The sequence below is a fragment of the Phaeodactylibacter sp. genome, from assembly GCF_040219495.1.
GTDB lineage: Bacteria > Bacteroidota > Bacteroidia > Chitinophagales > Saprospiraceae > Phaeodactylibacter.
In genome coordinates, this window is sequence record NZ_JAVJSK010000049.1 from 1 (window position 1) to 115,343 (window position 115,343).

Annotated in this window: 96 protein-coding genes (2 of these 96 only partly in view); 48 read left to right on the top strand and 48 right to left on the bottom strand. The window is 51.0% G+C overall.

Features of this window, described 5'->3' with window-relative positions:
* From RIC19_RS06960 to arfB, 5 genes are all read right to left on the bottom strand, one after another.
* On the bottom strand, positions 1–4,089 hold a 4,089-nt coding region (locus RIC19_RS06960; protein ID WP_350177578.1), incomplete at its 3' end, for a choice-of-anchor L domain-containing protein.
* Positions 4,090–4,260: 171 nt separating this feature from the next.
* Positions 4,261–4,665 carry a c-type cytochrome gene (locus tag RIC19_RS06965; protein WP_350177579.1) on the bottom strand — a complete coding sequence of 135 codons (405 nt, stop codon included), beginning with the start codon at positions 4,663–4,665 and terminating at the stop codon, positions 4,261–4,263.
* Complete coding sequence (locus tag RIC19_RS06970) at positions 4,634–5,182, bottom strand: SCO family protein (protein ID WP_350177580.1); 549 nt, start codon at positions 5,180–5,182, stop codon at positions 4,634–4,636. Before RIC19_RS06970 ends, RIC19_RS06965 begins: the two co-directional genes overlap by 32 nt.
* An 83-nt stretch (positions 5,183–5,265) precedes the next feature.
* On the bottom strand, positions 5,266–6,132 hold the full coding sequence (locus tag RIC19_RS06975; RefSeq protein ID WP_350177581.1) for a ChaN family lipoprotein: 867 nt from the start codon (positions 6,130–6,132) through the stop codon (positions 5,266–5,268).
* Positions 6,133–6,164: 32 nt separating this feature from the next.
* Positions 6,165–6,566, bottom strand: coding sequence for an alternative ribosome rescue aminoacyl-tRNA hydrolase ArfB (arfB, locus tag RIC19_RS06980; RefSeq protein ID WP_350177582.1), 402 nt, complete (start codon positions 6,564–6,566; stop codon positions 6,165–6,167).
* Between the two features lie 158 nt (positions 6,567–6,724).
* Here arfB and RIC19_RS06985 point away from each other — a divergent pair, with 158 nt between their 5' ends.
* The 3 genes from RIC19_RS06985 to RIC19_RS06995 all read left to right on the top strand — a co-directional run bounded on the left by RIC19_RS06985 (position 6,725) and on the right by RIC19_RS06995 (position 9,442).
* Positions 6,725–8,167 (top strand): DASH family cryptochrome, encoded by a 1,443-nt coding sequence (locus RIC19_RS06985; protein WP_350177583.1) that lies wholly within the window; start codon positions 6,725–6,727, stop codon positions 8,165–8,167.
* Positions 8,168–8,257: 90 nt separating this feature from the next.
* On the top strand, positions 8,258–8,872 hold the full coding sequence (locus tag RIC19_RS06990; protein ID WP_350177584.1) for a uroporphyrinogen-III synthase: 615 nt from the start codon (positions 8,258–8,260) through the stop codon (positions 8,870–8,872).
* Positions 8,873–8,998: 126 nt separating this feature from the next.
* On the top strand, positions 8,999–9,442 hold the full coding sequence (locus tag RIC19_RS06995) for a hypothetical protein (protein WP_350177585.1): 444 nt from the start codon (positions 8,999–9,001) through the stop codon (positions 9,440–9,442).
* A 49-nt stretch (positions 9,443–9,491) separates the two neighbouring features.
* Here RIC19_RS06995 and rfaD read toward each other — a convergent pair whose 3' ends face one another.
* Positions 9,492–10,457, bottom strand: a complete 966-nt coding sequence (gene rfaD / locus RIC19_RS07000; RefSeq protein WP_350177586.1) for an ADP-glyceromanno-heptose 6-epimerase — start codon at positions 10,455–10,457, stop codon at positions 9,492–9,494.
* 126 nt (positions 10,458–10,583) lie between these two features.
* Here rfaD and RIC19_RS07005 point away from each other — a divergent pair, with 126 nt between their 5' ends.
* Complete coding sequence (locus RIC19_RS07005; RefSeq protein ID WP_350177587.1) at positions 10,584–12,455, top strand: T9SS type B sorting domain-containing protein; 1,872 nt, start codon at positions 10,584–10,586, stop codon at positions 12,453–12,455.
* Here the strand turns inward: RIC19_RS07005 and RIC19_RS07010 are convergent.
* Complete coding sequence (locus RIC19_RS07010; RefSeq protein ID WP_350177588.1) at positions 12,444–13,289, bottom strand: O-methyltransferase; 846 nt, start codon at positions 13,287–13,289, stop codon at positions 12,444–12,446. The genes RIC19_RS07005 and RIC19_RS07010 overlap by 12 nt on opposite strands.
* A 243-nt stretch (positions 13,290–13,532) precedes the next feature.
* Between RIC19_RS07010 and RIC19_RS07015 the strand changes: the two genes are divergently transcribed.
* Entirely contained in the window at positions 13,533–15,221 is a 1,689-nt protein-coding gene (locus tag RIC19_RS07015; protein ID WP_350177589.1) for a S8 family serine peptidase, read from the top strand.
* Positions 15,222–15,469: 248 nt separating this feature from the next.
* Here RIC19_RS07015 and RIC19_RS07020 read toward each other — a convergent pair whose 3' ends face one another.
* From RIC19_RS07020 to RIC19_RS07030, 3 genes are read right to left on the bottom strand one after another with little or no spacing between them, the layout of a single operon-like run.
* Positions 15,470–15,766: a DciA family protein gene (locus tag RIC19_RS07020; protein WP_350177590.1), complete on the bottom strand. Its 297-nt coding sequence runs from the start codon at positions 15,764–15,766 to the stop codon at positions 15,470–15,472.
* A complete protein-coding gene (recF, locus tag RIC19_RS07025; protein WP_350177591.1) occupies positions 15,766–16,875 on the bottom strand; it encodes a DNA replication/repair protein RecF in 1,110 nt (369 codons plus the stop codon). Before recF ends, RIC19_RS07020 begins: the two co-directional genes overlap by 1 nt.
* A gap of 26 nt (positions 16,876–16,901) precedes the next feature.
* Positions 16,902–17,876, bottom strand: coding sequence for a cation diffusion facilitator family transporter (locus RIC19_RS07030; protein ID WP_350177592.1), 975 nt, complete (start codon positions 17,874–17,876; stop codon positions 16,902–16,904).
* A 171-nt stretch (positions 17,877–18,047) separates the two neighbouring features.
* On the opposite strand from RIC19_RS07030, the gene RIC19_RS07035 reads away from it, so the two are divergent.
* From RIC19_RS07035 to RIC19_RS07080, 10 genes are all read left to right on the top strand, one after another.
* On the top strand, positions 18,048–19,358 hold the full coding sequence (locus tag RIC19_RS07035) for a PKD domain-containing protein (RefSeq protein WP_350177593.1): 1,311 nt from the start codon (positions 18,048–18,050) through the stop codon (positions 19,356–19,358).
* Positions 19,359–19,397: 39 nt separating this feature from the next.
* Positions 19,398–19,718, top strand: coding sequence for an efflux RND transporter periplasmic adaptor subunit (locus RIC19_RS07040; protein WP_350177594.1), 321 nt, complete (start codon positions 19,398–19,400; stop codon positions 19,716–19,718).
* Between the two features lie 90 nt (positions 19,719–19,808).
* Complete coding sequence (locus RIC19_RS07045) at positions 19,809–20,585, top strand: c-type cytochrome domain-containing protein (RefSeq protein WP_350177595.1); 777 nt, start codon at positions 19,809–19,811, stop codon at positions 20,583–20,585.
* 6 nt (positions 20,586–20,591) lie between these two features.
* Entirely contained in the window at positions 20,592–20,963 is a 372-nt protein-coding gene (locus RIC19_RS07050; RefSeq protein ID WP_350177596.1) for a hypothetical protein, read from the top strand.
* Between the two features lie 13 nt (positions 20,964–20,976).
* Complete coding sequence (locus tag RIC19_RS07055) at positions 20,977–21,387, top strand: OB-fold protein (protein ID WP_350177597.1); 411 nt, start codon at positions 20,977–20,979, stop codon at positions 21,385–21,387.
* Positions 21,388–21,434: 47 nt separating this feature from the next.
* Positions 21,435–21,989, top strand: coding sequence for a YceI family protein (locus RIC19_RS07060; RefSeq protein ID WP_350177598.1), 555 nt, complete (start codon positions 21,435–21,437; stop codon positions 21,987–21,989).
* A 130-nt stretch (positions 21,990–22,119) separates the two neighbouring features.
* Positions 22,120–23,013 carry a DUF5777 family beta-barrel protein gene (locus tag RIC19_RS07065; RefSeq protein WP_350177599.1) on the top strand — a complete coding sequence of 298 codons (894 nt, stop codon included), beginning with the start codon at positions 22,120–22,122 and terminating at the stop codon, positions 23,011–23,013.
* Positions 23,014–23,050: 37 nt separating this feature from the next.
* The gene (locus RIC19_RS07070) at positions 23,051–23,602 is read left to right on the top strand and encodes a YceI family protein (protein WP_350177600.1); all 552 of its coding nucleotides are present in this window, start codon (positions 23,051–23,053) and stop codon (positions 23,600–23,602) included.
* A 3-nt stretch (positions 23,603–23,605) separates the two neighbouring features.
* Complete coding sequence (locus RIC19_RS07075) at positions 23,606–26,488, top strand: two-component regulator propeller domain-containing protein (RefSeq protein WP_350177601.1); 2,883 nt, start codon at positions 23,606–23,608, stop codon at positions 26,486–26,488.
* Positions 26,476–27,234, top strand: a complete 759-nt coding sequence (locus RIC19_RS07080) for a LytR/AlgR family response regulator transcription factor (protein ID WP_350177602.1) — start codon at positions 26,476–26,478, stop codon at positions 27,232–27,234. The genes RIC19_RS07075 and RIC19_RS07080 overlap by 13 nt, the downstream gene beginning before the upstream one ends.
* Here the strand turns inward: RIC19_RS07080 and RIC19_RS07085 are convergent, their stop codons facing one another.
* Positions 27,235–28,167: a DUF58 domain-containing protein gene (locus tag RIC19_RS07085; RefSeq protein WP_350177603.1), complete on the bottom strand. Its 933-nt coding sequence runs from the start codon at positions 28,165–28,167 to the stop codon at positions 27,235–27,237.
* A gap of 77 nt (positions 28,168–28,244) precedes the next feature.
* On the bottom strand, positions 28,245–28,562 hold the full coding sequence (trxA, locus tag RIC19_RS07090; RefSeq protein ID WP_350177604.1) for a thioredoxin: 318 nt from the start codon (positions 28,560–28,562) through the stop codon (positions 28,245–28,247).
* A gap of 179 nt (positions 28,563–28,741) precedes the next feature.
* On the opposite strand from trxA, the gene RIC19_RS07095 reads away from it, so the two are divergent.
* Entirely contained in the window at positions 28,742–29,824 is a 1,083-nt protein-coding gene (locus RIC19_RS07095; protein ID WP_350177605.1) for a DUF3810 domain-containing protein, read from the top strand.
* A gap of 13 nt (positions 29,825–29,837) precedes the next feature.
* Here the strand turns inward: RIC19_RS07095 and RIC19_RS07100 are convergent, their stop codons facing one another.
* The gene (locus tag RIC19_RS07100; protein WP_350177606.1) at positions 29,838–30,188 is read right to left on the bottom strand and encodes a translation initiation factor; all 351 of its coding nucleotides are present in this window, start codon (positions 30,186–30,188) and stop codon (positions 29,838–29,840) included.
* Positions 30,189–30,333: 145 nt separating this feature from the next.
* Between RIC19_RS07100 and RIC19_RS07105 the strand changes: the two genes are divergently transcribed.
* The gene (locus RIC19_RS07105; protein ID WP_502930825.1) at positions 30,334–31,197 is read left to right on the top strand and encodes a queuosine precursor transporter; all 864 of its coding nucleotides are present in this window, start codon (positions 30,334–30,336) and stop codon (positions 31,195–31,197) included.
* 63 nt (positions 31,198–31,260) lie between these two features.
* Here the strand turns inward: RIC19_RS07105 and RIC19_RS07110 are convergent, their stop codons facing one another.
* The 7 genes from RIC19_RS07110 to bshC form a co-directional block, all read right to left on the bottom strand.
* Complete coding sequence (locus RIC19_RS07110; RefSeq protein WP_350177607.1) at positions 31,261–32,265, bottom strand: NAD(P)/FAD-dependent oxidoreductase; 1,005 nt, start codon at positions 32,263–32,265, stop codon at positions 31,261–31,263.
* A gap of 58 nt (positions 32,266–32,323) precedes the next feature.
* Positions 32,324–33,031 carry a phosphoadenylyl-sulfate reductase gene (locus RIC19_RS07115; RefSeq protein ID WP_350177608.1) on the bottom strand — a complete coding sequence of 236 codons (708 nt, stop codon included), beginning with the start codon at positions 33,029–33,031 and terminating at the stop codon, positions 32,324–32,326.
* A 201-nt stretch (positions 33,032–33,232) separates the two neighbouring features.
* Positions 33,233–33,826: a precorrin-2 dehydrogenase/sirohydrochlorin ferrochelatase family protein gene (locus RIC19_RS07120; RefSeq protein ID WP_350177609.1), complete on the bottom strand. Its 594-nt coding sequence runs from the start codon at positions 33,824–33,826 to the stop codon at positions 33,233–33,235.
* A complete protein-coding gene (gene cobA / locus RIC19_RS07125) occupies positions 33,826–34,602 on the bottom strand; it encodes a uroporphyrinogen-III C-methyltransferase (RefSeq protein ID WP_350177610.1) in 777 nt (258 codons plus the stop codon). Before cobA ends, RIC19_RS07120 begins: the two co-directional genes overlap by 1 nt.
* A 3-nt stretch (positions 34,603–34,605) precedes the next feature.
* Positions 34,606–36,738, bottom strand: coding sequence for a ferredoxin-like domain-containing protein (locus tag RIC19_RS07130; RefSeq protein ID WP_350177611.1), 2,133 nt, complete (start codon positions 36,736–36,738; stop codon positions 34,606–34,608).
* 457 nt (positions 36,739–37,195) lie between these two features.
* Positions 37,196–44,428, bottom strand: coding sequence for an SdrD B-like domain-containing protein (locus tag RIC19_RS07135; RefSeq protein ID WP_350177612.1), 7,233 nt, complete (start codon positions 44,426–44,428; stop codon positions 37,196–37,198).
* Between the two features lie 1,047 nt (positions 44,429–45,475).
* Positions 45,476–47,089: a bacillithiol biosynthesis cysteine-adding enzyme BshC gene (gene bshC / locus RIC19_RS07140; RefSeq protein WP_350177613.1), complete on the bottom strand. Its 1,614-nt coding sequence runs from the start codon at positions 47,087–47,089 to the stop codon at positions 45,476–45,478.
* Between the two features lie 193 nt (positions 47,090–47,282).
* On the opposite strand from bshC, the gene glpK reads away from it, so the two are divergent.
* Genes glpK through selD form a run of 3 tightly spaced genes read left to right on the top strand, consistent with a single transcriptional unit; the run spans position 47,283 to position 50,861 of the window.
* Positions 47,283–48,782, top strand: coding sequence for a glycerol kinase GlpK (gene glpK / locus RIC19_RS07145; protein WP_350177614.1), 1,500 nt, complete (start codon positions 47,283–47,285; stop codon positions 48,780–48,782).
* Entirely contained in the window at positions 48,783–49,823 is a 1,041-nt protein-coding gene (mnmH, locus tag RIC19_RS07150; protein ID WP_350177615.1) for a tRNA 2-selenouridine(34) synthase MnmH, read from the top strand.
* Positions 49,824–50,861, top strand: a complete 1,038-nt coding sequence (gene selD, locus RIC19_RS07155) for a selenide, water dikinase SelD (RefSeq protein WP_350177616.1) — start codon at positions 49,824–49,826, stop codon at positions 50,859–50,861.
* A gap of 61 nt (positions 50,862–50,922) precedes the next feature.
* Here the strand turns inward: selD and lpxB are convergent, their stop codons facing one another.
* The 3 genes from lpxB to surE are packed head-to-tail and all read right to left on the bottom strand — an operon-like array spanning position 50,923 to position 53,135.
* On the bottom strand, positions 50,923–52,059 hold the full coding sequence (gene lpxB / locus RIC19_RS07160) for a lipid-A-disaccharide synthase (RefSeq protein ID WP_350177617.1): 1,137 nt from the start codon (positions 52,057–52,059) through the stop codon (positions 50,923–50,925).
* Positions 52,056–52,358: a hypothetical protein gene (locus RIC19_RS07165; RefSeq protein WP_350177618.1), complete on the bottom strand. Its 303-nt coding sequence runs from the start codon at positions 52,356–52,358 to the stop codon at positions 52,056–52,058. Before RIC19_RS07165 ends, lpxB begins: the two co-directional genes overlap by 4 nt.
* A 3-nt stretch (positions 52,359–52,361) precedes the next feature.
* Complete coding sequence (gene surE, locus RIC19_RS07170) at positions 52,362–53,135, bottom strand: 5'/3'-nucleotidase SurE (RefSeq protein WP_350177619.1); 774 nt, start codon at positions 53,133–53,135, stop codon at positions 52,362–52,364.
* A gap of 165 nt (positions 53,136–53,300) precedes the next feature.
* On the opposite strand from surE, the gene hemH reads away from it, so the two are divergent.
* Both hemH and ctlX read left to right on the top strand, forming a co-directional pair.
* Positions 53,301–54,374: a ferrochelatase gene (gene hemH / locus RIC19_RS07175; RefSeq protein WP_350177620.1), complete on the top strand. Its 1,074-nt coding sequence runs from the start codon at positions 53,301–53,303 to the stop codon at positions 54,372–54,374.
* A gap of 73 nt (positions 54,375–54,447) precedes the next feature.
* Positions 54,448–55,377: a citrulline utilization hydrolase CtlX gene (gene ctlX, locus RIC19_RS07180; protein ID WP_350177621.1), complete on the top strand. Its 930-nt coding sequence runs from the start codon at positions 54,448–54,450 to the stop codon at positions 55,375–55,377.
* Positions 55,378–55,479: 102 nt separating this feature from the next.
* Here the strand turns inward: ctlX and RIC19_RS07185 are convergent, their stop codons facing one another.
* Positions 55,480–55,800, bottom strand: coding sequence for a DUF3467 domain-containing protein (locus RIC19_RS07185; protein WP_350177622.1), 321 nt, complete (start codon positions 55,798–55,800; stop codon positions 55,480–55,482).
* Positions 55,801–55,886: 86 nt separating this feature from the next.
* Between RIC19_RS07185 and RIC19_RS07190 the strand changes: the two genes are divergently transcribed.
* Complete coding sequence (locus RIC19_RS07190) at positions 55,887–56,663, top strand: class I SAM-dependent methyltransferase (RefSeq protein WP_350177623.1); 777 nt, start codon at positions 55,887–55,889, stop codon at positions 56,661–56,663.
* A gap of 41 nt (positions 56,664–56,704) precedes the next feature.
* Here the strand turns inward: RIC19_RS07190 and RIC19_RS07195 are convergent, their stop codons facing one another.
* From RIC19_RS07195 to RIC19_RS07205, 3 genes are all read right to left on the bottom strand, one after another.
* Positions 56,705–58,246, bottom strand: a complete 1,542-nt coding sequence (locus RIC19_RS07195) for a zinc-dependent metalloprotease (RefSeq protein WP_350177624.1) — start codon at positions 58,244–58,246, stop codon at positions 56,705–56,707.
* 243 nt (positions 58,247–58,489) lie between these two features.
* The gene (locus tag RIC19_RS07200) at positions 58,490–59,989 is read right to left on the bottom strand and encodes a zinc-dependent metalloprotease (protein ID WP_350177625.1); all 1,500 of its coding nucleotides are present in this window, start codon (positions 59,987–59,989) and stop codon (positions 58,490–58,492) included.
* Positions 59,990–60,092: 103 nt separating this feature from the next.
* Entirely contained in the window at positions 60,093–61,631 is a 1,539-nt protein-coding gene (locus RIC19_RS07205; RefSeq protein ID WP_350177626.1) for a T9SS type A sorting domain-containing protein, read from the bottom strand.
* A 330-nt stretch (positions 61,632–61,961) separates the two neighbouring features.
* Here RIC19_RS07205 and mdh point away from each other — a divergent pair, with 330 nt between their 5' ends.
* From mdh to RIC19_RS07240, 7 genes are all read left to right on the top strand, one after another.
* Positions 61,962–62,894 (top strand): malate dehydrogenase, encoded by a 933-nt coding sequence (gene mdh / locus RIC19_RS07210; RefSeq protein ID WP_350177627.1) that lies wholly within the window; start codon positions 61,962–61,964, stop codon positions 62,892–62,894.
* A 254-nt stretch (positions 62,895–63,148) separates the two neighbouring features.
* A complete protein-coding gene (locus tag RIC19_RS07215; protein ID WP_350177628.1) occupies positions 63,149–63,703 on the top strand; it encodes a SelL-related redox protein in 555 nt (184 codons plus the stop codon).
* Positions 63,704–63,901: 198 nt separating this feature from the next.
* Positions 63,902–65,002: a vWA domain-containing protein gene (locus RIC19_RS07220; RefSeq protein WP_350177629.1), complete on the top strand. Its 1,101-nt coding sequence runs from the start codon at positions 63,902–63,904 to the stop codon at positions 65,000–65,002.
* 126 nt (positions 65,003–65,128) lie between these two features.
* Entirely contained in the window at positions 65,129–65,983 is an 855-nt protein-coding gene (locus tag RIC19_RS07225) for a hypothetical protein (RefSeq protein ID WP_350177630.1), read from the top strand.
* 85 nt (positions 65,984–66,068) lie between these two features.
* On the top strand, positions 66,069–66,725 hold the full coding sequence (locus tag RIC19_RS07230) for an alpha/beta hydrolase (protein WP_350177631.1): 657 nt from the start codon (positions 66,069–66,071) through the stop codon (positions 66,723–66,725).
* Positions 66,726–67,029: 304 nt separating this feature from the next.
* Positions 67,030–68,184: a sensor histidine kinase gene (locus RIC19_RS07235; protein WP_350177632.1), complete on the top strand. Its 1,155-nt coding sequence runs from the start codon at positions 67,030–67,032 to the stop codon at positions 68,182–68,184.
* Positions 68,181–68,936, top strand: coding sequence for a LytR/AlgR family response regulator transcription factor (locus RIC19_RS07240; RefSeq protein ID WP_350177633.1), 756 nt, complete (start codon positions 68,181–68,183; stop codon positions 68,934–68,936). The genes RIC19_RS07235 and RIC19_RS07240 overlap by 4 nt, the downstream gene beginning before the upstream one ends.
* A gap of 10 nt (positions 68,937–68,946) precedes the next feature.
* Here the strand turns inward: RIC19_RS07240 and RIC19_RS07245 are convergent, their stop codons facing one another.
* Genes RIC19_RS07245 through RIC19_RS07255 form a run of 3 tightly spaced genes read right to left on the bottom strand, consistent with a single transcriptional unit; the run spans position 68,947 to position 71,975 of the window.
* Positions 68,947–70,011, bottom strand: coding sequence for an arginine-tRNA-protein transferase (locus RIC19_RS07245; RefSeq protein ID WP_350177634.1), 1,065 nt, complete (start codon positions 70,009–70,011; stop codon positions 68,947–68,949).
* Between the two features lie 59 nt (positions 70,012–70,070).
* Entirely contained in the window at positions 70,071–71,159 is a 1,089-nt protein-coding gene (locus RIC19_RS07250) for a GNAT family N-acetyltransferase (protein ID WP_350177635.1), read from the bottom strand.
* Between the two features lie 9 nt (positions 71,160–71,168).
* Positions 71,169–71,975 (bottom strand): hypothetical protein, encoded by an 807-nt coding sequence (locus RIC19_RS07255; protein WP_350177636.1) that lies wholly within the window; start codon positions 71,973–71,975, stop codon positions 71,169–71,171.
* Between the two features lie 198 nt (positions 71,976–72,173).
* Between RIC19_RS07255 and RIC19_RS07260 the strand changes: the two genes are divergently transcribed.
* Positions 72,174–72,926: a polyprenol monophosphomannose synthase gene (locus RIC19_RS07260; RefSeq protein ID WP_350177637.1), complete on the top strand. Its 753-nt coding sequence runs from the start codon at positions 72,174–72,176 to the stop codon at positions 72,924–72,926.
* Between the two features lies 1 nt (position 72,927).
* Here RIC19_RS07260 and RIC19_RS07265 read toward each other — a convergent pair whose 3' ends face one another.
* Positions 72,928–73,956, bottom strand: a complete 1,029-nt coding sequence (locus tag RIC19_RS07265) for a hypothetical protein (protein WP_350177638.1) — start codon at positions 73,954–73,956, stop codon at positions 72,928–72,930.
* 146 nt (positions 73,957–74,102) lie between these two features.
* Here RIC19_RS07265 and holA point away from each other — a divergent pair, with 146 nt between their 5' ends.
* Together holA and RIC19_RS07275 are read left to right on the top strand one after the other, a co-directional pair.
* Positions 74,103–75,110 (top strand): DNA polymerase III subunit delta, encoded by a 1,008-nt coding sequence (gene holA / locus RIC19_RS07270; RefSeq protein WP_350177639.1) that lies wholly within the window; start codon positions 74,103–74,105, stop codon positions 75,108–75,110.
* 112 nt (positions 75,111–75,222) lie between these two features.
* Positions 75,223–78,264: a choice-of-anchor L domain-containing protein gene (locus RIC19_RS07275; RefSeq protein ID WP_350177640.1), complete on the top strand. Its 3,042-nt coding sequence runs from the start codon at positions 75,223–75,225 to the stop codon at positions 78,262–78,264.
* Here the strand turns inward: RIC19_RS07275 and RIC19_RS07280 are convergent.
* Positions 78,261–79,388 (bottom strand): sulfatase-like hydrolase/transferase, encoded by a 1,128-nt coding sequence (locus RIC19_RS07280; protein WP_350177641.1) that lies wholly within the window; start codon positions 79,386–79,388, stop codon positions 78,261–78,263. The two genes, RIC19_RS07275 and RIC19_RS07280, sit on opposite strands and share 4 nt — an antisense overlap.
* Positions 79,389–79,409: 21 nt before the next feature.
* Positions 79,410–81,542, bottom strand: a complete 2,133-nt coding sequence (locus RIC19_RS07285; protein ID WP_350177642.1) for a hypothetical protein — start codon at positions 81,540–81,542, stop codon at positions 79,410–79,412.
* Between the two features lie 235 nt (positions 81,543–81,777).
* Here RIC19_RS07285 and RIC19_RS07290 point away from each other — a divergent pair, with 235 nt between their 5' ends.
* From RIC19_RS07290 to RIC19_RS07300, 3 genes are all read left to right on the top strand, one after another.
* Positions 81,778–82,710: a formylglycine-generating enzyme family protein gene (locus RIC19_RS07290; protein WP_350177643.1), complete on the top strand. Its 933-nt coding sequence runs from the start codon at positions 81,778–81,780 to the stop codon at positions 82,708–82,710.
* Positions 82,711–83,012: 302 nt separating this feature from the next.
* Entirely contained in the window at positions 83,013–83,828 is an 816-nt protein-coding gene (locus RIC19_RS07295) for an SDR family oxidoreductase (protein WP_350177644.1), read from the top strand.
* Positions 83,829–83,935: 107 nt separating this feature from the next.
* Positions 83,936–85,633, top strand: coding sequence for a sodium/sugar symporter (locus RIC19_RS07300; protein ID WP_350177645.1), 1,698 nt, complete (start codon positions 83,936–83,938; stop codon positions 85,631–85,633).
* Positions 85,634–85,871: 238 nt separating this feature from the next.
* On the opposite strand, the gene RIC19_RS07305 is transcribed toward RIC19_RS07300, so the two are convergent.
* A complete protein-coding gene (locus RIC19_RS07305; RefSeq protein WP_350177646.1) occupies positions 85,872–88,454 on the bottom strand; it encodes a YncE family protein in 2,583 nt (860 codons plus the stop codon).
* A gap of 464 nt (positions 88,455–88,918) precedes the next feature.
* Here RIC19_RS07305 and RIC19_RS07310 point away from each other — a divergent pair, with 464 nt between their 5' ends.
* From RIC19_RS07310 to RIC19_RS07325, 4 genes are read left to right on the top strand one after another with little or no spacing between them, the layout of a single operon-like run.
* The gene (locus tag RIC19_RS07310; RefSeq protein WP_350177647.1) at positions 88,919–89,845 is read left to right on the top strand and encodes a metal ABC transporter solute-binding protein, Zn/Mn family; all 927 of its coding nucleotides are present in this window, start codon (positions 88,919–88,921) and stop codon (positions 89,843–89,845) included.
* Between the two features lie 15 nt (positions 89,846–89,860).
* Positions 89,861–90,655 carry a metal ABC transporter ATP-binding protein gene (locus RIC19_RS07315; RefSeq protein WP_350177648.1) on the top strand — a complete coding sequence of 265 codons (795 nt, stop codon included), beginning with the start codon at positions 89,861–89,863 and terminating at the stop codon, positions 90,653–90,655.
* A gap of 1 nt (position 90,656) precedes the next feature.
* Positions 90,657–91,961 carry a metal ABC transporter permease gene (locus RIC19_RS07320; protein ID WP_350177649.1) on the top strand — a complete coding sequence of 435 codons (1,305 nt, stop codon included), beginning with the start codon at positions 90,657–90,659 and terminating at the stop codon, positions 91,959–91,961.
* Positions 91,958–92,848, top strand: a complete 891-nt coding sequence (locus RIC19_RS07325) for a metal ABC transporter permease (protein ID WP_350177650.1) — start codon at positions 91,958–91,960, stop codon at positions 92,846–92,848. Before RIC19_RS07320 ends, RIC19_RS07325 begins: the two co-directional genes overlap by 4 nt.
* Before the next feature lie 192 nt (positions 92,849–93,040).
* Here the strand turns inward: RIC19_RS07325 and RIC19_RS07330 are convergent, their stop codons facing one another.
* Positions 93,041–93,472, bottom strand: a complete 432-nt coding sequence (locus RIC19_RS07330; RefSeq protein ID WP_350177651.1) for a hypothetical protein — start codon at positions 93,470–93,472, stop codon at positions 93,041–93,043.
* 105 nt (positions 93,473–93,577) lie between these two features.
* On the opposite strand from RIC19_RS07330, the gene RIC19_RS07335 reads away from it, so the two are divergent.
* Together RIC19_RS07335 and prmC are read left to right on the top strand one after the other, a co-directional pair.
* On the top strand, positions 93,578–95,431 hold the full coding sequence (locus tag RIC19_RS07335; RefSeq protein WP_350177652.1) for a PAS domain-containing sensor histidine kinase: 1,854 nt from the start codon (positions 93,578–93,580) through the stop codon (positions 95,429–95,431).
* Positions 95,428–96,276, top strand: a complete 849-nt coding sequence (gene prmC, locus RIC19_RS07340) for a peptide chain release factor N(5)-glutamine methyltransferase (RefSeq protein ID WP_350177653.1) — start codon at positions 95,428–95,430, stop codon at positions 96,274–96,276. The genes RIC19_RS07335 and prmC overlap by 4 nt, the downstream gene beginning before the upstream one ends.
* On the opposite strand, the gene mqnB is transcribed toward prmC, so the two are convergent.
* The 4 genes from mqnB to RIC19_RS07360 form a co-directional block, all read right to left on the bottom strand.
* A complete protein-coding gene (gene mqnB, locus RIC19_RS07345; protein WP_350177654.1) occupies positions 96,270–96,959 on the bottom strand; it encodes a futalosine hydrolase in 690 nt (229 codons plus the stop codon). The genes prmC and mqnB overlap by 7 nt on opposite strands.
* A gap of 12 nt (positions 96,960–96,971) precedes the next feature.
* Positions 96,972–97,781 carry a hypothetical protein gene (locus tag RIC19_RS07350; RefSeq protein ID WP_350177655.1) on the bottom strand — a complete coding sequence of 270 codons (810 nt, stop codon included), beginning with the start codon at positions 97,779–97,781 and terminating at the stop codon, positions 96,972–96,974.
* A gap of 267 nt (positions 97,782–98,048) precedes the next feature.
* Positions 98,049–99,164 carry a TolB family protein gene (locus RIC19_RS07355; RefSeq protein WP_350177656.1) on the bottom strand — a complete coding sequence of 372 codons (1,116 nt, stop codon included), beginning with the start codon at positions 99,162–99,164 and terminating at the stop codon, positions 98,049–98,051.
* An 89-nt stretch (positions 99,165–99,253) separates the two neighbouring features.
* Positions 99,254–100,330 carry a redoxin domain-containing protein gene (locus RIC19_RS07360; protein WP_350177657.1) on the bottom strand — a complete coding sequence of 359 codons (1,077 nt, stop codon included), beginning with the start codon at positions 100,328–100,330 and terminating at the stop codon, positions 99,254–99,256.
* A gap of 179 nt (positions 100,331–100,509) precedes the next feature.
* Here RIC19_RS07360 and lipB point away from each other — a divergent pair, with 179 nt between their 5' ends.
* Genes lipB through RIC19_RS07375 form a run of 3 tightly spaced genes read left to right on the top strand, consistent with a single transcriptional unit; the run spans position 100,510 to position 102,294 of the window.
* Complete coding sequence (gene lipB / locus RIC19_RS07365; RefSeq protein WP_502930826.1) at positions 100,510–101,274, top strand: lipoyl(octanoyl) transferase LipB; 765 nt, start codon at positions 100,510–100,512, stop codon at positions 101,272–101,274.
* Positions 101,275–101,312: 38 nt separating this feature from the next.
* Complete coding sequence (locus RIC19_RS07370) at positions 101,313–101,753, top strand: hypothetical protein (RefSeq protein ID WP_350177658.1); 441 nt, start codon at positions 101,313–101,315, stop codon at positions 101,751–101,753.
* 4 nt (positions 101,754–101,757) lie between these two features.
* Entirely contained in the window at positions 101,758–102,294 is a 537-nt protein-coding gene (locus tag RIC19_RS07375; RefSeq protein WP_350177659.1) for an acyl-CoA thioesterase, read from the top strand.
* Positions 102,295–102,411: 117 nt separating this feature from the next.
* Here the strand turns inward: RIC19_RS07375 and RIC19_RS07380 are convergent, their stop codons facing one another.
* The 4 genes from RIC19_RS07380 to RIC19_RS07395 form a co-directional block, all read right to left on the bottom strand.
* Entirely contained in the window at positions 102,412–105,111 is a 2,700-nt protein-coding gene (locus RIC19_RS07380; protein WP_350177660.1) for an SDR family NAD(P)-dependent oxidoreductase, read from the bottom strand.
* A gap of 28 nt (positions 105,112–105,139) precedes the next feature.
* A complete protein-coding gene (locus RIC19_RS07385; RefSeq protein WP_350177661.1) occupies positions 105,140–106,483 on the bottom strand; it encodes a TlpA disulfide reductase family protein in 1,344 nt (447 codons plus the stop codon).
* Between the two features lie 113 nt (positions 106,484–106,596).
* Positions 106,597–107,124 (bottom strand): DUF8685 domain-containing protein, encoded by a 528-nt coding sequence (locus RIC19_RS07390; protein WP_350177662.1) that lies wholly within the window; start codon positions 107,122–107,124, stop codon positions 106,597–106,599.
* A 10-nt stretch (positions 107,125–107,134) separates the two neighbouring features.
* Complete coding sequence (locus tag RIC19_RS07395; RefSeq protein WP_350177678.1) at positions 107,135–108,565, bottom strand: dicarboxylate/amino acid:cation symporter; 1,431 nt, start codon at positions 108,563–108,565, stop codon at positions 107,135–107,137.
* An 84-nt stretch (positions 108,566–108,649) separates the two neighbouring features.
* Here RIC19_RS07395 and hemE point away from each other — a divergent pair, with 84 nt between their 5' ends.
* From hemE to RIC19_RS07410, 3 genes are all read left to right on the top strand, one after another.
* Positions 108,650–109,681, top strand: coding sequence for a uroporphyrinogen decarboxylase (gene hemE, locus RIC19_RS07400; protein WP_350177663.1), 1,032 nt, complete (start codon positions 108,650–108,652; stop codon positions 109,679–109,681).
* A 228-nt stretch (positions 109,682–109,909) separates the two neighbouring features.
* The gene (gene accD, locus RIC19_RS07405; RefSeq protein WP_350177664.1) at positions 109,910–110,788 is read left to right on the top strand and encodes an acetyl-CoA carboxylase, carboxyltransferase subunit beta; all 879 of its coding nucleotides are present in this window, start codon (positions 109,910–109,912) and stop codon (positions 110,786–110,788) included.
* Entirely contained in the window at positions 110,775–111,107 is a 333-nt protein-coding gene (locus RIC19_RS07410) for a cupin domain-containing protein (RefSeq protein WP_350177665.1), read from the top strand. Before accD ends, RIC19_RS07410 begins: the two co-directional genes overlap by 14 nt.
* Before the next feature lie 322 nt (positions 111,108–111,429).
* Here the strand turns inward: RIC19_RS07410 and RIC19_RS07415 are convergent, their stop codons facing one another.
* On the bottom strand, positions 111,430–112,569 hold the full coding sequence (locus RIC19_RS07415) for a cytochrome-c peroxidase (protein ID WP_350177666.1): 1,140 nt from the start codon (positions 112,567–112,569) through the stop codon (positions 111,430–111,432).
* On the bottom strand, positions 112,566–113,627 hold the full coding sequence (locus RIC19_RS07420) for a cytochrome-c peroxidase (RefSeq protein ID WP_350177667.1): 1,062 nt from the start codon (positions 113,625–113,627) through the stop codon (positions 112,566–112,568). The genes RIC19_RS07415 and RIC19_RS07420 overlap by 4 nt, the downstream gene beginning before the upstream one ends.
* A 1-nt stretch (position 113,628) precedes the next feature.
* On the bottom strand, positions 113,629–114,411 hold the full coding sequence (locus RIC19_RS07425) for an MbnP family protein (protein WP_350177668.1): 783 nt from the start codon (positions 114,409–114,411) through the stop codon (positions 113,629–113,631).
* Positions 114,412–114,486: 75 nt separating this feature from the next.
* A protein-coding gene (locus RIC19_RS07430) for an MbnP family protein (protein WP_350177669.1) crosses the window boundary here: on the bottom strand, positions 114,487–115,343 show its 3' portion. It continues 7 nt past the right edge of the window; 857 of the gene's 864 nt are visible here — the last part of the coding sequence; its start codon lies off the right edge, out of view; the stop codon is at positions 114,487–114,489.
* On the bottom strand, positions 115,337–115,343 hold the final stretch of the coding sequence (locus RIC19_RS07435; protein WP_350177670.1) for an exonuclease domain-containing protein. The gene runs 806 nt beyond the window's last position; only the last 7 of its 813 coding nucleotides appear in the window; its start codon lies off the right edge, out of view; the stop codon is at positions 115,337–115,339. The genes RIC19_RS07430 and RIC19_RS07435 overlap by 14 nt, the downstream gene beginning before the upstream one ends.

Sequence of the window (115,343 nt, forward strand, 5' to 3'; positions counted from 1 at the left end):
CTCCGGGTTGTTGAAATCGCTGAACAGCGGGTCCGTGGACGTCCAGGTGTAGGTGGTATTCTCGTCGGTCGCAAAGTTGAGCTGCACGGATTGCCCGAGGCAAATCGTGGTGTCATTCGCCAGTTCAACGGCTGGGGCGGGTTCTACCGAAAGCTCGAACGTTTCAGTCAGGGTGCCACACTCGTTGGAATTGACGTAGGTGAGGGTATAGGTACCGCTTACCGTAGGGTTGAAGCCTCCGGAGGTACTTACCGTACTCAGCAGCTCAGCTCCATTTGGATCGTTCCACTCAAAAAGGTCGCCGTCTGTCAGGTTGATGGCCTCAATCGTGAAGTTTACCTCTTCATTCTGACAGAGATCAGTGGGGGAGAGGTCTACATTTACAATCTCAGCAAAATCGGAGACCGTGATCACCACTTCTTCCTCCAGCGCAGGGCATGCCCCATTCTCAGCTATTACGGAGTAAGTCGTGGTGACGTTTGGTGTGACGACCGGGTTCGGTTCGTTGCTACTGAAGTCCGGATCTGTTGAGGTCCAGGTGTACGTATCATTGGGGCCGAATGGACCACCGAGGTTGAGTTCCGCACTTTCGCCCGGACAGATGGTTTGACTATTTGGGACGAATGGAATTTCCACCGTTTGGACGTTTGCGCTGACACTGGCATCACAGCCACCTGCATCGATCTCTACCATATACTGACCAGTAGCAGGTGTCGCAGTAGGATTGAAGCAATCCGTGCAGCTCAGTCCGGTACCCATCCATTCGAAAGATTCATACTGGCCCGTAATTTCCAATTGGAACTCCACATTATCCCCTAAACAGATCACCGTATCAGAGGGGGTTATCGTGGCCAAAGGCACTGCCTGCACATTCAGGAGTAAGGAGGCAGTGTCCGCACAAGCCCGGTTTTGGGTGATCCGCTGGTACAGGAACGTATCCTGAAGAGTGAGCACCATATTCCAAAGCGTGTCCGGTGTTTCTGCACCGAGTGGGTCTATCCAGCTGAATTCAATGTCCGGGAAGAAGCTGGGCTCGTAAACCGGAGAAAATAGGGTGACAATCTCCCCTTCACAGTATTTCTCTTTTTCCGGGTCTGCCATAATCAGGGTAGCAGGCAGAGAATCCACCCGGATGTATACGGAATCAAAGACCGTACAGGATCCCAGGGTAAATTCAGCGAAGTACCAGTCGGTTACATCTGTCGTGACCTGAGTGGTCAGGCCCGTTGTATCAGTAATGGTGCCGTTGTCAGGTGACCAAACCAAGGTTTGCCCATCTCCGGTGCTGGTTTCTGCTTCCAGGTCCACGACGGTGCCCAGGCAAATCTCCAGAGAGTCCGGGCCCAGGATATCTACATTCGCAGGCAGTACGGTGACGGTGACCTCCGCCGTGTCTGCACAAGCGCCATTGCCGCTTTCTGCGATCAGCTGGTAAGTGGTGGTCTGCTCCGGGAAGGCGATAGGGTTGGAAATAGTGTCGTTGTTCAACCCTATATTTGGCGACCATTGGTAAGTCGTTGTCGTTTCATTCAGGTCGATAAAGCTGGCGAGTTGCACACTGAAGTTTTCACAAATGGTGGTATCCGCCTGTAGCTGCGGGAAGTCAAAAGGCGCTACATCAATGTGCACCGTATCCTGCACCACGCATCCGGCAATATTAACGGAAACAACGTAGTCGGTGGTGACCTGTGGCTGGGCTACCGGGTTGATAATAGTGGAATCACTCAGTCCTACCGCTGGTGTCCAGGCCAGGTTGCTGTTGTTGGCATTATTGGTGGAGTTGAGCTGAACAAGGTCGCCCTGGCAGATTGAGAGCGAATCTTCGGGGAAGGCTGCAATTTCAGGGTCAATGAGCTGCAGGTAAACGGAGTCCACATCAACACAAGGGCCAACAATACCTTCCACTGTCACCCATTGGCTCATGGTAGGGGATGCGGTAGGATTGGCCGAAGTAGGCTCATCAAACACACTTACCGGGGTCCAGAAATAGGTAGCGGCACCTGTTGCATTCAGTACGATTGAGCTGTCTGCACAAACCAGAACAGTATCTTGGCCGGCTTGAATATCTACATTGATCTGATCGCGCAGTTCTACAACCAGTTCGGTGTAAATGACCTCTCCGCAACCAAAGTCATTACTCAGCGTGAGTATGATGGTTTCGGTACCTTCGGTAAGTAAATCGGAAAGGGTCGTCAGCGGGAACGACAGTTCGTTTTGCCCGGGGAGGAATAGAACGGAATCCGGGATTTCCAGGAGATAGTCTAGCCCATTTTCAGCCGTACCACCTATGGTGACTAAAAAAGAAGTGGTATCCTCCACGGGATCAGTCAGGGAAATAATCACCTCGTCATCCTGATTCACACAATCCTCGACCAGGTAATCAATACCTGAGTTAAATTGTACCGATAGGCTTGGAGTGCCCCCTTTTAACTCCGAAACAAAAACACCGGAATCAAAAGAGGAATCGCCCCGGTCGGCAATGGCCAGTTTAAGGCTGTAAGTATTACAGGGCTCTACACCAATACTGGCAGTGAGGCTCTTTTTGATGCCCAGGAAGTCGGAGGTCATACCATCGTACTGAATACTACTGCCCCCGAGGTTGTTGCGGTAAAACTCCCAGTTGATAAGGTTGTTTACGCTGTTGATCTGCACCGGCGTGCCATCGGGGAGTGTGGCTATGTTAACAGCGTTATTGGTCAGGTTGGGGTCGCCAATAATGCCAGGGCCCGAGACGAGGAAGGCAAAAATGTCATTAAAGGTCGTATTGACAAATTCAGGGTATTCTTCAGAGGCAAAGACATATTCGAAGGACAGCTCGTCAGTTGCGACGAACACATCGAGCTCTACCACACAGGCATTCTGCGAAGTTGTACCTTCCCCAAAAACGGTGGATAAGTAGTCCAAATCTGCATCACCGGGCGCACCGTTGTTGGTGCCGGGGCTACCGCCACCGCCACCGGTGTTAGGGCCCACCGCATAATCGCGGCTACCGGAAGTCAGCAACAGGCCACGTTCGAGCCCCAAGTCTGTCAGGTCACCGCCCTCAAAAGTACCATAAGACTCCTCCGGGCAGTTGATATTAGTGACCTCCGCCGTAACATCGGGTGTAGAAACAAAATTGACGATATCGGCTTCCGTTACATTGCCATTGACCACAATCGACTGCAGGGGCTCACAGTTCTGCTGGCATTCCCATTGCCCTTCGAAGCCCTCGAAGGTGTTTTCTCCATCAGAAACAAACTCTACGGTCAGACAGCCGCTTGTCGCTTGCACCTGAAAGCAGACACCGCCACCGCCTTCATCATTATTATTGAAATCGCCATCCCCGAGCTGGGTAATAGGCGGGCTGTCTGTACCATCTCCATCGTAAAAGGAGATGACGTCAGTCAGGATGAACCCACCCGGCTCCAGGTTGTAGTAGTTCATCGTGAAAAGAATACAATCATGGGGTTGATCCGGGCAAATGGTGAAGACATTATTTTCGTTATTGCCATAGTCTCCATCTGGCCCACCGGTGTCATAAAGGATACCACTACAGGAGTTGGAGCCTCCTTCGTCGATGGTAGAGGCAGGTTCCTGTTGCTCCACGCAGAGCTGGAAACTTCCCCAGTTAGGCGTTCCCGTAGCGCTGTAGTCTGTAATCCGTATAAAGTAGGTGACGCCAGGCGTCAGGCCTTGCACATCCAACTCGACGACAGAAGCACCTAATTCTGAGGAAGAACAGGCAATTTCTGCCAGGTTGTCAAATTCGCAAATACCGCGGTAGAGTGCCACCTGTGGACTGCTAAGCGGTGCCGCACCGTCCGGGTCTGCGATGCCTGTAACCGTAATGGTATAGTCTAAAATGGTATCGCTGGTTGTGAAAGCGAACCAGACATCATTACCTACGGTGCCACCATTGAAACAATCCGGGATATTGCCGGAGCCAATATCGCTGGGAGTCGCATCAACGTTGGAAAAATAGACGGTATCCGGGCAGGCAGGCGCCACACCCAGGTCAATCAAACCGGCACAATCATCGTTCTCGGGTTGAGCAAAAACCAAAATCGGCAGGAAGACTAAAAAAAGCAGGGTAATTTTCTTCATCATATCGCGCAAGGAAGTGCTAGATGGTTAAAAACACACCGGTGAAAATATTCAAATGATTGATTATCAACGGAGTGTAATTCGTTCGTTTAGGAATTTATTTTTATAAACCCTAAAGTAGCAATTCCCGCGAAAATAAAAGAGTGCGCGGCTGGCAAAAACGGATTTAGTGACTCAGGGCTTGCACGCTTCCAAAGCAGCTTTAACATCGGCATATTGCATGTAGCCGTAGTCATTGCCCCAGGAATGATTGATGTAATTGATGATATTGGTGACTTCAAAATCGGTCAGCTGAGGGATACCCATCATCTGTTGATTGTAGGTGGTGTCGTTAACCTGTACCGGGCCTTCCATGCCGTACCTGATGATACAAGCGAGCTTATCCTGGTTCTCGGCCACGTAATCTGCCCGGGCAAGAGGCGGCATCACCCCCTGCAGTCCGCTGCCGTCATCCATATGACAGCTGGCGCAGAAATTTTGGTATAATATCCGGCCCTGTTTGTAGGGGTCGTCCCGGCAGCTAACCCAAAAGAACAAACAACACAGGCTAGTGAGTAGAATTGGCGTTTTCCATTTCATGGAGTAAGGTTTCGATATCTTTTTTGAAAGCTGCTACTGCGGTTGGGTCGGTGCCATTGCAGAAAGAGCGGATGTAGCCCTGCTCATCGACCAATACAAACCGGCCGCTGTGGTCAAAGCCGTCGGGCAGGGTAGGGTCTTCAACCACCACATTGAAGTAGTCATCGGCAATAGCGTACAGGCTATCCTTGTTTCCGGTTACGAATTGCCACCGCTGATCGGTCACTCCAAGGTTAGTGGCGTAGTGTTTCAACTGACCTACCGTATCGCGCGCCGGATCGATGGTGTGGGAAAGAAAAGCCAGCCGCTCTTCTCCCTCAAAGTCGTTATACAGGCTCAGCATGTTTTGAGCCATGATGGGGCAGATGGTCGGGCAGGAAGTGAAGAAAAAATCAGCAACGTAGGCTTTGTCTGAAAAGGTTGCCGGGGTGACCACCTGACTGTCCTGATTGATGAACCTGAAATCAGGGATAGACTTATAAACGGTTGCGCCTTCCGGGGTCTCTTCCTGGCTCAAAACCGGCAGTTTGGCAGGTTTTGAGCAGCTTAATATCAGCAGAAAGACCAAGATGGGAAGAACATACCTTGCAACCATAATAATTAGTAAGTTTTGGTCATCGTATCAATGATAACAATTGTATAGTCGGCTACGCCGGTGTTTTCGGCTTCAAGGGCAGACAAGCCGCTTTGTTCGACCGTCGTGATGGTCGTAATTTTTGCTTTTGGGGCATAGTCGTTTTTGAGGTACCAGAAGATGCCTTCGTAATGGTCAGAATGGTAGGAACCATTATAATGGAGGAACACGCCTTTCTCCGGTAAGTTTTGACTGATGAAGTATGCCATTGTGGCATCTTTAATAGCTTGTGCTTTGGGGAAATTTTCAGAGCCTCCCCCGTGGCCGCCCATCATTTCAACCATCTTTTGATAACCCGGCAGACTGGCATCGTACTTAACGGGCAGGGGCGCGATGTAACTTCTCGCGATTTCCTGCAAATCTTCCAGGCTTTCAAACCCGCCCTTGAAAACCAGGCTGGCATAACGCCTTGGGATGTTGGTCGCTGTAAAAGACAGGTTATTGGTTTTGGCAAATTCAACCAGTGGCTTGTAGTCCGTCGCATAGTTGTTCCAAATCCGGGCTTCTTCCTCAAAGGTCTTGTCCTTGATGGTGCCGCTGAGGTATTCGTCCATTAACAGTTGGTTGTCGGATTCAAACATTTCTGCACCGAGTGCCAGCTCGCCTTTGATGCTTTCGTGGAGGGCTGCGGTTAGTTCGTACTGAAGCCAGTGCGCGATAGGGTTGTTGTGCAGCTCTCCAAAAAAGACGATATCCGACTTACGGCTGTCTTTCAGGAGATCTTCGAAAGTCGCAGGATTCCCTTTTTTGTCGAAAATCCGGTAGGCCGGCTTATCCTGAGCGGTCAGGGATGCAACAATCAGAAAGAGGAAGAATAGTAAGCTATAGCGCATGGATTATAGATTTGATTTGCCGCAAAAGTAGCTTAAATTTTAATTTTTCCGCGCAAGGCTTTTTTTTCCGAGTGCCGGCGTTTGCGCTCTAAACGCTTCTTTGGGTTGGCTTTCAACTGTGGCGGACCCTTCCGGCGCTTACGGACCCGTAGTGCTTTTTTGATCAGCCGCAGCAGCTTTTTGACCGCGGCGCCCCGGTTGAGCACCTGAGAACGCCGGGCGTCTGAGGTTACAGACAGAATGCCTTCCTTGCTGATCCGGTTGGCTAAAGCCTCATGAACTTTACGCTTTTCAGCAGGCGTCAGGGCACCGGAAGCGTCTACCTCAAACCGGGCTTCTACTTTAGTCTCGGTTTTATTGACGTGCTGCCCACCGCTTCCCGAACTTCGGGAGGTTAAAAAATTTAGTTCCTTTTCTATTTGTTGCTGATCCATGACAATATTCTGTTCTGTCTTTCACAGGCTTGCAACGAATGTATCAGTAGATAAGTTCATCTTTCCCGCTGTTGGCAAAATGACGGAAATCTAACAACCATTATCTTCAGTTGATGTTCGGTTTCAAATATTGTTGAAACTATTAACCGCACTAGCCTATGTATACTAAAAGAGGGATCGTCTGGTTCAGGCAAGACCTTAGGCTCCACGATAACGAAGCGCTTCATGATGCCATCAGCTCTCTGGATGAGGTTATCCCTGTATATGTTTTTGACGAGCGTACTTTCCTGGGCAAAACGGACCACTTTGGGTTCCCTAAAACGGGTAAATACCGTGCCAGGTTTATTATCGAAAGTGTAGCAGACCTTCGCGCTTCCCTGCAAGCTATTGGTAGCAATCTGATCGTTCGGGTGGGCAAACCGGAAGAAGTACTCTTCGAAATTGCCCAAAAAGCAAAAACCAATTGGGTGTTTTGCAATCGGGAGCGTACGCCTGATGAAGTTTACGTACAAGATACCCTGGAGCAAAAACTCTGGACCATCGGTCAGGAAATCCGCTATTCCAGAGGAAAAATGCTGTACTACACTGCAGATCTGCCCTTTCCTATTACCCATACGCCTGACAGCTTTGCGCAGTTCCGAAAGGAAGTGGAACGTTATGTGCCTGTCCGTGAGCCTCTCCCGGGCCCTGAGGAGATGGCACCAATCATGGTGAAAATGGAGGAAGGTGAAATTCCGGGTTTAGAAGATCTTGGGCACACGCCCTTTGAACCGGATAACAGGGCTAACTTCGTTTACAAGGGCGGAGAAAGGGCTGGATTAGAGCACCTCCACCGTTACATTTGGGAGGAGGAGACGGTCCAACAGTATACGCATAGGCACTGCGGAGTTAGCAGCGCAGGGTATTCTTCCCATTTTTCTGCCTGGCTGTCCCAAGGCTGCCTGTCGCCCAAAATGATTTACCACCATCTCAAAGCCTACGAGCAACAGCGCGGGGCTTCTGATTCTGCTCAGGACTTGTTCCATGCATTGCTCATGCGCGACTTCCTCAGGCTAATGGTTAAAAAGCATGGCTGCAAGGTATTCGATAAGGGCGGATTGATTGCCAACGTTGATACTCGTTGGCGGGATGACGACCGTCTACTGCAGCGCTGGGTTAGCGGTGCTACAGGTGTGCCTTTCATTGATGCGAACATGAACGAAATTGCCGCTACAGGCTACATGTCAAATAGGGGCCGGCAGAATGTAGCCAGCTTTTTGGCCAAAGACCTGATGGTCAACTGGCAGATGGGCGCTGAATATTTTGAGTCTGTTCTTATTGACTATGATGTGACCAGTAACTGGATGAACTGGAACTACGCGGCAGGCATTAGTGCGGATCCTAGAGAAGACAAGCATTTCAATATTATTTCCCAGGCCATGAAGTACGATCCGAAAGGGGAATACGTGAAAACCTGGCTGCCTCAACTGGCTGGCGTGCCCTCAGAGATGGTGCATCAGCCGGATTTGCTGTCTTCTGATGAGCAGGACCGGTTGCACCTGCATATCGGGGCTGATTATCCGGAGGCGGTAATTTCCACGGAACGTTGGCGGGTGCGGTAGGCAATTGGTACCTTTGCGGGTATGGAATTGAAAAGGAAATCAGCTTTTATAACCCGGCGCCTCAAACCGGAAAGTACCTTCCGGCAAATTTTGGAACGCAAAGGAATCCGGGTTTCCGGTCAGTCTCTGATTCGGTTCGAAGCGGTTCCCTTTCAAAGTATGCCTGATGTGGACTGGGTTTTCTTTTACAGCCCCCGGGCCGTCCATTTTTTCTTTCAACAACTACCGGAAAACCCTGTAAAGAGTCTGCGTTTCGGTGCGGTAGGTCGGGCCACAGCCCGGGCGCTAGAGACCGTCGGATGCACCACTACTAATTTTGTGGGGACAGGAGAGCCGCAATCCACCGCATCCGCCTTTCTAAAAGTGGCTGCAGGGCAACGGGTACTGTTTCCACAGGCCCGGCATTCCAGACAGTCCGTGCAGCAATTACTCGCCGGAGCCATTCAAGGGTATTCACTGGTGGTGTATGACAACATACCCGTCAAAACGGTTGCCCCCAGCCCAGCCGAGGTGCTGGTCTTCACGAGCCCCCTGAATGCCCGCACCTACCTGAAAGCTTGTGATGTATTGCCAGGTCAGCGGGTCATCGCCATCGGGCAGCCTACCGCCGAAGCTTGCCGGTCTGCGGGTGCATCACCTTACGCTGCGGCAGCACCGGATGAAGCGGCATTGGCGGAAGCAGTCCTCCGTTGTATTGAAAAGTGAATAGATTTGGGCACCGCTATGAAAGGAGAAATAGCTACCTTCGTTTTTCCCAGAGTTTGTTGGGGATTTGGCAAGAGCAGCCCAAAGTGTAAAATCCCAATAAACGCTTAAAAACAGGTCTGATTCATGAAGCATTACCTTATTATCGCGGCGCTGTCCATTCTGGTGGCAGCCTGTGGCAGCGACCCAAAGCCCGGCAATTCTGCTGATGCCGAAGGTAAAGACGCCGCATTCCAGGAGTTCGCTACTTTTTACGACCGTTTCCACCAGGATTCTGCCTTTCAAATGGAGCGTATCCTGTTCCCGCTTCCCGGTTTGCCCAGGGAAGCAGACAGTGCGCTCATTACTTCCGGCCGTTACCGCTGGACGCCTGAAACCTGGACCCTTCAGCGGCCTCTTAACTTACAGTCCTCCAACTTCAAACGAGAACTGATTCCCGTCAGCAAAGACCTGATTATTGAGAAGCTGGTCCAGTCGGAGTATAACCTGCAGATAGAGCGCCGGTTCTCCCGTCTTGAGGACGGCTGGCACCTTATATATTATGCAGGGCTCAACAATATCCCCAAGTAGGGTTCTAACTGGATTCTTGGAGAGGGTTGCAACAAGCTCTAAGTCAATTCTAATAGATGGTCTCCTCAGCCAGGTAGTTTTTTACATAGTCTGCGATGCCCTCCTCCAGACTGTAGAAGTCTTCCCGGTAGCCCGCTTCCCGCAGTTTATTCATATTAGCCTCGGTAAAGTACTGGTACGTATCTCTGATATCTTCGGGCGTATCAATGAAGCTGATATCTGGCGTTTTGCCCAGTGCATTGAAGGTATTCGTAGCCAAGTCCCAAAACGACCGGGCATGACCGGTGCCCAGATTGTACAGCCCGCTTTCCGGCTTACTCTGGTAGAGCCAGTACATAACCTTTAGCACATCTTTGACATAGATAAAATCGCGCTGCTGCTGCCCGTCTTTGTAATCCTCCCGGTGGGAACGGAACAGCTTCATTTTACCGGTGGCCTTAATTTGCCGGCTGGTATGGAAAATGACAGAAGCCATACGCCCTTTGTGGTACTCATTCGGGCCATAAACGTTGAAAAACTTCAGCCCGTACCAGTGCGGTGGCTGCTCATTTTGCTGCAATGCCCACTTGTCAAACTCATTCTTAGAGTCGCCGTAGGGGTTCAGTGGCCGGAGGCTCTCCACAACATCGTGGCGGTCATCGTAGCCCTTTTCGCCCAGCCCATAGGTGGCTGCACTTGAGGCATAAATGAAAGGAATGCCGTGCTCCGCGCAGAGCTGCCACAACGTTTTGGTATAGTCGAGGTTCAGTTCCTGGAAAATCTCCCAGTCCTGCTCCGTAGTATCTGTACGGGCACCGATATGAAAAACAGCCTCTACGAAATAGTGCTTTTCCCACAGCCAGCCCGGGAAGTCATTCCGGTGGATTTGCTGGGCAAAAGCCTTGGATTCCAGATTCCTGTTTTTATCCGCCCGGCTAAAATCATCAACCAGGATCAAATCCTGATTGCCCAAGTCGTTGAAATAGCGTATCAGGCAACTCCCGATAAAACCCGCCGCACCGGTGATTACGATCATATCTTAACGTTTTGGGCGAATATAATCAGATTTTTCGGTCGTACGGTTGCTGTTCTGCAATCAGGGATAGCTAAGTATATATCAAATGCGTTATATTCAGCGATTGAAATCTAAAATCCTTTATGCATGAACCTCCGTGCCTTTTTCCTCTTACTTTTTCCGGTTATTTTGAGTCCTCATCTGCATGCGCAGGATACCTGCGAAGGTAACCTAGGAGAGAATATCTTCGAAGCTGGTGATTTTGGTAGTGGCGTTGCTAATTTCTTGGTTTCCGATCCTGGAATAGCTCCGGGCTATTTGTATTCAACTTCTCCTCCGCCCGGTGATGGCCTTTATACCATCACCAATAACACCGCACTCTGGAACCTGTACCCGAGTTGGCTGGGCATTCAGGACAATAGCCCTGACCTCAACGGCTATATGATGGTGGTCAATGCCAGCTTTGACGAGGGGGCTTTTTACGAACAACAAGTGGAGGGACTGTGCGAAAATACCCTCTACGAATTTTCCGCGGATATGATCAACCTGATCAGCCAAAACGTCCCGGACCACATCAAACCGGATGTCTCTTTTCTCATTGACGGGGAGGTTCGCTATACCACCGGAGAAGTACCTCAAAATGAGATTTGGAATACTTACGGGTTTACTTTTACAACAGAGCCCGGGCAAACAGAAGTGACACTGACGCTCCGTAATAATGCTCCCGGGGGTATTGGCAATGACTTGGCGCTGGATAATATCTCCTTTCGCGCCTGCGGCCCGGAAGTTTCTATACTTCCCGAAGAGATTGAGAATATCTGTGAAGATGGCAGCCCCATAGCACTCAATGCGACTATCACGGGCGATCAGTATGACAATCCCGCTGTGAAATGGCAAATTAGTTACGACGAGGGCGCGACCTGGCAGGATGTCCCGGCTGGTAATACAGAGACCATCCTGCATACGGAGCTTACAGGCGGGTTTTATTACTATCGTTTTTTCGTGGCCAACTCTCCAGCTAATCTCGAGAATTCCAAGTGCCGGATCGTATCCAATAATAAGATCGTGTACGTTCAGCCCAAGTCTTTTGCTATAACCGATACAATTTGTGAGGGCAGTACTTACGGCTTTGGTCAGGATGTACTGGACCAAACCGGTACTTACGTGGATTCTCTTCAGTCCTCCATTGGTTGTGACAGTATTGTTACCCTCAACCTTGCAGTGGTGCCGGACCCTATGATCACGGCGCAGCTGACTGGCGACACGACTGCTTGTGCTGATACAGATGACGGGGTCGTCACGGTGGCTGGAATCGAAAATGCCTACTCACCGGTTTTCATTTCCCTATCAGGGGCGGAAACTACCCTGGGCCCAACGGCCACTTTTGACGGGCTGTCTCCCGGCCAGTATGCGGTGCAGGTCACCGACCGCCTGGGATGCACTCTTGAAGATACAGTTACCGTAGAAAGCCCAATTCCGCTCCTAGTTACGCTGAGCGGGCCGGCGCAGGTAGCGCTGGGCGATGAGGCGGTCATCAACGCCGAGGTCAACCAGTCTGTGGATATGGCAGTATGGAGCCTTCCGTTTGATTTTGAATGTCTGGACCCCAATTGCGAGTCGATCATGGTGTTTCCGCTGAGTGCAGCAACAGTGAGTTATGAGGTTACCCAGCTCGGCGGGTGTACGGGCAAAGATTCCATCCGTATTGGTTTCGAAGATGTACGAAGAGTGTACATCCCCACAGCCTTCTCTCCCAACGATGACGGCCGCAACGACACGTTCAGGCCCTTTGTTGGTGTGCCCAACGTGCAATCGGTCACCAGCCTTCAGGTTTTTGACCGCTGGGGCGGAATGGTTTATGAGCGTACAGATTATCTGCCGGAGTCTTCACGTGATGGGTGGGACGGGACCAAGCGGGGAAAGCCTTTACCGTCAGGACAGTATACTTATGTAGCCCAAGTCCTCTTTATAGACGGGCTGGTCAGGTCGTATTCGGGCAGTGTGCGTTTAATCCGATGAGGAGAAAAAGCCCATTTGCCAGGGCTTGTACTTCGCCTGAATGAGCGTGAGCTGGGTTTTTACTTTTTGTTCCGGCCGGAAAAAGAGCAACCCGAAGTGGAACAAGTCTACCGTCAGGCGGACACGGTCATACTGCTGTAAGGTGCGCCAGGCGGATTCCATCTCATTCGACCAATAGATATCGGCCACCACAACCACCGAGCGTTCGTGCAGATAGGGGAGGCAAGCCTCGAAATAAGCAAGGCTGGCGCCCTTCCTGTGGTCGCCGTCGAGGTAGAGGTAGTCGAGTTGCCCAAGTTGTTGTAAAGCCAGAGGGAGCTGTGACTGGAAAGTGCCCTGAAAAACTTCCACATTGTGAAGATTCAGCTTATGGAAGTTTTGCCGGGCCAGCGCCGCAGTTTGCGGGCAGCCCTCAATACTAATCAGCTTTGCGCTCTGCGCACCAGAAGCCTGATAGGCACCAGAAATGCCAAGCGAGGTGCCAAGTTCGAGCATACGCTGAGGTTTGCTAAAGTCAACGAGCCGGAAAAGCAATTGGCCGGACTCGGGACTGATGGCGCTGTAGCGGGCGATGCTCCGCACGGTACGCTGCGCAGCGGTACTCACCAAAGAGCCTGCACCATGGTCTTGTATACGGATGTGATTCTGGTTTTTCAGTAGCCCGCGGCGCAGCAGTTCAATATCACGGAATGCATAAAACTGCCGGTCGTCTTCCAAGATAGCTTCCGCCAGCTGGAAGGCAAAGGGCGCATGCAGGGTGTAACGCGTGCGGGCCCTGAGAAAATATTGAAGATAACGCAGCAATAGCCGCAAGTAAAGCTTTATCCACTTCATACAGCGGTGAAAATTACTGCTTTTTGGTTAAAGCTGGGTTAAAACTCAAAAAATCTCGGGCAGTCATTCAGCCAATTGCTGGATTAGACCGTTGTTGGAAGGAGAATTTCATCAGAAATTCTACCTTTGCAAAATGGTCAGCAAACCTTAAAATGGCAATTTTTCACCCTGTTGATCAGGCAAGCTGTTTTAAATTTGTCTGATGGTTCAAAACGCTACAAAATCATAAAAACAACCAAATTGATGTTGAACAAAAAATGGATCGGGCTTTACCTGTTTTTTCTAGGTGCTGTAGCCCTTACTGCACAAGACAGTGCGCCGGCAAACTGGTTTAACCTGGACCCCTCAGAGGGCGTTCCGGGGGTCAGCACTGAAAAAGCTTATCAGGAAATGCTCAAAGGCAAAAAGGGGAAAGAAGTCGTGGTGGCTGTTATTGACTCCGGTGTTGACTATGAGCATGAAGACCTCGATGATGTCATGTGGGTCAATGTAGATGAAATTCCGGACAACGGAAAAGACGATGACAACAACGGCTATGTGGATGATGTCTACGGCTGGAATTTCCTCGGCAATAAAGATGGGGAAAACATTGAGCACGATAATTTGGAAGTAACCCGCTTGTACAAAAAGTACAAGGAGATGTTTGAGGGCAAAGACCCTGAAAAGCTTTCTAAAAAAGATAAGGCGCTCTTCGCCAAGTATGAAGAGTACAAAGAGGTCGTAGAGGACAAGCAAAAAAGCCTTGAGGAAAATGCAGGGACCTATGCTGCCATCGCCGCTGCACTGGGTGAACTCAAAAAATCAATCGGTAAAAAAGAAATCACAGCCGGAGACCTGGATGATGTGGAAACAGAAGACCCAATGGTGGGGTACGCTGTTCAGATTTCCAAGTCACTAATGGCTGAAGGCCAGTCCTTTGAGGAGATCGAAGAAGGTGTTAATGAATACGCTGATTACCTGAAGGGGCAGTACGAGTACCACTACAATCCGGACTTCAACCCCCGCCCGGTTATTGCCGACAACTATGAAGACCCTTATGACCGGGATTACGGCAACAACGATGTACGTGGGCCGGATGCCCTGCACGGTACGCACGTGGCGGGCATTATCGCTGCCGAGCGCGACAACGACCTGGGTATGAAAGGCGTAGCCAACAACGTCAAGATCATGTCTATCCGCACCGTGCCGGATGGTGATGAGCGGGACAAAGATGTGGCGGCTGCTATTGTTTATGCGGTAGACAACGGTGCCTCAGTGATCAATATGAGCTTTGGCAAAGGGGCTTCCCCGCGCAAAGAACTCGTGGATGAAGCGGTGCGCTATGCATTAAAGAATGACGTGCTGATTGTACATGCGGCGGGCAACGATGGCAAGGAGGTGACCAATGAAAACAACTTCCCTACTGACCGCTTTGTGAAGCGTGGATTCCTGAACCTTTTCGGTTCCAAGTATGCCGACAACTGGGTTGAGGTAGGGGCGCTCAACTGGAAAACCGGAGAAACGCTTGCTGCGCCTTTCTCCAACTACAGCCCGGAATATGTCGACTTGTTCGCGCCGGGCATGAAAATCTACTCTACCACTCCGTTCAATGAGTACAAAGACCTGCAGGGGACGAGTATGGCTGCTCCGGTTGTGGCGGGTGTGGCCGCATTACTCCGCTCTTACTATCCGGATCTGACCGCAGAGCAGGTAAAGAGCATTCTCATGCAGTCTGCGATAAAGGACCGGACTAAGGTGAAAAAGCCAGGTACCAAAGAAGATATGGTGTCTTTCTCTACCCTTAGTGTGACCGGCGGCATCGTCAACGCTTACGAAGCGGTGAAACTGGCCGAACAGACCAAAGGCAAAAAGAAAGGGGTAAGCCGGGATAACAACGGCGGCGCATCTGATAGCAAGAAAGAAAAGGGCAGTGACAATTCAGTTCGCCCTTAAGATTTAGAGCCTGTTGGGATTTTGGTCTTCCAGACGAAGCACGAAAACCGGAGTTTAGCCTGAGTTTAATTGCCCGTCCCGCAGTTTGCGGGGAGGATTTTCGGAACGAAGTATAAGCAAGCCTGATTACTAAAGCCCCAACAGGCTCTTAAAAACCTACTAAAAAACCGCCTGTCGAAACTAAGTCGACAGGCGGTTTTTTAATTCAGGTAAGACGAGCTTTTGTCTGTGGTAACTCCGGCACCCTCTTACCGGATGACCACCTCCTGAATCGCTTCTTCCCCGAGTTGCTCATTGAGCAGCCGCTTGATCTTCTCCTTACCATACGATAATTCATGGCGCAGTGGTGCCGAATCGATAATGATAAAGAGTTTACCGTTGTAGAGCTTGATGTCTTTGGTGTAATTGGCGATGGAAGGGCCCATCATTTCTTCCCACTGATGCCGGATACGGCTCTGATTGAGTTTTCCCTTGAGCTTGTAATGGTCAAGCATGGCCTTCAGGGCATCCTTCAAGGTGGTTTGGTTGTTGCCACGGTCTTCCATCAGGGATAGGTTTGGGAGGCAGCGCCTTCCTGTATTTCATACACGAGGAAGTTCTGCCCGGTTTGTTGTATAATGCCCGCCAGGCGGTCTTGCTCCGTATCGGTTATAAAAACCTGCCCGAAGGTTTGTTCCTGCAGCAGACGGATCAAATGTTGTACCCGCTGCCGGTCCAATTTATCGAAAATATCATCCAGTAGCAGAATTGGAGAGGTCTTTTTTTCCAGTCCAAGCATTTGGTACTGCCCTAATTTGACGGCCAGCACAAAGGATTTCAGTTGCCCCTGCGAGGCAAAACGCTTGAGTGGATAGCCCTCAATAGTGAAAATCAGGTCGTCGCGGTGCGGGCCGGCAGTGGTCCGTTGCAGCAGGCGGTCTTTTTCAGCGGAGGCTTCAAACAAAGCCTCCAGTGGGGTCTCGCTCATTTTTGACCGGTAGGTGCAGTCCACCGATTCTGCTCCACCGGATATTTGCGTGTAGGCTTGCTGCAGAATAGGCTGGAACTGCTTCATAAAGTTGGCTCTGGATTCATGAAGCAGCCTAGCCGGCGCAAGCATTTGCTGGTTATAGACTTCGACTATGGCCGCATTATAGGTGCGGCTTTCGCCAAACTTTTTAAGCAGGGCATTGCGCTGTTGCAACAGCTTGTTGTAGAGAATGAGCTGGCTCAGATAGTCCGGGTTGATTTGCGAAAGCGTATTGTCCAGGAAGCTGCGACGGGCTTCGCTGCCTTCACTGACCAGGTAAGTGTCATCAGGGGCGATCATGACGACTGGCAGCAGACCGACATGTTCAGACAAGCGGGGGTAGGGGATGCGGTTGCGTTCCAGTTCTTTTTTCTTCCTGGGTATGACTTTTGCCACGATGTGCTCAGGCGCTCCGTAAGCCATAAACTGTCCTTCCAGCCGGAAGAAATCACTATCGTGGTTGGCAATCAGGCTGTCTGGTGCATTGAAATAGCTCTTGCCCATGCACAAATAATAAATGGCATCCAGCAAATTGGTTTTGCCCATGCCATTGGCTCCGATAAAACACACGAGGGGCGCATCGCAGGCGATGGATTGAAATGCGTAGTTCTTAAATTGCGTCAGCTTGAAGGAGGTCAGTCGCAAGGGCTGGTTTTTGCTGCAAAGATAATTTAAATTCGATGCTTTTGGTTCTCCCTGATGTTATCCAGCGTCCACTCGAGCCGTTCTTCCTGAGGAGCCTGCCGTTCCGGGCAGTCTCTGACGGGGCATAGCCTGCAATTCTCTGGCGGGTCGCAGGGGTCAATGTGGACGAAGAGCTCCACCGGGCGCTCCGTATGAGCCATCATTAGTTGTTCAAAAGCTTTGACTTCCTGAAAATTCTGCTGCGTGGTAAAGTACCAGGGTAGGGTCATGTGGCAATCAATATGTAGAGTGGCCCCGTACTTGATCACCCTAAGGTTGTGAATATCAATCCATTGCCGGCGCCGTTCATTTTGGAGGGTTTGGACCATTTCCCGGATGAGCTGATCGTCGGCTTCGTCCATAATACCTGCAATAGAAGTGCGGACCAGCTTCAGGCCGGTATACAGGATTACGCCACCAAAAAAGATAGCTATGATATTATCGAGTAGCGGCAGGTCAGTTAAAATAACCAGCCCCAGGCCCACGACCAGCCCTACCGAAGAGTAGGCGTCTGACTTCAGGTGCGCCCCACTGGCGGCAAGGACCAGGGAGTGTTGCTTTCGGCCAAGTTTCTGTAGATAATAGCCCATGCCATAGTTGACGGCACCTGCAATAGCGGTCAGCAGTAACCCCAAATCTAACTGTCCGATGGGCTGTGGGTAGAGTAGATTGTACCACGCCTTCCCAATGATGCTCAGGCCTGCCAGTAGAATAAGCGCCCCTTCAAACCCTGCTGAAATAAATTCAATTTTCCCATGCCCGTAAGGGTGGTTGTGGTCTCTTGGAATTGCAGAAAGCCAGATGCTGTAAAGCCCGAACGCAGCGGCTACTACATTAATGATGCTCTCCAATGCATCGGTTAAAATGGCATTGGAGTTGGTTATCCACCAGGCCAGGAACTTGACCGCCATCAGGATTATCCCAACGAAAAGCGCAATGCGCTGAGCTTTATGATTTTGCATGGTTAAGTATGTTTACAGCCTTTTGCACCGCGTATGCTACAAGGGAACAACCACGGATATCTTCCCGTTCAGTGGGCAATTTTCCCCGTTCAGGGTAGATCGAAGCGCAAATGTACCTGATTTCAATTAGGTTAGAGCCTAAATCCGAACTGTAACCCAGATACATTAAACATGAATGCCCAGATCAACCTACTGCTGTTCGTACTTACTACCTCGGTCGGCTTTACGCAAAATTGCATGGCTGACTTCACTTTCGGCCCAACAGATCTAACGATTGACTTCTCTGATCAGTCTGCTTCTGCAGCTGACGATCCCATTGTGTCCTGGAATTGGTATTTTGGTGATGGCTCAGGCTCCACCCAGCAAAACCCTACTCACTCTTTCCCGGACCCTGATAATTACGATGTTTGCCTGGCGATACAGACGGCCAACGGCTGTACCGATCAGTTGTGTATTGAAATTGAAACCTGTGTACTCCAGCTATCCGTAAGCGTAGGTGATTGCAATGCAAATAATGAAATACCGCTTACCATCAACGTATCTGATCCCTATGATGCAGCAAGGGATATCAATATTTCTGTCGATGCCGCCGGTTTTCTGATCGCATGGAGCATTGGGTATTATTTGGGGCAGGGGAATACGCCAGTCGCTGCCCCTCATCCTATGCAGTCTTTCGTGAATTGTACGGCAGAAACCACCGATCATTACACCTGTAGCATGCACTTTTCTTTGGAACAGCCCGAACCGGGTCAGTGCCCGGCTTGTGGCATGAAGCTAATTAAGAAAAGACTGCTGCCGCAGTTCAATCCCGATTTAGTCGCCTTGTCGGATGCAGAACTGCTGCTATCTGGTGTGGAAACTCAGATTGTAGGCGATCCGAAGTCTTCCCGTGGCGGCATCCCGGTATCCGGCCGCCTGAAAATACCTCCAGGCCAAATCCGCAGGCAGGTCGCAGGGCTACCGGGCCGGATAGAGGCCTTATACATTACTGCTGAAGGGGATTATGTGAAGAAGGGGGCACCTATTGCTTCCATTTATTCCAAAGATCTGATTGCAGTGGTAGAGGCCTTCGTGCACAATACCAACTCAGAATCCATTCTGCGGGCGGCGAAAAATAACCTTAAAAGCTGGAATCTGGACCTGGAAGTCCTGCAACAGTTTGATGTAGCTTCCGGGCAGTACCGTCATCCGGTGACGATCAGTGCGGACTATGAAGGATATGTCCTGGAGCATTTCACCCATACCGGAGATTACACCGCTAATGCCCACATGGGAGCACCTGCTACCTTGTACACTATTGCCAGTTTGGATAAGCTGTGGGCTGTCCTCGAAATGTACGAAACTCAATTGTCATCGATAAGGCTGGGCAGACAGGTTCACCTAACTACAGAGGCTTTTCCCGGCGAACGCTTTGGGGGCACCATTTCTTTTATAAGCCCGGTCGTAGATCCGGATACCCGCACCGTAGAGGTGCGCGTGTAATTACCCAACCCCGGCCACCGCCTGAAGCCGGAAATGCTGATGGAAGGTACTGTTGCATTAGGTGCCGGCCCAGGGCATTCTCCGGTTTTGCTGCCGCGATCGGCAATCCTGTGGACCGGAAAGCGGTCCGTAGTCTATGTTAGAGATTCGGCATTTAATCAACCGGTATTCCGGCCACGAACGGTCGTTTTAGGGCCTTCCCATGGAGATGTCTACACTATTGAAGAAGGGCTTGCCCCCGGAGAGGAGATCGCTGTGAACGGTGTATTTGCTATAGATGCTGCTGCACAGCTCAGAGGCGGAAGGAGTATGATGAGCCCCGGCAGGGTAGCGGAGGAGCCCGTTGCCGCACAACATTGACCGGGTTCAGTACTGGTTTTTTCCGGTTCAGCAGGAAATAATTGCCTGTCCCCACATAACAGGCTTACCTTTAGACCAGAAATTTAATCGATGATACGGAAGCACAACAGTTGGATATTCATTATTGCAGGCGCGGTATTCTATGCGCTCAGTCTCAATAGCTGTAAGCATGACCCGGTATTGGGCGATGATCCGATTACGCCGGTAGATACCACTGATATCTCCAACCCGATCGACTCTACGGACAACCCGGTAGATACTTCGGGGACGCCTTGCGATCCGGAAGTGGTATACTTTGAATTGGATGTATTGCCCATCCTGCGTTCAAATTGTGCCTTCGGTGGTTGTCATGATGATAACAGTGCACAGGATGGTGTAATCCTGACCTCCTATACATCAGTAATCAATACAGCTGATGTCGAGGCCTTTGATTTGGATGGCAGCGATTTGTACGAAGTGATTACTGATGATGACCCTGATAAACGCATGCCGCCTCCACCCAATAATCCGCTGACGAGCCAGCAGATCAACCTGATCAGTAAATGGATTTTACAGGGCGCAAAGAACGAAACCTGCAATCCCGGAGCCGGTGGTTGCGATACGACTGCGGTCAGCTTTGCCGCACAGGTTTTACCGGTGATCAACACCAACTGCTTCGGCTGCCACAATGATGATGTGCCAAACGCTGGTATTTCCCTGAGTAGCTACGAAAAAATCAAAGCTGTCGCGGAACAAGGCTTGCTGGTTGGGGTCATGAGCTGGGCTCCCGGTTACGATCCAATGCCGCTGGGCGCACAGTCGCCGTTGCCACAGTGTACGATTGATCAAATTGAATCCTGGGTAGCAGCCGGTGCACCTAACAATTAATGTACGATGAAAAACTGTCTGATCGCCCTTGCCGTAATAATGTCTCTGCTTACGGTTTTGCCGGGCTGCTATTATGATGTTGAGGAGGAGTTGTACCCGAATACCGGTTGTGATACGCTGGATGTTGGTTATGCCACGACTATCGCCCCGATTATTGAGGATAACTGCATGAACTGCCATAACGCAGCCGCAAATTTCGGGAATGTCACACTGGAAGGGCACAACAACCTTAAAACTTACGCAGACAACGGGCAACTACTGGGCGTTATCCGCCATGAAAGTGGCTTTCCGGCTATGCCGCAGGGCGCTCCTCAGCTTGTTGATTGTACCATCGAAAAAATTGAAAAGTGGGTGAACGATGGCGCCCCGGATAACTAAAAACTCAATTGCCATGAAATATTTGAAATACCTACTACTGCTGGCGGTCATTGGTGCTGCCGTTGGATTTTATCAATACAATAAGCCTCACCAAAATATGGAAAAAGCCGATGCGGACGTTACCATGACCGCAACAGAGCTTTTCCAGGCTTTTGAAAAGGACGAGCTGTCTGCCAATGAAACCTATCTGGACAAGGTAGTGGAAGTCAAAGGAGAAGTGCAGCAGGTCTCTACGAATGAAGAAGGCGGCATTAGCCTGACCCTGAATAGCGGCAACGATATGTTTGGGGTCATTTGCCAGCTCGATGAACTGACGGACCACCAAAGAACAGCCTTTGAAACTGGTGAAGAAGTCACCATAAAGGGCATCTGCACCGGAATGCTAATGGACGTAGTGCTAGTACGCTGCGTTGTAAAAGGCTAAGCCCCTTTGTCCCTATTATTTTTTGAACAACCATAAACCATACTACCATGAAAAAGATCACAATCGCTGTAGCTTGCCTTTTGATGGCAGGCACGGCACTGCAGGCTCAGAAATACTTTACCCGCGATGGCAACGTTGCTTTCTTTTCCAGCACACCTATCGAGAATATTGAGGCGCACAACAGTAAAGCCACAAGCGTACTCGACGCCGAAAGCGGGCGCATGGAATTTGCCATTCTTATCAAAGCCTTTCAGTTTGAAAAAGCCCTGATGCAGGAGCACTTCAATGAAAATTACATGGAAAGCAGTACTTATCCCAAGGCGACCTTTAAGGGTGCTGTGAAAGACTGGTCGAAGATCAATCTGTCTAAAGACGGGGAGTACCCGGTCACCGTAGCGGGAGATATGACGATCCACGGTGTTACTCAAACGGTGGAAGCCCCCGGCGTAATAACGGTTAAAGGCGATGCGATCTCCGCTGCTTCCGAGTTCCCGATCGCTGTAGCCGATTACGACATTGAAATTCCGGCGGTGGTCAGAGACAATATAGCTAAGGAGGTAAAGGTAACGGTCGCTATTGATTTTCAGCCGCTGTCCCGCTAAGCAGCGCATTTTGGGGACTGGATTCATCACATGCATCTGCCTCAAGGCTATGAGAACTAATATTTAATCTCTTCGTAGAAGCCGGGCTGCTTCCCCCCGGATTGCCCGGCTTCCTTTATCTTGCCGGATTATGTCTAAACTTTCACTGTTTTTATTGTTGTTCACGCTTGGCTCAGGGTCAGTGCTCTATGCTCAGGAAGACGACCTGCTCGCCTTACTGGGGGAAGAAGAAGAAACCATAGAATATGCTAATGCCAGTTTCAAAACCAACCGGGTGATCAATTTGCATTCCCTGGAAAGTACTTCTGCTGGTGTACTGGACATCAAGATCAGCCACCGCTTTGGCACCCTTAACCGGGGCGCGTATGAGCTTTTTGGGCTGGACAACGCCTCTATCCGTATCGGGGGAGATTACGGCATAACCGACCAACTGACCGTAGGCCTGGGACGGAGCAGCTATCAGAAGACCTTTGATGGTTTTGTGAAGTACAAGTTTCTCCGGCAAAGCAAGGGAAAGAAAGTGATGCCCGTTACGGCGGCCTTCCTGGCTACCACCGCCATTCAGTCCATGAAATGGCAGAACCCCGACCGGGAGAATTACTTCAGCTCCAGGATGTACTACACCTTTCAGTTGATTTTAGGGCGTAAATTCAGTGAGAATTTTTCCCTACAGGTTTCGCCAACCGTGGTGCACCGGAATCTGGTCAAAACATCGGCAGAGGCGCATGATGTATACGCTGTTGCTGCTGCCGGCCGAATTAAACTTACAAAACGGGTCGCCCTGAATGCAGAATACACCTACGTACTGCCTGATCAATTGCTTCCGGGCTTCCGGAATGCACTTTCTGTAGGGTTTGATATTGAAACCGGCGGGCATGTTTTCCAGCTTCACTTTACCAATTCCACCTCCATGATTGAGCCTGGCCTGGTGACCCAAACCGTTGAAACCTGGGGTAATGGCGGTATTCACTTTGGCTTTAATGTTTCCCGGGTCTTTACGGTTGTCCGCCCGAAAATTCAATAAATTTGGAGCTATTCGTCTTTTACTGAAATGAAAGCACATGAACTTTACCTGCATAATAGCATTGATTGTCCTCACCTTCGGGCAGCTTCCTGATGCAAAGCTATACGAAGTGGATAAAGGCTCGGTGTACTTCCGGTCTGACGCTCCCCTGGAGCTTATCGAAGCATCTTCCACGGAATTAAAGGGGCTGATCAACGCGGAGGAGCGCACCTTTGCCTTTTCAGTGCCTATGTCTTCCTTCGAGGGATTTAACAGCCCGCTGCAGCGGGTGCACTTCAATGAAAATTACATGGAAAGCAAGCAGTACCCCAATGCCACGTTCTCCGGTAAGATTATTGAAAATATTGACTTCACAAAAGATGGGCTTTATACGGTAAGAGCCAAAGGACGGCTCAATGTGCATGGCGTAAAGCGGGAACGGATCATCCGCAGTGAGCTGCAGGTGGAAGAGGGTCAAATCGAAGTCCGCGCCGACTTTACAGTCCTGCTGGCAGAGCATGACATTAGTATCCCAAAGATCGTTCATCAGAAAATTGCCGAAGAGATTGCAGTGGAAATCAGGGCGGTCTTCCTTCCCAAGATGCCTTGATGTATGTATAAAATCAGCCTGATATTCACCTTGCTCACTACTGCCGCCTTCCTGAAAGCGCAGGTGCCTTCATTCGAGCTGCAGCCTATGCCCGAGCAATATCAGGAAGTGAAGCCAACTGTCCTTTTTCAGGCCGGCAACCGTTATATCTGGGTAGGAACGGAGCAAGGGCTTTTCCGCTTTGACGGGCTGGATTATCAGCCTTTTCTAATGCCGGACTCTATTTGCAACAACAAAGTAACTGCAATAGGTGAGATTGGCGATCGCCTGTGGGTGGGGTATGAGGATGGTTGCATATTCTTTCAGGCTAAGGCAAAGTTTCAGCTGTGGCAGATTGAAGAAGGCTTGCCAAATGTACCAATAACCGGGTTCGGACAAGGGGCAAACGGGTTGATTTGGGTAGCAACCTACGGCGAAGGGCTATACTACCACAATGGTAGGCACTTGTACAACATCAATACAGACGATGGCTTGCCGGGAGATGATATTTACACTATTCATGTGGACCCTGAAGGTGATGCGTGGGTAGGGACTGATGGGGGGCTGAGCCGTTGTAAGGTTAGAGCGGAGCAGAAACAAATTACCACCATCGGCAAAGCAGAAGGCATGCCTGACGAAATTGTCCGTGTGGTCATTCCCGCCGGGGAGGCCGGGCTGTTCTGGGTAGGCACCCATAGCGGAGGTCTGGCATTATGCAACGCTGCCAAGGGCGAAGTAAGCGTCCCTTTCGAATATTGGCCTTATGCACCGATCAATGCTATGGTCAGTTACCAAAATCAGGAATTATGGATTGGCACGGATGGGGATGGATTGTTGCGTTACACTTTCAGGGATAGCCTGTTAACGCATTTGCAAAATCCATCATTCGAAAATGGGCGCATTCTAGACTTGTTGAAAGATGCAGAAGGAAACCTTTGGAACATTCAGCAGTTTCGCGGCATTTCGAAAGCCAACCGGAAATTCGAGCAGGTGCTGCAAAAGCTACCCGACATTCAGGCCGTCCTGGAATCCAGGGATGGGGCTCTCTGGGTGGGGTGTCAGTCGGGGTTGTTCCGCTATGACTTTAGCGCGCATCAATTTGAGAAAATTCTGCCCGAAAATACGCTCAGCCTGTGCGAAAGCCCCGGTGGGCAGCTTTATGCCGGCACCTTTGGGCAGGGATTGTATGTATTAACTTCAGAAACGAGGCAGCCTCTTCATCTGACTGCAAAAGATGGCTTATCCAACGGCAGTATTTTGGATATCACGGGTAGCGGTTCCACTATTTGGCTGGCTACCCTGGGCGGGGTCAATAGCTTTCAGGAAGCCCCGTTCGGTGAGCGCCCTGTCATCACCCCCAGGTTTGATGAGCAGTCTGCACTGGGGACCAATTTCACCTATACCGTCTTTCCGGACAGCCACGGGCGGATTTGGTTTGGGACGGATGGGGAAGGCCTGAGTGTGCTTGAAGATGGAAAGCTTCATAACTATAACACTATTGACGGCATCGACATTCAGGCTGTTTACTCCATTACCGAAGATAAGCAGGGGCATATTTGGTTCAGTACAGCCCGGGAAGGAGTCTTTGAATACGATGGCGCCCGCTTTCGCCACCTGACCCTTAGGGAAGGTATACGGGACCTGGCTATCACAAGCTTGATCACGGCACCGGATGGCAATATCGTAATCGTTCATCCTTCAGGTGTGGACTTACTGAACCCTCTTACCCGGCATATCATTTACTACGACGAAGGAATCGGGGTAAAGGGGCTGGAGCCCAACCTCAATGCAGTAGCTGCTGGTAGTGGAAGATCGGTATGGCTGGGGATGGAAAACAGGGTGCTCAGGTATACCGCACTGGAAGAGCCCCTCAGTATTCACCCCCAAACACTGATTACTAATGTTTCTGTCTTTTTGGAACCCGTGGATTATCCATTTGTTTCCACCTTTAATCACAATCAAAATAACCTCGTTTTTGAATTCACCGGGCTGTGGTATGCCGACCCCAAAGCCGTGAGATACCGTTACAAGCTGGATGGTTTTGACCTGGACTGGATTTCCACCCGCGATCAGCAAGCGATTTACTCTAACCTGCCTCCTGGTACCTACACCTTTAAAGTGGTTTCCACTGAAAATGATACTTACAGCGACGAGCCGGTAGTGGCTTATGCGTTTACAATCCATCCTCCTTACTGGCAGAGATGGTGGTTCATTCTCCTCGCACTTGCTGGCTTATTCCTGTTGTTGGTGAGCTGGATCAGGCAACGGGACCGGCGGCAGCAGCGGATAGCCCGCCTGGAAAAGGAAAAAGTGCAGAGCCAGTTTGAGGCACTGAAAAGTCAGATTAACCCTCATTTCCTGTTCAATAGTTTCAATACGCTGGCGGCCATCATTGAGGAGAGCCCCGGAGAAGCCGTTCAGTATGTGGATAAGCTATCGGATTTTTACCGTAGCATTCTGCAGTATAGAGAGCAGGCGGTGATCAATCTGTCAGAAGAGCTGAGCTTGGTCAGAGATTATGGATATCTGCTCAAATATCGCTACGGAGAGAATCTGGAAATAGAATATAAGGTACCCGATGCCGACCGGTACGCGGTGGTGCCTTTTGCGTTGCAGCTGTTGGTGGAGAATGCGGTCAAGCACAATGTGATTTCCTCAACACGCAAGCTTAGGATACTAATTGAGATCAGCAGGAAAAAAATTATAGTGGCTAATAATGTACAACCAAAGTTCACGAAGGAATCGTCCACCTCATTTGGGCTGGAAAGCCTGCGGCAGCGATATGAAATGCTGGGTGCGCCCACCTTGCAAATAGCCTCTGACGGTCATTCCTTCAGGGTAGAGCTCCCTCTACTGGATATTACTGCAGATTTACAAAAAAATGGATTTTCGACATGGATATTTTAATCATTGAGGATGAACAGGCTGCTGCCCGGCGGCTGGAAAAACAAATTTTGGCGATCCGTTCAGAGGCTCATATCCTGGCAAAGCTCGATAGTATAGAAAGCGCCCTGGACTGGTTTTCAGCACACCCAATGCCGGACCTGGTACTCCTGGATATACACCTGGCTGACGGAGCGAGCTTCGAGCTTTTCAATCATACTCAAATCACTTGTCCAATCATTTTTACCACGGCGTATGACCAATATGCTATTCAGGCGTTCCGGGTAAATGCGGTGGATTACTTGTTGAAACCCATAAAGCCGGAAGAACTGGCCGGTGCACTTGAAAAGGTCCGTAATCGTAATACTTCCGGGGCGCAGCCTCTGGATTACCAAAAACTCTCCAAGGCTCTGCGTGTGGATACCTATAGCCGACGCTTTCTGGTCAAAATCGGGCAATCGATCAAAGTCATTGATGTGGCGGAGGCGGCTTACTTTTATACAGAAGACAAGATCACCTTCGTAAATACCAAAGACCGCAAACGCTATCCTGTAGATTACTCCCTGGAAAAGCTGGAAGATATGCTGGATCCCCGCCTTTTCTTCCGGATCAACCGCCAAATCATCGTAGGACTTGACGCCATCAAAGAGATGTACACCTACTCAAAGTCAAGGGTAAAAATTGAACTGGAGCCGGTGTCTGACTTCGATGTTATCGTCAGCACAGAGCGCTCCCCACACTTCAAAAAGTGGCTGATTGGGGAAGAGTAGCTACACCCGCATCTTCCCCCGCTTCACCAGGTAGCTTTGCAGTACGGTCTTAAAACCTTCATTGATATCAGCCTCCACAAAGTCGATATGGTATTGCAGGCACTTCAGCTTCAGATCTTCCTTGAATTGCTTCATTTGGGAAGTGTAGTAGTCCTTCACCTGGTTAGATTGCAGGCGGACTTCTTCCCCGGTTTCCATATCCACAAACAAATAAGGCCGGTTGTCAAACTCAAAGTCCATCTCCTGCGCCTTGTCGACTACGTGGAAGAGTACCACTTCGTGTTTGTTGTGCTTGAGGTGCTGCAGGGCAGAAAACAACTGTTCGCTATCACCGGATTGATCAAACATATCGCTGAAAATCATGACCATTGACCGCTTATGTATGCTGTCTGCGATCTGATGTATGGCATTGACAGCCGACGTGGCGCGGTTTCTAACCGGATGATTGATGGCTTCTTCCAGGTGGGTAAGCATCAACCGGTAGTGGGAGGTGCTGCTCTTGCAACGGGTATGCGTCCTGAGCGTTTCGTCAAATAAGCTCAGCCCGAATGCGTCCCGCTGCTTTTGCAGTAACTTCATCAATGCTGCAGCGCCCAGGGCAGAAAAGCGAAGCTTGTTAAGGTAATTGCCCCGGTCTTTGCCCTCAGCCTCCGGGAAGTACATGGAAGAAGACGTATCAATGACAATCTGGCACCTCAGGTTCGTCTCTTCCTCAAACCGTTTGGTGTAAAGCCGGTCCGTCCGGGCGTAAACTTTCCAGTCGATACTGCGGGTGTCTTCTCCCTGATTGTACAGCCGGTGCTCGGCAAATTCTACAGAAAACCCATGGAAGGGACTTTTATGCAACCCGATGATAAAGCCTTCCACCACCTGCCGGGCCAGAAGTTCGAGTTGATCAAGGTCCCGAATGTCGTAATTGTCGCTGAGTGTCATAGAGGAATCTAAAAATTTAAGCCCTTACCGCTTGCGCATGATAAGGGCTTAAGATACACTTTATTCTGACCGATTGATTAAAGTGCTGCTTCAATCTTATCGGTAAGTACTTTCTTCGTCGTTACACCGACTTGCTTATCCACCACTTCGCCGTTTTTCAGGACGAGTACTGTAGGAATACTGCGAATACCGTACTTCATGGAAATTTCCGGGTTATGGTCTACATTGACCTTGCCGATTGTTACCTTTCCATCGTATTCTTTTGAAAGCTCTTCGATGATCGGGCCTATCATGCGGCAAGGGCCACACCATTCTGCCCAAAAGTCAACTACAGCTATACCTTCTTTTTCCAAAACGGTATCTTTGAAGTTTGCATCCGTGAATTCAAATGCCATTTTCAGTGGTTTTGTCAGTTATGAAATGATTGAGTCGTTTTTTAAAAACAGCAGTTGCCTGTCTGAAGTTGCAAAGATAGTATTTTGTCCAAATCTGAATGTCCTCTTCAAGACGTCTGCAATGCTGATTTTAATTACCTGAACACAACAACTGCATAAAAAGAAAAGTTTATTCCTGCATGAACAGATATAAAAGTAGCCTCATTTGGCTGGGTCTTGGGATTGTAGCCGTTATTTTACGCTTAGGGCTCAGCGGTTCACCGGAGTGGATTGAACACTATTACAGCCGGGGGCTTTTCCTGGGCATCCGTACGTTTGTTGACCATACGGTCGCTATGTTGCCGTTTCCGGTGCTGTACCTGGTGGTTTTCGGGGTGCTGTTCACCGCTTTCGCTAAAATCCGGAAATGGTGGCAGATGCCGATTCCCCGCCTCCAAAAGTGGGCTCACACGGGTATGGGGCTGCTCGGCTTTTCCGGTGGCGCCGTATTTTTTTTCCTGTTGCTGTGGGGCTATAATTATGGACGGGTGCCCGTTGAGCAACAGCTTGCACTGCAGCTCCGCCCCTTATCCGCTGAGGCGCTCAAGGCAGAACTCCTTGACGAAGCGGAGTACATCATTAATCTGCGTGCGCGTATTCCCGGAGTGGGTACTTCCGCAATTGATGCCACCTTCCTGCCGGAAAATCTGGAGGGGGAGCTGCGGGCTGATCTGGAAACGGTGCTGGATGAACTTGACTTTCCCACCGTTGGTGAAGTGCGGGCTAAGCGGATTTACCCCAAAGGCATCTTTCTGAGGTTCAGTTCTTCGGGCATGTATTTCCCCTGGTCCGGTGAAGGGCAGGTGGATGCCGGGCTCGACCCCTTGTCGATCGTCAGTGTCATGGCGCACGAACTGGCACACGGATATGGATTTGGCGATGAAGGCACCTGTAATTTTTGGGCTTACGTTGCCTGTGCTGCTTCAGAAGATCCATTCATCGCCTACGCCGGTCACCTTGATCATTTCCGTACTCTGGCGGCACATTACCTGCGGTACGACCGGGAGGCTTACTTTCAGCTCAGAGCAGAATTGCCTGCCGGTATTCAGGCTGATTTGGATGCCATCAACGAGAATTTACGCAAGTATCCGGATATTATGCCCGAGCTGCGCTACGCGGCTTATGATACCTACCTCAAGGCACAGGGGATTGAGGAGGGCATCAAAAACTACAGCCGTGTTGTTATGATGGTCAAAGCCTGGAAGGAAGCCCGAAAGCTTTAGGCAGGCAGCGTGGCTAACCGCCAGACTTTTTGGTATCCGAGAAGCCTTCCTTTTTGAGGAGTTCCACAACTCTGTCCCGGTGGTCACCCTGTACCAGGATTTCACCATCTTTAGCGCTACCTCCCACACCGCACTTGGTTTTGAGCATTTTCCCAATCTCTTTGAGCTGATCAACAGGCCCCTGGAAGCCGGTGACAAGGGTTACTTCCTTGCCACCTCTCTGTTTACGGTCGAGTAACACCCGCAACCGCTGCTGATTCGGTGGCAACTCCTCTTGGTCATTGGGCTGTTTGTAGTCATAGTCAAAGTCCGGGTTGGTAGAGTACACTACGCCAACGCGCTTTTTTTTATTCTTTTTTCCCATATCTGGTACGCTTTTTTAGACATAACGGGCCAACCTGCTAAAGGTTGATACCCTGGATTTCGGATAAAAAGGGAACTATTTTTTTTTGGATATGCAAACAAAGAGGCAGAAAATTTGATTTTGCAGGGTAAACAACCTTCAAGAAATGGCAAGAACAGATACTGACGGGGTTATGGAGCAGGAATCAGCAGGGAATAACGCCTTAAAAAACCGAATCGTTGATGTGCTCGAACACCGGCCTACCTTTCTGTTCATATTACTTGCGGGGTTCTTTATCGCCAATGCACTGGTGGCGGAATTCATCGGGGTGAAGATCTTCGCACTAGAGGACACGATGGGGTGGGAACGCTTCAATTTCAACCTCTTCGGGCAATCCGGTGCCCTTCAGTTCTCGGCGGGCGTACTGCTATGGCCGATCGTGTTCTTGATGACCGATGTGATCAATGAGTACTACGGCAAACGCGGTATCCGCCTCCTGTCCTTCCTGGCTGTGGGGCTGATCACCTATGCCTTCTTTATGATTTTTGCCGCCATTCAGCTGGCGCCGGCAGATTGGTGGGTGGAGCAGAATGTCAGCAAGGGCGTGCCGGATATGCAGCGTGCGTTCAGCGTTGTCCTGGGGCAGGGGTTGATGATTATTGTGGGTTCGCTGATTGCTTTTCTGGTTGCCCAATTGGTCGATGTGATGTCTTTTCATCAAATTAAGGAGGCAACTGGCGAGAAAATGATCTGGCTACGGGCAACCGGCTCTACACTGATTTCGCAGCTGGTGGATAGCTTCGTGGTCCTTGCCGTTGCTTTCAAGTTGGGCCCGGAGCTGGTTGGTAATGTGGAGCCCTGGAGCTGGGCCCAACTGCTGGCCGTGGGGACGGTACAGTACACCTATAAGTTTATCATGGCCATTATCCTTACACCTCTGATTTACCTGGCTCACTACTTCATCGACAACTACCTTGGCCACGAACGGGCTGCGGCTATGAAAGCACGTGCGGGCAGCTGGGATAATTAAAAATCCGGTGCAATCATACCCTGATCGACACCGGATTTCCAGTTTTCTTAGGTAAGGATCTGGTCAGAACCCTTCCACACCATTCACAGTCGTATACTTAAAGCTCAGTTTCTTGTCCGGATTAATCTGTTTGTAAGCAGATTGCACCATCAGCGTCGCTTCGTGGAAACCGCAAAGGATGAGCTTGAGCTTGCCCGGATAGGTATTGATATCGCCTACGGCATAGATGCCCGGTACGTTGGTGCTGTAATCTAAGGTATCGACCTCAATCGCGTTCTTGTCGATATTTAGCCCCCAATCTGCAATCGGCCCCAGCTTAGGGGAAAGCCCGAACAGCGGGATAAAATGGTCGGTAGATTTTACAAGCTCACCTTCTGTTTTATGCTTGATGACCACATCGGTAAGTTTGCCATTACCTTTCAGGCCAACAGCCTGCGCATCTGTCAGTAGTTTGATCCGGCCTTCTTCCGCCAGCTGAAAGGCTTTTTCCACACTATCTGGTGCCGCCCGGAACTGCTTCCTGCGATGAATGAGGGTCACTTCTTCTGCCACATCCGCCAGGAAAATGGTCCAGTCCAGAGCACTGTCGCCTCCTCCTGCCACCACAATCCGTTTGTCGCGGTAGTCTTCCGGATTGCGGATGATATAATCCACGCCCCGGTCTTCAAACTGCGCCAGGTTCGTAATCGGAGGCTTGCGCGGCTCGAAGCAGCCCAGGCCGCCTGCGATACAGATCACCGGTGCATTGATCTCAGTGCCCCGGCTGGTGCGCAGCAGGAAAGAGTCGTCTTCCAGGCGTTCGATCCGCTCTGCCCTTTCGCCCAAAGTAAAACCCGGGCTGAAAGGTTTGATCTGTTCCATGAGGTTGTCGACCAGCTCTTGTGCCAGAATGCTGGGATACCCTGGAATATCATAAATGGGCTTTTTAGGATATATTTCGGACAGCTGCCCACCGGGTTGCGGAAGGGCGTCTACAAGGTGACAACGCAGCTTCACCAGCCCTGCCTCAAATACAGTAAATAATCCACAGGGACCAGCCCCAATGATGAGAATATCAGTCTTTATCATGGATTCCATTTATCGTGTTCCGTGAAAGAAACACTTATTCCCAAATAGAGTTTTAACGTTATTTGCCTTCTTGCACCTGATTGACAAAGTCGGCAGGGTGAAGCCCGCATTCGGTCTTGGTTTTGCCCTTCCAGCGCCCGGAACGCCCCTGACCTTTGACCGTGCAGTGCTCACAGCCAACTGAGCCGAACCCCAGGGCTTCCAGCGGGTGCCGGGGTAGCTTGTGGTAATCGGCGTAGAAGTACCATTCGCCCTCGTCAATATCAATGAGCGGGTTGAACTTCAGCATGCCGTCCTGCTCTTCAAATACCTCAAGTGAGGAACGGTAGCCCGTTTGATAAGCCATGAGCCCGGTTAGCCACACCTTGTGCTTTGCCTTGATAGGCTCAAGGGGCAACACTTTATTGACGGCACAGCATACATCAGGGTTGGAGCGCCACCAGCCTTCCTTTACTGTGATTTCATTCTGTGCAGGATCGGGTAGCACATCGATCACTTTTAGCCCAAACTCCTCCGCAATTTGCTTACGGTATTCCAAAGTTTTCTCGAAATGAAAAGTCGTGTTAATAAAATGCACAGGCTGATTAGGGCGAAAACGGGACACGAGGTGCAAAAGCATCACAGAGCGGGTGCCAAAAGAAGAGGTGTACAGAACCTCTTCCATAGGGAAAACCCGGCTCAGCATACGGATGCGCTGCTCAAAGGTAAGCGGGGAAAAGATGTTGTTCAGTTGTGCGATACTCAGTTTTGACCGTTGTTGTGTCATAGACGTATGGCTTATCATATCTAGTAGATTATTTCGAAATTGATTGACCATGAAAGCCTGGGAAAACCAAGGCTCCCAAGCGTGAAACAGGCCGTATTATTTTGCACTAGTGGATTGAGCCGTAGATGCTTGACAGTTAACGCCCAGCACCAGTAAGCGCTCAAGCGTGAAAAGACTGTCAAATATTTCGGTCTAGTCGCACTAGTGGTTTTGGCGCTCTTTCACGAGAGAAGCTGTTAAATCGTTTAGTGCTTTCACTTTGGTTTCAAAATCCCCCTTGAGCTGATCCCGGAAGACTTTGAGATGCTCAAGTAGGGCGTCTGTTTCTTCCGGCAGAATAGCTTCCAGCCACTGACGGAAGCGCTTGGCAAAGGTGGGTGACTGCCCGTTGGTGGAGATAGCCACCTTCAGGCTGCCCCGGGTGACGATACTGCCGAGGTAGAAATCGCAAAGGGCAGGGGTGTCGGCTACGTTGACCAAAGCACCATTTGCCTTAGCGGCGTCCCGCACCTGCCGGTTCAGAGTTTCGAAGTTGGTAGCGGCTACAACCAGATCAAAACCTGCGGTATCGGCAGGTTCGAAGTCCTTTTGCAGGATGGTCAGGTCGATATCGGGATAGTGCTCCAGCAGTTCGGTGACCGGAGGGAGGACCTCCCGGGCAACTACCGTAATGTGGGCATCCGGGCTGCTTTTCAGCAAAAAGGTCAGCTTTTCACAGCCTACTTCCCCTGCACCCACAATGAGCATTTTGAGGCGGTCCAGCTTTAGGAAGACTGGGTAGAGCGTATTTTTCATTAGGCGCGTTCTTTTTTCAGCGATTGTTCAGCAGCAATCGCCTGATAGTTCCAGTTGGGGTGGAGCCGTACGACTTCACCAAAGACCAGTATGCCGGGCCTTGGCAGGGCTGCTGCTTCAATTAAGGCCGGCAGGGTGTCTGCGGTGCCTAAAACCCGCCGTTCTTCGGCAGTAGAGCCTTTGGAAATCACCATAGCGGGCAGTTGCCCTTTGCCCTGCTTTATGAATTCCCGGGCAATAGCAGCGGCTTGCTTCATGCCCATGAGCACAATAACCGTAGCGGTAGACTGTGCCGCCAGGGCAATATCTTCAGATAAGCCACCGGAGCGGGTAGTGCCGGTAATGACCCAAAAGCTCTCGCTATACCCGCGGCAGGTAGGTGGTACCTGCTGCAATTCCGGCAGCGCGATACAACTGGAAATCCCGGGCACGATTTCTACTTGGATGCCCTGTGCTTGCGCATAGGCGGTCTCCTCCGAGCCCCGCCCGAAAACAAAGGCATCTCCACCTTTGAGGCGGACCGCATGCCCGTGGGCTTTGGCAGAAGCCACAAGCAGGGCATTGATTTCCTGCTGAGGCATCCGGTGGGCACCCGCACGCTTACCTACATAAATGCGGGGCACTTCGGGATGGGCGTGGTTGAGCAGGCGGGTGTCGATCAGCGCATCGTACAGAATGACATCTGCCGAGCGAAGCGCCCGGGCGCCTTTTAGGGTGAGGAGTTCTGGGTCGCCCGGGCCCGCACCAACTAAGGTGATCTTAGGTTCTTTCTTCATCGCTTAGGCTTTGTAGTAGTTATCGACCACGAGCTTATCCTGCCCGGCTTCCTGCAGTTGCGCTTCCCGAACAGCGATCACCCGCTTGCTGAAAGACTGTGCTTTTTTAAAGTAGGCTTTCGCAAAGTCAGCGGTGGGCGCTGCTGCTTTCATTTCCAGCACATACGCTTCAAAGTCATCAGTGAGGGAGGGGAATTCATTCGAAGTGATGTAGTGCGCCTGGAAGTCTTTTAAAATATTCCGGTGGGTATTGCAACTGATATCTTTCGCCAACAGCAAGGCTTTGGCACCGATCACCATACTGGTGTAAGCGTGGTAGATGCCATCGGCGTATGCTTCAGCAGCAAGTGCGTCTCCGGTCAGTTGCAGTTTGAGCTGTGCCTCGCCCAAGATGGTGCCGATCACATCAAGGGTCACACCTGCACATTCCCCAACGCCGATCGACTGACGGTAGGCTTCGTCCTGCCCCCAGTCGAAGTAGTCTTCTGTAGTAAGGTTATCGACGGCGGCAAGAGGCTTGAGCAGGTTATAGAAATACCTTTTGCCTTGCGCCTGGAAGTATTGGTTGAAGCGCTGCCCGGGCGCACTATACTCCTTAAAGTCGTCAAGCAGTAACCGCAAAGCAGCAGGAATCCGCTTGGTGGGTAGCTTTATGACCTTCTGGGCGATAAAGCCTTCACCGTTTGGAGCAACGCCTCCGCCCAGTACCACTTGCATGGCTGGCAGGACCTGGGCACCGGTTTTGATAGAGCTGCCGTGGAAACCAATTTGTGCGGCCATGTGCTGCCCGCAGGAGTTCATGCACCCACTTATTTTTATTCGGATGTCGCTCGTTTCGAGTAGGTCATCGTATTCTTCAAGGAGCACTTGTTCCAGCGTTGACGCGAGCCCGGTGCTATTGGTCACGCCGAGTGCACAGGTGTCCGTGCCCGGGCAGGAAGTGATGTCGGCAATGGTATCGGCACCGATGTCGGCCAGGTTGAGGGCCTTTAGCCCGTTGTACAGATGGGGTAGGGCTTCGGGGCGTACAAACCGGAGTAGCAAGCCTTGTTGCACCGTAATCCGAATATCGTCGGCAGCGTATTCCCGGATCAGGTCGGCCAGAGGGCGGGCCACCCGGGCATGAATGTCCCCGCGTGGGATTTTCAGCCAAACACCGTAGAACCCTTCCTGCTTTTGCCGGAAGGTATTCAGGACCAGCCACCGCTGATAGTGGGCTTCATCCTCAATATGGGCGCGATTTTGTGGCGCTTCAGGAACAACTGTCACATCCGTTTGCGCGTGTACGGGCACGGAGGGGTGAGGCAGCGATTGCCATTCTTCTTCTGCCAGTTTTACAAAGGCTTCAACACCCATTTTTTTGATCAGGAACTTCATACGGGCTTTCATGCGCTTCTCCCGCTCTCCGTACCGGTCAAATACCCGAATACAAGCCTCCATGAAAGGGATGATCTGATCATCGGGTAGAAACTCGTAGACCGTTGGAGCAATTGCGCCTACAGCGCCCAGACCGCCACCGATGACGACTTTGAAGCCACGGCGCAGTTCCCCTTCGTGCTCACGCAGGCGGGGTATGAAGCCAAAGTCGTGGAAGTAGGTATAGGCCGAGTCGCGTTCGCTGGAAGAAAACGCCGGTTTGATTTTACGCCCCATCTCCTGGCAGATCGGATTGCGCAGGAAATACTCAAAAGTGGCTTGGACATAAGGAGCCACATCAAAAGGCTCTTCGGGGTCTATGCCTGCTGTAGGTGAGGCTGTAATATTCCGGACCGTGTTGCCGCAGGCTTCCCGCGCAGTAAGTCCTGCTTTAGCCAGTGCTTCCCAAATGAGCGGGGAGTCGCTGAGCTTCACAAAATGCAGCTGTACGTTCTGACGAGTGGTCAGGTGCAGGTTGCCATTGGTGAAGTGCTCCGAAATATCAGCGAGCGCTTTGAGCTGGGCGGTTGTGATTTTCCCGTACGGAATTTTGGTGCGGAACATCTGTACGCCCAACTGCCGCTGCCCGTATACACCGCGTGTCAGTCGGTATAGTTTGAACCGCTCTTCGTCTTCCCTGCCGGAGTAAAAACCGACAATACGTTTCCGGAGTTCCTCAATATCTTTCTGGTCCTCAGGTGGTATAGTTGTAGCAGACATGGTCAGGAATTAGAGATTTGACAATACTAATTAGAGTACAATCGGCTCGATTGATGCAGTGGTTTGATTGGCAGGTTGGGCGAAAGAGAATGGTCAGGTTGCAGTGCAACGGCAACAACAACATCGCATCTGCGGGGAGCAGCGGTGTGGCCTGTGGTTGGCCAGAGCTTGCATTGCGTTTTGCATTTGTTTCATATTGCAAGTATACAGCCTTGCATTGAATAAAACAATACTAATCCGATAGGAATTTAGTATAATATTGAAGATTTACTTTTTAGCCTCTGATTATCAATTGCTTGGATTGTATTTATTTTTTTAAAAAAAGGTGGGAAAAGCTTGCCGGACAGTCTTAATTCAAACACAGAGTGGAAAAACGTCTTGGAAAGTCAGGGCAATAAAAAAGCTGTACCGGAAAGTTCCGGTACAGCTTTTTACACTATTGAGCTAAGCAATTCGCTTACTTCTTCATCAGTTTGAGGACTTTAACCCCAGACTTGCTATAGTTCAGCTTGACGAAGTAGGTGCCTGATGGCAGTTGCTTGACATCCAACTCGAGTTGTTGGGCGTCCGGTGCTAGTTGCTGAGACAAGATGACATTACCTTGCACACCCAGCAATTCTACCGTGACCGCTTCACCGAAGGTTTCAAAGAGCTCAAGCGTCGCCACTTCATCGGTTGGGTTTGGATAGAGTAGGGCAATTTCAGAGTCTCCGTACAGAATAGCTTCCGCTTCTTCCGAGTAGAAGACTTCACCCGTTGGGTTTTCGATACGCAGTCGGTAGACGTTGCGTCCACGCTTGGCATCTTCGTGCAGCTGCTCGTAGTAGTTCATCACACCCAGGTAGGCAGATGGCTGGTCTACGGTAGCGATGGCTTCGAAGCGTTCTCCACCATCAGCAGAGTGTTCAACGGTGTAGGTGTGGTCCTGAATGAATTCTTCCGTCATCCAGCTTACCATAACTTCTCCGTCCACTTCGTTGGTCACCTCCGCAGTCAGTGGCATTGGTGAGCCACAGTATAGCGGGCTTGTCGTTGCGGTTATGGTTTCCACATCGGTAGAAGTACAGCCGTTTTCTGTAACCTGCAGGGTAATCGTGAAATTACCGTGGGAAGAAGCCGAAACAGTGACCTGTGGCCCCGTTGCGCTCTGTGGGCTCAGACCCTGGCTGAAGGTCCAGTTGATTTGTGCATTAGCACCAGTTGGGCCGGCAAAGAAGGTCGTAGGCTCATCCACACAGATGAAGTCGGGACCATTGATTTCCGCTACGGCTACATTGCCCACCTCTATGGTTACGATGTTGCTTTCCAGGTAAACGATACAGCACTCGCGGCGTGCGCAGCGTGCGAAGTAGGTCGTCTCCGACAGTGGCCCCGGATCGAAGGAGTCACCGGTTGCACCAGGAATAATCTGCCAGGTCTGCAGGTTAAATGGTCCTGCCACCGTGCTTTGCATCCACAGGTACTCAAGGGCACCGCTTCCACCAGATGGTGATTCGATATTGATGATGGGGTCAGGGTCATTGCCAGGTCCACACAAGAACTGATTTGGCCCAATCAAACCTGGATCGTCAATGTTGTCACACTTGGTGTACAGTCCGGCATCAATAGTGAGGTTGGAATCCCCCGCGTTGATAACGTAGATGCCGCTCATTCCCATGATCGTATCCACATCGCTGTCAATAGCATCGTCTACACCCTGATCAGGCTGGGTAAATACCAGTCCGGCCGGAGCAATGAACAATACTTTGTACTCGCCCGGATCTACATTGAAGAGGTAGAAGCCATTGGCATCTGTAAAGGTCGTATCGATGTTGATCGGGTCATTCTCTGTAGGGACCTGAAGGATCACCATTACGCCTTCGATACCATCTTCATTCGGGTCTTGGATACCATCGCGGTCTTCGTCCAACCATACATAGTCACCCAATTGAGCCGGAGGGGCTATAGTGACCATACAGGTCGTTTCACATCCATTGGCATCCGTAACGGTGGCTGTGTAGTCGCCGGAAGCCAGGCCGGTAGCTACTTCCGTTGTCTGTCCGTCACTCCACAGGAAAGTGTAGGGTGCCGTACCTCCGGTTACCGTAATGGTAGCTTCACCGTCGTCGCCATTAGAAGAAATAGGATTGGTGACCTCAATGGAGCAAGAGGGTGCAGGGAAGGCTGTAACATCGATGCTCGCCGTAGCCGTACATTCAGCGATATCCGTAACGGTTACCGTGTAAGTGCCTGCAGGAAGATTTGAGATGGAAGGCGTAGTCTCACCATTGCTCCATTCATAGAAGAAAGGTGGCGTACCGCCCATTGCAGCCACACTGACTGCGCCATCGCTTGCATTCTCACAAGTACTGTTGACATCTGCCGTTATATTGAGGTCGATAGCTTCGGGCTCGTTGATTTCCACATTAAGGATATCTTCGCACCCGTTGGCATCCGTGACGGTGACGGTATAAATACCTGCCGAAAGGTTTGCTGCGGTCTGTGTAGTCTGCCCGTCACTCCATTCGTAAGTGTAAGGCTCGGTACCACCGGTTACTTCCACACTTGCCTGTCCATCAGACAACCCATTACAGCTAACGTCTTCGGTCATAGCAGAAGAGACGGAAGCAATGAGCTCCTCGGGCTGTGCCACACCAACGATTGCGGTTCCGGTACAGCCGGCATCATCAGTTACGGTAACTTCATAGATGCCCGCCGGGATACCAATCAATTCAGTCGTTGTGCTACCGGTATTCCACTCATAGGAGAATGGAGGAGTGCCGCCGGAGACAACTACTGCTGCCGCTCCTGTCGATTCCCCAAAGCAGTCTGGAGTCGTAGCGATCGGCGTAAGGCTTAGGCTTGGGAAGGCTTCAATTGTTACGGTTGACATGGCCATACATTCATTAAGGTCGGTTACCGTTACGGTGTACTGACCGGGCTGCAAGCCGTCAATCGTGGCAGTTGTCTCACCATTGCTCCATTCATAAGTGTAGGCCGGTGTGCCACCGTTAACTACTGCGGTGATCGCACCTGTACCATCGTCATCACAGAAAATATCAGTCTTGTTCAATGTGATGCTGATTGGATCAGGTTCCAGTACGGTTGCTTCGGCTACAGCCGAACAGCCTTCTATATCGGTTACCGTTACGGAATAAGTGCCCGCGGCAACGCCCATGATGTCTTCTGTGACTGCTCCATTGCTCCACTCGAAGGCATAAGGCATCGTTCCGCCGGAAACGTTGGTCATCACGGCACCAAGCAGGTCGCCTGCACATGGATTATTCTGCACATCAAGCGTGAGTTCAATAGTTTCCGGCTCATTGATGATGGCGGTGTCTGACGTTTCGCAGAAATTCGCATCTCTAACGGTCACGATCAGGGTATCCGGACCAGACAAACCGGTCAGGACGTTAGAAACCACTTCATTGCCATCAACAAATAGAGTGTAACTGGCGTCATTGCCTCCGGAAACATTGATCACCACCTGTCCGTCTGCGGCATTAGCGCAAGTCACATCTGTAACTTCGAGGTCAAGCTCCAACAGTGGTGGCTCTCCGATCGTTACTGTTTCGGACAACGTACATTCATTAGCGTCGGTAACTGTAAGGCTGTATTGTCCGGCCGGCAGGTTGATCAACTCACTGAGCGTATCTCCTGTAGACCATTCATAAGTGTAAGGTGCCGTTCCGCCTTCTGCAGAGACCAGGATACTGCCTGTGTTGTCACCGTTGCAAAGAACGTCCCGTGGCACAACCGTGATTGAGAAGTCCTCAACCACTTCGATAAAGATTTCCTGTACCTGTGTACAGCCGTTGGCATCGGTGACCGTTACAGAGTAGGTACCTTGGGGAAGGTTTTCGATATCTGTATCGGATTCGCCTGTGCTCCACTCGTAGCTGTAGGGAGGGAGGCCACCGGTTGCTTCCACTGATGCTTCCCCAGTATTTCCAGCACCACAAACCACTTCCGGCGCATCTACCATGATGTCTAGCGCTGGCGCTTCTTCAATGGTCACAGATGCTATGCCTTCACATTCGTTGGCATCAGTCACGGTAATGGTATAAGTGCCTGCGCCCAGGCCGGTAATCATCTGCGTCGTCTGACCGGTGCTCCACTCATAAGAGTAAGGAGGAGTGCCACCGTTAGCCATTGCCATTGCTGTGCCATTCATATCTCCGGGGCAAACCAGGCCTCCTGCTGTAGCTGTTACCTCTACTGCAGGTGGTTGTGAGATGACGAAGTTCTGAGCAGCAGTACAGCCGTTATCGTCCATGACAGTTACGCTGTAGAAACCAGCCGCAACACCCTGAATGGATGCGGCCATAGAGCCGGTGCTCCACTGATAGGTGTAAGGTGGAGTGCCACCGGATGGGTTAGCCGTAGCTTCACCTGATCCGTCGCCGAAGCAGAGTAAGTTCTTACTGGTACCGTTCACGGCCAGATCGTCGCTTATCTCAATGGTGAATGAGGTGTCATCGGTACAACCGTTGCTATCTGTAATGGTAACGCTGTAAGTGCCCGCACCCAGGTTCATGATCGTTTGGTTGGTTGAACCTGTGCTCCAGAGGTATGTGAAGGGCGAGGTACCTGAAGTTGCTACTGCAGTGAGCATGCCATCCGTTTCAGCACCGCACACAATATCCGTACCGGTAATAACGGCAGTTACGCCCTCGTATTCACCGATTTCCACAGACTTGGCAGCTTCACAGCCATTATCGTCTGTAATGGTAACCGTATACGTACCGGCACCCAGGCCGGTGATCATTTGCGTGGTTGCGCCAGTGCTCCATAAGTAAGTATACGGAGGAGTGCCGCCTATGCCAACAGCCATAGCCGTACCTGTAGTCTCACCGGGGCAAACATCTGCTGTTGCATTGATATTGACGGCAAGAGTAGGCGGATCGGTCAGCGTGAAGCTTTCGATAAGCTGGCAGCCATTCTGATCGGTAACCGTAACGCTGTAGTTGCCGGCACCAATGTTTTCTAATAGGGGAGTACCAGTAACGCCGTTGCTCCACTGGTAAATGTAGGGAGGGGTACCGCCCCAGCCTTCTGCCAGGATACTGCCGTTTTCATCGCCAGGGCAAAGTGGCTGAGTAACTATAATGTCGAGGATGAAGTCATCCACAATATCAATATCGATTTCATCCACTGCGGTACAGCCCAGCTGGTCCGTGACGGTTACACTGTAACTGCCTTCGGGGAGGTTTGCAATCGCCTGTGTGTTTGCTCCGTTACTCCACTGATAGTTGTAAGGAGGAGTGCCGCCGGATACCATAGCCGTGGCTAGTCCTTCGCCTTCAGGGTCGCAAATGGTCTCGTCGCCGCTGATCACAACAATGAGTTCGGGAGATTCTTGAATAACCACAGAGGCTACATCTTCGCATCCGTTGTCATCTGTAACCGTTACAATGTATGTTCCAGCACTTAGCCCTGTGATCATTTGCGTCATAGCGCCGGTATTCCAGAGGTAAGTATAAGGAGGGTTGCCACCGCTGGCCATCGCCATCGCCATACCTGTGGTTTCGCCAGGGCAAAGTTCCTGCGTGGCTGAGATTTCAGCTACCACTGCCGGCGGGTCTGTTAGCGTGAAGTTTTCGATGAGCTGGCAGCCATTCTGGTCGGTCACCGTTACGCCGTAGTTGCCAGCACCAATATTTTCCAATAGGGGAGTGCCGGTGACACCGTTGCTCCACTGGTAAATGTAGGGAGGGGTACCGCCCCAGCCTTCTGCCAGGATACTGCCGTTTTCATCGCCAGGGCAAAGCGGCTGAGTAACAATAATATCCAGAATGAAATCATCAACGATATCTACGTCGATGGACTCAATGGCCGTACAGCCGAGTGCATCGGTTACGGTTACCGTGTAGGTGCCTTCGGGCAGGTTGCCTATAGCGGCTGTTGTGCCGCCGTTGCTCCAGTTGTAGGTGAAAGGAGGCGTACCGCCAATTGGGGTAGCCGAAACAAACCCTTCGCCTTCCGGGTCACAAACGGTTTCGTCTCCACTGATGGTCACGCCAAGGCTGGGTGCAGCTTCAATTACAACCGTCTCAACATCCTGGCACTGAGCAGCATCCGTTACGGTAACCGTGTAAGTGCCAGCGCCCAGGCCGGTGATTTGCTGTGTGGTTTGTCCGGTATTCCAGAGGTACGTAAATGGTGGTGTGCCGCCGGAAACGGTAGCGGTAGCGGTAGAAGTGCTTTCGCCCAGGCATACCGTTGACTCCGATGTGATAATGGTTACCACCAAGCCCGGTGGGGTGCTGATGATGACCGCATCGGTAGCAGTACAGCCGTTAACGTCCGTGACGGTAACCATATACACGCCACCTGGCAGGTTCGAAATAGACTGTGTAGTTGCGCCGTTGCTCCAGTTGTAAGAGAATGGGCCGGTACCGTCCGTTACTGTCACCATAGCAGACCCGTCGTTGCCATCACAAATGGTCACGTTGTTAGAGATAGTTGCAATAGTCAAATCCTGAGCAGCCATGATGATAGTTGATTCTACATCCTGGCATCCCTGTGCATCGGTTACTGTGACTGCATATACGCCTGGCGAGAGACCGGAAATCGTCTGTGTGGTTGCGCCGTTGCTCCAGTTATACGTAATGGGTTGCACACCGCCCACAGGGAACGCGGTTACGGAACCGTCATTTTCGTCCGGGCAGCTTTCGTCATTTTTCTGGAGAGAAACGTTAAGGTTGGAAAGCGGTGTAATAACCACGTTATCAACAGCAATACAACCGTTAGCATCAGTGACCGTTACGGAGTAGCCACCCGCCGAGAGGCCAGAGATGGAAATAGTATTGGCTCCGTTGCTCCACTGATAGCTATAGGGTGGTGTGCCACCAAATGCTGCCACCGAAGCCGAGCCGTTGTTATCACCTGCGCATACCGGGTTTTGCCCTGTTGCATTAGCAATCAGCGCCGGGGGTTCAGTAACCGTACCCGACCCAACCACTTCACAGCCTTCGCTATCCGTCACCGTTACCGTGTAGGTGCCCGCAGGCAGTCCGCTGATAGAAGACGTAGTCGCTCCGGTATTCCACAGATAGGAGAAAGGTGGGTTGCCACCCGAAGGTGTAGCCACAATCTGTCCGTCGTTGTCACCAGGGCAGGTAATATTGTTTACTGAAACATTCAGGTCAATGGGGGTATAGTCTACGGTTATACATTCCACTGCTCCACAGAGGTCCTGATCGGTCATAGTCACACAATAAGTACCGGGGCCCGGAACAGAAATAGTCGAGCCGTTTTGCCCGGTGTTCCAGTTATAATTATAAGGAGGCGCGCCTCCACTGCCCGTAGCGGTAATGATGATCGGCAGTTCGCAGTTCTCAGCTGTTATATCAACATTTACAACATTTGGCTGCGTGACCGTAATGTTCTTGATGGCTGAGTTGTTGGAGGCATCTACAACGGTTACCGTGTAGGTGCCGGCTGTAATGCCAGACAATACAGGACCGACAGCCCCGGTGTTCCAGGTGTAACTGTAGGGCGCATTACCACCTGATGCAGTAGCTGTTACACTACCGTTGGGTTGGCCAAAGCAGGCGGGCTCAGTGACCTGAAAGTCGACTGTGATTTGCGCCTGTGTTACTTGAAAGGATAGCAGGAAGAGCGGAAGTAATAATAAATATCGGTTCTTCGGGCTCTTCAGCTTACACAATAACCTTGTGCGAATAGATAGTGGTAAAATTTTCTGCATTTGGATTATGAATTTGTTAGCTGAAAAATGGCATTAAACAGATTAAACTTAGCAGTACCAATGTCTTGACTAGCCAAGGGCTATCCAAAATTGGAGTACGTACCAAAAAAACATTTACTGACTAGAATTTAAACCTGGAAAAACACCAATTACACCATAGCTAAAAGCCATAGTGGTTTTTTTTGAAGGGAACTCTGATTATCCAGAGCCAAGGGGACGGTGGGGCAAGATGATTGCTACTGTTTTGTAGACGCATTAACGCATCACATGTCACAAAGAAACAAATTTTGATCCAAACTTCCAATCAATATTTTGAAGTTTGCTGGGAACAGGTGTACCAAACTATCACTTTTCAAGGGGTACCCGCATACCTTACCTTGTAAACTACTATACGGCTGCAGGTTTGAGATGTTCCAAATTCTCAAGATTTTTTTTGAAAAACCTATCACATTGTAAAATATTGTTATTCGTCTACCTGAGGCACTTGCAGAAAAAAACGCTTATATTACCGCACAAAAAAAATAAGTCGCACTGAAAACAGTACGACTTATCATTCATAATCCCATGAACATGTACGAAAACTAGCAAGAGCTAGTTGAAAAGTATAAATCTTTATATTAAGATCTCCGCGAGCGGAGCTAATCAGTCATTCAAGGTTTGGAGGTAGTTGCCGTATAGCAAGTCAGATTTTCCCAGAATCCGACTTGCTATAAGTGGCAAACTAAAATCCCAATAAATAATCCTAAATTTTGAGAATCCGATTCGTTCATCGTCTTCTATCTTCGTTTGACATTACAAACATCTTAATAAAAACAAGGGATAACAAAGACAAAAACGGGCTATTGTGAAAATAAGTAGACTTTAAATAAATGGACAAGGTTTTTATTTAAAAGAAGTTTGATAGCGAATTGTGAAAAATAAATTAAATTTCTCTCCCGAAATAAGCCCGGAAAAAGACTAAAAAAGGTCGAATTTTGATGGGCGCAACAAAAAAATGCACTGCTGAGCGCGATTCAGCAGTGCATTTTTTGCTTGGCTGGGGGCTGCTTAAGCATCAATCAGCACGACAAACCGGTTGTCGAGCGGGTCCAGCTGCTCAATCAGGGCATCAAAAAAGCCCCGGCCGTACTTCAGGTAGTACATCATAAAATTATCATAGCGCTCCTGCAGCCCGTTATTGGGGAAGAGCTTGTCTTTAAGGGTGCGCATCTGCCCAACGGCCGTATCGTGGCGCTGCTTTTCGGCCCGCATGAGCTTGCCTTCGAGCTGATTGAGGCTATTCATTTGCCGGGCCCCTTCAGCGGCAGCTGCTTTTCTGAGAGTGGGGTCCACTTCCTGCGCCTTAGCTTCCACTTGTTGAAATAAGCCTGCCAATGCTTTCTTTTCGTCTGCCAGGCTGATCTCGTTCTCGGTATGTTTCCTTACGTACTCCTTAATCAGCGCCTCAATGTCTCCAAACATATCTTCCACGCTGAGCTCGAGCTTGTCGAGCCGCTTGCGGGTGCCCTTATCCACGAATAAGACCGAATTGCGGCGGATAAGCATGGGGAAGTTCAGGCCAAAGGCTTCAAATTGCTGCTGACGCTCCAGCCAGTAGGCGATTTCGCCACCACCGCCTATGTAAGCTAGATTGGGGAGGATGAACTCCTGGTAAATCGGGCGCATGACCACATTGGGGCTGAAGTGCTGCGGATTGGCTTTGATTTCTTCCTGAAGGGCGCCCTTGGTCCAGGAAATATCCTGGTTAAGGACCTTGTACTGATCGCCTTCCTGAATAATACGTTCCCGGAAACCATCACCCAGGTAGAAAAAGTTGATATCCCGGGGGTAAGCTTGTTCTGAAAACCCTGCTTCTTCCAGCGCTTTGACAGTTGTCTCCACAAGCGCTTTGGAAGGCTGCTCAAAGATTTCCCGTTCGATATGGGGCACAAATGACGCTTTTAATTCAGGATGGCTGGGATCAAGGATCACAAGCCCGTAGTCTCCGAGCAAACGGTGCGTCAGGTCAAAGGCGACCTGCCCGTACCGGTCTTTGCCCTGCAGCGCCGCCTTCAGTATATCGGTGAGTTCCTGAGCCGCTGGCGAATCACCCAGAATTTCGGTCAAAGTGCCCAGGGCTTCATTAAGGCCGTCTAAAGGCATTTGACCTACCGGCCCGCTGTGGTGGTTCTCCCAGGTTATGGTTTTGCCAAATAGCTGTAGATGGTTGACTTCTTCAAAGTCATGATCCTCACCTCCGGTAATAAAAAGGGGTACAAACTGATAGTCCGGATAAGCCTGTTCGAGTTTGCTGGCAAGGTTGAGCGTGGAAATAATTTTGTAAATGTAGTACAATGGGCCCGTAAAGAGGCTCGGCTGATGAGCAGTCGTTACGGTAAAGGTATTTTCTTCGAGCAGCGCTCCGATCCGCTTTTGCGTAAGGCTACTGACCGTTTTACCTTCGTACTGCGACTTGAGCACACGCACCAGGGTTTCGCGGCGCTTAGTGTCGAAAGTCTTATCCGCGATCACTTTTTCAAAGGCTTCCAGGGTTACGGGGTATTTATAGAAAGGCTTCAATCTGGGGTCGCCCGTGGTGTAGGCAAGATCCCGTTCGGATAACTGCGGTACTTTATCAAAAGATAAAAGTGCTCGGGTCAGTTCTGGCTTAGGTTTACTCATTTAATGTATAAGGATTGGTGGTTATTGATGCTTTTAGAAGAAAGCATATCCGGGGGCAATAGTTGACCATGAACCTTTATTTTTGATTCCGGGAGCCTAACAGGAAATAAGAATGCGATTGCTTGCAGATATGCAGACAATTTATATTTTTGGCATACTACCCTTAATCAACTCATCATTACACCAAATTGATATGGACCAATATATTCTTGCACTGGACCAGGGAACCACCAGCTCGCGGGCCATTCTTTTCGACCACGAAGGCAGTATTGTTGCTTCGGAGCAACAGGAATTTACGCAAATCTACCCCAAAGCAGGGTGGGTAGAGCATGACCCTGATGAAATCTGGAATACGCAGCTCAAGGTTGCTCAGGGGGTTTTGCGGAAGCAAGGTGTCCCCGCTGACCGGATCGCGGGCATAGGGATTACCAATCAGCGGGAAACGGCTCTGGTTTGGGACCGGAATACCGGCGAGCCCATCCATAACGCAATCGTCTGGCAAGACCGCCGTACTGCTCAGATCTGCGATCAGCTCAAACAAGATGGGCACGAGGAGTACCTCCGTGAAAACACCGGTCTTTTGGCAGATGCGTACTTCTCCGGTACCAAAGTCAAGTGGATACTGGACCACGTAGAAGGTGCGCGGGCCAAAGCTGAAGCTGGCGAACTTTGCTTTGGGACGGTAGACTCCTGGCTGATTTGGAAGCTCAGTGGCGGCAAGAAGCATGTGACAGACTACACCAATGCATCACGCACCTTATTATACAATATCAAAAACCTGGAGTGGGACGATCACCTGCTCAAAATCCTTAGTGTCCCAAGGGCTATGCTACCGGAAGTAAAGTCGTCCAGTGAGATATACGCGGAGACCCAGCCCTACCTTTTTGGCAAGCCTATCCCGATCGCCGGTATTGCTGGCGATCAGCAGGCTGCTATGTTTGGGCAGGCTTGCGTAAAACCGGGCATGGGCAAGAATACCTACGGCACAGGCTGCTTCATGCTAATGAATACCGGGCATGAGATGGTTCGTTCTAAGCATGGCCTGCTCACTACGGTAGCCTGTGGTTTGGATGGCAAGCCCATGTACGCGCTGGAAGGCAGTGTCTTTATTGCTGGTGCAGCCATTCAGTGGCTACGGGATGGATTGAAGATCATTGATGAATCGCCCGACTCCGAGTATTACGCCATGAAAGTCCCCGATACCGATGGCGTGTATGTGGTGCCTGCTTTTGCCGGGCTGGGAGCGCCCTACTGGGACATGTACGCCCGGGGCGCGATTTTCGGGCTGACCCGCGGTACAGGCAAGGCTCATATCATCCGGGCAACACTGGAATCCCTGGCTTATCAGACGAAAGACGTGCTCAATGCGATGGAAAAGGATGCTGGCTTCCCGCTCCGTGCTCTTCGGGTCGACGGCGGCGCCAGCGCTAATAATTTGCTGATGCAATTTCAGGCAGATATGCTTGATGTACAGGTGGAACGCCCCAAAATTATTGAGACGACCGCCTTGGGCGCAGCTTATCTGGCAGGATTGGCTACCGGCTATTGGAAACCCGAAGAGCTGGAACAGAAATGGCAGCTCGACATCGCCTTTGAGCCTGAAATGTCTGCCACGGACCGGGACCGTCTATACTCAGGCTGGCAAAAAGCCGTTAAGCGCAGTATGGATTGGGAAAAACACGAAGAAATCTAAATGTCAGCAACCTATATTTCTCCCGCTCAAGCCGTAGCGCAATTGCCGGACGTACCGCTTCTGGACGTCCGCACGCCTGCCGAATTTGAAGAAGCGCACATTCCGGGCGCGCAGAATCTACCCCTCTTTTCGAATGAAGAAAGAGCGGAGGTGGGCACGCTCTACAAACAGGTCAGCCCCAGGAAAGCATTCCTGCGCGGCCTGGATTTTGTTGGGCCTAATATGCGCACTCTGGTGGAAGAAGCCGAGCGAATGGCACCTTCCGGCAAAGTGCAACTCCACTGCTGGCGGGGCGGACAGCGGAGCAGCAGTGTAGGCTGGCTGCTCGATTTGAGCGGGTTCGAGGTGCAGGTCATCAAGGGGGGCTATAAAGCCTACCGGACCTGGGTGCAAGCCGCGCTGTCAGAGGTGCAGGCGCCCTTACTCATTGTGGGCGGCCCGACGGGTGCAGGAAAAACGGAAGTCCTGCAAGCCCTGCAGGCAGCTGGTGAGCAAATTATTGACCTGGAAGGGCTTGCCCATCACAAAGGCTCTACTTTTGGTGCCCTTGGGGAAGAGCCACAACCCACCGTCCGGCAGTTTGAAAACGACCTCTGGCACGCTTATCAGCAACTAGACCCCAACCGGCGGATCTGGTTGGAAAACGAAAGCCGTGCCATTGGGCGGGTATACCTTCCGGAGCGTTTCTGGCAGGTGATGGCTGAGGCCCCACTGTTTAGCCTGGAAGTCAGCCTGGAGCACCGGCTAGACCGGCTGGTACGGCAGTATGCCAACTTCTCTGATGCTCAATTGGCCGAGGCTTTTAAGCGTATCCGCAAACGGCTGGGCGGGCAGCACCTGAACGCCGCCCTGCAGGCCCTGGAAGAGCGCAATTACCGCGAAGCAGCTGAAATCGCACTAGCCTATTACGACAAAGCTTACCAGCATTACACCTTTGAAAAAGTAGGGCGGAAGACCATATTCCCCATGCCGGTAGAAAAGGATGACCCCGCTCAAACCGCCCGTGCCTTAATTGCGTTCGCTAACCAAAAGCAATTCTAAATGGAATACAAACTTACCGAATACAGTCACGGTGCTGGCTGCGGGTGCAAAATCGCCCCGAAAGTACTGGATGAAATTTTGAAGCATACAAAGGAGACGTCACCTTTCCCAGGCTTGCTCGTAGGCAATGATGAGCGGGACGATGCAGCAGTCTTCGATCTTGGTGACGGCACAGCAGTAGTCAGCACAACGGATTTCTTTATGCCGATTGTGGATGACCCGGTAGATTTTGGGCGGATCGCCTCGGTGAATGCGATTAGCGATATTTATGCAATGGGCGCCACTCCACTGGTTGCCATTGCCATATTAGGGTGGCCGATTGACAAGCTGCCACCCGAAGTGGCTAATCAGGTCATAGAAGGAGGGCGGCAGGCTTGCCAGGAAGCCGGTATCCCGCTGGCCGGAGGGCATAGCATCGACAGCCCCGAGCCTATCTTCGGGCTGGCAGTTACCGGCCGGGTGCAAACAGCGCAACTCAAAATGAATGGCGGGGCCAAGGCAGGCGATGTACTCTTCCTGACCAAACCGATCGGGGTGGGGATACTGAGTACTGCACAGAAAAAGAAAAAGCTCAAGCCTGAGCACCGAAATATCGCAAGAGATAGCATGGTGCAACTCAACAAAGTGGGTGCGGTATTCGCCGGTTTGCCTTACGTGCACGCTATGACAGACGTTACCGGATTCGGGCTGCTGGGGCATTTAAGCGAGATGTGCGAAGCCAGCAGCCTGAGCGCTACGGTCAACTTCGGTGAGGTTCCCTTTCTGGACAAAACAGTGCTGGATTATTATCTGGCCGAAAACTGCATCCCGGGCGGTACGCACCGCAACTGGAGCAGCTACGGACATAAGATTGAGGATATGCCTGATGAACAGCGCTTTTTACTTTGCGACCCACAGACTAGTGGGGGGCTACTGACCGCAGTGGCTCCGGACAGTGTTGCTGTCTTTCAGGAAACCGCTAAAACTGAAGGCTTTGACCTCACACCTCTGGGCACGATGGAAGTCCAAAGGGTTAAACTCATCCGTGTGGTGAATTAGAGCGGGTTGGGGATTTGTTCTTCTAGCCGCAAAATTAGCAGGCTAAAGTCCCATCATGCTCTTAATCCGTTGCCCTGGCATACTGTACCATCAAGCGGGCAGCTTTTTGTGATGCGCCGCCCCGACCTATGATGGTTTTCAGCTTTTGGTAGTCTTCCTGCAACTGTTGGCGGCGGCTCCCCTGTAACAAGACCGATAGTTCTTCCCGGATACGCTCCGGGCGGCACTCTGCTTGTATGAGTTCTGTAATGATTTCGCGGTCAGCAATCAGGTTAACCAGGGAAATGTAGTCTACATTTACGACCTGCCGGGCAATGTAGTAGGAGAGGGGGCTGCCCTTGTAACAGACAACCTGAGGTACCTCAAAGAGTGCGGTTTCCAGGGTAGCGGTGCCGGAGGTTACCAACGCAGCCTCTGCATGCTGCAACAGAGCATAAGTTTGGTTATCGACAAAACGGACCCGTTGACCGGCCTCTGCAGAAAGCGGAGCCTGTTGGATGACCTGCTGGTAAAAACCTCGTTCCTGGGAAGGGGCACCGGCAATGACAAACTGATAGTCCGGGAAGTCAGGAACGACTGACAGCATCACATTCAACAGGCGCTCAATTTCCTGCTTTCGGCTGCCCGGCAATAGTGCAATAATAGGCTTATCGGATAGTTGCTGACTGGCCTTAAATCCTTCCGGTGCCTGATAGTCCTGCACCACATCCATCAGCGGGTGGCCGACAAAGTCGACCTTGTAATCGTAGCGGGCGTAGAAGTCTTGCTCAAAGGGCAAAATGACAAACATCCGGTCCACGCTGGCTTTGATGCCGTGTACCCGGCTGCTGTGCCAGGCCCAAATCTGGGGGCTGATGTAGTAATAGACCTTCATGCCCTGCGCTTTGGCCCACTTGGCAATCCGAAGGTTGAAACCCGGATAATCGATCAGAATGAGCACGTCGGGCGCATAGGTCAGAATGTCCTGCTTGCATAGTTTAATGTTGCCGAGGATCGTCCTGATGTTTTTCAGGACTTCCCAGAAGCCCATAAAGGCGAGGTCCCGGTAGTGCTTCACCAGTTGCCCGCCCTGTGCTTCCATCAGATCGCCCCCCCAAATGCGGAAATCCGCAGCGGTATCTTCTGTTTTAAGCGCTTTCATCAGGTTGCTGCCGTGCAGGTCGCCCGAAGCTTCTCCAGCAATAACGTAGTACTTCATGAGAGAATATATTTCCCGAAGTAAATAACCCATGCTGCAACAAGCATCACTGTTGCCAGTACAATACCTCGCATAGACTGGGTAGCACGTTGCTTCATGAATTGATTCAGAGGCAGCAAATTGAGGCAAATGGCAATGACGGCTGAAGTCCGCTCCCGGAAAAAGGGAGAAAAACCACGCTCACTCACTATGCTGTTGTCCTCCAGGATGGAATACCCAAAGTAGATAATGGAAAAACCGACCGCCGGGAGTACCAGTCCGGCCAACAGCCCAAACAGAAGATTGTTTCTTTGGAACATGGCTTACAGGTTTTCGATTTTCTTTAGGGTCTTGAGAGCCTGGTAATTGGTCAGGTCATGCATAGAGGGGACCACCGAGATGTAGTTGTGTTCCAACGCCCAAATATCGGTATCATCGGCGTCATCATCATTGGAGAAACGGCCGGTAAGCCAGTAGTACTTTTGGCCCCGTGGGTCTTCTGCTTCGGTAAACTCCTCAATCCAGCGTGCATCAGCCTGCCGGCAAACGCGCACGCCTTTCAGTTCATCCCGGGGAATAGCCGGTATGTTGACATTCAGGAGGCTGCCTTCTTCCAGCCCATGCTTGAGTACCCATTCAGCGAGTGTTTTAACGAATGGCTTACAGGGCTCAAAGTCGGCCTCATGGGAATAGTCCAGCAAAGAAAGCCCGATTGACGGGATACCTTCCAGAGAAGCCTCCATAGCAGCTGACAGTGTACCGGAATAAATAATATTGATAGAAGCGTTGGAGCCGTGGTTGATACCAGAAAGGCAGAGGTCAGGCTGCCGGTCTTTGAGAACAACATGCTTGGCCAGCTTCACGCAGTCCACAGGCGTGCCGGAACATTCGTAGGCTTCCACATCCTCAAACACCCGCTCATTGGGGTGCAGCCGGATGGGGGCACTGATGGTAATGGCATGGCCCATGCCCGATTGCGGAGCATCGGGGGCGACCACTACCACATCTCCGAGTGATTTTGCGATATCCACCAGAGTGCGTATGCCGGGCGCTGTTATGCCATCATCATTGGTAACCAGGATCAGAGGTCGTTTCATGGAGTAGGTTTTGAGCGGCGCCCATTTTCCAGGCGCTCACCGGGTGAGTGGCCAAAAATACATTAACATGGCCATAAATAAAAACAGGCTTTTAAACTAAGAAAGAGGGCAAGCGTTTGAAAAGTTGATATTCGGAAAAAGGAATATGAAAAACACAGTACAGGTATGACGCGTATTGGTAAGAAAGGGGTGTTAATGGTCAATCTCGGGACACCCGACGAACCCTCCCGGGGGGCAGTGTATCGCTATCTGAAGCAGTTTTTACTGGACCCCAGGGTCATCGATTACCCCTGGCTGCCGCGTAACCTCCTGGTGCGTGGCATTATTGCACCATTCCGCAGCGGCAGTTCTTCCAAGTTGTATAAAATGCTTTGGACGGAGGAGGGCTCTCCGCTGAAATTCTACGGAGAGCGGGTACGCGATGGCGTTCAGGAACTCCTGGGCGATGAGTATGTCGTAGAGCTGGCCATGCGTTACCAAAACCCTTCAATCGGGCATGCCATTCAGAAGCTCGAAGCAGCACTGGTTTCAGAAATCACTGTGATCCCGATGTTCCCTCAGTACGCCTCAGCAACCACTGGCTCCGTGCACGATGCGGTCATGCAGGAGCTTTCCAAGCGGCAGATCATCCCGGATGTCAAAATGGTCAACTCTTATTACGACCGACCAAGCATGATCAAGATCTTTGCAGATAATGCGCGGCAGTTTGATCTGGACAGCTACGACCATATTATTTTCAGCTACCACGGCTTGCCGCAGCGGCAGCTCCGGAAGGGCGACCCCACCAAGAGCCACTGCACCAAGAAGGAAAACTGCTGCATGAATATTTCGGCTGCCAATCAGTTTTGCTATTCGGCTCAGTGCCACGCTACCACAAAAGCGATCGTTGCAGAGTTGGGCCTGAAGCCCGAGCAATACACGACTGCTTTTCAAAGCCGTCTCGGGCCGGAAGCCTGGGCACAGCCGTATACGATCAAGACCATTGAGGAACAAGCTGAAAAGGGCGGAAAACGCCTGCTGGTATTCAGTCCGGCTTTCGTAGCTGACTGTCTGGAAACCATTATCGAAATCGGTACCGAGTATCAGGAAGAATTCGAAGAAATGGGCGGAGAGCATGTAGATTTGGTACCCAGCCTGAATGATGATCCCCGTTGGATTCAGACCGTAGCCGACTTGGTTTTGGAACAGCAACCTACCACCGTCGAGGCGCGGGCCACTGCTGCTGCACCGGGGCAATAGACCTGGTAAAAATAAAGAAGGAGGGGCTCCCAAAGTCCCTCCTAAATCCTATCTTCGCGGAAAAAATAAGCCCGTGAAAGAACGCCAAATAACCAACCACTTACTTATGGTGCGCCCGGCGCATTTCGGCTATAATGCCGAAACCGCTCTTAACAATGCTTTCCAAAGCGAAGACCCTGATCTCTCTGCCGGGCAGGTACAGTCCAAAGCCCTTCAAGAATTTGATGAGTTTGTTGCCCGGCTGCGCTCCGTTGGCATAAAAGTCCACGTTGCCGAGGACTCTGAAGCGCCCCTCAAGCCGGATGCGGTTTTCCCTAACAACTGGGTCACCTTTCATCAGGATGGCACCGTCGCCACTTACCCCATGCACGCCCCGACCCGCCGCCTGGAGCGCCGCGAAGAGGTGATTGAGCATTTATCGGAATCCTTTCAAGTGGGCAAACGAGTGCATTTTGAGCACACAGAAGTAGCTCACCGCTTTCTGGAAGGCACTGGCAGCCTTATTCTTGACCGGCCCAACCGCATTGCCTATGCTTGCCTGAGCCCGCGGACAGAGGAAGCCTTGCTGGACGAGTTTTGCGCGAAGCTGGGGTACGAAAAACTTGTCTTTCGGTCAGTGGATGGCGAGGGGCAGGCTATTTACCACACCAATGTTATGATGGCGCTCGGTGTCGACTTTGTGGTCATCTGCCTTGAGTCCATCCCTGAGCCAAAGGAAAAGCAGGCGTTAATGAGCAAGTTTGCGGCAACGGGAAAAACGGTCATTACCATCACCCTGAAACAAATGATGGCTTTTGCGGGCAACATGCTGCAAGTAGCCGGGGAAGGAGGAACGCCTTACCTTGTTATGTCTGAGCAAGCTTACCAATCACTTACACCGGATCAGGTGCAAATCATTGAACAGCACACAAAAATACTGCATAGCCCGTTATATACCATTGAGCAGCACGGCGGCGGTAGTGCCCGTTGTATGATGGCGGAAATTTTTCTGGAACCCAGATAGCAGGAAGGCAGGACCTGATTCTAGCCGGTTACGGGCCCTAACTGAGAGCGTGTTGGGAAGTCCAAAATCCCAACACGCTCCAAGAGCTGCTGTGTTTAGCCTCTAAGCCTGTGCCTTTGGCGTATTAAAGCTCATTGGAGGGAAAGGTGGCTGTCCGGACTCATCGATAGGGCCGAACTGGGCTTCAAACTTCTGGACGTTTTCCTGCAGGGCTTTGAGCATACGCTTGGCATGCTGAGGGGTCAGGATGATGCGGGACTTCACCTTGGCTTTGGGCACATTGGGGACAAGGCGCACGAAGTCAAGTATGAATTCGGAGTTGGAGTGTGAGATGATCGCCAAATTGGAGTAAACCCCTTCGGCTACCTCTTCCGGTAATTCTATATTGAGTTTATTCTGGGGGTTCTTTTTCTGGTCTGCCATGTTATGGAACTATTTTTTTGGTCTTTGAATTTCTAAAGGCAGCAATATCGCAATTAATCTCATCCCTGCAAAACATGGACCCTTACTTGAAAGCAAATCGAGAACTCTGGGACGCCTGGGCGAGCTTCCACCCGCAGACCGAAATGTACCGTATGGAAGCCTTCCGCAACGGGGCCTCTTCCCTGATGCCGTTGGAGTTGCAAGCTTTAAGCCGGGTTGAGGGAAAAAGCCTGCTGCACCTGCAATGCCATTTCGGGCAGGATACGATTTCCTGGTCAAGGCTGGGTGCCCTTGCAACAGGAGTCGATTTTTCCGGAAAAGCCATTTCTACTGCCCGTACACTGGCCACGACGCTGAACGCCGATACAGACTTCATACAGTCGGATGTACTAAACCTTGACCTTGGCAAGTGCTTTGATATCGTCTTTACTTCCTACGGCGTACTGGCTTGGCTACCGGATCTCAGGCGGTGGGGGGCGGTAGTGGCTCAGCACCTTAAGCCCGGCGGGGTGTTTTTTATCGCGGAGTTCCATCCCGTCCTGATGATGTTTGACTTCGGGACGGGCAAATGCGCTTACTCCTACTTTAAGTCTTCTGATCCATATGAAGAATCGGTTGAGGGTTCCTATGCCAATCCGGAAGAGGGCACAGCGCGCACGGAATATACCTGGAGCTACAGTTTAAGCGAAGTTATCAGCGCCCTGACGGAGCAGGGGCTGGTGCTGGAGTCGTTTGAGGAATATCCCTATGCTCCTTACAATTGTTTTCCGAATATGAAGCAAAGGACAGACGGAATGTATGAGTCTGTACTTCTGGCAGGTGCACCGCACTTGTTCACGCTCAAGATGCGAAAGCCCGGATAGCCCCCGGTACCTAAAGTTGCAGAGTGTCCGGGGGCTAAGCGTTATTCGATAATGACCTGTTGGACAGCTTGTCCGCTTGTAGTTCGTACCGTCAGGAAGTACAAGCCTGCTGGCCACTGCGCCGTGGGTATACTCAGGGTATGCCGGCCTGGACTGCGGTCAAGGGAAGCTTCCCAAAGCGGTTGGCCCAGACTACTGTAAAGACTGAGGCTCCCTTTCAGAGGCGCTTGCGCTGTGAAGTCCACAGTGAGGTCCTGGCCAGCTCCCACTGGTTGAGGATAGGCGCGGAATGCGGTCAGGGGCCCAAGAGACTGTACACTGCTTACCTCTGAGGTATTGAACGTGCCCCCGTCAACAACCGGAGCGCAGAAAGAATAGCTATTGAAAGGCGTGATTCGCCAGTAGTAAGTCCGGTTGCCCACTAGGTCGGTGACAAGAAGCTCCGTGCCTTCGACCACGTACTCAGACCGGATGCCAAAGGTGGGCAGCGGGCTAACCTGAAGGATATAATGCGAAGCATTGGCGACGGGTGACCAGGAAAACAGTACTTCATCAAATGGTAATTCTGCCCCTTCCACTGGAAATAGAAAAGTAGTGACCGGGCCGGCTACGGGCTCCAGAGGTGGAGCATCAGAAATCCAGTCCGGGTTTTCGTCGTAAAGGTCAGCTCTCATCGCCGCAATTTGCTCCCCGGTGAAGCGTGCCTGGCAGGCATCATCTGAATAGCCCATGATCAAGCTGCCATCAGAGCGGAAGGTTGCACCGGTCGGGTCCGTCTGTATGGTCGGGCTTTCGCCGTTAACGTCGCAGAACCAGCGCTGAGCCAGGTAATCTGGTGCGGTATCACAAAACCCGTCGGCAGCAAATGTGCAGTTGCTACCATCTGTAAGTTCCACATAAGCCGTGTCAATGATCAGAGTGTCTTCAATCAGGGTATCCTGAAAAAACGTATAGTCGTAGGTAATGGTCTCCGGAGCCGGGTTATTGTAATTATGGGTGACAGAACCATCGTAACTGACGCCGCCCTCCCAGCCCAGGAAAGGGTGGGGGATGGCCAGAGCATGCCCGATTTCGTGCGCCCAGGTATTGTCATTGGGGCCGGAGCAGCTTTTACGCATGGCGATGCCTGCATAGGGGAGGTTGTAACCACAATTGCCAGCGGGATCGTTGACGAAGTAAATATTCAAGGTGCCATCAACGTTGTTGGCAAACATCATTTCCGCTCCTTCCAAAACAGTCTCATGGGAGTACCATGCCGAATTCATCAAATAATTGATCTCACCCGCCATGAAAAACTGAATGTTGGCTTCCTGGAAGCTCTCGTTCAGCTTACAAAACGCAGCTTTTAATCCGGAAAGAGCGAAGAAGCCAGCTCCGGAGTCAGTGCCCACGATGTGTATGGTAAGCGGCACATACAAAGTAGTGTCGTTGTCCCGCTGAAAGGCCTGAGGGTTGCGCTGATAAGCTTTCAGCCATGCTGATTTACCTGCCGGGGTGCCGCAGGGGTGATCCCAGTTAGACTGGGCCACAGCTATGCCAGCGAAGCTAAGCGCCAAAACAATAGTGAATAGAAGTCTTGCCATCGGTTTATATTTTTTCTATCTAACAAATAGGCTTGATGCGTTCTGCATTGATGCCCAATACCTCTCAAATTTAATGCAAAAGTTGCTCCACATATCCCCGATTTAGAGCAAACGATCGTTGATAATCAAAGGGTTGCCAGCAGAAGTGCTCCTCCAAACATGCTCTTAGAGGCTATTCATCTCTAAAGGTAAAGAACTTGCCTAAGAATCACCGGGCAATTTGGCGGCCTGATCCTAAAAAACTCATCGGGCGAGGGTTACTTTTTCCACCCATCGGCCATCCTTGCATACCAGCTCTAGCAGGTAAAAACCGGGAGATAGGTGGTCCGCAGACAAAGAGGTATTATTGATGCCCGCCCGGGTTTCAAACGCTGCAGTGCGCACCACTTGCCCGCTGCTGTTGATCAGGCGCAGGGTAGCTCTTCCTCCTGAGGGAAGTGTGGCGCTGATTTGCAGCGGCCCAGCTGATGCGCTCAGGGGCTGAGGGAATACCTTTAAACCAAAGTCCCCGGCTTCCCATTCAGTACTATTCACGAAAGTCCCGACACTGAAGGAACGAGGTTCGCTAAAAGTGGTGCAACCATCGTAACGGCCAAAAGGGCGCACCCGCCAAATGTAGGTCCGGTTAGATTGCAGGTCGTTTAAGGTCAGGCTATTGGTCGTTGTAGTGTAGCTGCGGTAATTGATGGTTAAGCCATTGAACGGCACGTAGAAGTCGAAGTCTATTGCATAACCGATGGCCCCGGCCACTGCTTCCCACTGCAGGGTAACCAAACTGGTGTTGCCAAATACGGCCCCTGAATCCGGTGCAAGGAGAGCAGTTTGCAAAGTGTCTGAAATCAGGTCAGGAATAAAAGAGTTGGTGGTCAGGCCGGGCCGCTGGAATTGGATATTAGCCCGCATAGCAGCGGTTTGTTCTTCCGAAAAGCGGTTCATGCAGCCATCACTAGCGTAGCTCATGAAGAACGTACCGTCCGACCGGAAGGTGGAATCTTGCGGGTCTTTTTGCTGCACGCCGCTGAGGTTCTGACTATTGCATGACCATCGGTAACTGAGGTAGTCGGGTGGCGTATCACAAAAGCCATCGCCGGAATCATTGCAAAAACTGCCATCCATACGTTCCACCCGCCGGTTATTGATGAATTCAGGGGTTGTGCTGGATGGGCTGTAGTCGGTCCCTTCCCATCCCGAGAAAGTATGAGGCAGAGAAAAGAAATGCCCTAATTCGTGCGCCCAGGTGTGGCTGTTGGGCCCGCTACACCCCTTTGACATGGCAACGCCGTCTGCGCCCGGTGAAAAATATCCACAAGCACCGGCAGGGTCCTGTACGAAATAACAGTTGACGGTATTGGGGACGTTGTTGCTTTCCATCATTTGGAAGCCCTGCCCGAAGTTGTGCCGGTAGTAGGTAGAGTTATTGATGTATCGGATGTCTCCGGAGATGTAGAATTGCAAGTCAGTGGGCAGGAAGTCCTCATTGAGGATGCAAAGGGCACTGGCCAGTTGTTCGCCGGTGAAAAAGCCCTTGCCTTCGTCCGTCCCTACCAGATGTATGGTCAGGGGAATATAAAGGAGCTCTCCCGACCGGACTGCGTAGTCTTCCGGTGCCCGCTGATAGCTCTTGAGCCATTCGCTGCGGCCAGGAGGCGTAGCACAGTATTCGTTGGATGCCTGACCGGCCAGTTCGGCAGAGCAGCCAATCAGCAACAGGAGAAGAGGGATGAATTGTCGAAGTAGAATCATTTAGACTATGAGTTATATTTTAAATATTAATGCCCAACAAACGAAGTAGTTTATTGGGCATTAATTTGAAAACAAAGATTGTCAGCACCTTACCAAAACGCTGTTATTCTGTAACAACCAGGCGTTTGAATTGCCGCCCCGCATTGCTAGTCAGTCCGACAAGATAGACACCGGGAGCCAGCTGCTGAGCCGGGATTTCAAATTGGCTGCTGCCTTGCTGTACCTGCACTTCACCAAGCTGAGCGACTTCCTGTCCGGCCAGGTTATGAATGGACAGGATGGCCTCGAATGCCTGATTAGCTTTCAGGCTCACCTGAATGTCTGCCTGCCCGCTGACGGGATTAGGAGCCACCGTGAAGATATCAAGCAATTCAATATCCCGGGCTGAAACTGTACTGCCTGTGGTAAAAGCCTCCGCTTCTGAGAACTCCGTGCAAGTCCGGTAAGCGCTAAATGGGCGCACCCGCCAGAAGTAGTTCGTATTCTCCAGGAGGCTGTTGATGACTTTGGAGTTGCCGAAGACTACTTCATCGTACACCATGAGGGAGGCGGAGAAAGTTGGCAGACGGGAGATCTGCAACACATATGCCTGAGCGCCCGGCGTGTCTTCCCAGGAAATGTTGACAGCATTGAAGCTCTCTACGATCTCATTGTTGATTGGAGCGCTAAGCACCGGAACCTCTGTGATTTCATCAAGGACCGGAGTGTGGTTACTCCGGATGTAAGAGCGCTGAGAAGATTGCAAATCTGCCTGCATGAGCGAAATCTGGTCATTAGAGAAGAAGTACTCGCCCCTTGGGCAGTTGAGGAAGTAGCTCATAAAGAGGCGCTCCTCCGGATCAATGTCTTCGCCGTTGCGATCTTTGACCACTGTGGTGAAGCTGCAGTTGTTCCAGCCAAAACCAAAGTTGTAGTTGGGCGGTGTATCACAGATGAAATCGCCGGCACTTCCGCAGTTGCTGCCATTCACCAATTCTACTGGTGTGAAATTATCAGGTGCCGTAGTCTGCATAACGGTACTGCCGTGGGTTGCAACGTCCCAGGGCTCAAAGTCCCAACCATTGAAAGGGTGGGGCAAGCTAAAAAAGTGCCCGAACTCATGTGTAGTCGTAATCTCAGAAGTACCGATGTCGTTTTTACGGATAACGAGCCAGTCTTTGAAAGGCGAGTAGTAGCCGAGGGTAGTTCCTATACCCCCGCCTCCGGTATTGGCATTCGCCGGGATGAAAACGTTGATGGCGTTGTTGTCTTTTTCGAACTCCATGATGGTGTTCTGCGTGTTGGAATGGTTTTCAAACACGGCGTTGTTGAAGATTTCGTTAAAGCCATCTTTGATGTAAAACTGGATATCGGCGGGTGCGAAATCTTCATTCAATGCACAGAGCTGATCGAGCACCCTCGATGGGGAAATACGCCCGGCACCATTTGCCTGTCCAACGAGGTGGAACTTGACCGGGACATAGGTTGTACTCCGCTCTGTGATCAGGCCCGCTTCCAGGGCCGCTTTATTTTCCAACAGGCGCTCGGTAATGAGTTGTGCACCTTCATGGTCGACGCCGCAGGGCGGGTGGACTTCCTGCGCCTGAGCAGCGAATACAGCAGTCAGGGCAAAGGAGAAGAGAAAAGATAGTCTTTTGAACATTAGCTGAATACTTTTGTCAGATATAAGTCCTCAACGAGGAGCCAAAATTTGTTTTGATGATGCGTTCCCAACGGGGTGTTTGGGATTGCAAAAGTAGCAAAAAATTAAAATCCGAATTGTCTCACAGCAGGCAAATTTGAGCAGATTTTAAGGAAGGCTACCCGAAGGGTGGGGTTCAGCCCAAGGCTTTACAGGGTTTATGCCAAGACAGGATTAAGGCTAAAAACGCTTCTAAAGCTCTGGAAAATTCGTTAGTTTTGCGCGGATAGCCCGCTTGGGGCGCTCGCACGTAATCAACACGATAACCAATAAAAATCACAATAAGATACCATGAGTAAAGTAACCGTAGTTGGCGCTGGTAACGTAGGCGCTACTTGTGCCAATGTATTGGCCCATAAGGATCTTGTCAACGAAGTCGTCCTGCTTGATATCAAAGGCGATATGGCGCGCGGTAAAGCGCTGGACAGCTGGCAGCAGGCACCTATTGATTACTATAGCACGCGACTAGTAGGCACCGAAAACTATGCCGACACGGCTGATTCGGACATCGTTGTTATCACAGCCGGCATTCCCCGTAAACCTGGCATGAGCCGTGACGACCTGATCGCAACCAATGCGAAGATCGTTAATATGGTATCCGGCTCTATCATGGAGCATTCCAAGAACCCTATCATCATCGTGGTTTCCAACCCGCTTGATGTTATGACCTACGCTGCATTCAAAGCGTCTGGCCTGGACTCGTCCCGCGTTTTTGGTATGGCCGGTATTCTGGATACGGCCCGTTACCGGGCTTTCCTGGCTTCAGAGCTGAATGTTTCCCCAAAAGATATACAGGCGGTGCTTATGGGCGGCCACGGTGACACGATGGTGCCACTGCCCCGTTACACTACAGTAGCCGGTATTCCTGTGCTGGAACTCATTGACGAAGACAAACTGGATGCTATCGTACAGCGCACGAAAGTGGGCGGTGGCGAACTGGTGAAGCTGATGGGCACTTCTGCCTGGTATGCACCGGGCGCAGCGGCTGCACAAATGGTAGAATCGATTATACGCGACGAGCAGCGCATCTTCCCTTGCTGCGTGCGGTTGAACGGCGAGTATGGCCTCAACGACATGTTCCTCGGTGCACCGGTGAAGTTGGGTAAAAACGGTATTGAGCAAATCATCGAACTTCAGCTGAACAGCGATGAAAAAGCACTCCTCAACGAATCTGCAGAACACGTGCGCTCAGTGATGGAAGTCTTCGAAAAGATGGACATCTGATCGGTTTTACCGTAACCCAATCAACAAAGGGGCTCTGCAAAATCAGCAGGTGCCCCTTTGTTTTTCCTGATTCTCTGTCTTTTCGGTAAACAGCTCAGTTTTTATTGCGATATTTACCTCTATTCAATCCAAAGAGGCGCCCGTAAATTTGGGCACCGAAATCATTGAATAATTTTATGACGACAGGGAATTTTAAATATCGTCAAAACATTGTTTAGTGAACCGATGTTGATGGTTATTGTAAAATGAAAACTATGGAAGCCAACCGCTTAGTTGAAAATGAGCTGCTACATGAAATGGTTACCAACGAAAGGGCAAGCTTAAAAGCTCTATCGGAAAGTAAGCCCGTTTTGCTGGTTTTTCTGAGGCACTTTGGCTGTACGTTCTGCCGGGAAGCGCTTTCTGAAATTTCGGAGGAGCGGGAAAATATCGAAGCTTCAGGGACAGAGCTGGTATTCGTTCACATGACCGAAAACGAAATAGCAGAGCGCTACTTCAACCGTTACGGATTGGAAGGCGTGCAGCACATCAGTGACCCTGAGTGTAAATACTACCTGGAGTTCGGGCTGGTCAAAGGTAATTTTACGCAGCTCTTTGGGCTGCAATCCTGGATCCGCGGCTTCTCTGCGGGGGTGGTTGCCGGTCATGGTATCGGTCCTCAGTTGGGAGATGGCTTTCAAATGCCGGGTGCTTTTGTGATTCAAAACGGAGAAATCAAAAACAGCTTCATCCACAAACTGGCCTCCGACCGGGTAGATTACCTGGGCATGGTCAAATGCTGTGAAGTGGAAGACGACACGCCGGCCTGACTGGCGTTAAATATCGATAAGCCGCCGTCGCTCTGAACTTTTCAGGGCGACTGCTATTTCAAGACTTGGAGCATGTTAGCATTCTGTTCCTTCTCCAAATCTGGAAGCCTTTGCCGATGATCGGCCCCGGGCGTTTCGGTGATAATGAGTACCCCTTTCACACTGCGTTGACCTCCTACTTCAAAAAAAGATTAGACTATGATCGGCTGGAAATTCTCAGAATACATACCCGGACAAGAAGATGGGGCGTCCTTTGAAAATCTGCTAAAGCTGTTTCAGGAACTGCTCGTTCATACTTCAGGAGACGTAAGCGAGGCGCTTTCCTGGCTTACGGAGCTGGACAAACAGTATGACCTGACCGATGATAACTACGGGATGGCTGATTTTATTCAGGACCTGATTGACAAAGGCTATATTCAACAGCAGGACCGGGATAATGCTAATTTCGTGCCTTCATCAAAGATGGAAATCGCACTGCGGCAAAAAGCGCTGGAAGATGTATTTGGTAAGCTCAAAAAGTCCAAGCGCGGCAACCATAATACCAATTTCGGTGGGGCAGGGGATGAAGCCACGGCAGACCTCCGTCCCTTTCAGTTTGGCGATCCCCTCGATCAGCTGGCTGTTTCGGAGAGCCTCCGCAATGCACAGATCAACCACGGCATCGACGAATTCAAGCTTACCCACGATGACCTGGAAGTAAAAGAAACCTTTTACCAGAGTCAGATGAGCACGGTGCTCATGATCGATATTTCCCACTCCATGATTCTGTATGGTGAAGACCGGATTACGCCCGCTAAAAAAGTAGCGATGGCCCTTTCCGAACTAATTACAACGCGCTACCCTAAAGATACGCTAGACGTTATCGTTTTTGGCAATGACGCCTGGCGCATCGAAGTTAAGGACCTGCCCTATCTCGAAGTTGGGCCTTATCATACCAATACCGTTGCTGGGCTCGAATTGGCCATGGATATTCTCCGCCGGCGGAAGAACCCCAACAAACAGATCTTTATGATCACCGATGGTAAACCCACCTGCATAAAAAAGGGGAAGCGGTACTACAAAAACAGCTTTGGGCTGGACCGGACCATTGTAAACCGGACCCTCAATTTGGCACAGCGCTGCCGTAAAATTGATATCCCCATCACGACTTTCATGATTGCCCGTGACCCTTACCTGCAAAATTTTGTGGAGCAGTTCACACAGGCGAATAACGGCAAAGCTTTCTACAGCAGTCTTCAGGGGCTCGGAGAGTTTATCTTTCAGGACTACAAGAGCAATAAAGGTAAGCGCCACCGCTAATCTTTGTGCAGGCAGGAAATATGATATACGGTGTGATCGTTATGGGAATAGTCTAAAAACACAACTATGATTTCCAGGCTGTTCCCTTTTGCAATATTTGCCTTTCTGTGCTTTCAAAGCCTAGCTGTGGCGGCGCAGCCCCTTACTGCAGAGGAGCGTACTTATTTTGAGGTGGTAGAAGACTCTCTGATGAGCCTTTCCAAAACGCTGCTCAGAGATACCGTTGCCGGGCACCGGCTGCAGGCTGATGCGCAAATCAAAGCCCTTTTGCAGGAGGCCCTCACCGCCGATAAGGCTTTTCAGTATAAATTCCAAGCTGTCAGAGGCATCTCCATTCAGTACCCGCAGGACAGCACCTTCCGGATTTTCTCCTGGCAGCTCTACGTTAGCGAAAACGACTATCGTTACGGCGGTTTCCTCCAAGTGAATACCGCTGAGGGCGGAGTGTACGCACTGGAAGACCATTCTGCCGAAGTGCGGATGCCCGAGCACGAAGTGATGCAGCCCGATTATTGGTACGGTGCGGTTTACTACAACCTGAAGCAATTCGGGAACAAGCGGGACCGGCACTATTTGCTTTTTGGCTTTGACGGCTACGAGCTGTTCCGGAAGCGCAAATTAATTGATGTGCTGGTATTTAAAGACGGTAAGCCCCGGTTTGGCGCTCCGGTCTTTGAGCACGGCCCCGGAAAAGTGAAGCACCGTATCGTCAGGGAGTACTCCGCTGAAGTCAGCACCCACCTAAACTACGACGAGGACCTAGAGATGATCATGTTTGACCACCTCATCGGGCAGAACGGCCCACACGGAGAAGGGCTCACTTACTACCCCGATGGCAGCTATGAAGCCTACAAGCTCAACCGTAAGGATACCTGGGAATACACCGAAAAAGTCTTTGACCAGGTTTCTGAAGAAGCGCCCCGGCCTTCCCCAATTCTGGATAGCCGGAAGAAAGATATCTTTGGGCGCGGCAATCAATAGTGGATGGTCTTGGAAGTACTTGAGCGCAAAAGTACAGCAAGGCCAGGGCATCAAAGCGTAAAACACGCTCTAAAACCATCCAAATTTGATAGAAGAACACCACCTCAGCGTTCAAAGAACGGCACGGCTCTACACTATGGGGCAGTTATCAGCACAGACTAATTGCCTGGTGATCGCTTGTCATGGCTACGGGCAGCTTGCCGGTCATTTTATCCGCAAATTTGATGTGATTGCCCGTCCGGACACCATTATTGTTGCCCCCGAGGGGCTTTCCCGTTTTTACTGGGGCGGGCTGTCGGGCAATGTAGTGGCGAGTTGGATGACAAAAGAAGACCGCCTGGCAGAAATTGCCGATTTCTCTGCCTACATGACGCAGGTGTACGAGCGTTTCACAACAGGCCTGCCTGCGAAGGCACAGATTGTACTTCTGGGCTTTTCCCAGGGCTGTGCAACGCAACTCCGGTGGATGGCCCGCGCGAAACCCGCTTTTTCTGACCTGGTACTATGGGCAGGCAGCATACCGGAAGATATCGACTACGGACCCGTACAATCTTACCTGGATGGGAAACCTCTCCATTTTGTTTACGGAGACGAAGATCCTTTTATTACCACCGAACGGGTGCGAACCCAAACCGAGCTTTCCCAAAGGCTCCCAATGAAGTATCAAGTCCACAAATTCTCAGGCTCACATAGCGTAGACCGGGAAGCCTTGAAAGCGCTTTTCCAGCAAATACGGCCCTAATGACCGGCAATCTTATCTGGTGAGGTGGACGATTCTAAGGCTTTGATGCTACGTAGAGAAAGGGGGCATAAAGCGCTGATTTGCAACGTAAAGGTGCTCCAAACACACTTCTAAAGCAGCAGAAAAACAAATCCGCCAGTGGGTGTTAAGCCACGCTGGCGGATTGTCGGGAATGCAAATCTGTATCTTGGAGCCCGTTGGGGCTTACTATCAATTCATAAACAATTACTAATTTGCCACTTACTGACAGCTATTTCAAACTATTGTAGCAGATAGCCCTAATTTTGTAGCAGAGAACGGAAAAATGAAAATCACGCCCGCCCAAAACCGCCTCTATGAAGCACTTCGAAGGGATTTAACCCAGCACCTGGTGTTTGGAGCCGTAGTCCTTATCGTCATATTTTGCTTCTTTGCCGTCCACGCCTGGTATCAAGGCAAGGCGGAGCTTTTGGACACGTTCGGCTATCAGCGGGAGGCGTTTTGGAAGGTCTTCCGGGAGGCCTTGGCGTATACATTGATGATGGGCGTGCCGGTTTACTTTAATTTGTTTTTCGTGTATCAGGGCCGGCTGCAGGACTTTCTTACCCGCGGAATAGCGGATAAGGCCTGGGTGAAAAATGGCTCCTTTTATCTTTTCCTGTTGCTAAGCCTGATTACTGCCGTTATCTTTTCCTTCATCTACGCGCCGGTCGTGCACAAGGTCTTTGATATCATTGAACAGCAATGGTACGAGCTGGTCATCGCGATCATGGTCTTTATTCTCTGTACCACAGGAATTTCCTACACCAAGGATGCCATTGAGCGCAGCCGGGAGCTGGAGCGCAAGGACCGCCTGGATATCATCCGGCGGCGGCGGGAAGCAGAGCAACAGCTCAACTTCATCAAGCGGCAGATCCGGCCGCACTTTCTATTCAACACCCTGGCCAATCTACAGATACTGGCGCACCGGAAATCCGAAGGGCTGCCTGATCTGATCGGAGAGCTTTCCCGCCTGCTTCGGCACCTGGTTTATCAGACCAATGAGCGTTTTGTGCCCCTTCAGGACGAGCTCCGTTTTATCAGGAGTTATGTAGAGCTGCAACGCCTGCAATTGAGCACAAAGACAGTCCTGGATTATCAGGAACAGGGGCCGGTGCCACAGGGTGCCCGCATTGCCCCTATGATTCTGCTGCTATTTGTAGAAAACTGTTTTAAGCATTACAATAGCCGGGGTAGTGATGAGAAGCTGATTCAAATTCATTTCACCATTGAAGGTCAGTGGCTGAAGGCTTGTATCCGGAATACCTTCAAACCCTATGCCCGCAACGAAGGCACCGTGGGAGGGCGTGTTTTAAAAAGCGGTATTGGCATGTCTGCCGCGCAGGAGAATCTTGAGCTGATCTACGCGGGGCGCTACCTGCTGGAAGTGAAAGAAGAGAGCCCTTATTATACCGTCAATCTGGAAATCCCCGTGTTATGAATGCACTTTACTCTTTTATCATTGTTGAGGATGTTGCATTGCAAAGAGAACACCTGATTGATCTGCTGCACAGCCGGCTTGACCTCAGGCTGTTGGAAGCCTTCGACAACGCAGAAGATGCTTTCTTGTACCTCAAAGACGATCAACAGCCTCCCCCGGATATTATTTTTCTGGATATCGAAATGCCGGAAGCCAGCGGTTTCAATTTACTTGAGGTTACCCAACAGCTCCCCCAACAGCCGAAGGTCATTATCACTACCGCCTTTGCCGAATATGCTGTAAAGGGGTATGATTACAACCTGTCCGGCTATTTGCTTAAGCCCATCGAGGAAGAACAGCTGAACAAAGCGGTGCAAAAGGTGATACAGCAATTAGAGCGCGACCGTACCCCGGCTATGCCACATTTACAGGACCCGCACTTGCTGATCAAAAGCAAAAGCAAATGGGTGAAGCTAGGCTATGACGAAATCCTTTATGTAGAAGGTGCAAATGTCGATGTGCGAATTGTAACGCCTGCCGGCACTTACCTGACCCGGGACCGGATCAAGAATTTGCAACAAAAGTTGCCATCTGATAGCTTTATGCGTATACACGATAGCTTTTTGGTTAATCTCACCCACATCAGAAGTTATGCCAGCAACTATACGTTTCTGGAACTTCGCTCAGTACCAGATGGTGCGGCAAAAAAGCTGCCCGTAGGCCCTAAGTACCGCGAGCTTTTTCGCGAAAGCGTGGGCCCCAACACGCTCTAAGCAATACAGACTACTCTAAATTAGCTTCCTGCAATAAAGCCTGAAGCAGGTGAGAGGGGGTCCGGCTCTCTTCCAGCATGCGTTCCATAACCAAAAGTTCGACAAAGTTAGATCGCTTGTCGAAGGACTCCGTATAAGAGTGGTTAAAATACAGCTGAAGGTCATCAAACAGCGTAGCTACAAGGAGTTTGTATGAGGATACGCCCGGATCATAAACGATAATCAGGAACCTCCGGTTGTTCGACCGGGGCGAGCAAAGCAGAAAAACAGGGTAGTCGAAGTAGGGCGCGCTCCAGAAGCCAAACAAATTAGCTTCGAACAACGGATAGTTGAGCAGCTGGCTTTTGTACCCCTTATGCCTGAGGTATTGCTGCATTTCCTGCAGCCGGTTGTTCATAAGGCTCAGTGGGGTGTTGTCTTCATTGAGTTTGCTGTAGGGGCGCCAGGCGTGCAAGCTCAAATCAAAATATTCGACATCGCCAATCCGGAGTTTGTAATCAAATCGGGGATAACCCGGCACAATATAACCAGGATAATAAAAAAGTAAATTGTGCTCCAGGGAATACTCGATTTCTTTAAGCATCGTAAAAAGGCCTAAACTGTGTTTTTTATACTCCGGGTCATAGATGCCCATAATACTGGCTGAGCTGTGGTGACCAAGGTCGAAATAGCTCAGGGCAATGAGTTTGTCTTTGTCGTAGACCCGTACCTCATAGGTCCTGAAGATGTTAAAGTCCTCGCCATCCATCAATGCATCGCGCAGGGTAGGGGCAAGCATGCCAGAAAAAGAGGCTTTATAACGACGGTACAACCGCTCTTTCTCAGGCGTAATCGAGGCTTTCCCGACTTCCGACTCAAAGCGGTCACTGACCCGGCGGTAGGTTTTCCGCAGGCTTTTCCGGAACTGATAACCGGAAAGAGGCAGGCGAACCCAAATGGCGGAATAGTAAGAGCGGCCAAAGCAGAGAAAGTGAGTGGTAAAAACAGTCTGCCCCATTCGGTACCAACCACGAGAAAGGTAAGCATCCAATTCTTCTGGCAGCAGTAATTCAGGATAATGTTTCTCTGCAAACATGTTAAGCTCTTCTTGGGGCGATATTAATAATAAATCCTTGAAATAACTGTCCTGTAAGGCTATAAAAAACTGGCTTTCCTTATTTCTCTTTGCAAGAGGGAGACAGCAGGGGCGAGTTCAAGCTCTGGTTCCTTAACTTCCATGATCGCAATAGGATACCCTGTGGCGTCTGGACGGTCGGTCATGATTTTTTCATAGGTTGGAACATGATGGACACCGATCCCAAAAAATTTAATATCCAGAATAGCATACTGCTGAGTTTTCGGCACAAATACAGCTACGGGGCAGAACCGGGCCGGTTCAGGTGCGGAAAGCAATAGAATTAGCGGGAACTCCAGGTAGGGTAGCGGTTGGTTATCAAAAAATCGGATATCGAACAACGTATATTCCATCAGGTGGCTTTCAAGCCCGACCTGAAGGAGTCGGTGCTGCAGCTCCTGTAGTGCGTTACGCATCTGATTGATGGGGACGTCTGCCGGCATAACTGAGCCTTCCGGGACCCAGCGTTGCTGTTGCAGCAGAAAGTATTCTAAAGGGCCTACCCGCTTTTTGTAATCAAATTCCGGATAATCGGGCACTACGTAGCCCGGATAAAAGTAGGACCGCCCGGTTTGCTGCGCATAGCCGATCTCTTCCAGCATCGTAAAGAAGCCGAGGCTGTATTTGCGCCACTTCGGGTCGTAAATGCCCTGACTGCTGTAGAGGCTTTTTTCGCCCAGATTAAATACACTGAACGCTGCGAGTTCGCCCTCCTGATACACTTTCACACAGCGGGTATCGAAGGTAAAAGGCCCTTCCGGTTCGCTTTGATACCGCTCCAGGTCAGCCAGTGGGCGGTCCGGGAAAAGCGCCTGGTATTTACTGTGGACCTCTTCCATCGCTTCGTCCCAAACCAGGGGCTCCCCTGCTGTGACCCGAAAGTGCTGATGTACTTTGCGGTAGAGCCTGTTCAGGCTTTTGCGAAAAGTATAGCCCTCAAGGTTGAGCCGGGTCGGGATGGTAGAGAAAATACGCCCGTCCGTTTCCGGAGGGAACCGCATGAAGTGGGAAGTATAAATAGATTGCCCCGTGCAACGCCACCCCGCTTTGAGGTAGACGTCCAACTCAGGTTGAGATACGCGTTCAGGATAACGAATTCTGGAATGCATCGCGCTAAGTTAACGCGATTGATAGCGATATACAAGTGAAAAGCCATACCGGCTCGATAGCCCGATATTGCGCCCACCGGTAATATAGGCCAGGTTACCTGCCAGCCCTATGCCTTTATAGACTGGAATGTAGAGGGTTGCGCCCAGACGGGTCCAGTCGGAACCTGACCCTCCTGTTATTTGCTGGTCGACAGCATTATTGAGGGTGTTGTACCATTCCACCCAGCCTTCCACGAAATAGTGCGCATTGCCGAAGCCCATGCGCGCCAGTACCGGGATTGAGGTCTGTAGCGGGGACAAAAACCGGAAGTCGGCACCACTTTGCAAATGAAAGAAAAAGCCATAGTCCGTATTGTACTGCAGGGCCAGCCGCCCCTGAAACTGCACCGCACCGTAGCCGATCGGTGTTTCTACAGTAGTGGGATAGGCTGACAGGGGCGTAGTCAACCCCACTGCGGTTATCGTGTTGAGCCTGCCCGAAGAAAACTCTCGTAACCCGTTCCGTATTTTTATAAAAATGGACCCATCCTGAACCCCGTTGATATTTTCGTTTATGTAGAGATAAGGGATGTTGATGACCAGCGACCCGTGGTCGGTCATACTATATTCAGCAAACAGGTTGTAGCTAATAGTGGTCAGTTCACGCTGACGGGTTTCATTGCCAAACCGGTATTCGTCGAAGTGCTCATAGCCATAGCCGGGTGCAATATCAAGCGTGCCCTTAGGGTTCATGAAGCCATTGATCATACCCTGTGCGCCTGTAAGCATTGGGAGCAGCAAGAACCCGAATAGCAGGTGGAATGTTGTTTTTTGCATCATCTTCATTTTGAACAAAAGTAGCGTAATGTCTTACATAAATAATGTGGTGCAGGCGACAGGACCGGCTGAAAGGCGTCTTTTTGTGCCGGTGGCGGACAGGAAGTAAACTTTTTTGTTCAGCCGCTCAAAATAAAGGGCAAAGCGTCTATCTTTGTGGCCCAATTCATCGTACTACTAATCTCAGAATTTCCCACTTTGTCTGATAGTCTAGTCATAATTCCAACCTATAATGAATGCGAGAATATCCTTCGCATGATTGAGACCGTGATGAACCTGGAAAAGGGTTTTCACCTGCTTATCGTTGACGATGGCTCCCCGGACGGCACAGCGGATCTTGTTCGTGAAAAGCAGAAAACATACCCCGGGCGAGTATACCTTAAAGAGCGGCAGGGGAAACTAGGGCTGGGTACGGCTTATATCGCTGGTTTTAAGTGGGGGCTGGATCATGAATACGAGTTTATTTTTGAGATGGATGCTGACTTTTCTCACAATCCGGACGATCTGCTCCGGTTGTACGACGCTTGTGCACAGCCGGGAGTCGGGATGAGCGTAGGCTCCCGCTATGTAAAAGGAGGTCAGCTCGAGAATTGGCCCATTGACCGTATTGCACTGTCCTACGGCGCATCCCTTTACGTAAAGTTTATCACCTTTATGCCGGTCAATGACCCTACGGCAGGCTTCGTCTGCTATCGGCGGGAAGTCCTGGAAGCTATGGATTTGGATAAAATCCGCTTCGTGGGCTACGCCTTCCAGATCGAAATGAAATTTGCGACCTACCAAATGGGCTACAAAATCGTCGAGGTGCCTATCACCTTTACCGATCGGGTGGAAGGGACTTCTAAAATGTCCTCAGGCATTATCAAAGAGGCTGTCTTCGGCGTACTACAAATGCGAATGCGCGGCTTTTTCAGTAAGTACCGCGTAGGACCTGCTCCCTCTAAGCACTAAATTATTTCCTCCCTCCACTTTTTCTCTTTTCCGCATTCAAACGGCGCAGCACTTTGGTTTTGTTGGGGCGGTTAACTTGGGCATGATAGTGGTTTATCTGCTTATCTAGATCTTTCTGGTACTCATTTAAAATTTTCTGAACATTAAAAAACTGAACATCTGAAAGTACAGAACAGCAACTAGTCAAATCAGATTTCAACCGTTGTGCAGCATCATCTGCAATTTGCAAATACCCTTCAGCCAATGAAGCTTTTACAGTATCCGGCGCAACGATATAGGAATACTTGTAATCAATCATCGCGGCAGTGAAAAACTGAAGGGAGTCTCCCTCTATATCATAGTCCAGATAAAGTTGCGTTTTGACAAAAATGGAATCCTGAGGGTCAGCGCTCGTTAAATTCAAAACTTCTTCCTCTGCCAGTAATGGTGCGGGCACACAAGGCATTTTACAAGTCAAATTAGTATCAATATTCCATCCAGGACGGTAGTAATCATACCGATAGTCCACATACTTGATACGGATATTTGGAGCAGAATTGATAAATAACTTTCGCTGTTCCAACTGATTGATAAATGCTTCTGTCTCTTCTGAAGGTACGAGGTGCTGACTGTTTTCCCAAAGTGAAGGGCGGTACGGAGTATACTGTATCTGCTGGTAATCGCTAAGGGTGGGCGGCGCATCGAAGATGGGCATCGTGAAGGGAGATTCGTAATCATAAAAGACAAAACGGGTTTGGCTATTGAATGAATACTGCCGCCGTGGTTGATTCACATGAATATCAAACTCCGCTGTAATGAGGTCAAATAACAACCGGTCCATAGCATCCATCCTAAATCGGGCAGTCAGGTGAATCCCTGATTTTGGGATTCGGCTAGCAGATGGATCTTCCATCGTTCGAAAAGAATGGTTATGGAAATGGTCAGTTTTTAATTCCAACTGCTGTAACGTACTTGCAGATTTGAAGAAGAAGACCTTGCCGGAGAAGGAATTTGCATTGTTCCATAAGCACTGACTAAAGCCATTGCCCACAAGAGGTATTTTATTTTCATTTTAGTCGGGTTTGTTCTGTTCCAGCCTTACTAAAGTACAGGACCCAATAAAAAAACAGCCTAAAAAAACATAAACTGCCTTCCACCTTACGTATTATTGCCAATCACTTGTAAAAAACGCCGATTTTGGAATTTCAGCAAATTCTGCGCGAGCTCCGGGAAAACACATTCCGGCCCATCTATTTCCTGCATGGAAAGGAACCTTACTTTGTTGACACCATTTCCTCCTACATTGAGAAAAACGCCTTGTCGGAAAGCGAGCGGTCTTTCAATCAGAGTGTCTTCTACGGTAAGGATGTAGACCACATGGCCATCGTAGATGCGGCCCGCCGTTTCCCAATGATGGCTGCCCGTCAGGTTGTCCTTCTGAAGGAAGCCCAGGATATGCGCAACCTATCCAACCTGCTTTCCTACATCGAAAAGCCCATGGAGTCCACCATCCTGGTGATCGCCCACAAGCACAAGAAGCTCAACCTCAATTCAAAGTTTGGCAAAGCCCTCAAGAAAAACGCACTGATTTTTGAGTCTAAGCCGCTGTATGACAATCAGGTGCCGGGCTGGATCAGCAACTACCTGAAAAGCCACAAGCTAACCATCACTCCGAAGGCAGGCGAGCTGATTGCCGAAAACCTGGGCACCGACCTCTCCAAAATCGCCAACGAGCTTGATAAGCTGGCACTTAACCTGCCTGCCGGAACGCAGGTGGACGATGCCGCCGTAGAAAAACATATCGGCATCAGCAAAGACTTCAACGTCTTTGAGCTGCAGCGGGCGATCGGGCTGCGCGACCCGCTCAAAGCACAACGGATCGTCAATTACTTTGCTGCCAACCCTAAAAAAGGGCCTATGCCGATGCTCGTAGGCTCGCTCTACAACTACTTTAGCAAGATCTACCTCTTCCACAGCGCGAAAAATTTGCCGGAAAACGAATTATTGAGTACTTTGCAGTTGCGTTCGAGCTTCTTCTTGAAAGAATATCGGGCAGCAGCACGCAACTACTCCCACTCCAAGACTGAGCAAGTCATTACCCTCCTGAAAGAATTCGATCTGAAGTCTAAAGGCGTTGGCTACAACAACACCGGTAAGCCCGAGGGCGAACTGATGAAAGAAATGGTCTGGCGCATCATGCACTGATACCTTATCGTAAACACCCCCATTTTGAATCTATTGGCATCACTTTTACACCAGCCCATTGAAGGGCGGAGGTGGCGTAGCGATGTATAATCCTGATATCAAACCATAACCAATGAAGATGAGGTTTTTTACGATTTTGAGCTTGCTTTTTCTGACCGGCATCCTTTATGCACAAGCACCTTATACGGTGATCGGATCACTGGATTCCACCTTCACGCCCATCGAGCTGATCGAAGATGTATGCCTTGGTGAGGGCATTGAAGTCACGGATATCCAATTTGAAGGGGTAAGCCCGGCTGTGGGCCGGTTTCTCGGCGGCAGTAATATTATTGGGCTGGAGCAGGGCTTCCTCATGACAACCGGACTGGCACAGTCTTCCGGCAACTTTGGTGGGGCAGATTTGGCTAGTTTTGGAGATGCCTCCTTCATTAATAACAGCAATGCCTACACAGAGGAGATAGCCACAATTTCCAACAATAGTACGATCAGAGATGTCGCTATATTCCGGATCAACTTTATTCCCACCGGCGATACCCTCATGTTCCGCTATGTCTTTGCTTCTGATGAGTACCCCAACTTTGTATGCAGCAATTTTAACGACGTGTTTGGTTTCTTCCTGGAAGGTACAGACCCGGAGACGGGAACCTCCGCGATTCGCAACCTCGCCCAGATTCCGGGCACGGAACTTCCGGTATCTATTAACAGCATCAATAATGGTGTGCCGGGCGGATATCCCGGAAGCCATCCGGCATGGTGCTCTGAAGAATTCAACGGTTCACTCGACTACGCCAACCTGTTCAATCAGGTGCCGCCCTTTGTCGCGCCCAGCTATAATGGCTTTACAGATGTACTCCTGGCCAAAGCTGATGTGGTGCCTTGTCAGGAGTACCAAATGACCCTTGTTATTGCTGATGTTGGAGACGCATGGTGGGATTCTGGCATCTACTTTGAGGCGAATAGCTTTTGTTCCTTTTCCGGCAGCCACGGCACTACAGAGCGTTTGACTATCACCGAAGACTGTGCACCTCAGGAGCTGGAGGTCGACCTCAGCCTTTTCCCGGAAGAGGAATATCCACTGACTTATTCCATCACCGGTGGTGCAACAGCCGGGGTCGGCTTAGTTGGAATCCCACTCACTGGCACCATTGATGAAATGGCGGACACCTGGCTTCTGCCCATAGATATCATGGCGGACAGCCTGGCACAGGGAGCTGATACCCTAAGCATAGAAATAAAAGGAGCGACCTGCCGGGAGAAAGTCTTTGAGCTCACGATTCTGGACCCTCTCCTGATAGAAGGGCCCTCTGATGCAGCGGCTTGTGCCGGGGACCCTGTGACTCTTACGGCAACCCATGATTCCACCCTGTTGGTCGATTTCGATTTCTCCTGGAGCAATGGCATGACTGGGGCCTCCATCGAAGTGAATCCTCCCACCACCACCACCTACACGCTTACTTACGGCAATGCTGCGGGCACTTGTACGCAGGACTATACGGTATTCGTGACGCCGCTGGAATCTGAAATTACGGTCAGCATCAACGAAGGGCAGTCCTATCTCTTCGGCAATCAAAACCTGACCGCCGCTGGCACTTATGAAGAAGCCTTTACCGCTGCTAACGGATGCGACAGCCTTGTGCAGCTAACCTTGCTGGTGAAACCGATAGCTGAAGTTCTGACCGATTCCATTGCCATAGGACAGGAAGGCACCCTCTGTGTGAATACGGATTTATTCCAGAGCGTTGTGAGTTTCACGGAAGCCTGCGGCAATATCCAAACCGCCACGCTTTTGACCGATCCCACCACAGCATGCGCAACTTATACTGGCCTGCAAACCGGGCAGGATACCCTTTGCTTCCTCGCCTGTGGCAATACCGGGCTTTGCGACACCACTTACTTAGTGCTGAGGGTCTTCACGAATTTGCTGGACGCAGTAGACGACTACGATACCACTGCTTATGATGAGGGCAAAATCATTGATGTGCTCAGCAACGACTGGGTCAGCAGCACCACGCTTACCGATCAGTACCTCGTCAGCCTCCCTGAGACTGGCATAGCCACGCTGAACCCGGATGGAAGCATTCTCTACGAGCCCGATCTCAGCACCTGTCTTCAGGAAGAGTCCTTCAGCTATGCGATTTGCAATGACATTGGCTGTGATACGGCCACTGTTTTCCTCTTCCTCGACGAAACCGAAGGGCAGTGCGATCTTGTTTGGCCGGGCGATGTAGGCAACGATGGTATCGTTAATCAAATGGACCAATGGGCGATCGGGCTGGCTTATGGCCGGGAAGGTATTGTGCGGGCGAACGCCAGTATTGACTGGGTGGGGCAATATGCGCTCAACTGGCCGAGCACCATCACCTTTGCCTATGAATTTAACGCCAAATATGGCGATTGTAACGGGGATGGCTTTATCACGGCAGATGATATGGAGGCGATTGAGCAAAATTGGGGGCTTACGCATCCGTTAGCGCCAATTGTCCCCTTCAGCTTCCCGGAAAAAGAGCAGCCAAAATCACTTGGCCCGGTAGCCGAATCAGGCGGGCAGTATCGTATTCCGGTCTACCTGGGTGAAATCAGCCAGCCTGTACAGGATGCCTATGGCTTGTCCTTCACCCTCCACTTTGAGCCGGGCACGCTCACCCATTTACATTTTGAAGCGCAGGAAGGCGCCTTCCACTCAGCACATAGCCCCTTGCTGAACCTGGTCAGAGTGGAAACCGATAAAGCGATTGTCTCTATTGTCCGGACCAATCAGGAGGGCGTCGAACTCACTGGCTATATTGGTGATTTATTGACCAATAACTCCAATTTCACGATTTCCGATTGGTTTTTCCTGCAGTCAGATGGGGATGTCTTTGCTTTGCCAGGCGACGTGGCACCAACTGCCATTACAGGCACACATCAGACCGGTCTTTCCAATGCGCTCGCACTAAAGGCTTATCCGGTACCCGCTCAGGGGGAGATCTTTGTGGAAACCAATGAACCGGCTATGGCTACCGTCTTTAATGCCAGCGGGCAGTTGATTTGGAGTGGCCCATTGCGGACAGGTGTGCAAAGGTTATCTGTTGCGGACTGGCAGCCGGGCATTTATCTGCTCCGGGCAGAAGGGAAGGAAAACGTGGCTTACACCCGGATTTTGGTTAATCGTTAATCAACCGTAGACAGGGTGTACTTCCTATGGGAAATGTACCGAAGGCTATCCATCAAAACGGAATCTGAGGGGAGCTGTTCTGTCTGTAAACCATTCAGGCGGAACAGTTCTCTATTACCTTCATAATCAGAAAGGTAAAGCAGGTTTGGGGTGTATAAAGAATGATACTTGAGGCTACTGCTACGCCCGTAATCAGCATATTTTATTCCTCCAAAGTCACCATCCAAAATCTGTTGTACCGTAGGCGCATTACAGGCATGCGTTTGCTGTCCATCCACAAAGCAGCGTTCCACCAGGGTGGGGAAGAGGCTGCGCAACTCCGTCAGTTGGGGTACGCGGTGGCTACTATCCTGCTTGAAATCATAGTAAAGGAAAGGTACTTTGATGTATTGTGGTTTGAAGTATTCCCGTTCGAGGTCTCCAGCTGGGACACCCATAGGGTTTATGCCCAACAGGATGACGATGGTGTTGCTGGCCTCCTGAATGTCCATCAGCTGGTCCAGCAGGCGGCCCACTTCCCTGTCCACTTCCGTTAGGGCGTCCTGATAAGCCACCTGATTGCTGTCTTGTAAAATCGCCTTCATTTGGTAGTGGGCGTTGATGAAAAACGGGTCGCCCTCGTATTCAGTCCACAGAGCGATCACCTGACTTGTGATGCCAGCGTTCCAGTCAGCATTTGGTGCTTCCAATGCGGCCTTTTCCGCAAAGTGGGCTACCCTAATCGGATCGTAGGCAGATTTACCCGGAGGTTTCAGCCCCGGAAAAGCAATGCGGTAGTCACCCGATTCCAATCCCGGAAACAGGGAATTCAGATAAGGTCCCTCTCCAGGAATGGTCCCAAAAAGATTGGGGTACCAACCGGTAAAAATGCTTGTCATGGCTTCCTCTGCTAAAGGATGCTGAGCCAGGGCATCCTCAAAAACCACCGCCCGCATCGCCAGTCGGTCGATATTTGGCGTTTGGAAAACCATATCCCCGTAGCAGGGAAGTGACCGGCTCAGGCCCTCAACAGAAATGAGCAATACATTCGGCGGATTGTATTTCCAGTTGCGCAATTTATTACAACTAAAAAGTGCCAACAGCAAGAGCAGCGGCAGGAGTCGGTAGCGTATTTGGCATTTCATACTACAAAGAAAGAAAGTTCTTTACAATCGGACCCGTATACCCGGCCCAAACAGCAAAAACCACTTTTGCTCCGATAGAAAATAACCGCCTCCGGCAAACAGCGGGAAAGACAAGCGGCTGGAGTACTTGGTTTTGATCGGGTACAGACTGACGAGGCCTACGAGCCCCACATCCCGGTTGGTGTTATTTTCACTGAAGTTGAAAGCATTGAACGCCAGGAAGCCCGCACCAAATTTATAAGGCTTGGGCTTGTTGATCTTCTTGTCTTTGTAAAAACTAAACTGGGCTATCATGGCCATGCTGATCCCGCCTAAATTACCAAAACCCGGCTCGCTCAACCGTTTAATAACCAGGCCTGCCGGGAAGGACACATCAATATCAAAGCTGCTACGGCGGTAAAGCACAAACTCTGAAGTCTGACTAAAGCCCTTGCTTTTCCCATAGTGGTCTTCATCATGAGAGATTTTGACTCGTATGGTCGACCACAGATCCAGGTCGTAGATTTTTTTGCGCAGGTATTTGTTCAGGCTCATGTCGAAGGTCTGGCACTGTTGTTGTTTGTAGAAGCTGGCCCGCGGGGACTCCGGGGCGGGGCAAACCACAAAACCCGGCAGTTCCCGCTGATCGACCAACTGATTGCGCTGATCCCGGATTTCCACTTCTGCTTTCAGGTACTGTGGGCCATGCAAAAGCCCGCTGTCAATGCGCTCCGGACGGAAGGCCAGCAGAATGTCATCCATATTTTCTTCTACGAAAAGTAATTTGTCTGCTTCGTTAAGCCCAATCTTTTGCTCCCCGTACCGGAGCGTAATGAAGTCCAGCACCCTCGGGCGGTCGTACTCCCTGATGTTGAGGGATTGCCCGGTCGGCTTATCGTGGTTAAAAACCTGTACTTTTTGCTGTATGATATCAATAGGGACCCTCGCCCAAAACACTTGTGTTTCAGCCGTACTGGTCAGGGTATCTTTTTCTACTTGTTTGAGCCCTTCGAAACTAAAATCGCCCCGGTCGAGCTCCTGCCCCTCAATGCGTATACCGATCCGCTCACCGGGATAAATCTGGTTGCCTGATTGCCAATTTTGCCCCTCCCGCTGCAGGCTCAGCCGGTCAATTTGCATCTCCGGCATGATGTCCATATTAGTAATGAATTTGGCCTGGTCACCATCCTTGATATAAAGGTAGCCCTGATTGCGCCGGTGATGGCCATAAAGGCGCAGCCAGCACAGGAGCTTACCGTTGCCTAATATATTGCGGGTAAACAACTCCGCGACCAAGGCACCGCCCGGCCGTTCTTGTGCTTCCAGGCGGTAGGTTTTTTCCAGTTCCAGTCCGGCATCATAGTCGAGCTCCACCTCAATGCCTTTACCGCGGTTGTCGTCACCGAGTACCATACGGCCGGGCTCCACTTTCAGAAAGCCCAGCTTCGCCGGTTTTACGGTGAAGTCACGCTCCAGGGGCGGTAGCGTATAGCGTGGTGTCCGCGTGGAATCCAGATAGGGCTTCCTTGTTTCGAGCGTAGCCTGCAGCGTTTTGATTCCTACCGCATCAGGTAGCAGGTGAAGCATCAGTTTGCCTTTATCTTTGGTGATCCGGTAGGGGATTTCCCCGCCCCTGATCCAGTTAGGCTGTGGCCGGATGTTGTCCAGGTTGCCGGTTTGGAGCTTAAAAACACGTTCTTCTCCTATAAATAACTCATCAACAGCCGACTCGAAGCTGACCCGGGTACGCGTGGTAGGGAACATCCGGAATTCCAGCAAATAGGGTTGGCGGGAATAAATGGAGACAATTTCCATTGAAAGCTGAAGGAAATCCAGGTTTGTGATCGGCTTAAACCGGATTTTCAGCCGGTAGTATTCTTCATTGACCAAACGAAGGCTGTCGATAAGCTCGAAATCGCCGGAAGGCAGCAGCGTTACATTTTCAATAACACTTCGTCCGATAGGGTAGAAGCGGAACTCCACAGTGGGAGTTTCTTCCCGGTATTCAAACCCTAGATAAGAGTCGGATTGCCACTGCAGTTGGTGTGCTGTCCATCGGAAAACGGACGTATCAATCCGCATTTCCACATCTTTAAAAAAACGGAGATCAGGCATTTGGGCCCAAAGCCCTGCGCTCACCCATAATAGCGCAAATAGGTAAAGGTGCCGCTGCATGGTTGGTTTTAGTTTTGTTTGGTACTTTTGATTTACCATAAATGAAACGCCTCCGCTGAATATTTTGTGCGGAAGCCAACGGGACTATAAAAAATAACCGCTATACATGACTTATCGTTTGCTTTGGTGCTTTGCTTTTGCACTGCTTTTTCAATCTTGCGGACCGGATAACGCACCGCCTACTGAGGTTGCCTCAACGCATCCATCCTCAGCGCCCGCTGCAAAAAGTAGCACAATGAATACGGATGGGATGGTACTCATTCCCGGAGGAACCCTGCAAATGGGGGGCGACAACGAACAAGCAGACCCTAATGAATACCCCAAGCACCCTGTCCGTATCGATTCTTTTTATATGGATGCCCGGGAAGTCACCAACCAGGAGTTTAAGGCTTTCGCGGAAGCCACAGGTTACCTCACCGTAGCCGAACGGGCCATTGACTGGGAGACGTTGAAATCCAGTGTGCCGCCCGGCACGCCCAGGCCACCGGACAGCCTGTTGCAACCGGGTGCCCTTGTTTTCACAGCTACAGACGGCCCGGTACCGCTCAACAACGTAGGGCAGTGGTGGCAGTGGACGGTTGGCGCTAACTGGCAGCACCCCGAAGGCCCGGGTAGTTCTATCGAAGGCCGCATGAGACATCCGGTGGTTCAGATCGCCTGGGAAGATGCCGAAGCTTACGCGAAGTGGGCCGGAAAGCGCCTTCCGACTGAAGCAGAGTGGGAATGGGCTGCCCGGGGCGGCAAGGAAGGAGCCATTTATCCCTGGGGCGATGAGCCGGTAGGCGAGGGGCCTCCCAAAGCGAACTACTGGCAGGGGTTTTTCCCTTATGAAAATACGGAAAAAGATGGTTTTTTCCTCACCGCTCCCGTTGGTGCTTTCCCACCTAATGGGTACGGGCTTTACGATATGGCCGGCAACGTTTGGGAATGGTGCAGCGACTGGTACGATTACGATTTTTATAAGAAGGAGGCGGCAAAAAAACCAAACCCGGAATCCAGAAAAGCCTGGAACCCCATGCAGCCGTATCAGGCCGAGAAAGTGCTGCGGGGCGGCTCATTTCTCTGCAACGACAGCTACTGCTCAGGCTACCGGAACGCCCGCCGTATGAGCTCCAGCCCGGATACCGGGCTCAACCATACGGGGTTTCGTTGCGCCCGTAGTTTGTAGTTCTACCGGTTTTCCCGGAGGGATTTTTCTTTGATCTGATCTCGTGTGAAGAGCCTGCGTAAGATTACAAACCTTTGGGCATTACCTCCTTCCTAAGCGACGAGCGATTAATAAGTGTTGTGTTTAGATAGCCTAGCGCTTTTTTCTTTAGCCAAAGCCTGTCCCGCAAAATGGCGGGATTCCCGACCTTAGTGGCGCTGAGGCTGGTGGTTCTTCAACGCCGAATAAAGGAAAAAGCGCTCCTGGAAAACCGACAATTATTGATTGCTCGTCGCTAAAGTGAACTCCAAAAAGAATACAATATGAATCGATTTGATTGCTCCGGGCGTGTGGCCGTGATTACCGGGGGCAGTGGCGTGCTAGGCGGTGCGATGGCAGAGGGGCTCGGAGAATCAGGCTGCAAACTGGCGGTTCTGGGGCGTACGGACGCTAAAGTCGGGGATAGGGTTGCCGCGCTCCGCAGTAAAGGCTTTGAGGCGATTCCACTGATTGCGAATGTGCTGGACAAGCCTGCTCTTGAGGCTTGTAAACAAGAAGTGCTGGCAACGTGGGGCCGTATTGATATCCTCATCAACGCAGCCGGTGGGAATAAGCCCGGGGCCGTTGTACAACCCGATCAGGAAATTTTTGACCTGTCGGTACCCGACTTCAGCCAGGTCGTTCAGCTCAACTTACAAGGCACACTACTGCCGACTATAGTCTTTAGCGAAGTCATGGCGCACCAACAAAAAAGCGGGGTGATCCTGAATATCTCCTCCATGGCCGCCCAACTGCCACTAACGCGGGTGATGGGCTACAGCGCCGCAAAAGCAGCAATTGATAATTTCACGCGCTGGCTGTCCGTAGAAATGGCACAGAAATACGGCGAGAGAATACGGGTGAATGCCCTCGCCCCCGGGTTTTTTATTGGCGAACAAAACCGCAGCCTCCTTCTCAATAGTGACGGTACCTACACGGCACGTGCTCAAACGATCCTTTCCCAGACCCCGATGAACCGTTTCGGCGAGCCGGAGGAACTCATCGGTGCAGTGCAATGGCTGTGTAGCGATGCCGCCCGCTTCGTTACGGGGATTGTGGTCCCTGTAGACGGCGGTTTTAGCGCCTTTTCGGGAGTTTAGGGTACAGCTAGCAAATATTGTTTTGAGAAGTTGTCCGGGATCAGCAAGAAGATGCCTAATTTAAAGGCAAGAAAAATTAACTTTAAAACAAACGAAAAACTGAGTTTATGGGCTTTGCGTACATTGACTATGTCATTTTCGTCGCCTATGGCGTCCTGATTCTATCCATTGGACTTTGGGTGTCTCGTACCAAAAAGGGAGAAGTCAAAACGGCAGAAGATTACTTTCTGGCTGGCAAGTCCCTGCCCTGGTGGGCAATTGGTGCTTCCCTGATTGCTGCAAACATTTCTGCGGAGCAGTTTATCGGCATGTCAGGCTCGGGCTTCGCCATCGGGCTGGCGATCGCTTCTTATGAATGGATGGCTGCTATCACTCTGCTGATTGTCGGCAAGTACTTCCTGCCGGTATTCATCAAAAAAGGATTATACACCATCCCGGAGTTTGTGGAGCAGCGGTACAGTACCAACCTCAAAACCATCCTGGCGGTCTTTTGGATCGGACTGTACATTTTTGTCAATCTGACCTCGGTGCTCTATCTCGGTGCCACAGCATTGGATACCATCATTGGTGCTGGTGACGGGAGCCTGGTCATGTACAGTATTCTCGGGCTATCTTTGTTCGCGGCATCCTACTCCCTCTGGGGCGGGCTTGCTGCAGTTGCCTGGACGGATGTCATTCAGGTAGCCCTCCTTATTATCGGTGGGCTGGTCATGACCTATCTGGCGTTGGACCAGGTCACTCCGGAGGGTGGTTTCTTCAATGGGCTGGCCCATATCTACGAAGTGGTGCCTGAAAAATTCTCCATGATCATTTCCAAAGGGGAAATCATAACCCCTAACGGGCGTGATGCCTGGCTGGATTTGCCAGGGCTGGCGGTGCTTATTGGCGGGCTCTGGGTCGCCAACCTTTACTACTGGGGCTTCAATCAGTACATCATTCAGCGTACGCTGGCTGCCAAAAGCCTGCGTGAGTCTCAGCGTGGCATCGCCTTTGCAGCTTTCCTGAAGCTCATCATACCCCTGATTGTGGTAATCCCCGGAGTGATTGCCTACGTTTTGAATATGGACCCCAACGGTGCCGTCACGGCAGCCTCTCTAGATCCCAGTTTTATCAATGCAGAAGGTACCATTGTCAATGACAATGCTGCACCCTGGCTGATTAGCAACTTTATTCCGCCCGGGCTAAAGGGACTGGTTTTGGCTGCACTCGCTGCCGCCATCGTATCATCCTTGGCTTCTATGCTCAATTCCACTTCCACCATCTTTACTATGGATATCTACAAGCCTTACATCAATCCAGGGGCTAGCCAGAGCGCGATGGTACGGGTAGGGCGGATCACTGTAGCGGTAGCCCTGGTTATTGCAGTGCTTGTCGCGCCACAGCTGGCGAATCTTGGGCAGGTCTTTCAGTATATTCAAGAGTATACGGGTATCGTTTCCCCGGGTATCCTGGCTGTATTCCTGATGGGGCTTTTCTGGAGAAAATCTACAAACAACGCTGCGATTTGGGGGGTATTGACGTCTATCCCTATTGCTATGTATTTCAAAGTCGGGCCCAAGGGATGGGCAGCAGGTTCTGCTATGGAAGGGTTATTTATTTCCCTGCCCTTTCTACAACAAATGCTGTACACCTGCCTGCTGACTATCGGTATAATCATGGTCGTGAGCCAGCTGGAAAATAAGGGTGCTGATGACGAAAAGAGCCTGAAGCTCGCACCAGGTTACTTTGCCACCGGGGCAGTATTCAACATCAGTGCCATTGCTATCATGATTATCCTGACTGCACTCTACGCCTTATTCTGGTAAAATAGACTTGATGGGTCGGGGATCATTACAGGGTTAAAATAGCGCTGCCTCTTCACAGGCTATGCCTTTTTTTAGTCCATTAGCTCAGGCTAAAATCCTGAAATCCTGGTAATTATCGGGATCCGTGGTTGAAAATAACTCATTTTCCCACTGCACTGACCCGACGCATCAAGTCTAATAAAAACGGCAAAGCGCGGTTTTTCTGCGCTTTGCCGTTCCTGTTTGCTGCTGAATGCCTTTACCGGACGATCAGCCGGCCAGCACCAAGAATCTGTTGTCCTCCCCTGACCTGAAAAGTATAGGTGCCGGCAGGAAGGGCTTGCTTATGAAACTGAAACTGTGTAGCGGGCAGTCCATCCTGCTCGAGGATAAGCTTACCGCCGGCGTCAAAAATCAGTAAGGCGACTTCTGGTACCGGGGCAATGCTTTCCTTCTGCCATTCAAATGTTGCGGTTGCTGTTACCGGGTTGGGGAAAACGCGATAGCCCTCAGGTACAGTAACCGGAACCGTAAAGGCTTTCGTACCGGTAACCGTCCGCTTGATCACAAAAATGGCGTCTTCTGCAATCAGCGGAACGACCACCACGCTGCCATCCGGTGCCACGTCAATATTTTGAACAGGGAGCCCCGGCAAGTCAAAGACTTCATCACCAATTTGAATCTGATTGCTTTGTTCCGTATTGTCTGCTCTAAGCAGGGTATACTGAACGCCGAGGGTATCCACCACGACGGCAACCGGTATGCGCCCACCTGCAAAACTAATGGGAGCATCAAAGCTCAGGTTGTCGATGTTGAAAACACGGACCACTTTGCCGGACTGATCACAAATGAGGAAGGCTCGTTGGGAAGCATCGTAAGCGATGCGGGTGGGAACCCCGCCGATATCGTAAGTGTCCAGCAAACCAGCGTTGGGCCCAATCGGGGTAATGATGGCGATGGCTTCTCCATTGCGCAAAGTAACGGCTGCAAATTGCCCAATGCCGGGGATATCATCGGAAAGCGCTACACGCAGTGCAAAGCCCTCCATTGGTACAGAAGCAACGATTTCATTCGTACTGAGGTCAATGACCTGTACGGCATCGTCAAATGGAGTGGCCAATACCCCGTAAGCTCCATCCTCCGTAATTTGCAAGTTGTTCCTCAGCCCGTAATTGATCCAGCTGATCCCTGTATTACCGGAATTGAAAGCGTCTTCAAGTTCAGTGTCCGGGCCCGCTAGGGTCAGCACGCCGATCCGGTCTACTCCGCCTGCGTTAAGGACATAGGCATGTTCGCCATCCGGCAGGATATAAACCTGATCCGGCCGGTCTCCGCCGCTGTTGACGGTTTTGACCACCTCAAAAGTCTGCAGGTCGATCACATCAACCTGATCTTCATTGCGTTTGGGAACATAAGCGTAGTTACCATCAGGACTTACCGCCGAAAAGTAGTTTTCCGCGCTGCTCAAAGGAATGATAGCCTGCAGTGCTTCCGCCTCAAGGTCGATCACTGACAGCGTCCCCGACAGCGGGTTAGAGACCAACACTCTTGACAAGTCAGGCGTTAGCCGGGCCGAATAGGCAGCATCTGCTTCTATCGGGGAGCCGGTAGGGGTGCGCATCAGGTAATTCAGGCTCGTGGGGTCTTCAAATTCGTAATAGTCGAGCCCTTCGAAGCGCAGGGGGTCAGTCGCGACGATGCGGTTATTGGTTGGCGACACGGCCCCGTTCTGAATAGGAATACCCTGGCTGGAGCCTACAACTGCTCCGGTTTCAAAATCAACAATATTAAGGTAAAACTGCCCGCCAATAGCGTATTGATAATCAGCTGAGGAGAAAATCCAGCTAGGGGAGGAGGTGGTATTGATACTGATTACATCCTGCTCATCAAACCGCCCCAGGTAGATCTCCCCCGAAAAGCTGGGGACTGCTGCACGCGTACCATCCATATTAACGGCCACTGAGCTGTAGCTGCTACCGATGCTGCCGGGAGGCGTCAGCTGCCCGACCAGGCTCAGGGAAGCCATTTCCACCCTGCTGAGCTTGCCCTCGTTACCCGTACTTGCGGCTACCAAGTGTGTGCCATCACCGCTCAGGCTGACCTGCCCGGCGTTAGGCACTTCCGGAAGCTCCTGTACCAGTTCGCCGGTATTGGTATCAAAGAACTGCAGCGCATTCTGCCCCCCTACCACCGCCAGGCTACCATCCGGGCTCAACTCAAAGCCGCTCCAGTAAACGGTATTGCGTGGATTGGAAGTAATCGAAGAAAACCGGTAGAGGTAGCTGTTGAATTGAGGGATCGTCGTTTGGAGAGTCTTGCTGGCCAGGTCAATCACTTCCAGCACATCGTTTTCATCGCAGGCCACGGCTGCAATACGGCCATCCCGGCTAATGCGCGCCTTGACGGGCTGTGCGCTCGTGGGTATGACCCCCGCCACGGTAAAATCATTGAGGTTGATCAAATAGGCTTCATCGCTTGCAAAGCATGGCACGATAGCCATAGTGTCCATTACGGTAATTTCCATTGGCGCTCCCCCTACGGAGATATTGGTTACAAATGCACCGGTTTCCCATTCTATAACGGAAATGTTATTCGTTTGCCGGTGAGGCACGAGCACATACGCTCCATCTGCCGTAAAAGCCATCTGCCCGATGTAGTCCCCTTCTACCTCATCACCCGCGGGTAGGGTTGTTTCTTCATTACGGAATTCATGCCAGACGCTTTCCGAGGTAATGCTGCGCAGGGGCACAGGGTCGCCATGTTCATTTTCGAGTAGGGATTGTGCACTGGCTACCTCACAAAACCCAAGGAGAATGCCTAAAATCAATAGTCGTTGCTTCATAAATGCGATTAGGATTTAACAAGTTTATAAATTCGAGTTGGTGCAAAAAGGTTTGAGTTGAAATGACTAAGAACATGTTGGAATTTTGCTTTTTAAGCGAACGTAGCCAAATTTTGTTCTGATCGAGGCGCGAGACATTCAAAAATGGGATTAAAGGGCCCAATCTTGAATCACATAGCCTGAGCTTCATGACCGACCTGCCCGTGTCCCGTCGCCTGCGGGCTTTGGCCTCCGGAGGCCGTACAAGACTTTGGCAGGCGGGAAAGCAACAGCAGGACGAAATTTGACAAGAGCAGCCCAAAGGGTAAAATCCTAACAAGCTCTAAGAGTGCACTGAAAGATACGAAACAAATACCAACTGTAACCAGCAACAGCAAGATATGTGATGACTCAAAAAATATTTTTAGATTTGCCTAAAACAAATCAACCCATCCAACTGTACACATAGCATCAAACCTAGGATAATGATTCAAAAAAAACTGTTCCCATTGCTGTTCAGCCTGGTGTTGCTGTACAGCTGCGGGGCACCGCCCGCTGCATCCGATGCAGCGGGCGGAAAGCTAAGAGTTGTGGCCACAACCGGTATGATTGCGGATGCGCTAGAAAACATAGCCGGTGAATATGCCAGGGTAGATGTACTGATGGGGCCGGGAGTTGACCCTCACCTGTACAAAGCTACGCAGGGAGATTTAAAAAGGCTCACGGAGGCGGATGCGATCTTCTATAATGGCTTACACTTGGAAGGTAAAATGGGGGAGGTACTTGAAAAGCTGGCCCGGCTCAAACCCGTGGTAGCCGTTGCCGATCAGCTCCCCAAGCCCGACCTGATCAATTCAACGGATTACGCAAGCGCCTATGACCCGCATGTATGGTTTGATATCAGCCTGTGGTCAAAAGTTGCGGGTATCATCGGAGAGGAAATGGGGCGCATTGACCCCGCTCACCAAACAGCCTATGAGGATAATGCCCGTCAGTACCAGAAAAAACTCAATGAACTACACCTTTGGGTAGCTTCTGAGATTCAAAATATACCCGAAAAGCAACGGGTACTCATTACTGCTCATGATGCTTTTGAGTACTTTGGGCGAGCCTACGGCATCGAGGTGCGGGGGCTACAGGGGATATCAACGGTTTCAGAATTCGGGCTCCGCGATGTAACTGAACTGGTGGACTTCATCGCCTCCCGGAAAATAAAAGCGGTCTTTGTGGAGAGTTCCGTGCCTGCTAAATCCCTGGAGGCTGTAGTGGAAGGGGTGGAACAGCGGGGGCACAGCACTAAAATTGGCGGGATGCTTTTTTCGGATGCTATGGGCGCTGAGCAAACAGAGGCAGGCACTTACCCGGGCATGGTGCGGGCGAATGTGCGGACGATCGTTTCAGCACTCAGATAATTTTAGGTCAAAGCAATGAATACTGCAATTGAGACACACAACCTCACCGTCGCTTACAACCGGCGACCGGTACTCTGGGACATCGACTTTGAGGTCCCGGAAGGGCAACTTATCGGCGTCCTGGGGCCCAATGGTTCCGGAAAAACCACTTTGCTCAAAAGTATAATGAACCTGGTGCAGCCCAGTAGCGGCTATGTACGCCTTTTTGGGCAGAGCCTGGACGCAGTGCGCTCCCGCATCAGTTACGTGCCGCAGCGTGAAAGTGTAGACTGGGACTTTCCGATCAGTGTCCGGGAAGTGGCCCTGATGGGGCGTTATCGCAAAAACAAACTCCTCGGCCGCCTGAGCAAAACAGACCGGAAACTCGCCGATGAAGCACTGGACAAAGTCGGGATGCTGCCTTTTGCCAACCGGCAGATCGCCCAGCTTTCCGGTGGTCAGCAGCAGCGGGTATTTGTGGCACGGTCCCTGGCGCAACAAGCCGATCTCTATCTGATGGACGAGCCCTTTGCCGGAGTGGATGCCGCCTCGGAGGAAGCCATTCTCACCTTACTCAAAGAGATGAAGCAGGCGGGCAAAACGGTACTGATTGTGCACCACGACCTGCAAACCGCCCATCAGTTTTTTGACTGGATTGTGCTGCTCAACACCCGCCTGATCAAATGCGGGCCTACGGCATCGGTCTTTACCACTGAGTATTTGCAACAAGCCTACGGCGGGCAGCTCACCATTTTATCCCAGGTCAGTGAGCTGGTCAAAGCCCGGGAATTTCCCATACGGGAAAGTTCCTTCAAAGATCAGCCCAAGTAATATGAGTGATTTTTTTACTTTTTCAGACCCCAACGTTCGGATGGTTACCGCAGGCACGGTGCTTTTGGGGGTCAGTGCCGCTATTGTGGGCACGTTCACCTTTTTACGGAAGCGAGCGTTAGTGGGGGATGCGATCGCGCACGCCGTTCTGCCCGGTGTTTGCCTCGCTTTTATCGTTACCGGCGATAAGCACCCGGCTTATTTGCTCGTTGGTGCCGTAATTGCCGGTTGGGTGTCCCTGCTGGCAATGGATTATCTGACTTCGCGTACCAAGCTCAGTACCGATACTGCTATCGGTGCAGTGCTTAGTGTATTCTTTGGAGCCGGCATCTTACTGCTGACCTCGATACAGCATTCCGGCAGTGCCAATCAGGCAGGACTGGACAAATTCCTTTTCGGAAAAGCGGCCTCCATGACCCGTCAGGATATCTGGGTGTTCAGCGGAGTCGCAATGGTGCTACTGAGCCTCGTCCTGGCTTTTTTCCGCGCCTTCAAGCTGGTCTCTTTCGATCCGGCTTTCGCCCACAGTATAGGGCTTCCGGTGCGGCAGCTCGAGTTTTTGTTATCGACCATCACCGTATTGGCAGTAGCGACAGGCATTCAGGCGGTGGGGGTAGTACTCATGGCCGCCCTGCTGATTACTCCCGCTGCCGCTGCCCGCTTTTGGACAGACCGGATACAGACGATGCTGCTGTTAGCGGCAGTCTTTGGCTTTCTTTCCGGCGTCTTTGGCTCTTGGATTTCCTATACGGCTCCGGCTATGCCCACCGGCCCCTGGATTGTCGTGCTTTTATCGGTTATCGCGCTCTTTTCCATAGTAGCAGCGCCCGAGCGGGGTATTTGGGCGCGCATCCGTCTGCAAAGAGGCAATACCCGGAAAATCCTGCTGGAAAATATACTCAAGGCTTTCTACAGCGTAGGAGAAGCAGCGCAAACCTTCACCACGGAGGTGAGCCTGCCGGAAATCCAGGAACAGCGCCCTTTTGAAGATAGGGCCCTCCGCAAAGGATTGCGGCGACTTCAACGCAGGGGTTTATTGGAAAATAAAGGCACAGACACCTACACGTTGACCCCAGCCGGGCTAAAAGAAAGCCGCCGGGTGGTCCGTCTGCACCGCCTCTGGGAACTGTATCTGACCGAACGGATGAACTTTGCAGCGGACCACGTGCACAATACCGCAGAAGCAATTGAACACGTCATCACGCCCGAAGTAGAAGCCGCCTTGCTGAAAGAGCTCGGCCACCCCATTCTTGATCCGCACGACTCGGTAATCCCTTACCCAAACCCCCAAAAGCCCACCACATGAATGCGTTTTGGATTATCCTGACGGGGGCGCTTGTCGCCACGAGCTGTGGATTGCTCGGCGTGTTCCTGGTACTGCGCAAAATGGCAATGGTGGGTGACGCCATCTCTCATGCCGTCCTGCCAGGTATCGTTATTGCCTATCTCTTCGCAGAGTCGCGGGAAGTCCTCCCAATGCTCATCGGAGCTGCGGCTATTGGGGTGCTGACTACCTTTATTATCGAATTTTTATACCAGAAAGCCCGCCTGCAGATTGATGCAGCCATTGGCATCACCTTTACCTGGCTATTTGCTATGGGCATCATCCTGATTTCACTCTATGCCGGGCAGGTAGACTTGGATCAGGATTGTGTGCTGTACGGTGAAATTGCCTATATCCCACTGGATTTGTGGATCACGGAAAGCGGCCAGATCATGGGCCCTCGCCCGGTATGGATACTGAGCGGGGTGCTGCTGCTGGTCTTGTTACTCGTTTTGCTGGGGTACCGGGGCTTAAAGATTACGACTTTCAATCCGGAATACGCAGCAGCGATTGGCATATCAACCGTCTTTTGGCACTACCTGCTGATGAGTGCGGTATCCGTCACCACTGTAGTGGCATTTGAATCGGTAGGGGCTATTCTTGTGGTCGCATTTTTGATTGTACCGCCCGCTACGGCTTATCTGCTGACCGAAAAGCTGCATGTTATGCTCTTGCTTACCGTGGTGCTGGGTATTATGACGGCAGTAGGCGGCTACTTTCTCGCGGTTTGGATTGACGGCTCGGTAGCGGGGGCAATGGCTGTCACCTCGGGCGTGTTCCTGTTGGTTGCCGTATTGTGCTCACCGACTACCGGAGTGCTGACCCGCCGTTTCCGCCGGGAGGGCATGCCTTTGCACCTGGAAGATTAGAGCGTGTTGGGACTTTAGTAATGGGTCTGTCCCGGTGCGCCGGGACACTTTTTTGCTTACACTTCGTCCCGAAAATCCTTCCCGAAAACTGCGGTACAGGCTATTTAGCTAAGGCTAAACTCCGGTTTTCGTGCCTCGTATAACCAAAAAATTGTTAGTTTTTGACTAGAAGACAAAAGTCCCAACACGCTCTTATAACGCTCGGTAGACCAGGTATAAAATCAGAATTAATAAAGGTAAGGTTACAGTAGCGATTGTCAAATAGGTGAAAAACGCTGCTGCTTCGGCGCTGCCAATAAATGTTGCAGCTTCAGGAGTGAAAACAAAAGCCCAGTTGCCCGACAACCCGTAACCCAATACGCCCCATGCGCCACTCAACGAAAGGGCGCCCCATGCAGCGGTATAAAAAATATCAATCCTCGGGTCTGCTGCGCGGTTTTGCCTATGGTACAACCCCAGTAGCTGAGCGGCGGGAAAAGCGATCAGCCCCGTCCAGGCTACACTATTACCCAGAGGGATCCCCCAAGGCCCAGGCCTGACCAGGACTGAATGCCCCCCGGACCCCAGTAAAACGATAGCTATGACCACCCAGGAAACCAATCCAATCACAAGCAGCTTCCGCATCATTTGAATTGTCAGAAATTAGGAAAATTCAATTATATTGCATTCGGAGGAAGGTAGCTCTACCAGCTAGGTTACACTTCCTATTCCCCGCAAATATGCACGAAAATGATAAGAGAGCAATTTTTAAAGGACGCTATTGCTGCTAAGGTACTGGAAAGCCAGACTGTTTATGTGGTTGTTACCGATTTGGAGGGGAAATATACTTACCTGAATCACTATTTTTGCACAAAGTTTATTGTCAACCCCGAGGAAGCGATAGGCAGAGACTCTATGCTATCGATCGTAGCAGAAGATCGAAGTGTCTGTATTAAAATGGTGCAGGAATGCCTCTCAGAGCCAGGTAAAGTAGTTAGGGGAAAGCTCCGGAAGCCGACAAATAGGCAGGAAGAAGCAGCGACTTCCTTTTGGGAGTTTCAGGCCATAACAGACGAAGAAGGCATCCCTGTGCAACTCTTATGCTTAGGTTTTGACCTGAGTGAGCATCAAAAAGTAGCTGCTGAACTCAACTTCAAAAGCAGGCTGCTGGATACGATTGGGCAACCTGCTGTAGCCTTTGATCTTGAGGGGACAGTTACCTACTGGAACCGGGCGGCGGAAAAGACTTACGGCTATTCCAGTGAAGAGATTCTTGGGCAAAATATCAGTATTACCGTTCAGGAGTACAACCCTGGAGATATTGAAGCAGCACAGTCGGCACTGATGGCCGGAAAACAATGGGTTCAGGAGCAAATCCACCGGGACAAAAACGGTCGGAACTTCCCGGCTAAAATTATTGACAGCCCCATCCGTAACGAGTACGGTGAAATAATAGGAGTAATTGCCACGACTCAGGATATTTCCAAAGAAAAGGCACATCAGGAAAGCATCAAAAGCCATAAAGAGCAACTGGATAAAATGATGCAAAACGTTCCGGGTGCTGTATTTCAAATGGAACTCACCCCTGAGGGCAAATTGTATTTCCCGTACATCAGCCGGGAAGTCAGTCAGCTGTATCACAAGTTGACGCCTGAACTGTTAAAGTCTTCAGCCGAGCCTGGCTTTGAAGCGGTGCATGAAGACGATGTAGGGCGCTTAAAACAAGCGATTGGGAATGCGGTGCAAGGAGACCTGAGCGAGCTGGACTTGGAGTACCGCGTAAAAACATTAGTCCCTGATCAGTACAAATGGAATCAGGTACGCGCCCGCCCGGAGTTAAAAAAAGGTGGCGGGATTGTCTGGTACGGCATTTTTGAAGACATCAATGAACAAAAGATAGCGGCAGCAGAGCACGACAAGCTGCTTGAGACCACTACCAATCAAAACAAACGGCTCAAGGACTTTTCCTTTATGGTGTCTCATAATATCCGGTCCTCCGTTGCGAATCTGATGGGGCTGGTGGAGATGGTCCGGGCGGAGCCTGCAAATCAGGAGTACCTCGACATGATGGATTTGACCGTCAACCGGCTCAATAATACGATTTCCAATGTCAATGAGCTGCTCAATTTTGAGCAAAGCCTTGACATGACGACCTGGGTGCCGTGCAATTTGGTGGAAACCATCACAAGAGCGATTGAGCTCAACAATGAAATCATCTTCAAAAAAGGTATACAGTTTTTGGTTGGGGTGCCGGATGACCTTTGTGTGAATTCTGTGCCAGCCTATCTCGACAGTATCTTCCACAACCTCATCACCAACGCCATCAAGTACGGGACGACGAAAAACAAGAAGACCGTGGATATCATCGGCATTCAGGAAGGGCGCAACATCGTAGTCAGAGTCCGTGATTACGGCATTGGCATCAACCTGGCCCGGTACGAAGACAAAATCTTTAAGCTGGGCGGGCGCCTGCATCGGGATAGCCGGGGAGAAGGTCTGGGCTTATTCATGACTAAGCATCAGGTGGAAGCCCTGGGGGGCACAATCGAGGTTGAAAGCGCAGAGGGCTTCGGCTCTACATTTATCCTTACCTTTGCACAATGAAAACTGCTAAGGCTTACCGGCATCTTTTTCAGCAAATCACTGGTATTTACGAAGAGCGGGAAGCCCGTAATATCGCCCGTATTGTGTTCGAAGATGCCTTCGGTATTCACAACCTGAATGGGGAAGATCTCTTTCCTGCCGACCTCACCAAACAGCTTCAGGTCATTGCACAGCGCCTGCTGAAGGGAGAGCCCCTGCAGTACATACTGGGGCAAGCTGACTTTTACGGGTTGAAGTTTTTTGTGACGCCGGATACGCTCATTCCCAGAGCAGAAACGGAAGAACTGGTGTACGAAATACTTCAGGAGCATGTAGCAGGTACCGCCCGGTCGGTATTGGATATCGGGACCGGCACCGGCTGTATCCCATTAGTGCTCAAGCAGGAGCGCCCACAGTGGGCCGTAACCGGAGTGGATGTCAGCCCGGATGCCCTGAAGGTGGCGCACCGTAATGCAGCACACCTTGGCCTGTCCGCGGACTTTCAACTGGCAAATATCTTGGAGGAAGCAGCATGGGCTACCTTGTCGACCTACGACATCGTGGTGAGCAATCCACCCTATATTCCACCTTCTGAAGCCCGGCTCATGCCGGAACATGTGCTACAGCACGAGCCCCATCTGGCCTTATTTACGGATACGGAGGATGCACTGGTATTTTACAGGGCCATCGCCCGTTTGGCCAGGCAGCGGCTCGCACCGGGCGGAAAATTATACTTCGAGCTCAATGAGTTCAATGGGTATGAAGTGCTTTCACTTGTTGAAAGTGAAGACTTTAAGGACGTTGAGCTCAGGAAAGACATGAGCGGTAAAATCCGAATCCTTAGTGCCCGTCAGCCTGATCAGTAGGTCGCAAAAAGTGAGCTGAGTAGTTCAATGAGCGTTTCGTTTAGGGCCGAGAGTGCTTTTTCCACCTCCCAATTGTCCCGGTTTCGGGGCTCCACAAAGTTAGAGACTGCTCTGATTTCCAGAAAAGGGATTTTTTCCATCAGACAGGCGTAAAAGAAGGCAGCACCTTCCATAGATTCTACCTCCGCATCCGGATACCGGGCCCGCAATTGCTCAATGGAAGCAGCTGAGCCATGCACCCGGTTCACGCTGATACCCTGAGCCTGGGGTAAAAAGTCGAAGCCCTGTGCATGCTGGTTGCGCATGCGGCCGTCCTCCTCAAACGGAGGTTGCCCTTTCTCAATCAGCCCCATCGCATGTACAGAAGTGAAACTGCCATCGGCTTCTTCTACGCCCAGATCGGCAAACCGTTCTGTGACGACCTGCACCACACTGCCGGGGCTGAACCTGGAGGTCAGCGTACCCGCAATACCCGCATTAATGACCAGGTTCCACTCCTCCAGGGCCAATACCCGCCCCAGGGCATAGCCTGTAAGAGGCAACCCGACACCAGTGATCAGGAGCGCAACTGTGATATCGCCCTTTTGGAATTGATGCTCAGCGGTTTGTACAAACTTCGACTTGAGGTGCGCACGAAGGGCTGCAATTTCGAATGGGGTGGCGGCAACGATTAGAATATTCAAGGTAAAGGGTTTTTAAAACTGATAATGAATACCGGCGGCCGGGGAGAAGCCCAGGATTTCGTGATAGCCCGATGCAACATCAAACCAAAGCCGGTCGGCAATCTGATAACCAACACCGAGGGTGACCGTAGCCGGATGGGTAGCTACACCGAATCTTAGGTAGAATGGGTCTGCCACCTGATACTCTATGCCAGCTTTGGTCCGGACAGGATAGTCAATATCTTTCTCTGCTTCTATAAGTATGGATACCCGCTCGGAAGGAGTGTACCGGGCTCCAAGCCCAAATACGGAAGGCAGGAAAGCCCCGTCTACTGATCCCGCCCGGGCTGGGCTGTTGACATGCACAGCCATTTCCAGCTGGGGCAGAATTTGGTATTGCAGCCCTACCGCAAAAGTGAGCGCCAGGCGGCTGCCATACTCCGCAATCTGTGTATTGAGCGCCAGGAACTGCCCTCCAATGGATAAGTCTTCTGATAAAGGGCGGGCGTAAGCGAGCCCAATGCGTTGTTCGTTATAGCCTTCAAAGCCAAAATGCTGTACACCAAGCCCAAAGGTGCCGGCATTGGTAGGCAAGGCAACCCCGAAAGAATAGGCGCCGAGCTCTTCTAGCAAAAACCGCTGTTCGCCAAATGCCGTCACCTCAGTACGCTCCAGATTGGCAATACCAGCTGCGTTGCTGAAGACCGCGTTGACATCGTGGAAGGTCAGCCCCGTGAACCCCATACCAATGGCGCGGGCTCCGCCGGGGGGCGGCGTTCCGTTTTGACCAAAAAGCAGCGGTGCGGCCAGGAGCGCTACCAACAGGGCAAGTAGGTTTTTCATAAAGTGCTTTTCAGACTGTAAAATTAAGATTATAAACGGGAAAGCCGGTATAACCCCTCGGGGATATACCGGCTTTCTTACAGCATATTGCCTGAACGCAAGCGCTTAGAGCGTGTTGGGATTTTACACTTCGGGCTGCTCTTGCCGAATTTTGTCCTGATCTTCGTTGTTCTTCGGTCACGTAGCTAAGGCTATGTTCCCTCATCACGCCTTAATCAGAACAAAATTTGGCTGCGTTCGCTCCAAAAGCAAAATCCCAACACGCTCTTAATCCTGCCACTCGGCCAGGAAAACGTTGGTGTCACGCGTACCGCCATTATAACGGTTGGAGGAGAAAACGAGGTACTTCCCATCGTAGGAGAACATCGGGAATGCATCAAAGGTCTGATCAAAAGTGACCTGCTGCAAACCGGTGCCGTCCAGGTTCATAGCGAAGATATTGAACTGCCGCCCTCCTTCTACATGATGATTGGTGGAGAACAGGATTTTTTCTCCGGAAGGGTGGAAGTAAGGAGCCCAATTGGCACCTCCAAGGTCTGTAATTTGCTGTAAATCTGAGCCATCGACATTGCAAATAAAAATCTCCATAGCAGTGGGCTGCACTACGCCCTCGGCAAGGAGTGCTTTGTACGTTGCTTTGGCCTCTTCGGTTTTGGGGCGGGAGGCCCGGAAGATCAGCTTGGTCCCATCGGGAGAAAAGAAAGCGCCACCATCGTAGCCCAGTTCGTCAGTTACCTGCGTCAATTCGGTACCGTCAACGTTTACGGTCCAGAGTTCCAGGTCTCCGGAGCGGGTTGAGGTGAATACAATTTTGGAACCATCAGGGCTCAGGGTCGCTTCTGCATCGTAGCCCGGATGATCGGTGAGTTGCTGCTTGATGTTGCCTTCGAGGTCAGCAACAAAGATGTCGTAGCTTTCGTAAATCGGCCAGACGTACTTACCACTGACCACCGGTGGTGTCTCGGGACATTCCTCTCCGCCCAGGTGCGTGGATGCATACAAAATAGTGGAATCGCCAGGCATGAAGTAAGAGCAGGTCGTACGGCCTTTGCCTGTGCTCAGCATCGGCGGGCGTTGGCCCTCATAACCAGTGAGCGGCATGTAAAAAATCTGATCGCAGGGGGCATCCCAGTTTTCGTTGGCAGCCTGAAAGACCAGCTTGGTGTTATCGAAGCTGAAATAAGCTTCGGCATTATCTCCGCCGAAGGTCAGTTGGCGAATGTTCTTCAGGTGCGTTTCCTGCTCATAGCGGAGCGTATCAGCCACTTCCGTTTCGACTGTTTCCGCATCGTTTTTTGCTTGTTGATCGGTGGTCCCGCTATCACTGCCACAGGCTGTGAAAAACAGCAGTGTGGCGAGCAGTCCAAAGTGTTGGATTTTCATGCTTAATTTTTCCTGCAAAGATACTCGCCCGGCTGAATTCTCAAAGCCCCGGAAGATCACAGCTTCGTCATCAATTGATTTGAGGGGGGTTAATTCCTGGGGTTCGCATCGAGGTTAAGGTCTCCTACCTTAATGGCCCTCCAGTGGAGGGGTTGAAAAGTACCCGGCGTCAGTACCGCTTCATTGAGGCTGCCGTTGTAGACTTCATCAAATGGGTTTTCGGGATCTGCAAAATCGTAATCAGCCGGGATAAGAATCCAGGAAGGCTGTTCTCCGAAATCCGTATCGATGCTGAGGATGAGCTTTCTGATCCGGATTTGGTCCAGCAAGCTGATACTACCGCTGCGGTTAGCATCGGCGGCGAGCAGGCGTTCGGGCTCAGTTATCGGGTTGATGCCAAGAATGTGCTGCCCAAGCAGGATGAGGTCCAGGGTGCTGACCCCATTGGTTGGATTTACGTCTTTGGTGGCGTGTACGGTATAGGTCTGCCCCGGCATGACTTGGATATTGAAACTAAAAACACCGGTAGAGTTGGTCGTGGCAACCGTACTATCGAGGCTGGCGATTTCCAGTTTTACGTTGGCAACACCATCATCGTCGTGGTCCGTTACGCTGCCGTTGGTCGCCAGGCTTACGAGGGGGCGTTGTGCACCGGTGGCTTCGATGGCAGCATCAAGTTCAAGAATGGTAGCGGCCTGAGAAGATCCCCGGGGGTCATAATCGACCGTGCCATCGGGCGCAATAACGACGAAAGTAGGTGTACCCAGCCAAAAGCCATAAGTCCCATTTTGATAAGGTGCAGTGGCACTTGTGCTCCCACCCGCCGGCCCGGCCCCCGCGTACGTGATGCCGTGATTGGCTTTATAATTGTTAATCAGGTTGTCGGAATCATTGCCAAGTATGCTTAGGCTAAGGAATACGACATCATTGCTGCCGCCTCCCCATTCCTGATTCAGCTGTTCAGTAGCACTGGCAATGGCATTACAGGGTGGGCAGGACGTAAAGAACAGCTTCAGCACTACCGTCTTTCCCTCGTCGAGATAATCAGCATAGAGTTGGTGGCTGCCCCCTTCGCTGTCTGTAACGCTGAAATCAGGGGCAGGCTGTGCGGATAAGCTGTGCCAGCTGATGAGGGCCATACAAACGGTGAGTAGATAAATACGCATGGTATTGGGATTTTACGCTTCGGGCTGCTCTTGGCAGTCAAAAGGGTTTGGTTTTAGCTTCTGATGAGCACTGAAAATCGGCACATCACCACAGTCAAAGATAGAAATTTAGAGCTTTGGGAAACCCCTAAAGGATTAAATGTCAGAATAATGCCCGAAAAAACTTGATTTCTAAGTCAATCCCGTTAGCTTTGCGGCACATTTTGAAAAGCATGCAGAAAGTTGTATTTCAGGACTTGGGGCGCATCCGATATCAGGAAGCATGGAACCTTCAGGAAGAACGCTTGCAAGAGGTTGTTGGTCGTAAACTCTACAACCGGGATCAGCGCAAAGCCGGAAAGCCCCTAACGCCACTGTTCCACTATCTGCTATTTTGCGAGCATCCTCCCGTCTACACTTTGGGTAAAAGCGGGTCACTAGACCACCTGCTGTTGTCAGAAGCCGAACTGGAAGCCCGGGGTTTCGAGTTTTTCAAAATCAATCGCGGCGGTGATATTACCTACCACGGGCCCGGACAGATCGTCGGATATCCCATTTTTGACCTGGATGAATTCTTTACCGATATTCACAAGTATGTCCGTTACCTGGAAGAAGCAGTGATACGGACACTGGCGGAGTACGGTATTACCAGTACGCGGGAAGAAGGCTACACGGGAGTCTGGCTCGAAGCCACAGAGGAGCAGCCGAAGCGGAAAATCTGCGCCATCGGTGTCCATCTTAAGCGCTGGGTGACGATGCATGGCTTCGCTTTCAACGTGAATACCGACCTGGGCCACTTCGCTAATATTGTGCCCTGTGGTATCGCCGATGATGACAAAGCCGTGACTTCCATGGAAATGGAGCTGGGCCGCCCGGTAGATATTAACGAAGTGAAGAACAAACTCAAAAAGGCTTTTGCCTCGTTATTTCAATATGAGTACACTACTGCTGATGTGCTTCATTAGCTGGTAGATGAGCTTTGATGCCCCAACCACTGAACCCTATGAAATTCAATAACGGCATGACCGACCCAACTATGATGAAAGATATCCCCAACTTGAAAGTCGAAGACGTAGCTATTGCTGTTGCGCCACGCGAAAGTCAGTCCGGTGAAGAAGAGCTCTGGGATAGCTACCTGATCAACCTGAAGGAGGAGCCGATCTCTAATGTGCTGATCAATAGCCGGGGCTATGGTCAGCTGGACGGTGAGAAAATGAAGACTACTGTGCTGCGCCATTTCTTTGAGGAAGTGGGCCCGCTGCAAATCGTGAAGATTGAGCCTATACAGGCTAAACTCTTCGACCTGACGAACGAATACTGGATCAGCTTTACGCATGAGGGGCATATGTATGACAAAAAATATGTCTTTGTCAAAGGCAGTATTCAGCAAGACAACTTTACCACCATCCCTTTTATCAACCTTAAAGGGGTAATGATCCGATAACTACATGAGTGAACGCAAAGCCAGACGAGTAAGTGAATCCCGTACCGTAATGACCGAAATGGTCATGCCCAACGATACCAACCCTATGGGCAACCTAATGGGCGGCAACCTGCTACGCTGGATGGACATCGTTTCGGGCATTTGTGCAGGCAAGCACTGCGAAGCTCATGTTGTGACGGCTTCCGTTGACCATGTCTCCTTTCAGAAACCCATCAAGGTGGGAGATGTGGTTACGCTCGAAGCTTCCGTTACCCGTGCTTTCCGTACTTCTGTAGAGGTATATGTCGAGGTTTTTGCCAATGATATCAAAGGGGGCAATGCCCGGCGTTGCAATCATGCCTATTATACTTTCGTTGGCCTCGATGATGAGCATCAGCCGGTACCTGTGCCGCCGGTGCTTGCGCTCACTGAAATTGAGCAGCAGCGTTACGATAGCGCCCCCCGCCGACGTGAAGTCCGCCTCATCCTGAGTGGGCGGATGAAGCCGGAGCAGTCTACTGAAATCCGCTCTTTCTTTGATGACATGCCTAAGCTTCCTTAATCCGGATCTCGCTAAATTTTGTACAGCTTACGTAACGTTTCCCCTTCTCAATGTCTTGTACGGTCCTTCAGTAAACAAACCCAGCAGACACAGGCAGACCCAGCCATGTGCTTATTTTTATTCTTCCTCTTCTTCGTAACGTGCCCGGCCTGACCGGTCAATGAGGGTACTGCTGGCTTGCTGTGTGCCTTGCAAAACCATGTCCAGTACATTGACGTGCGCCGGTTGGGTAGTCATAAAATAGATGGACTCCGCCACATCATGGCTTGCCAGAGGTTTGAAATCCTCATAAATCTGTGCACGCTCCGCATCGCCATCGAAGCGGACGAGCGCAAACTCCGTCTCCTCCACATGAGCGGGGCTGACCATGCCCACACGAACGCCGTATTTATGCAGGTCCATGCGCATGGCCTTGGTCAGGCCATCCACGGCAAATTTGGTGGCGTTGTAGACATTCCCGTTGGGGTAGGCTTCTTTACCGGCGGTAGAGCAAATGTTGATGATATGCCCGCTGCCACGTTCCACCATGCCAGGAGCTACTAACCGGGTGATGTACAGTAAGCCCTTGAGGTTGGTATCAATCATTTCTTCCCAGTGGCGCAATTCACCTTCGTGTATTGGTGCGAGCCCCTTGGCTTTACCTGCATTATTGATGAGGACATCAATTTCAGACCAATGCCCCTCCAGTTGCTTCAGGGCCGCTTCACATTCCTGCCCGCTGCGTACGTCGAACGAGAGGGTTAACACCTCTGCTTCATAATGCTCCACCAGTTGAGAACGGAACAGGTCGAGCCGCTCCCGCCGCCGGCCGGTGATGATGACGCGGTAGCCTTTTTCGGCAAAAAGCATTGCCGTAGCCTTTCCAATACCCGAAGTCGCTCCGGTGATTAGTACCGTTTGGTCAACTTTGGGACGGGGCAGGGGAGGAGGCACAGCCGGGCGCTCTTCCAGTTTGTGCTGCAACTCGCTTACGGTTTCTTCTTTTTCCCGTAACAATTGCTCAAGTTGCATGATACTATCCTTCATCGCTTCAATTGCACCGAGGTCAACGGCCTGGGCCGAAAAGATATCCTGCTCCGCCCCGGGCGCTTCTTCCCGTGAAGCTGCGAGGGCAAAGGCTTCGTCATTTTCAGCTGTTTGCAACTCCGGATTGATTTGAATGGACTTCTGGTAAGCATCAGCTGCTTTGCGGTATTCCCCCAGCTTGTGGTAAACCAATGCCATGTCATAGTAGGCAAACGGATGGAAAGCATTAACCTTCAACGTTTTCTTAAAGTACTTAACGGCTTTTTCCGGCTTGTCCAGGACTTCATTGAGCAGTAAAGCATACTGATAAAGCGCATCGTAATTGCTCTTGTCACCTTTGGCCGCTCTTTTAAAGTATCGAGCCGCTTCAACCCGCTCCGCTTCAAAATGAGCAGCCGTGATCATACCTAAACGGTAGTAAGCATTCGGGTAGTCTTCATCTACCTCAAGTAGCATGAGGTAGTGCTTGCGGGCAGACTCAAAGTCGCCTTCCAGCTCTTCCAATTCCCCGATCAAAAACAACGCATCGGTATTTTCAGGGTCCAGTTCGATGACCGGCAATAGCTCTTCACGGGCGGAGTGGTAGTCTTTTCGGGAACGGGCCAGCATCAAGGCATAATGGTAGCGGAGCATGGCATTGTCGGGTTGTGCTTCGATAGCCGCAGCCATATGTTCAAGCCCTTCATCTACCTGCCCGTTGTTCAGCAGGTTTAGGGCATGTTCAATGTAATCCTGCTCATCGCCTGGTGTTGTATCCACATCTTCTTCCGGTACTGCTGCCTCTTCTGACTGTGGGGGGGCTACCGGCTCCTCCGGGAACGGACTGGAAGGCTGAAAAACTTCATGCCCTTCCTGGTCTTGTTGCTGCTGGTTCAACTCTGCGCCATCCTGAGGAGCGGCTTCTTCCACTTCATCCTCATCAGGCTCTATGCTATGCACGGTTTCCTGCTCTGGTGTAGGGGTGTCGGCCACCACATCATCGTCCTCCTGCTCGTTGGAGGAAGGGGCTTCTGCGGGCATATCTTCTACCGGCTCATCCATCTCAGGGGTTTGGTGGCTCTCTCCCTGATCCGGGAAGAGTTTGTCCATCCCCGGGATATTGGCGATGATTTCCGGACTCGGGGCGGGGTCTTGTTCCTCCTCAGGTTCCGCTTCATTCGATTCTTCCTCTCTTGCAGGTGCGCTAAAAACAGATCTGAAATTGGCCCAGCTGGCTTCATCCTCCGTGAAGATGAAAAACTGTTGGTAGGCGTTGGCCTGAAGCTGTGGAAGCAGGAGGTAATTCATGCTGCGCAGCAGCCGGAGGAATTCCCCCACTTCGCTAGACACCTCCCGCATAACTTTGAGATGGCTGTTGAAATGGTCTTCGTCCAGTTCGCTCATCTGCTTTTTCTGCCGCCGCAGATCAAGGTATTGGTCCTGCCAGTAGTTGATGTACTGAATAATATCGCTAACCCGCTCAAAATCAGTAGGCACTGCATTTTGCTGCCCCGTGGCCGGGTCTTCAGTGACCCCGTCAATAATAATTGGCAGGATATCGTGCCTTTTTTCCTGCAAGAGCTTCAACCCCCGGCTCATACACTGAGCCGATTTGAGGTAATTGTCGCTAATAAACAAAAGGATCGGGTCTGATTGCCCCAGCAGCTGATCCGTCAGGAAATTATTGTCCGTTGACCGGTTGCAGGAATAATGATGAAAGGTGTAGGGAGAGGCGGATAATTGTTCCTGTACCTCTGCAACGATTGCTTCGTTGTCAGCGCAGTAGGCCAGTGCAATACTATTCGTACTCATGATTGAAGTTGATTTTTGGGTATTACGTTTACTCTAGCAGGCGAGCTATAAATGTATTAAAATCTTTTTTGAAATCCGCATAAGCAGAAGTCGCTGGCCCATTGAAACCGGTGTGTATGCGTTCCACTTCGCCAGTTTTGCCCAGGATGATCATCGTAGGGTAGGCAATGACTTCGGAGAGCATTGGGAGGGCTTTGACCGCTTCTTCGTTGTCTGCATACCCGGCCAAAGCGATCTCATAGCCCGGTTTTACGTTTTGCTCAAACCGGCTGATGGCTGCCATGGCTTTATCGGTTTCCCGGTAGCGCTCAAAGGCCAGGCCGATGACCTCAAGGTCTGCATCGGGATGGTCATTCAGATAGGCTTTTAGGAATTCGGATTCATCTCGGCAATTGGGGCACCAAGTGCCTAAGAGCTGAATAATGACCACCTTTCCATCGTACTTTGCATCGGGAAAGCGCAGAATGTCCCCCCCTGGAGTTGGGAACGCAAACTCCAGGGTGGAATAGCCCTCTTTTAGGCTCGTCAGGCTGTCCGGGTCAGGCAATGTGGCATCCGGGTCTTTTTTGGCTGTCCACAGGGTTTGGAAGTGCTTACCGGAACGGAAGGAGCCTAGCAGACTGCCATCTTCCCGGATACGCGCTTCAAACATAAAGGCATGAGCCCCATCAAAACAGCTCAGATAGACCTTGTCGGCCTGTACACTGCCCTGAAGAAAACGGTAATCACCGGTTTCTGTGAGGAAGGTCCCGGTCAGGGCATTGCCAGTTTGCTTAAATTCGGCTACGGCCGGGTAGCGGTCTTCTTCTTCTTCCCCTACGCCAAAAGTAGCGGACCACTTGCCGGTCAGGTCCATATCGGGCTCCTTGCGCAGCGTAGTGAACCGGTGCCCTTTGCCATGATACCCTTTGAACGGGATCCGGTAGCGCTCACCGCGGTTGTTGACGATCCATTCCCCCTCCATGACATCCTCTTCGTAGATGGCCTCAATACGGGAATCGTAAACCGGGAAGTTGATGACAATCGTGTCTTTAGCGGTTGCCCGGTCCAGCCCAATCGTGATATCATCTACGCGAAGCCGCTCTTCTCCGTTGATCAATTCAATGTAGAAGTCGTTTTCATTCGTGTAGATGACCTCAAAGTTGAAAGGCAACTCTCCGTTGGTGACTTCCTCAAATTCGAGGTTGAGCTTTTCAGGCAGGGGCTCTCCATCCGGATTAGGCGTAACGAGATTGGGCTCCAGCTCCAGTACGCCACGCCAGGGGCCGGGCGGCAGGGCTGAAAACTCGTTTTCAACAACAATACAACCGGTCTGCTGCAGGAGCATAAAGGTGACCACAAAAAAGGAAACAAGCCGGGAAGCGTTGCTCATGTAAGTTTCAGGTTTGCTGGTATTAGTACTATACTCCATAATCGGTCAAAAGATACATTTTTTAGGCTCAAATGTTAATTCTCCCATTTTGTTCCCTGACAAACGGTTCCGATTTAGGATTTTGCGCCGACAAAATGATCATCCTTGTACTTAAACAGCACATTGAAGCTCGTCAGGCTGCCGTAAATACGCGTAATATACTGCTGCAGGCTGACCTTTTCCTCGTCGCTCAGTTTGCTGCTGTTGATACGCTGTTCCATGACGCGCAGGCGGTCGCGCACCATTACAATCTTATGGAAAAAGCCCTCGATGGGCATTTCTTTCGGTTTCCCCGCTTCACCGGGCTCCAGGATCAGCTTACCGCCTTCCCAGCGGTCACCCAGCTCTACTGTTTCCTGCAGGTCCGAAAAATTCCGGAGCACTTTGAGCAGGGATTTTTCCAATGCGTTAAAAGACACGCCTTCTTCGGCCGGGACCGCTTCTATGATTTCCCATTTGTCGTACTCTTTGCCGACTTGTTTGATGCCATAAACCATGAAGCATACATCGTAGGCAACTTGGTGCAAACGGATGATGGCACCATCGCCGTAGGCCGGGTGCTTGACCCGGGAGCCAATTCCAAGTAATTGTTGTTCAGCCATAAGTATTAAATTATGCAGTTTCAATTTCTTCCAGTCGTTTCACATCCAGTTCCCCTTCGCTCTGTGCAATCAACGTTGAAACGGTGGCATCTCCGGTTACGTTCACGACCGTCCGGCACATATCCAGGATGCGGTCTACCGGAAAGATAATGGCGATCCAGGCCGGGTTCAGCCCCACCGATTGCAGGACCACGATCATCATCACCAAGCCGGCACTGGGCACTGCTGCAGAGCCAATAGAGGCCAGGGTGGCGGTAAGTACGATGGTCAGTTGTTGCCCCAGGGTGAGGTCTACCAGGTGCATCTGAGCCAGGAACACCACGGCAACGGCCTGATAGAGGCTGGTGCCGTCCATATTGACAGTGGCGCCAATGGGCAGTACAAAGTTGGTCACATTATGAGAAACGCCGATGTTGTCCCGCACACACTCCATAGTCACCGGCAGAGTCGCCGCACTGGAGCTGGTGGAAAAGGCAAGGAACTGCGCCGGGCTGATGCGCCGGAAGAAGCCGCTATAGGTCAGCTTTTTGACAAAGAAGGTAGCAATCGTCGGATAGAACACAAAAATCATAAAAAACAAGCCGATCAAGACCACGACCGAGTAACTCAGCAGGCCCTTGAAAATTTCAATCACCTCGGCCGGCGTGCTGGCCATTTTGGAAATTACACCGGCCATCAGAGCGAACACAAAGAAAGGCGCGGCTTCCATCACGACCTCCACCATTTTCAGGAATACTTCATTGACGCCATCAATGAGTTGCCGGACCGGCTGCGCTTTTTCGGCGGGGATGAGCAGCAGCATGACCCCAAAGAAAATGCCAAAAAAGATGACCTGGAGCATACGGCCGGAATCGGTTAGCGCAGCGAAGATATTGTCAGGCACAAAGTCGACGAGGAATTGCAGGGGCCCGGCCCCTTTGAATTGTTCAGCCGCTTTCATACGGGCTTCCACGCCTTCATCGCTCATCTCGGTTTTCATAGCCACTTCTGCCTGGGCAACCAGGTCAGCGTATTCGGGTTTGGAAAGGTAACGCTCCCCATCGAGGATGCGGCCCCCGGGCGTGCTTTCTGCCCAGAGTTCGTACTTGAGCCGGTTTTTGACCCGTTGCCCCTCATCAATATAGTTGCCCGGCTGTAAGAGGTTGACCACGATCAGTCCTACCGTTACCGCTGCTACAGTGGTTACGACGTAGGCAATCAGGGTTTTGGCGCCCATTCTCCCGAGCTTGGAGGGGTCTGGCAGGCCCGCCACGCCACCAATAATAGAGAACAACACCAGCGGAACGGCTATGAATTTCAGCAGCCGGATAAAAATGGTACCGAAGGGGTCAATCCAATTTTGAGTAAAAGCATTCCATCCGAGTGAACTGGAAACGAGCGAGTAAATTATACCGGCAATGAGGCCGATAATGATTTTCCAGTGCAAGGGTAAGTTTTTTATCATAATCGTGTCAGCTCAGGTATTTGAAGCCCCAAATTAGACATTTTATATTAAGTGAAATAAAAATTTGGCTAAGTTTGCCGCATGAGCACAAAGAATGATCTCTTTCTAAGAACCGCCCGGGGAGAGGCTGTAGAGCGCCCTCCGGTCTGGCTAATGCGGCAGGCAGGGCGCATCCTGCCTCAGTACCGGGCTATTCGCAACCGGCTCTCTGGTTTCAAGGAATTGGTGGAGACACCGGAGCTGGCCGCCGAAGTAACGATACAACCTGTGGATGAACTGGGTGTGGATGCCGCAATTATCTTTTCGGATATCCTGGTTATCCCGGAAGCCATGGGGCTGCCCTACGAAATGGTGGAAAAACGTGGGCCGTTATTCCCCCAAGTCATTGGCAGCGAGGCAGATATCAAGGCGCTGAAGAGTGGCGCTTTCGCTGCCGCCGACTTACAGTACGTCTATGATGCCGTCGCGCTTACGCGCAAGCAGCTCGACGGGCGGGTCCCTCTCATCGGGTTCTCCGGTGCACCCTGGACGCTTCTGGCTTACATGGTGGAAGGGAGTGGCAGTAAGACCTTCTCGAAGGCCAAGAAACTCCTCTACACCAATCCCGGGCTGGCGCACCAACTGCTGGAGAAAATCTCGGAGACGATTATTGCCTACCTCAAGCTGAAAGTACAAAGCGGCGTGCAGCTGGTCCAAATTTTCGATTCCTGGGCGGGCATTCTCAGCCCGGAGCAATACCGGGAATTTGCGCTACCCTATATCAGGGCTATTTGCGAAGGCATTACCGAAGTGCCGGTCACCGTATTTTCCAAAGGCGCGTGGTTTGTTTATGAAGACCTTGGTCAGCTGGACTGTCAGGTGATTGGGCTGGACTGGAATACGCCTCCGGAAGTAGCCCGGCAATGGGTAGGGGATGGCAAAGTCCTGCAGGGCAATCTCGATCCCTGTCAATTATATGCAGCCCCGGAGGTCATTGAGAAAGCAGCAATAAAAATGCTGGAGCGCTTCGGCCGCAAGCATATTGCCAACCTGGGCCACGGTGTTTATCCGGATACGCCACTTGAAGGCGTTAGGGCTTATGTCGACACCGTCAAGGCTTATCGGTACAAATAAGTACCAGGTTTTTTTTAGATTTGTCCCCGTGCGCATTATTTTTGGATGCGTTTTTACGATGTTTAAAGTCGGGCAAGCTCGCTTTTTACTTTCGTATACCACTGAAAATCAACCTGCTAACTGAGTGCATCCACTTTGGTTTGCCATTGCTTAAAAGCAGGAGCACCCCCGAAAACCTTTTGTGTTGCGACTAGAGCGATACCTTATCATCATCCAAAAAGCAACTGAATGGGCTGGTTTAAACGACTTAAAGATGGCATTCAAACGGCCACACGAAATAAGAAGGACACCCCGGAAGGCTTGTGGTACAAATGCCGGCGTTGTAAGGAAACTTCCACGGTGAAGGAATTGAAAGACAATTTCTTTAAATGCCCGCACTGCAACTTTCATGTCCGCCTGCGCTCTTATGACTACTTCGACCTCATTTTTGACGGGCAGTACGAAGAGCTTTATGAAGATCTGCTGTCAAAAGATTTCCTGAATTTCACAGACCTTAAGCCCTACACAGAACGGCTGGAGGATGCTAAGGAAAAGACAGGGCTGACGGATGCTGTAGCCGTTGCTAAAGGTAAAGTCAACCGGCGTTCGCTGGTCATTGCTGCAATGGACTTCAAGTTTATCGGCGGGTCTATGGGGTCTGTGGTAGGTGAGAAAATCGCACTGGCTATTGACCACTGCATCGAACACCGCATTCCATTTCTTATGATTTCCAAGTCGGGTGGTGCGCGTATGATGGAGTCGGCGTTTTCGCTCATGCAAATGGCGAAGACCTCTGCCAAACTCACGCAGCTGGCCCGAGCGAAAGTGCCTTATTTTTCACTCATGACTGACCCGACCACTGGTGGGGTTACGGCTTCCTTCGCTATGCTCGGCGACATCAACTTCGCGGAGCCGGAAGCTCTGATTGGGTTTGCGGGCCCGCGGGTCATCAAGGAGACTATCAAAAAAGAATTGCCCGAAGGGTTCCAAACTTCGGAATTCCTTTTGGAGCATGGCTTTCTGGACTTCATCGTGGACCGGAAAGACCTGAAAGAGATTATTTCTGATCTATTGTATTTTTTTGAGAAACCACCTGCCAACCCAATTACTGAAGATGAGCAGCAATAGTTTCCTGCGCCTGGAGGAGGATATCCGTGAAAGGGAGCTGGTACCCGGTTTCAATGCCCGCCTGATTCATACGGATGAAGTGACCATCGGACATGTGCAGGCTCAAAAGGGGAGTGTACTGCCGGAGCATCAGCACCCGCATCAGCAGGTTACTAATGTGATTTCGGGAGAGCTTTCCATGACGGTAGCTGGGGTCACTCAAACTTGCCGGGCGGGTGATGCGGTTGTCATACCGGGAAATACACCGCACTCTGCCCAAGCGATCACGGATTGCTATCTGATTGATGTGTTCCACCCTGTCCGGGAGGATTATAAGTAGGCTTTGTGAAGTGTTTTCCTTTTTTTATGATGGTTGTCGAGGATTCACATTCCGCACCTAACAGCGCGGGACCGGTGCTGCGCCCTTGTGGTTACCGACATTTTGCCCCTGACGGGGCAAGGCAGTGCCTGTGAAGGGGGTATGCTTCGGAAAAACTGCCTGTGCTCATTGAAGACTATAGCGTAGCTTTTCCTTGCCAGATTAGCGATCATATTATGTAAGGTAATAATTAAACACGTGAAGCCCCGTTAGGGACTCCAAGTGGGTAACCTTAAAATGCTACCGCACTTTACCCGATAAAGCTCCAGGGTTTCATTGGTCTTTACTCCCCAAACGGATTGCTAAATGCCGGATCATTGATGAAAGTCGTATCCGTCAGCATATTCAGGAAGGCGATCATAGCCTCCTTCTGCTCATCACTAAGGGTGAAGGGTTGGATGTTGGGGTCTTCATTAGCAATGCCATGCCCGCCCGTGGCATAGGAATCCAGCACTTCCTCCAGTGTGGCAAAACGGCCATCGTGCATATAAGGCGCGGTGAGGGCGATATTACGCAGGGTAGGCGCCCTGAATTTACCATTATCATAGATATTTCCGGTCACTTCCCCAAAGCCTTTGTCCGGGAAGCTTTCGAGGTCTTCCACATCAGAGATACCGTTGTTGAAGAAATTATTTTCAGTAAACAACGCACTACCGTGACAGTGAGAGCACCCAGGGTGATCCTGTGTTGGCAAGGCCTGCTCCACAAAAAACAAGTCCCGCCCCATTTGCTCTGCTTCCGTTGGCCAGCCCTGTTGTTCCCAGACCACCTTATCGAAGCGGGAGTTGTAGCTGATCATCGTGCGCTCGAATTGAGCCAATGCTTTTACCGCCAGGCTGCGGTCAATTTCGCTGGCGTATTCAATACCGAAAGCCTCCCGGAATTTCGCAGGATATTCCGGGTGGTTGCGCAGTTTATCTTCCACCACATCCCAGGACTCATCCATCTCCCGGTGGTCTTCAATGGGGATCAACGCCTGCTCCTCCAGCGTAGCCGAACGGCCATCCCAGAAAAAGCCTCTAGGGTTGAAAGCCAGGTTGAGCAGTGGCATAGAAGACCGGACACCTAACTGTCCATCAATACCTGTACTGACCGCACCTCCGTCAGTGAAGCTCAACTCCTGGAAGTGGCAGCTGCCACAGGAAATCGTGCTGTCCCGCGAAAGAATCGGATCATAAAATAGCATACGCCCGAGCGCGATCGCTTCTTCCGTCATCGGGTTGTCCGGCGGGATGAGTGGGTTGGGAAAACGTTCCGGCAGGTAATCGAAGGCATAAGCCGTTGGGTCGTAATCGGCCATTATTGGCTCCTCCTGCGGGCAGTTGTCGCAGTCGGTAGGATTACCGGTATCATCTTCCTGACAGGCACTGAAGAGCGTCAGGGCAAGGAGAGCAAAAAAAACGGGTAGCGCAGGTATTTTCATTGTAGCAAAGCTTTTTGATCGGACAATTTACGAACAAAAGAAGTATCGGTAAGGGTTCCGAGGAAAGCGATTAATGCCAGCTTGTCCTCGTCACTCAAATGTAATTTTCTGATTTTAGGGTCCACGTTGGGCCCGGGGTGGCCGCCGCTGTTGTAGTGCTCTATGACTTCCTGTAGCGTGCTGAAGCGCCCATCGTGCATGTAGGGCGCTGTAAGCGTAATGTTACGAAGGCTGGGCACTCTGAACCGGCCGTTATCATACTTCGCACCGGTGACAGCGCCACGGCCGGGGTCGGTATAAGTATAAGGTGCCTGCTCCTCCTGAACACCATTATTCATATACGTTTGGTCGGTGAACAAGGGGGGCGTGTGGCAGTGCCCGCATTCCCCATCCGGCAGTTCCTCGGAGGAATCGAAGAAAATGTGCTTGCCACGAAGCTCCAGTACGGTATAGGCTGCTTCTTCCCGCATGATGCTGTCGTACTTGCTTTCGCTGCTCATCAGGCTGCGCTGGAAATGCGCCAGGGCATTGACGACCTGTTCCTGTTCGAGCGGTCCCCCAAAGGCGCGTTCAAATAGCCGGGGATAGTCGGGATGTGCCCTGAGCCGCTGCAGCACCGTTGGCCAGTCGCTGCCCAGTTCGTTGGGGTTGATCACCGGGTGTACAGCTTGTGCCTCAAGGGTAGGGGAGCGACCGTCCCAGAAAAGCCCTGTTGTGACCCAGGCAAGATTGACCAGTGAAGGGGCATTGCGCGTTCCTTTACGGTTCTCTATGCCCACTGCAATTGCTTTACCGTCAGTAAAAGCCCGTTCCGGCAAATGGCAGCTGCCGCATGACAGGGTGGAGTCTTTGGATAAAACAGGGTCAAAGAACAGCATTTGCCCTAACGCTGCTTTCTCCGGATGATAGGGGTTTTCCGGATAATCCACTAACTGTACGAAGTGCTCCGGGCCATGCAGGGGCGCAGGTGCTGTGTCCGCAGTTGTGCCCTGTGTACAGCCGTTCGACAACGCAAACAGCAGAATTGCTCCTGTAATATGACCAAAAAAGCGGTTCACTTTATCGCGTTTCCAGGCTTACTGCAGCCGGGATATTTTCTGCCATGAATACAGCTGCCGGAGAAGTGGTGGAGTGGGCAAACTGCGCCTCCCGGAAGTCCCAGAAAGCCCCATCCTGTTGCCGGATTAGGATTTCCTGAAGGTCAAAATTGAGGGCTAGGGTTTGCGGAGTGCCTTTTTCCAGGTCAATTGCACCTGTAAATTGCACGCTGCTGTAGTTGTTGTTGCCACCGATGTGGTAAGTCAGTTTTTCCTGAAATTCACCATCTGCATCGAGGTCTGCATTGCCTTCGATCTTGAAAAAGATATAGCTAGATGCATCTTCCCAGTAGTTTTGGGAAAGCGGGTGGGTCAGGTCATAATCGGGTGGAATCGTGGCATTCAGCTCGGGGGAAACGCCGAGCCCGATTTTCAGCCCGGTGTAGTTGCGCACAGGGACTTCCATCTTAACTACCTCCACGCCAGCGGTTGCGTCTGCATCGGTGTAGACATCGGCAAAGCTAACCAGCGCAATATTCGTAAGCAATTCCTCTTTTTCGGTGCCGTCCTCTTCGTAAACCAGCGCAATATCAGACAAGTAGGTCTGCAACAATTGCATTTGCAGCTGCATGCCGTCTTCGTAGTTGTAAGTACGCTCGAACATGACGAGCGGATCGTCCCCGTAAGTGCCGGTGGCGAGTAGAGTCAGCTCCGTGGTGGCGGGGCCGCCGTTGTCATCAGAATTGCCGCAGCCGGCAGTGATCAGCGCTACAGCGAGTGCAAGGAGAAAGAGAGTTTGCTTCATTAGATTTTGATTCTGTTGGATAAACTGTTCGTTTTATATAACAGGCTGGTGACCTTGCCTGTTGTCCATCTATCGCTATTCCAGCACTATTTCCTTCAAAGAAAAGGCCTCTGCTGTATTGCCGACAATTTTTTGTTGCAGTTCGGCCTTGGAGTCCGTCACTACATTGATGCCCTCCAGCCATTTGCGGTAGTCGATCTGGATAACCACCTTCAGGTTGAAGCCAGGGATTTTCTCCCCCACCACCGGTAAGGCCACCTGTTGCAGGTTCGCAAAAGTGCCCACCCGAAGCTGCTCAGGTATCGTATCTGCGGCGGTGGTATCGCGGAACAATTCGATAAACTGATAGACATAACCCGAGTCCTGATTGAAATACAGCAAGCTGTCGGTCAGGCCCAGAGGATGGGCGGCCGGGATGGAATCGGCGATAGATACATTGGCCTGGCCATTGACCCCCACAAAAAAACGCAGGCTTTGCAAATCCGCAGCTTCGCGCAGGGTGCCCAGGCCGATTACATTGCTGTTGCCTGCGGTCACGAGCCCAAAATTATCCGGGACTGATTGCAGAATGATGTCGCCATTGGTATTAAAAAGGTATAAGTCGAGTTCTTCTTCTATATTGAGATAGGTGCCATCGGTACGTTGCAGCTCAAAGTCAGAGATGAAGAAGGTAAACGCATTGACAGTAAACGGGTTGCCGGCGGCATCGAGGTACACACTGTCGCGCAACCGGAAGTTGTAAAGCGTATCCGCTGTGGAATACTGATGAGTAAACTGTATACGCAGCTCAGGGTACTGACATTCCTCTGGCGCATTGTTGTCGGCTTCAAAATTGTAATTGACCGCCTCGAGGTCGAGGCAGCCATCCTGTGGTTCATAACAGCCGCTCCAAAGCGCAATCACCAATACCAGGAAGGCCGTGAATTTATTGG

Coding starts and splice junctions, on each gene's coding strand:
- RIC19_RS06995 (WP_350177585.1), top strand. CDS start 8,999: ATGAAGCATTACCTTATTATCGCGGCGCTGTCCATTCTGGTGGCAGCC.
- RIC19_RS07290 (WP_350177643.1), top strand. CDS start 81,778: ATGAATACGGATGGGATGGTACTCATTCCCGGAGGAACCCTGCAAATG.
- RIC19_RS07310 (WP_350177647.1), top strand. CDS start 88,919: ATGATTCAAAAAAAACTGTTCCCATTGCTGTTCAGCCTGGTGTTGCTG.
- RIC19_RS07220 (WP_350177629.1), top strand. CDS start 63,902: ATGATCGGCTGGAAATTCTCAGAATACATACCCGGACAAGAAGATGGG.
- RIC19_RS07165 (WP_350177618.1), bottom strand. CDS start 52,358: ATGTTCCAAAGAAACAATCTTCTGTTTGGGCTGTTGGCCGGACTGGTA.
- RIC19_RS07015 (WP_350177589.1), top strand. CDS start 13,533: ATGTTGAACAAAAAATGGATCGGGCTTTACCTGTTTTTTCTAGGTGCT.
- RIC19_RS07115 (WP_350177608.1), bottom strand. CDS start 33,031: ATGACACAACAACGGTCAAAACTGAGTATCGCACAACTGAACAACATC.
- RIC19_RS07320 (WP_350177649.1), top strand. CDS start 90,657: ATGAGTGATTTTTTTACTTTTTCAGACCCCAACGTTCGGATGGTTACC.
- RIC19_RS07380 (WP_350177660.1), bottom strand. CDS start 105,111: ATGAGTACGAATAGTATTGCACTGGCCTACTGCGCTGACAACGAAGCA.
- RIC19_RS07415 (WP_350177666.1), bottom strand. CDS start 112,569: ATGAAAATACCTGCGCTACCCGTTTTTTTTGCTCTCCTTGCCCTGACG.
- RIC19_RS07375 (WP_350177659.1), top strand. CDS start 101,758: ATGAGTGAACGCAAAGCCAGACGAGTAAGTGAATCCCGTACCGTAATG.
- RIC19_RS07330 (WP_350177651.1), bottom strand. CDS start 93,472: ATGCGGAAGCTGCTTGTGATTGGATTGGTTTCCTGGGTGGTCATAGCT.
- arfB (WP_350177582.1), bottom strand. CDS start 6,566: ATGGATCAGCAACAAATAGAAAAGGAACTAAATTTTTTAACCTCCCGA.
- cobA (WP_350177610.1), bottom strand. CDS start 34,602: ATGAAGAAAGAACCTAAGATCACCTTAGTTGGTGCGGGCCCGGGCGAC.
- RIC19_RS07135 (WP_350177612.1), bottom strand. CDS start 44,428: ATGCAGAAAATTTTACCACTATCTATTCGCACAAGGTTATTGTGTAAG.
- RIC19_RS07285 (WP_350177642.1), bottom strand. CDS start 81,542: ATGCAGCGGCACCTTTACCTATTTGCGCTATTATGGGTGAGCGCAGGG.
- RIC19_RS07195 (WP_350177624.1), bottom strand. CDS start 58,246: ATGGCAAGACTTCTATTCACTATTGTTTTGGCGCTTAGCTTCGCTGGC.
- RIC19_RS07205 (WP_350177626.1), bottom strand. CDS start 61,631: ATGTTCAAAAGACTATCTTTTCTCTTCTCCTTTGCCCTGACTGCTGTA.
- lpxB (WP_350177617.1), bottom strand. CDS start 52,059: ATGAAGTACTACGTTATTGCTGGAGAAGCTTCGGGCGACCTGCACGGC.
- RIC19_RS07080 (WP_350177602.1), top strand. CDS start 26,476: ATGGATATTTTAATCATTGAGGATGAACAGGCTGCTGCCCGGCGGCTG.
- RIC19_RS07065 (WP_350177599.1), top strand. CDS start 22,120: ATGTCTAAACTTTCACTGTTTTTATTGTTGTTCACGCTTGGCTCAGGG.
- hemE (WP_350177663.1), top strand. CDS start 108,650: ATGAGCACAAAGAATGATCTCTTTCTAAGAACCGCCCGGGGAGAGGCT.
- RIC19_RS07410 (WP_350177665.1), top strand. CDS start 110,775: ATGAGCAGCAATAGTTTCCTGCGCCTGGAGGAGGATATCCGTGAAAGG.
- RIC19_RS07085 (WP_350177603.1), bottom strand. CDS start 28,167: ATGACACTCAGCGACAATTACGACATTCGGGACCTTGATCAACTCGAA.
- surE (WP_350177619.1), bottom strand. CDS start 53,135: ATGAAACGACCTCTGATCCTGGTTACCAATGATGATGGCATAACAGCG.
- RIC19_RS07335 (WP_350177652.1), top strand. CDS start 93,578: ATGATAAGAGAGCAATTTTTAAAGGACGCTATTGCTGCTAAGGTACTG.
- RIC19_RS07005 (WP_350177587.1), top strand. CDS start 10,584: ATGAACCTCCGTGCCTTTTTCCTCTTACTTTTTCCGGTTATTTTGAGT.
- bshC (WP_350177613.1), bottom strand. CDS start 47,089: ATGAGTAAACCTAAGCCAGAACTGACCCGAGCACTTTTATCTTTTGAT.
- RIC19_RS07360 (WP_350177657.1), bottom strand. CDS start 100,330: ATGCGTATTTATCTACTCACCGTTTGTATGGCCCTCATCAGCTGGCAC.
- trxA (WP_350177604.1), bottom strand. CDS start 28,562: ATGGCATTTGAATTCACGGATGCAAACTTCAAAGATACCGTTTTGGAA.
- RIC19_RS07280 (WP_350177641.1), bottom strand. CDS start 79,388: ATGAAATGCCAAATACGCTACCGACTCCTGCCGCTGCTCTTGCTGTTG.
- glpK (WP_350177614.1), top strand. CDS start 47,283: ATGGACCAATATATTCTTGCACTGGACCAGGGAACCACCAGCTCGCGG.
- RIC19_RS07325 (WP_350177650.1), top strand. CDS start 91,958: ATGAATGCGTTTTGGATTATCCTGACGGGGGCGCTTGTCGCCACGAGC.
- RIC19_RS07385 (WP_350177661.1), bottom strand. CDS start 106,483: ATGAGCAACGCTTCCCGGCTTGTTTCCTTTTTTGTGGTCACCTTTATG.
- RIC19_RS07050 (WP_350177596.1), top strand. CDS start 20,592: ATGAAAAACTGTCTGATCGCCCTTGCCGTAATAATGTCTCTGCTTACG.
- RIC19_RS07060 (WP_350177598.1), top strand. CDS start 21,435: ATGAAAAAGATCACAATCGCTGTAGCTTGCCTTTTGATGGCAGGCACG.
- RIC19_RS07045 (WP_350177595.1), top strand. CDS start 19,809: ATGATACGGAAGCACAACAGTTGGATATTCATTATTGCAGGCGCGGTA.
- RIC19_RS07070 (WP_350177600.1), top strand. CDS start 23,051: ATGAACTTTACCTGCATAATAGCATTGATTGTCCTCACCTTCGGGCAG.
- RIC19_RS07055 (WP_350177597.1), top strand. CDS start 20,977: ATGAAATATTTGAAATACCTACTACTGCTGGCGGTCATTGGTGCTGCC.
- RIC19_RS07040 (WP_350177594.1), top strand. CDS start 19,398: ATGGAAGGTACTGTTGCATTAGGTGCCGGCCCAGGGCATTCTCCGGTT.
- RIC19_RS07425 (WP_350177668.1), bottom strand. CDS start 114,411: ATGAAGCAAACTCTCTTTCTCCTTGCACTCGCTGTAGCGCTGATCACT.
- mdh (WP_350177627.1), top strand. CDS start 61,962: ATGAGTAAAGTAACCGTAGTTGGCGCTGGTAACGTAGGCGCTACTTGT.
- RIC19_RS07250 (WP_350177635.1), bottom strand. CDS start 71,159: ATGCATTCCAGAATTCGTTATCCTGAACGCGTATCTCAACCTGAGTTG.
- RIC19_RS07010 (WP_350177588.1), bottom strand. CDS start 13,289: ATGAAGTGGATAAAGCTTTACTTGCGGCTATTGCTGCGTTATCTTCAA.
- RIC19_RS07200 (WP_350177625.1), bottom strand. CDS start 59,989: ATGATTCTACTTCGACAATTCATCCCTCTTCTCCTGTTGCTGATTGGC.
- RIC19_RS06985 (WP_350177583.1), top strand. CDS start 6,725: ATGTATACTAAAAGAGGGATCGTCTGGTTCAGGCAAGACCTTAGGCTC.
- RIC19_RS07035 (WP_350177593.1), top strand. CDS start 18,048: ATGAATGCCCAGATCAACCTACTGCTGTTCGTACTTACTACCTCGGTC.
- RIC19_RS07095 (WP_350177605.1), top strand. CDS start 28,742: ATGAACAGATATAAAAGTAGCCTCATTTGGCTGGGTCTTGGGATTGTA.
- RIC19_RS07295 (WP_350177644.1), top strand. CDS start 83,013: ATGAATCGATTTGATTGCTCCGGGCGTGTGGCCGTGATTACCGGGGGC.
- RIC19_RS06965 (WP_350177579.1), bottom strand. CDS start 4,665: ATGAAATGGAAAACGCCAATTCTACTCACTAGCCTGTGTTGTTTGTTC.
- RIC19_RS07370 (WP_350177658.1), top strand. CDS start 101,313: ATGAAATTCAATAACGGCATGACCGACCCAACTATGATGAAAGATATC.
- accD (WP_350177664.1), top strand. CDS start 109,910: ATGGGCTGGTTTAAACGACTTAAAGATGGCATTCAAACGGCCACACGA.
- RIC19_RS07120 (WP_350177609.1), bottom strand. CDS start 33,826: ATGAAAAATACGCTCTACCCAGTCTTCCTAAAGCTGGACCGCCTCAAA.
- RIC19_RS07100 (WP_350177606.1), bottom strand. CDS start 30,188: ATGGGAAAAAAGAATAAAAAAAAGCGCGTTGGCGTAGTGTACTCTACC.
- RIC19_RS07105 (WP_502930825.1), top strand. CDS start 30,334: ATGGCAAGAACAGATACTGACGGGGTTATGGAGCAGGAATCAGCAGGG.
- RIC19_RS07305 (WP_350177646.1), bottom strand. CDS start 88,454: ATGAAGCAACGACTATTGATTTTAGGCATTCTCCTTGGGTTTTGTGAG.
- RIC19_RS07075 (WP_350177601.1), top strand. CDS start 23,606: ATGTATAAAATCAGCCTGATATTCACCTTGCTCACTACTGCCGCCTTC.
- RIC19_RS07185 (WP_350177622.1), bottom strand. CDS start 55,800: ATGGCAGACCAGAAAAAGAACCCCCAGAATAAACTCAATATAGAATTA.
- RIC19_RS07020 (WP_350177590.1), bottom strand. CDS start 15,766: ATGGAAGACCGTGGCAACAACCAAACCACCTTGAAGGATGCCCTGAAG.
- RIC19_RS07215 (WP_350177628.1), top strand. CDS start 63,149: ATGGAAGCCAACCGCTTAGTTGAAAATGAGCTGCTACATGAAATGGTT.
- RIC19_RS07030 (WP_350177592.1), bottom strand. CDS start 17,876: ATGCAAAATCATAAAGCTCAGCGCATTGCGCTTTTCGTTGGGATAATC.
- RIC19_RS07245 (WP_350177634.1), bottom strand. CDS start 70,011: ATGTTTGCAGAGAAACATTATCCTGAATTACTGCTGCCAGAAGAATTG.
- mnmH (WP_350177615.1), top strand. CDS start 48,783: ATGTCAGCAACCTATATTTCTCCCGCTCAAGCCGTAGCGCAATTGCCG.
- RIC19_RS07350 (WP_350177655.1), bottom strand. CDS start 97,781: ATGAAAAACCTACTTGCCCTGTTGGTAGCGCTCCTGGCCGCACCGCTG.
- rfaD (WP_350177586.1), bottom strand. CDS start 10,457: ATGATCGTAATCACCGGTGCGGCGGGTTTTATCGGGAGTTGCCTGATA.
- RIC19_RS07315 (WP_350177648.1), top strand. CDS start 89,861: ATGAATACTGCAATTGAGACACACAACCTCACCGTCGCTTACAACCGG.
- RIC19_RS07235 (WP_350177632.1), top strand. CDS start 67,030: ATGAAAATCACGCCCGCCCAAAACCGCCTCTATGAAGCACTTCGAAGG.
- RIC19_RS07255 (WP_350177636.1), bottom strand. CDS start 71,975: ATGCAAAAAACAACATTCCACCTGCTATTCGGGTTCTTGCTGCTCCCA.
- RIC19_RS07390 (WP_350177662.1), bottom strand. CDS start 107,124: ATGGCTGAACAACAATTACTTGGAATTGGCTCCCGGGTCAAGCACCCG.
- RIC19_RS07355 (WP_350177656.1), bottom strand. CDS start 99,164: ATGAAAATCCAACACTTTGGACTGCTCGCCACACTGCTGTTTTTCACA.
- RIC19_RS06975 (WP_350177581.1), bottom strand. CDS start 6,132: ATGCGCTATAGCTTACTATTCTTCCTCTTTCTGATTGTTGCATCCCTG.
- RIC19_RS07240 (WP_350177633.1), top strand. CDS start 68,181: ATGAATGCACTTTACTCTTTTATCATTGTTGAGGATGTTGCATTGCAA.
- prmC (WP_350177653.1), top strand. CDS start 95,428: ATGAAAACTGCTAAGGCTTACCGGCATCTTTTTCAGCAAATCACTGGT.
- RIC19_RS07130 (WP_350177611.1), bottom strand. CDS start 36,738: ATGTCTGCTACAACTATACCACCTGAGGACCAGAAAGATATTGAGGAA.
- RIC19_RS07110 (WP_350177607.1), bottom strand. CDS start 32,265: ATGATAAAGACTGATATTCTCATCATTGGGGCTGGTCCCTGTGGATTA.
- RIC19_RS07275 (WP_350177640.1), top strand. CDS start 75,223: ATGAAGATGAGGTTTTTTACGATTTTGAGCTTGCTTTTTCTGACCGGC.
- RIC19_RS07300 (WP_350177645.1), top strand. CDS start 83,936: ATGGGCTTTGCGTACATTGACTATGTCATTTTCGTCGCCTATGGCGTC.
- hemH (WP_350177620.1), top strand. CDS start 53,301: ATGACGCGTATTGGTAAGAAAGGGGTGTTAATGGTCAATCTCGGGACA.
- selD (WP_350177616.1), top strand. CDS start 49,824: ATGGAATACAAACTTACCGAATACAGTCACGGTGCTGGCTGCGGGTGC.